The 112,651-nt window shown below is 66.9% G+C and carries 104 protein-coding genes, 2 tRNA genes and 2 pseudogenes (2 of these 108 only partly in view); 56 read left to right on the top strand and 52 right to left on the bottom strand.

Annotation, left to right across the window (positions count from 1 at the left end; all coding sequences use genetic code 11):
* From G0Q01_RS26455 to G0Q01_RS26435, 5 genes are all read right to left on the bottom strand, one after another.
* A protein-coding gene (locus G0Q01_RS26455; protein ID WP_164198178.1) for a glycoside hydrolase family 43 protein crosses the window boundary here: on the bottom strand, positions 1-788 show its start. The gene continues 871 nt to the left of window position 1, outside the view; only the first 788 of its 1,659 coding nucleotides appear in the window; it begins with the start codon at positions 786-788; the stop codon falls past the left edge of the window.
* A gap of 5 nt (positions 789-793) precedes the next feature.
* The gene (locus G0Q01_RS26450; protein WP_108969558.1) at positions 794-1,624 is read right to left on the bottom strand and encodes a carbohydrate ABC transporter permease; all 831 of its coding nucleotides are present in this window, start codon (positions 1,622-1,624) and stop codon (positions 794-796) included.
* Positions 1,621-2,547, bottom strand: coding sequence for a carbohydrate ABC transporter permease (locus tag G0Q01_RS26445; protein ID WP_108969556.1), 927 nt, complete (start codon positions 2,545-2,547; stop codon positions 1,621-1,623). Before G0Q01_RS26445 ends, G0Q01_RS26450 begins: the two co-directional genes overlap by 4 nt.
* 84 nt (positions 2,548-2,631) lie before the next feature.
* Entirely contained in the window at positions 2,632-3,894 is a 1,263-nt protein-coding gene (locus G0Q01_RS26440) for an ABC transporter substrate-binding protein (RefSeq protein ID WP_164198180.1), read from the bottom strand.
* 118 nt (positions 3,895-4,012) lie between these two features.
* On the bottom strand, positions 4,013-5,041 hold the full coding sequence (locus tag G0Q01_RS26435; protein WP_164198182.1) for a LacI family DNA-binding transcriptional regulator: 1,029 nt from the start codon (positions 5,039-5,041) through the stop codon (positions 4,013-4,015).
* Positions 5,042-5,285: 244 nt separating this feature from the next.
* Between G0Q01_RS26435 and G0Q01_RS26430 the strand changes: the two genes are divergently transcribed.
* The 7 genes from G0Q01_RS26430 (at position 5,286) to xylB (ending at position 13,793) form a co-directional block, all read left to right on the top strand.
* Complete coding sequence (locus tag G0Q01_RS26430; protein WP_203595191.1) at positions 5,286-6,344, top strand: LacI family DNA-binding transcriptional regulator; 1,059 nt, start codon at positions 5,286-5,288, stop codon at positions 6,342-6,344.
* Positions 6,345-6,447: 103 nt separating this feature from the next.
* Complete coding sequence (locus G0Q01_RS26425) at positions 6,448-7,503, top strand: sugar phosphate isomerase/epimerase (RefSeq protein WP_164198184.1); 1,056 nt, start codon at positions 6,448-6,450, stop codon at positions 7,501-7,503.
* Between the two features lies 1 nt (position 7,504).
* The gene (locus tag G0Q01_RS26420) at positions 7,505-8,647 is read left to right on the top strand and encodes a Gfo/Idh/MocA family protein (RefSeq protein WP_164198186.1); all 1,143 of its coding nucleotides are present in this window, start codon (positions 7,505-7,507) and stop codon (positions 8,645-8,647) included.
* A 10-nt stretch (positions 8,648-8,657) separates the two neighbouring features.
* On the top strand, positions 8,658-10,175 hold the full coding sequence (locus G0Q01_RS26415) for a sugar ABC transporter ATP-binding protein (protein ID WP_164198188.1): 1,518 nt from the start codon (positions 8,658-8,660) through the stop codon (positions 10,173-10,175).
* Entirely contained in the window at positions 10,175-11,173 is a 999-nt protein-coding gene (locus G0Q01_RS26410) for an ABC transporter permease (protein WP_370457363.1), read from the top strand. Before G0Q01_RS26415 ends, G0Q01_RS26410 begins: the two co-directional genes overlap by 1 nt.
* A gap of 38 nt (positions 11,174-11,211) precedes the next feature.
* Positions 11,212-12,159 carry an ABC transporter substrate-binding protein gene (locus G0Q01_RS26405; protein ID WP_164213986.1) on the top strand — a complete coding sequence of 316 codons (948 nt, stop codon included), beginning with the start codon at positions 11,212-11,214 and terminating at the stop codon, positions 12,157-12,159.
* A 182-nt stretch (positions 12,160-12,341) separates the two neighbouring features.
* Entirely contained in the window at positions 12,342-13,793 is a 1,452-nt protein-coding gene (xylB, locus tag G0Q01_RS26400; RefSeq protein ID WP_164213983.1) for a xylulokinase, read from the top strand.
* A gap of 717 nt (positions 13,794-14,510) precedes the next feature.
* Here the strand turns inward: xylB and G0Q01_RS27005 are convergent.
* From G0Q01_RS27005 to G0Q01_RS26380, 5 genes and pseudogenes are all read right to left on the bottom strand, one after another.
* Positions 14,511-14,822 carry a glycerol-3-phosphate dehydrogenase C-terminal domain-containing protein gene (locus G0Q01_RS27005; protein WP_235940429.1) on the bottom strand — a complete coding sequence of 104 codons (312 nt, stop codon included), beginning with the start codon at positions 14,820-14,822 and terminating at the stop codon, positions 14,511-14,513.
* Between the two features lie 26 nt (positions 14,823-14,848).
* A pseudogene (locus G0Q01_RS27480) lies at positions 14,849-15,160 on the bottom strand (FAD-dependent oxidoreductase); the annotation flags it as partial.
* Positions 15,161-15,316: 156 nt separating this feature from the next.
* Positions 15,317-16,207, bottom strand: a complete 891-nt coding sequence (locus G0Q01_RS27240) for a sugar-binding domain-containing protein (RefSeq protein ID WP_304610682.1) — start codon at positions 16,205-16,207, stop codon at positions 15,317-15,319.
* A 25-nt stretch (positions 16,208-16,232) separates the two neighbouring features.
* Complete coding sequence (locus tag G0Q01_RS27475) at positions 16,233-17,249, bottom strand: substrate-binding domain-containing protein (RefSeq protein ID WP_370457364.1); 1,017 nt, start codon at positions 17,247-17,249, stop codon at positions 16,233-16,235.
* Positions 17,250-17,270: 21 nt separating this feature from the next.
* Positions 17,271-18,056: a DeoR/GlpR family DNA-binding transcription regulator gene (locus tag G0Q01_RS26380; protein WP_164198194.1), complete on the bottom strand. Its 786-nt coding sequence runs from the start codon at positions 18,054-18,056 to the stop codon at positions 17,271-17,273.
* 159 nt (positions 18,057-18,215) lie between these two features.
* Between G0Q01_RS26380 and phnD the strand changes: the two genes are divergently transcribed.
* Genes phnD through G0Q01_RS26995 form a run of 6 tightly spaced genes read left to right on the top strand, consistent with a single transcriptional unit; the run spans position 18,216 to position 22,809 of the window.
* The gene (phnD, locus tag G0Q01_RS26375) at positions 18,216-19,181 is read left to right on the top strand and encodes a phosphate/phosphite/phosphonate ABC transporter substrate-binding protein (RefSeq protein WP_164198196.1); all 966 of its coding nucleotides are present in this window, start codon (positions 18,216-18,218) and stop codon (positions 19,179-19,181) included.
* Positions 19,182-19,235: 54 nt separating this feature from the next.
* Positions 19,236-20,012 carry a phosphonate ABC transporter ATP-binding protein gene (gene phnC, locus G0Q01_RS26370; RefSeq protein ID WP_164198198.1) on the top strand — a complete coding sequence of 259 codons (777 nt, stop codon included), beginning with the start codon at positions 19,236-19,238 and terminating at the stop codon, positions 20,010-20,012.
* A complete protein-coding gene (gene phnE, locus G0Q01_RS26365) occupies positions 20,009-20,803 on the top strand; it encodes a phosphonate ABC transporter, permease protein PhnE (protein ID WP_164213982.1) in 795 nt (264 codons plus the stop codon). Before phnC ends, phnE (G0Q01_RS26365) begins: the two co-directional genes overlap by 4 nt.
* The gene (phnE, locus tag G0Q01_RS26360; RefSeq protein ID WP_108969535.1) at positions 20,800-21,609 is read left to right on the top strand and encodes a phosphonate ABC transporter, permease protein PhnE; all 810 of its coding nucleotides are present in this window, start codon (positions 20,800-20,802) and stop codon (positions 21,607-21,609) included. Before phnE (G0Q01_RS26365) ends, phnE (G0Q01_RS26360) begins: the two co-directional genes overlap by 4 nt.
* Entirely contained in the window at positions 21,606-22,520 is a 915-nt protein-coding gene (locus tag G0Q01_RS26355; protein ID WP_164198203.1) for an HAD hydrolase-like protein, read from the top strand. The genes phnE (G0Q01_RS26360) and G0Q01_RS26355 overlap by 4 nt, the downstream gene beginning before the upstream one ends.
* A gap of 34 nt (positions 22,521-22,554) precedes the next feature.
* Positions 22,555-22,809, top strand: coding sequence for a 3-hydroxyacyl-CoA dehydrogenase NAD-binding domain-containing protein (locus G0Q01_RS26995; RefSeq protein ID WP_235940433.1), 255 nt, complete (start codon positions 22,555-22,557; stop codon positions 22,807-22,809).
* Between the two features lie 261 nt (positions 22,810-23,070).
* Here G0Q01_RS26995 and G0Q01_RS26345 read toward each other — a convergent pair whose 3' ends face one another.
* The 8 genes from G0Q01_RS26345 to G0Q01_RS26310 all read right to left on the bottom strand — a co-directional run bounded on the left by G0Q01_RS26345 (position 23,071) and on the right by G0Q01_RS26310 (position 30,803).
* Entirely contained in the window at positions 23,071-23,979 is a 909-nt protein-coding gene (locus G0Q01_RS26345) for an SDR family NAD(P)-dependent oxidoreductase (protein WP_164213981.1), read from the bottom strand.
* A gap of 28 nt (positions 23,980-24,007) precedes the next feature.
* Positions 24,008-24,943, bottom strand: a complete 936-nt coding sequence (locus G0Q01_RS26340) for a 3-keto-5-aminohexanoate cleavage protein (RefSeq protein WP_164198209.1) — start codon at positions 24,941-24,943, stop codon at positions 24,008-24,010.
* 24 nt (positions 24,944-24,967) lie between these two features.
* A complete protein-coding gene (locus G0Q01_RS26335; RefSeq protein ID WP_235940428.1) occupies positions 24,968-25,750 on the bottom strand; it encodes an SDR family oxidoreductase in 783 nt (260 codons plus the stop codon).
* Between the two features lie 48 nt (positions 25,751-25,798).
* Positions 25,799-26,509, bottom strand: coding sequence for an ABC transporter ATP-binding protein (locus G0Q01_RS26330; protein WP_108969526.1), 711 nt, complete (start codon positions 26,507-26,509; stop codon positions 25,799-25,801).
* Positions 26,506-27,270: an ABC transporter ATP-binding protein gene (locus G0Q01_RS26325; RefSeq protein ID WP_164213980.1), complete on the bottom strand. Its 765-nt coding sequence runs from the start codon at positions 27,268-27,270 to the stop codon at positions 26,506-26,508. Before G0Q01_RS26325 ends, G0Q01_RS26330 begins: the two co-directional genes overlap by 4 nt.
* Positions 27,267-28,553 carry a branched-chain amino acid ABC transporter permease gene (locus G0Q01_RS26320; RefSeq protein ID WP_164213979.1) on the bottom strand — a complete coding sequence of 429 codons (1,287 nt, stop codon included), beginning with the start codon at positions 28,551-28,553 and terminating at the stop codon, positions 27,267-27,269. Before G0Q01_RS26320 ends, G0Q01_RS26325 begins: the two co-directional genes overlap by 4 nt.
* 1 nt (position 28,554) lies before the next feature.
* Positions 28,555-29,496: a branched-chain amino acid ABC transporter permease gene (locus G0Q01_RS26315; protein WP_108969520.1), complete on the bottom strand. Its 942-nt coding sequence runs from the start codon at positions 29,494-29,496 to the stop codon at positions 28,555-28,557.
* 74 nt (positions 29,497-29,570) lie between these two features.
* Complete coding sequence (locus G0Q01_RS26310) at positions 29,571-30,803, bottom strand: branched-chain amino acid ABC transporter substrate-binding protein (RefSeq protein ID WP_164198217.1); 1,233 nt, start codon at positions 30,801-30,803, stop codon at positions 29,571-29,573.
* Between the two features lie 316 nt (positions 30,804-31,119).
* Here G0Q01_RS26310 and G0Q01_RS26305 point away from each other — a divergent pair, with 316 nt between their 5' ends.
* Positions 31,120-31,845, top strand: a complete 726-nt coding sequence (locus G0Q01_RS26305; protein ID WP_159099659.1) for a GntR family transcriptional regulator — start codon at positions 31,120-31,122, stop codon at positions 31,843-31,845.
* A gap of 99 nt (positions 31,846-31,944) precedes the next feature.
* Here the strand turns inward: G0Q01_RS26305 and G0Q01_RS26300 are convergent.
* Positions 31,945-32,021 (bottom strand) — tRNA-Arg (locus G0Q01_RS26300).
* A 403-nt stretch (positions 32,022-32,424) separates the two neighbouring features.
* Here G0Q01_RS26300 and G0Q01_RS26295 point away from each other — a divergent pair.
* The gene (locus G0Q01_RS26295) at positions 32,425-32,904 is read left to right on the top strand and encodes an NUDIX hydrolase (protein ID WP_164198219.1); all 480 of its coding nucleotides are present in this window, start codon (positions 32,425-32,427) and stop codon (positions 32,902-32,904) included.
* Positions 32,905-32,949: 45 nt separating this feature from the next.
* Positions 32,950-34,425 (top strand): inorganic phosphate transporter, encoded by a 1,476-nt coding sequence (locus tag G0Q01_RS26290; RefSeq protein ID WP_370457350.1) that lies wholly within the window; start codon positions 32,950-32,952, stop codon positions 34,423-34,425.
* Between the two features lie 85 nt (positions 34,426-34,510).
* Here G0Q01_RS26290 and G0Q01_RS26285 read toward each other — a convergent pair whose 3' ends face one another.
* Positions 34,511-35,473, bottom strand: coding sequence for a Gfo/Idh/MocA family protein (locus G0Q01_RS26285; RefSeq protein ID WP_164198221.1), 963 nt, complete (start codon positions 35,471-35,473; stop codon positions 34,511-34,513).
* A 248-nt stretch (positions 35,474-35,721) separates the two neighbouring features.
* Between G0Q01_RS26285 and G0Q01_RS26280 the strand changes: the two genes are divergently transcribed.
* Positions 35,722-36,600 (top strand): alpha/beta hydrolase, encoded by an 879-nt coding sequence (locus G0Q01_RS26280; RefSeq protein ID WP_164198223.1) that lies wholly within the window; start codon positions 35,722-35,724, stop codon positions 36,598-36,600.
* Here G0Q01_RS26280 and G0Q01_RS26275 read toward each other — a convergent pair.
* Positions 36,585-37,532 (bottom strand): GlxA family transcriptional regulator, encoded by a 948-nt coding sequence (locus G0Q01_RS26275; RefSeq protein ID WP_235940427.1) that lies wholly within the window; start codon positions 37,530-37,532, stop codon positions 36,585-36,587. The two genes, G0Q01_RS26280 and G0Q01_RS26275, sit on opposite strands and share 16 nt — an antisense overlap.
* A gap of 172 nt (positions 37,533-37,704) precedes the next feature.
* Between G0Q01_RS26275 and G0Q01_RS26270 the strand changes: the two genes are divergently transcribed.
* The 7 genes from G0Q01_RS26270 (at position 37,705) to G0Q01_RS26240 (ending at position 46,390) form a co-directional block, all read left to right on the top strand.
* Positions 37,705-38,625, top strand: coding sequence for a 3-keto-5-aminohexanoate cleavage protein (locus G0Q01_RS26270; RefSeq protein WP_164198500.1), 921 nt, complete (start codon positions 37,705-37,707; stop codon positions 38,623-38,625).
* Positions 38,622-40,079 carry a carnitine 3-dehydrogenase gene (locus G0Q01_RS26265; protein WP_164198227.1) on the top strand — a complete coding sequence of 486 codons (1,458 nt, stop codon included), beginning with the start codon at positions 38,622-38,624 and terminating at the stop codon, positions 40,077-40,079. Before G0Q01_RS26270 ends, G0Q01_RS26265 begins: the two co-directional genes overlap by 4 nt.
* Before the next feature lie 109 nt (positions 40,080-40,188).
* On the top strand, positions 40,189-41,778 hold the full coding sequence (locus G0Q01_RS26260; protein WP_164198229.1) for an ABC transporter substrate-binding protein: 1,590 nt from the start codon (positions 40,189-40,191) through the stop codon (positions 41,776-41,778).
* Positions 41,779-41,788: 10 nt separating this feature from the next.
* Entirely contained in the window at positions 41,789-42,748 is a 960-nt protein-coding gene (locus G0Q01_RS26255) for an ABC transporter permease (protein WP_164198230.1), read from the top strand.
* Positions 42,745-43,563: an ABC transporter permease gene (locus G0Q01_RS26250; protein ID WP_108969504.1), complete on the top strand. Its 819-nt coding sequence runs from the start codon at positions 42,745-42,747 to the stop codon at positions 43,561-43,563. Before G0Q01_RS26255 ends, G0Q01_RS26250 begins: the two co-directional genes overlap by 4 nt.
* On the top strand, positions 43,556-45,169 hold the full coding sequence (locus tag G0Q01_RS26245) for an ABC transporter ATP-binding protein (protein ID WP_164198233.1): 1,614 nt from the start codon (positions 43,556-43,558) through the stop codon (positions 45,167-45,169). Before G0Q01_RS26250 ends, G0Q01_RS26245 begins: the two co-directional genes overlap by 8 nt.
* 177 nt (positions 45,170-45,346) lie before the next feature.
* Positions 45,347-46,390 carry an L-idonate 5-dehydrogenase gene (locus tag G0Q01_RS26240; RefSeq protein ID WP_203595189.1) on the top strand — a complete coding sequence of 348 codons (1,044 nt, stop codon included), beginning with the start codon at positions 45,347-45,349 and terminating at the stop codon, positions 46,388-46,390.
* Between the two features lie 10 nt (positions 46,391-46,400).
* On the opposite strand, the gene G0Q01_RS26235 is transcribed toward G0Q01_RS26240, so the two are convergent.
* The 4 genes from G0Q01_RS26235 to G0Q01_RS26220 are packed head-to-tail and all read right to left on the bottom strand — an operon-like array spanning position 46,401 to position 49,892.
* Positions 46,401-47,234: a metal ABC transporter permease gene (locus G0Q01_RS26235; RefSeq protein ID WP_164198235.1), complete on the bottom strand. Its 834-nt coding sequence runs from the start codon at positions 47,232-47,234 to the stop codon at positions 46,401-46,403.
* The gene (locus G0Q01_RS26230) at positions 47,231-48,085 is read right to left on the bottom strand and encodes a metal ABC transporter permease (protein ID WP_164198237.1); all 855 of its coding nucleotides are present in this window, start codon (positions 48,083-48,085) and stop codon (positions 47,231-47,233) included. Before G0Q01_RS26230 ends, G0Q01_RS26235 begins: the two co-directional genes overlap by 4 nt.
* Positions 48,082-48,975 carry a manganese/iron ABC transporter ATP-binding protein gene (locus tag G0Q01_RS26225; protein ID WP_304610683.1) on the bottom strand — a complete coding sequence of 298 codons (894 nt, stop codon included), beginning with the start codon at positions 48,973-48,975 and terminating at the stop codon, positions 48,082-48,084. The genes G0Q01_RS26230 and G0Q01_RS26225 overlap by 4 nt, the downstream gene beginning before the upstream one ends.
* On the bottom strand, positions 48,972-49,892 hold the full coding sequence (locus G0Q01_RS26220; protein ID WP_164198240.1) for a metal ABC transporter substrate-binding protein: 921 nt from the start codon (positions 49,890-49,892) through the stop codon (positions 48,972-48,974). Before G0Q01_RS26220 ends, G0Q01_RS26225 begins: the two co-directional genes overlap by 4 nt.
* A gap of 166 nt (positions 49,893-50,058) precedes the next feature.
* On the opposite strand from G0Q01_RS26220, the gene G0Q01_RS26215 reads away from it, so the two are divergent.
* From G0Q01_RS26215 to G0Q01_RS26190, 6 genes are all read left to right on the top strand, one after another.
* Positions 50,059-50,481 carry a Fur family transcriptional regulator gene (locus tag G0Q01_RS26215; RefSeq protein WP_108969493.1) on the top strand — a complete coding sequence of 141 codons (423 nt, stop codon included), beginning with the start codon at positions 50,059-50,061 and terminating at the stop codon, positions 50,479-50,481.
* 98 nt (positions 50,482-50,579) lie between these two features.
* Complete coding sequence (locus G0Q01_RS26210; RefSeq protein WP_164198241.1) at positions 50,580-51,374, top strand: uracil-DNA glycosylase family protein; 795 nt, start codon at positions 50,580-50,582, stop codon at positions 51,372-51,374.
* 44 nt (positions 51,375-51,418) lie between these two features.
* Positions 51,419-51,958 (top strand): hypothetical protein, encoded by a 540-nt coding sequence (locus G0Q01_RS26205; protein WP_203595188.1) that lies wholly within the window; start codon positions 51,419-51,421, stop codon positions 51,956-51,958.
* 51 nt (positions 51,959-52,009) lie between these two features.
* Complete coding sequence (gene moaB, locus G0Q01_RS26200; RefSeq protein WP_164198243.1) at positions 52,010-52,552, top strand: molybdenum cofactor biosynthesis protein B; 543 nt, start codon at positions 52,010-52,012, stop codon at positions 52,550-52,552.
* A 108-nt stretch (positions 52,553-52,660) separates the two neighbouring features.
* A complete protein-coding gene (locus G0Q01_RS26195; RefSeq protein WP_164198245.1) occupies positions 52,661-54,133 on the top strand; it encodes an efflux RND transporter periplasmic adaptor subunit in 1,473 nt (490 codons plus the stop codon).
* A gap of 4 nt (positions 54,134-54,137) precedes the next feature.
* Positions 54,138-57,527: an efflux RND transporter permease subunit gene (locus G0Q01_RS26190; RefSeq protein WP_164198247.1), complete on the top strand. Its 3,390-nt coding sequence runs from the start codon at positions 54,138-54,140 to the stop codon at positions 57,525-57,527.
* A 39-nt stretch (positions 57,528-57,566) separates the two neighbouring features.
* Here G0Q01_RS26190 and G0Q01_RS26185 read toward each other — a convergent pair whose 3' ends face one another.
* Positions 57,567-58,367 carry a protein-disulfide reductase DsbD domain-containing protein gene (locus G0Q01_RS26185; RefSeq protein WP_164198504.1) on the bottom strand — a complete coding sequence of 267 codons (801 nt, stop codon included), beginning with the start codon at positions 58,365-58,367 and terminating at the stop codon, positions 57,567-57,569.
* A gap of 135 nt (positions 58,368-58,502) precedes the next feature.
* Between G0Q01_RS26185 and G0Q01_RS26180 the strand changes: the two genes are divergently transcribed.
* Entirely contained in the window at positions 58,503-59,087 is a 585-nt protein-coding gene (locus G0Q01_RS26180; protein ID WP_164198249.1) for a YqgE/AlgH family protein, read from the top strand.
* Between the two features lie 34 nt (positions 59,088-59,121).
* Here G0Q01_RS26180 and G0Q01_RS26175 read toward each other — a convergent pair whose 3' ends face one another.
* A complete protein-coding gene (locus tag G0Q01_RS26175; RefSeq protein WP_164213978.1) occupies positions 59,122-60,069 on the bottom strand; it encodes an L-threonylcarbamoyladenylate synthase in 948 nt (315 codons plus the stop codon).
* Between the two features lie 127 nt (positions 60,070-60,196).
* Here G0Q01_RS26175 and G0Q01_RS26170 point away from each other — a divergent pair, with 127 nt between their 5' ends.
* From G0Q01_RS26170 to G0Q01_RS26155, 4 genes are all read left to right on the top strand, one after another.
* Positions 60,197-61,897: an acyl-CoA dehydrogenase gene (locus G0Q01_RS26170; protein ID WP_164198252.1), complete on the top strand. Its 1,701-nt coding sequence runs from the start codon at positions 60,197-60,199 to the stop codon at positions 61,895-61,897.
* Positions 61,897-62,931 (top strand): MBL fold metallo-hydrolase, encoded by a 1,035-nt coding sequence (locus tag G0Q01_RS26165; RefSeq protein WP_164198254.1) that lies wholly within the window; start codon positions 61,897-61,899, stop codon positions 62,929-62,931. Before G0Q01_RS26170 ends, G0Q01_RS26165 begins: the two co-directional genes overlap by 1 nt.
* A gap of 102 nt (positions 62,932-63,033) precedes the next feature.
* Positions 63,034-63,168: an aa3-type cytochrome c oxidase subunit IV gene (locus G0Q01_RS26160; protein WP_095883387.1), complete on the top strand. Its 135-nt coding sequence runs from the start codon at positions 63,034-63,036 to the stop codon at positions 63,166-63,168.
* Positions 63,169-63,251: 83 nt separating this feature from the next.
* Positions 63,252-63,878, top strand: coding sequence for a hypothetical protein (locus tag G0Q01_RS26155; protein WP_164198256.1), 627 nt, complete (start codon positions 63,252-63,254; stop codon positions 63,876-63,878).
* 6 nt (positions 63,879-63,884) lie between these two features.
* Here G0Q01_RS26155 and G0Q01_RS26150 read toward each other — a convergent pair whose 3' ends face one another.
* From G0Q01_RS26150 to greA, 4 genes are all read right to left on the bottom strand, one after another.
* Positions 63,885-64,211 (bottom strand): AzlD domain-containing protein, encoded by a 327-nt coding sequence (locus G0Q01_RS26150; protein WP_164198258.1) that lies wholly within the window; start codon positions 64,209-64,211, stop codon positions 63,885-63,887.
* A complete protein-coding gene (locus tag G0Q01_RS26145; RefSeq protein WP_164198260.1) occupies positions 64,208-64,909 on the bottom strand; it encodes an AzlC family ABC transporter permease in 702 nt (233 codons plus the stop codon). Before G0Q01_RS26145 ends, G0Q01_RS26150 begins: the two co-directional genes overlap by 4 nt.
* A gap of 195 nt (positions 64,910-65,104) precedes the next feature.
* Positions 65,105-66,121, bottom strand: coding sequence for a hypothetical protein (locus G0Q01_RS26140; protein WP_164198262.1), 1,017 nt, complete (start codon positions 66,119-66,121; stop codon positions 65,105-65,107).
* 29 nt (positions 66,122-66,150) lie between these two features.
* Entirely contained in the window at positions 66,151-66,621 is a 471-nt protein-coding gene (greA, locus tag G0Q01_RS26135) for a transcription elongation factor GreA (protein ID WP_095882974.1), read from the bottom strand.
* Between the two features lie 293 nt (positions 66,622-66,914).
* On the opposite strand from greA, the gene G0Q01_RS26130 reads away from it, so the two are divergent.
* Positions 66,915-68,561 (top strand): electron transfer flavoprotein-ubiquinone oxidoreductase, encoded by a 1,647-nt coding sequence (locus G0Q01_RS26130; protein WP_164198264.1) that lies wholly within the window; start codon positions 66,915-66,917, stop codon positions 68,559-68,561.
* Between the two features lie 109 nt (positions 68,562-68,670).
* Positions 68,671-68,760, top strand: a tRNA-Ser gene (locus G0Q01_RS26125).
* Between the two features lie 231 nt (positions 68,761-68,991).
* On the opposite strand, the pseudogene G0Q01_RS26120 reads toward G0Q01_RS26125, so the two are convergent.
* From G0Q01_RS26120 to G0Q01_RS26110, 3 genes and pseudogenes are all read right to left on the bottom strand, one after another.
* Positions 68,992-69,255 (bottom strand): annotated as a pseudogene (locus G0Q01_RS26120) (integrase core domain-containing protein); the annotation flags it as partial.
* A 146-nt stretch (positions 69,256-69,401) separates the two neighbouring features.
* A complete protein-coding gene (locus tag G0Q01_RS26115; protein ID WP_164198266.1) occupies positions 69,402-70,469 on the bottom strand; it encodes a Gfo/Idh/MocA family protein in 1,068 nt (355 codons plus the stop codon).
* A 47-nt stretch (positions 70,470-70,516) separates the two neighbouring features.
* On the bottom strand, positions 70,517-72,022 hold the full coding sequence (locus G0Q01_RS26110; protein WP_164198268.1) for a GMC oxidoreductase: 1,506 nt from the start codon (positions 72,020-72,022) through the stop codon (positions 70,517-70,519).
* A 195-nt stretch (positions 72,023-72,217) separates the two neighbouring features.
* Between G0Q01_RS26110 and G0Q01_RS26105 the strand changes: the two genes are divergently transcribed.
* Positions 72,218-73,123, top strand: a complete 906-nt coding sequence (locus G0Q01_RS26105) for a sugar phosphate isomerase/epimerase (RefSeq protein WP_164198270.1) — start codon at positions 72,218-72,220, stop codon at positions 73,121-73,123.
* A 65-nt stretch (positions 73,124-73,188) separates the two neighbouring features.
* On the opposite strand, the gene G0Q01_RS26100 is transcribed toward G0Q01_RS26105, so the two are convergent.
* On the bottom strand, positions 73,189-74,019 hold the full coding sequence (locus tag G0Q01_RS26100; RefSeq protein ID WP_203595187.1) for a sugar phosphate isomerase/epimerase: 831 nt from the start codon (positions 74,017-74,019) through the stop codon (positions 73,189-73,191).
* Positions 74,020-74,183: 164 nt separating this feature from the next.
* On the opposite strand from G0Q01_RS26100, the gene G0Q01_RS26095 reads away from it, so the two are divergent.
* Together G0Q01_RS26095 and nagB are read left to right on the top strand one after the other, a co-directional pair.
* Positions 74,184-74,582 carry a RidA family protein gene (locus G0Q01_RS26095; RefSeq protein WP_164198271.1) on the top strand — a complete coding sequence of 133 codons (399 nt, stop codon included), beginning with the start codon at positions 74,184-74,186 and terminating at the stop codon, positions 74,580-74,582.
* A gap of 6 nt (positions 74,583-74,588) precedes the next feature.
* Positions 74,589-75,350 carry a glucosamine-6-phosphate deaminase gene (nagB, locus tag G0Q01_RS26090; protein WP_164198273.1) on the top strand — a complete coding sequence of 254 codons (762 nt, stop codon included), beginning with the start codon at positions 74,589-74,591 and terminating at the stop codon, positions 75,348-75,350.
* A gap of 31 nt (positions 75,351-75,381) precedes the next feature.
* On the opposite strand, the gene G0Q01_RS26085 is transcribed toward nagB, so the two are convergent.
* From G0Q01_RS26085 to G0Q01_RS26070, 4 genes are all read right to left on the bottom strand, one after another.
* Positions 75,382-76,122 (bottom strand): copper homeostasis protein CutC, encoded by a 741-nt coding sequence (locus G0Q01_RS26085; protein WP_164198275.1) that lies wholly within the window; start codon positions 76,120-76,122, stop codon positions 75,382-75,384.
* Positions 76,119-77,348 (bottom strand): MFS transporter, encoded by a 1,230-nt coding sequence (locus G0Q01_RS26080; RefSeq protein ID WP_164198277.1) that lies wholly within the window; start codon positions 77,346-77,348, stop codon positions 76,119-76,121. Before G0Q01_RS26080 ends, G0Q01_RS26085 begins: the two co-directional genes overlap by 4 nt.
* A gap of 94 nt (positions 77,349-77,442) precedes the next feature.
* The gene (locus G0Q01_RS26075) at positions 77,443-78,885 is read right to left on the bottom strand and encodes a M81 family metallopeptidase (RefSeq protein WP_164198279.1); all 1,443 of its coding nucleotides are present in this window, start codon (positions 78,883-78,885) and stop codon (positions 77,443-77,445) included.
* A gap of 67 nt (positions 78,886-78,952) precedes the next feature.
* Positions 78,953-79,816 carry a MurR/RpiR family transcriptional regulator gene (locus tag G0Q01_RS26070; RefSeq protein WP_164198281.1) on the bottom strand — a complete coding sequence of 288 codons (864 nt, stop codon included), beginning with the start codon at positions 79,814-79,816 and terminating at the stop codon, positions 78,953-78,955.
* Between the two features lie 189 nt (positions 79,817-80,005).
* On the opposite strand from G0Q01_RS26070, the gene G0Q01_RS26065 reads away from it, so the two are divergent.
* Together G0Q01_RS26065 and G0Q01_RS26060 are read left to right on the top strand one after the other, a co-directional pair.
* Positions 80,006-80,491 (top strand): hypothetical protein, encoded by a 486-nt coding sequence (locus G0Q01_RS26065; protein ID WP_164198283.1) that lies wholly within the window; start codon positions 80,006-80,008, stop codon positions 80,489-80,491.
* Positions 80,491-81,588 (top strand): D-TA family PLP-dependent enzyme, encoded by a 1,098-nt coding sequence (locus G0Q01_RS26060; RefSeq protein ID WP_164198285.1) that lies wholly within the window; start codon positions 80,491-80,493, stop codon positions 81,586-81,588. The genes G0Q01_RS26065 and G0Q01_RS26060 overlap by 1 nt, the downstream gene beginning before the upstream one ends.
* Before the next feature lie 130 nt (positions 81,589-81,718).
* Here the strand turns inward: G0Q01_RS26060 and G0Q01_RS26055 are convergent, their stop codons facing one another.
* The 5 genes from G0Q01_RS26055 to G0Q01_RS26035 all read right to left on the bottom strand — a co-directional run bounded on the left by G0Q01_RS26055 (position 81,719) and on the right by G0Q01_RS26035 (position 87,231).
* Positions 81,719-82,843, bottom strand: a complete 1,125-nt coding sequence (locus G0Q01_RS26055; protein ID WP_164198287.1) for an ABC transporter ATP-binding protein — start codon at positions 82,841-82,843, stop codon at positions 81,719-81,721.
* 86 nt (positions 82,844-82,929) lie between these two features.
* A complete protein-coding gene (locus G0Q01_RS26050; RefSeq protein ID WP_164213977.1) occupies positions 82,930-84,138 on the bottom strand; it encodes an ABC transporter substrate-binding protein in 1,209 nt (402 codons plus the stop codon).
* Positions 84,139-84,329: 191 nt separating this feature from the next.
* On the bottom strand, positions 84,330-85,190 hold the full coding sequence (locus G0Q01_RS26045; RefSeq protein ID WP_203595186.1) for a carbohydrate ABC transporter permease: 861 nt from the start codon (positions 85,188-85,190) through the stop codon (positions 84,330-84,332).
* On the bottom strand, positions 85,187-86,071 hold the full coding sequence (locus tag G0Q01_RS26040; protein WP_108969450.1) for a carbohydrate ABC transporter permease: 885 nt from the start codon (positions 86,069-86,071) through the stop codon (positions 85,187-85,189). The genes G0Q01_RS26045 and G0Q01_RS26040 overlap by 4 nt, the downstream gene beginning before the upstream one ends.
* Positions 86,071-87,231, bottom strand: coding sequence for a Gfo/Idh/MocA family protein (locus G0Q01_RS26035; RefSeq protein ID WP_164198293.1), 1,161 nt, complete (start codon positions 87,229-87,231; stop codon positions 86,071-86,073). Before G0Q01_RS26035 ends, G0Q01_RS26040 begins: the two co-directional genes overlap by 1 nt.
* A gap of 236 nt (positions 87,232-87,467) precedes the next feature.
* Here G0Q01_RS26035 and nagA point away from each other — a divergent pair, with 236 nt between their 5' ends.
* The 5 genes from nagA (at position 87,468) to rsgA (ending at position 93,083) form a co-directional block, all read left to right on the top strand.
* A complete protein-coding gene (gene nagA / locus G0Q01_RS26030) occupies positions 87,468-88,607 on the top strand; it encodes an N-acetylglucosamine-6-phosphate deacetylase (protein WP_164198296.1) in 1,140 nt (379 codons plus the stop codon).
* Positions 88,604-89,524, top strand: coding sequence for an ROK family protein (locus tag G0Q01_RS26025; protein WP_164198299.1), 921 nt, complete (start codon positions 88,604-88,606; stop codon positions 89,522-89,524). Before nagA ends, G0Q01_RS26025 begins: the two co-directional genes overlap by 4 nt.
* An 81-nt stretch (positions 89,525-89,605) precedes the next feature.
* Positions 89,606-91,111: a M81 family metallopeptidase gene (locus tag G0Q01_RS27470; RefSeq protein ID WP_164198301.1), complete on the top strand. Its 1,506-nt coding sequence runs from the start codon at positions 89,606-89,608 to the stop codon at positions 91,109-91,111.
* 1 nt (position 91,112) lies between these two features.
* Positions 91,113-91,856 carry an SDR family oxidoreductase gene (locus G0Q01_RS26015; protein WP_164198304.1) on the top strand — a complete coding sequence of 248 codons (744 nt, stop codon included), beginning with the start codon at positions 91,113-91,115 and terminating at the stop codon, positions 91,854-91,856.
* 138 nt (positions 91,857-91,994) lie between these two features.
* The gene (gene rsgA, locus G0Q01_RS26010) at positions 91,995-93,083 is read left to right on the top strand and encodes a ribosome small subunit-dependent GTPase A (protein WP_164198306.1); all 1,089 of its coding nucleotides are present in this window, start codon (positions 91,995-91,997) and stop codon (positions 93,081-93,083) included.
* 54 nt (positions 93,084-93,137) lie between these two features.
* On the opposite strand, the gene G0Q01_RS26005 is transcribed toward rsgA, so the two are convergent.
* Positions 93,138-94,247 (bottom strand): hypothetical protein, encoded by a 1,110-nt coding sequence (locus tag G0Q01_RS26005; RefSeq protein WP_164198309.1) that lies wholly within the window; start codon positions 94,245-94,247, stop codon positions 93,138-93,140.
* An 88-nt stretch (positions 94,248-94,335) separates the two neighbouring features.
* On the opposite strand from G0Q01_RS26005, the gene glgB reads away from it, so the two are divergent.
* Positions 94,336-96,474 (top strand): 1,4-alpha-glucan branching protein GlgB, encoded by a 2,139-nt coding sequence (gene glgB / locus G0Q01_RS26000; protein ID WP_164198312.1) that lies wholly within the window; start codon positions 94,336-94,338, stop codon positions 96,472-96,474.
* A 55-nt stretch (positions 96,475-96,529) separates the two neighbouring features.
* Positions 96,530-98,902, top strand: a complete 2,373-nt coding sequence (gghA, locus tag G0Q01_RS25995) for a glucosylglycerol hydrolase (RefSeq protein WP_370457354.1) — start codon at positions 96,530-96,532, stop codon at positions 98,900-98,902.
* A 73-nt stretch (positions 98,903-98,975) separates the two neighbouring features.
* Here the strand turns inward: gghA and G0Q01_RS25990 are convergent, their stop codons facing one another.
* The 3 genes from G0Q01_RS25990 to G0Q01_RS25980 form a co-directional block, all read right to left on the bottom strand.
* Positions 98,976-99,371 (bottom strand): hypothetical protein, encoded by a 396-nt coding sequence (locus G0Q01_RS25990; protein ID WP_164198314.1) that lies wholly within the window; start codon positions 99,369-99,371, stop codon positions 98,976-98,978.
* A gap of 297 nt (positions 99,372-99,668) precedes the next feature.
* Positions 99,669-100,271 (bottom strand): NrsF family protein, encoded by a 603-nt coding sequence (locus G0Q01_RS25985; protein WP_164198317.1) that lies wholly within the window; start codon positions 100,269-100,271, stop codon positions 99,669-99,671.
* Positions 100,253-100,807: a sigma factor gene (locus G0Q01_RS25980; protein ID WP_164198319.1), complete on the bottom strand. Its 555-nt coding sequence runs from the start codon at positions 100,805-100,807 to the stop codon at positions 100,253-100,255. Before G0Q01_RS25980 ends, G0Q01_RS25985 begins: the two co-directional genes overlap by 19 nt.
* Positions 100,808-101,008: 201 nt before the next feature.
* Between G0Q01_RS25980 and G0Q01_RS25975 the strand changes: the two genes are divergently transcribed.
* From G0Q01_RS25975 to G0Q01_RS25960, 4 genes are all read left to right on the top strand, one after another.
* Entirely contained in the window at positions 101,009-101,314 is a 306-nt protein-coding gene (locus tag G0Q01_RS25975) for a DUF2282 domain-containing protein (protein WP_108969430.1), read from the top strand.
* An 80-nt stretch (positions 101,315-101,394) separates the two neighbouring features.
* Positions 101,395-102,237, top strand: coding sequence for a DUF692 family multinuclear iron-containing protein (locus tag G0Q01_RS25970; protein ID WP_164198321.1), 843 nt, complete (start codon positions 101,395-101,397; stop codon positions 102,235-102,237).
* A complete protein-coding gene (locus G0Q01_RS25965; RefSeq protein WP_164198323.1) occupies positions 102,234-102,968 on the top strand; it encodes a DUF2063 domain-containing protein in 735 nt (244 codons plus the stop codon). Before G0Q01_RS25970 ends, G0Q01_RS25965 begins: the two co-directional genes overlap by 4 nt.
* Positions 102,965-103,534, top strand: a complete 570-nt coding sequence (locus tag G0Q01_RS25960; RefSeq protein WP_164198325.1) for a DoxX family membrane protein — start codon at positions 102,965-102,967, stop codon at positions 103,532-103,534. The genes G0Q01_RS25965 and G0Q01_RS25960 overlap by 4 nt, the downstream gene beginning before the upstream one ends.
* A 6-nt stretch (positions 103,535-103,540) precedes the next feature.
* Here G0Q01_RS25960 and G0Q01_RS25955 read toward each other — a convergent pair whose 3' ends face one another.
* Both G0Q01_RS25955 and gyrA read right to left on the bottom strand, forming a co-directional pair.
* Complete coding sequence (locus G0Q01_RS25955) at positions 103,541-104,233, bottom strand: M48 family metalloprotease (RefSeq protein ID WP_164198327.1); 693 nt, start codon at positions 104,231-104,233, stop codon at positions 103,541-103,543.
* Positions 104,234-104,395: 162 nt separating this feature from the next.
* Complete coding sequence (gene gyrA / locus G0Q01_RS25950; RefSeq protein WP_164198329.1) at positions 104,396-107,176, bottom strand: DNA gyrase subunit A; 2,781 nt, start codon at positions 107,174-107,176, stop codon at positions 104,396-104,398.
* A gap of 191 nt (positions 107,177-107,367) precedes the next feature.
* Between gyrA and G0Q01_RS25945 the strand changes: the two genes are divergently transcribed.
* Positions 107,368-107,637 (top strand): usg protein, encoded by a 270-nt coding sequence (locus G0Q01_RS25945; protein WP_164198331.1) that lies wholly within the window; start codon positions 107,368-107,370, stop codon positions 107,635-107,637.
* Positions 107,638-107,769: 132 nt separating this feature from the next.
* Here G0Q01_RS25945 and G0Q01_RS25940 read toward each other — a convergent pair whose 3' ends face one another.
* Together G0Q01_RS25940 and hemB are read right to left on the bottom strand one after the other, a co-directional pair.
* Positions 107,770-108,333, bottom strand: coding sequence for a YSC84-related protein (locus G0Q01_RS25940; protein ID WP_108969418.1), 564 nt, complete (start codon positions 108,331-108,333; stop codon positions 107,770-107,772).
* Between the two features lie 141 nt (positions 108,334-108,474).
* Positions 108,475-109,485, bottom strand: coding sequence for a porphobilinogen synthase (gene hemB, locus G0Q01_RS25935; RefSeq protein ID WP_108969417.1), 1,011 nt, complete (start codon positions 109,483-109,485; stop codon positions 108,475-108,477).
* Between the two features lie 181 nt (positions 109,486-109,666).
* Between hemB and G0Q01_RS25930 the strand changes: the two genes are divergently transcribed.
* Both G0Q01_RS25930 and mfd read left to right on the top strand, forming a co-directional pair.
* The gene (locus G0Q01_RS25930) at positions 109,667-110,191 is read left to right on the top strand and encodes a component of SufBCD complex (protein WP_370457355.1); all 525 of its coding nucleotides are present in this window, start codon (positions 109,667-109,669) and stop codon (positions 110,189-110,191) included.
* 31 nt (positions 110,192-110,222) lie between these two features.
* Positions 110,223-112,651, top strand: partial view of a transcription-repair coupling factor gene (gene mfd / locus G0Q01_RS25925; RefSeq protein WP_164198333.1) — the 5' portion only. Its footprint extends 1,066 nt past the window's final position; the window shows 2,429 of its 3,495 coding nt (coding positions 1-2,429); its start codon is at positions 110,223-110,225; its stop codon lies off the right edge, out of view.

Below are 112,651 nucleotides of genomic sequence, written 5' to 3'. Positions count from 1 at the left end.
AGGTAGTGCTCACCGTCCTGCGTCTCGACGATGTCGGCGTGACCGGCGCGCTGCAGGTAGGCGCCCGGTGCGTCCTTCGAGGTGAGCAGGTGCTTGGCCGGGTCGGTCTCGTAGGGGCCGAGCAGGTCGCGCGAGCGCGCCATCGTGGCCGCGTGATCGTAGCCGGTGCCGCCTTCGGCGGTCAGCAGGTAGTACCAGCCGTCGCGGCGGTAGAGATGCGGCCCCTCGGTCAGCTTGTGGTCGGTGCCGCGGTAGATGTTGTGGACCGGGCCGACGAGGCGCTGTTCCTCCGCCGAGTACTCCTGGCAGACGATGCCGCCAAAGCGGTCGCCGCCGGTCTGGTTGTGGTCCCAGATCATGTTGAGCAGCCATTTGCGCCCGTCCTCGTCGTGGAAGAGCGAGGGATCGAAGCCCGACGAATTTAGGTAGATCGGATCGGACCAGGGACCCTCGACCGAGGGCGCGGTGACGAGGTAGTTGTGGCTGTCCTTCCATGCCCCGTCGCGGCGCTTCACGTCGGTGTAGATCAGCCAGAAGAGGCCATCCGCATAGGTGAGGCAGGGCGCCCAGATCCCGCCGGAGTCGGGATCGCCGCGCATGTCGAGCTGTGCCGCACGCTCCAGCGGGCGCTTCACCAGCTGCCAGTTGCGCAGGTCCCGCGAGTGGTGGATTTGCACGCCCGGGTACCATTCGAAGGTCGAGGTGGCGATGTAGTAATCGTCGCCCACCCGCACGATCGAGGGGTCGGGGTTGAACCCGGGAAGGATCGGATTCCGGATTTCGGTCATTGAAGTCATCCTTTGACGGCGCCGCCGGTCAGCCCCGCGACGATGTATTTCTGCGCAGCGAGGAAGAAGACGATGGCGGGCACCAGCGTGAGCGTCACGAAGGCCAGCGTGCGGTTCCATTCGGTGACGTATTCACCGCGGAACTGCATCATGCCGAGCGGCCAGGTGAAGACCTCGCGCGAGTTCAGCACCACCAGCGGCAAGAGGAAGTTGTTCCAGCTCTGCACGAAGACGAAGACCCCCACCGTCGCCAGGATCGGCGCAGAGAGCGGCAGGGTGAAGCGCCAGAAGAACCGCACGTAGCCGCAGCCGTCGATATAGGCGGCCTCGAAGAGCTCCTTCGGCAGTTGCTCGAAGAAGGTGCGGAAGAGCAGGATCGCGAGCGACAGCGAAAAGGCGGTCTGCGGCAGGATCACCGCCCACCAGGTGTCGAGCAGCCCGACGTCGCGCACCTTGATGAAGAGCGGCAGGATCGCCGTCGCGAAGGGAAACATCAGCCCCAGAAGCAGATAGGAGAACAGCATCCGCGAGCCGAAGAACTTGATCTGCGCGAAGACATAGGCGGCGGCGGCTCCGACGATCAGCGTGAGCACCACCGCAACCGACGAGATCAGCAGCGAGTTGCCCAAGTAGCGCCAGAACGCGGGGTCCGCGACGATCGAGCCGTAGAATTCCCAGTTCCAGCTTGCCGGCAGGGCAAAGGCATTGGTGCGGATCTCGGCATTGGTCTTGAAGCCGCCCAGGACCGTCGCCACCATCGGGGCGAGCACGAAGCTCGCCACGAGACACAGGAAGGCGACGCGGAGGATGTTGCGAAGCAGGTGGCCGCGGGTCATGCCTTGTCGCCTTTCATGAAGAAGCGCTGGTAGAAGACCGCAACGGTGATTGCCGCGACAAAGAGGATCACCCCGACGGCGCTGCCGAAGCCGATGTTCAGGCGCGTGAGGCCGAAGGTGTAGAGGTAGGTGACGATCGTGTGGGTCTGGTTCGAGGGGCCACCGTTGGTCAGCGGGATGATTACGTCGAAGACCTGTAGCGCACCGATGATGGCGAAGAAGGCGCTGACGATGATCGCCGGCTTGATGTGCGGGATCTGCACGTAGCGCACGATCTGCAGCCGTTTGGCGCCCTCGATCCGGCCCGCCTCGATCAGGTCCTCGGGGACTGATTGCAGGGCGGCGATGTAGATCATCATGTGAAAGCCAAAGTACTTCCAGACGATCACCGTCATCACTGCGACAAAGGCCCAGTCCCGGTCGGCGAGGATGAAGAAGCTTTCCATGCCCAGCGACTGCGCGATCGAGGCGGTGACGCCGTAGTTGCCGTCGAAGACAAAGCTCCAGATCAGGCCCGCCGCCACCTCGGCAAGGATGTAGGGCAGGAAGAAGATCAGCCGGAACACCGCGTTGGTCGGCGTCTTGCGAAAGATCAGCAGCGCCAGGACCAGGGCCAGCGGCATCTGGATCAGCAGCGAGACCGCGACGATCTTGACGGTGTTGCCGACCGCCTTGTGGAAGATCGAATGCCCGGCGATCCGCTGGTAATTCTCCAGCCCGACGAAGTCGGTCGGGGCGCCGTAGCCGTTCCAGTTGAAGAACGAGTAGTAGCCGGACTCGCCGAGCGGCAGGATCACGAAGAGGGTGAAGAGGATCAGCGCAGGAGGCAGCAGGATCAGGACGGCGCTGACGCGACCGTTTCCGAGGCTGCGGCGCAGGCGTTCGGACGCCGGCAATCTCCGGCTGGCGGCGGCAGTGGCCATGCCAGTCTCCGGTATGTCAGGAAGAAGTGGGGACGGATGCCGCACGCCGAGAGGGACGGCGCGCGGCGCTCTGGGAGTGGGGCGTCAGCGGAAGCTCCAGGCCTCCTGGACCTGCGCTGCTGCCTCCTCGGGAGTGATCGCGCCCTGGGCGAGGTCGGCCGAGATGTCGTTGACCGTCGCACCGACCGAGGCTCCGAGGAACTGGTCGAGGAAGATCTGGTGGTACGAGCTGTCTTCGACGTCCTTCGAGACCTTGGCGTAGAACTGGTTTTCCAGCGCGTCGCCGGTGCCCTTGACGATGGGGATGAAGATCTGCTGGCGCGCGGCCTCGCGCTGGTTCTCGGCACTGAGCAGGTAGGCCAGGAATTCGACCGCCTCGGGCTCCGCGGAATTCGACACGGCCCAACCATTGATGCCGCCGAGCGTCGCACCTTCGCCGCCCTCGACCACAGGGTCAGAGACCGCCGGGAAGTTGACGATCGCCAGTTGGTCGTCCGGCAGGCCCTCGCCGCTGGTCGAACGCTCGCGCATCGGCAGGTAGTCCCAGTCGCCCATCAGGTAGAAGGCTCCTGCACCATCGGCGAACATGCCGCTCGAGGTCTCGTAGGTGGTGCCCATGAAGCCGGGCTGGAAGGGCTCGAGCGCGGTCAACTCCTGGAAGTCCTTGCCCGCAGCCACGAAGGCCTCGTTCTCGAAGCCGCCATCCTCGCCCGCCATGGCCTGCGAGATGATGTCCTTGCCGCCTTCGCGCAGGGCCAGGTAGCTCCAGTAGAAGTGCAGCGGCCACTTGTCCTGCCCGCCGACGATGATCGGGGTGATCCCCGCATCCTTCACCGTCTGTACTGCGGCAAGGAAATCGTCCCAGGTCTTGATCGCGTCGAGATCGACACCGGCCTTCTCGGTCAGCGCCTTGTTGGTCCAGAACACCACCTCGGTGGCATAAAGGGGCAGGCCGTAGAGCGTGCCGTCCACCGAATAGGCGGTCAGCCCGGCCTCGGGGATGGTTTCGGCAAACCCCTCGGGGAGCATGTCGCTGATCGGCTGCAGGAAGCCTGCCTCGGCCTGTTCGACCAGGGTCTGACCGCCCCAGCTGTAGAAGATGTCGGGCCGCGCGTCCGACTGCAGCAGCGTCGGCAGCTTCGACTTGTAGGCCTCGTTGGCGATGTACTCGAAGGTGACGTTCACACCCTCGTGCTCGGCCTCGAACGCCTTGGCGATCTGCTCGTAGTAGGCCTCTTGCTCATCGTTCACGGCGACGCGCAGCACGTTGATCTCGGTCTGGGCCATTGCGCCCCCGGCCGATGCTAGTCCGCCCATCAGCGCGGCTATGGCAACGGTATGTCTCATGAAATCCTCCCTTGGCTGATTCACCGCGGGTCCTCCACCCGCTTTCGGCGAATCTGATTTCTTGACTAACGTACGTCAGCAACTGCCATGACGCAATGTATCAGTTGCCGCGATTTTTTCAGGGCAGGTTGTCGCGCATGTAAATCTCGACGCGGATCGGCTCGATGACAGACGACGGCAGTTGGCCGTCCAGAAGGCTTCGCAGAAGCTGGATCGCGCCCTGCACCTCGCGCCGGCTGTCCTGATGCAGGACGGCATCGAAGCTGCCGTGCAGCAGCGCCTCGCGCGAATAGGGCGTCAGCTCATGCACCACGACCGAGACATCCCTCTCGGGGGGCAGGCCGGCGAGCGCCTCGGCCACGCCGCGGTTGCCTGCGCCCATGCTGTAGACGCCGATGATCCCCGGATCCGCAGCGAGCTGCGCTGCCAGTTGGTCCCGCACGAGGTCCTTGTCGTCGCGCCCTTCGAGCGGAGCGATGAGCGTCTGCTCGGGAAACTCGGTGCGCAGCACCTGCTCGAAGCCGAGGCGCCGCTCGGCGTGGTCACGCACCAGCATCGAACCGCTGACCATCGCGATCCGGCCCGTGCGGCCGCGGCAGAAACGCCCCAGGAGGCTGCCCGCGGTGCGGCCAGCCTGGACGTTGTCAATGCCGATGAACCCCTGCTTTTCAGAGCCTGGAAGGTCCGACACCAGCGTGACGACGGCGATGCCACGGGCTCGCAGTTCGCGCACGGCAATGCGCACGATGGTGGCGTCAGTCGCCACCATGGCGACCCCGTCGACGGTCTCGGGATCAAGGCTCCGCAGCATCTCGGCCAGCGCGCCCGCGTCGAAGGCCGGAACCTTGCGCGTCTCGATGACCGTGAAGTCGCGCAGGACCGCCGCGGCCTCTTCCGCGACGTGTGCCTCGAGCGCGTGCATGAAGCTGTTCTGCCCGTCAGGCAGGATGAAGCAGAGCCGATAGCGTCGCTTGCGCGAGAGATTGGCGGCGGCGAGGTTGCGTTCGAACCCAAGGCTGCCGATCGCGTCGAGCACGCGGTCGCGGGTTTTCTCGCGCACGCCGTCACGGTCGTTCAGAACCCTGTCGACGGTCGAGAGGCTGACGCCCGCAACCCGGGCAACGTCGTGAATTGTCGGGCGGGTCATCGGGTCTGTGCGTCTCCGGTATGGCGACCTGTTGAAGGTACGTACGTCAATTTTTGAAAGATTAGCAGAGGAGACTCGTGAACTGAAGGAAATTCATGGCCTCACCATGAGTTTGCCCTCGCATCGCGGGGTTCTCCCGGAGGCTGCCGAGACGGGCGTGGGTGACGGGTTTTGATAGACGTCTATCAAAATTCGATTGACGCAACGCTGTTTCGCTGCGAGCGTGCGCGCAGGGAGGACTACGATGAACAGACGGCCACCGACTTTGTCGGATGTCGCGCGTCGCGCTGGTGTCAGCTATGCGACCGCGGATCGTGTCGTGAACGGCCGCGCGGGCGTCTCCGAAAAGGCGGCACGCAACGTGCATGCCGCGATCGAGGCGTTGGGCTATGTGCGCAATGTGGCGGCCGCCAACCTGTCTCAGCAGCGCCTCTACCGGTTCGCAGTCGTATTGCCGTCCGGCTCCAATGCCTTCTTTCACCGTGTGCAGGCGCTGTTCGCAGAGGCGGCTTCGCGGCTGCTGTCCGACCGCATCAGCCTCTTGGTCGAAAGCGTCGAGGCCTTCGATGCCGAGGCGCTGACGACGCGAATGGAGGCGCTGGCCGAAGCGCCGGTCGATGGGGTGGCCGTGGTTGCGAGCGATGACGCGCAGACAGTGGCCGCAATCGCCGCGCTGAGGGCCCGCGACATCCCGGTGGTCACGCTGGTCTCGGACGTGCCAGGATCGCAGCGAAACGCTTATGTGGGAATCGACAACGTGGTGGCGGGGCGCACGGTCGGCCGGCTGATCCGCATGGCGCACGGCGGGCGCAGGGGCCGGGTGCTGCCGGTGGTCGGGGCGCTGTCGGCGCGCGACCACGCCGAGCGGCTTGCGGGGATGCGCGAGGTGATTGGCGGCGAATTCGAGATCGCGCCCGTGGTCGAGGGCCGCGACCGCTTCGAACTGGTCGAGACGCTGGTCGGCCAGGCGCTGGCCGAGGATCCCGCGATCACCGCGATCTACAGCGCCGGCGCTGGGAATGCGGGGCTCGTCCGGGTGCTCGAGGCGCTGCCGCCGGATGCTGCGCGGCCCCATGTCTTCCTGCACGAGCTGGTGCCGCATTCGCGGCGTGCGCTCGAGGAGGGGCTCATCGACGTGATCATCGACCAGCGCCCTGAGGAAGAGGTGGCGAGGGTGATCGAGCATCTGACGCTGCTGGCTGACCGTCGCGAGCTGCTGCGGACCGACCCGATCGTGCCGACAATCTTCGTGCGCGAGAACCTGCCGCAGGCGCAGGCGGATGCGCTCGAGTCTACGGGCTGACACGGCTGGCCACCGCTGGGGCGCGCGCCCCGTGTCGCGGCAGGCCGGCAAGTTGAATAACCATTGAAGGCCGCCTTGTTCAGGCGGTGAAAGGGAGGAGACGATGAAGACCATCAAGGGGCCGGGGCTGTTTCTGGCACAGTTCGCAGGTGACACCGCGCCGTTCGATTCCTGGGAGGGCATCACCAAGTGGGCCGCCGACTGCGGCTACAAGGGCGTGCAGGTGCCGGTCTGGGATGCGCGGCTTGTCGACCTCGACAAGTTGGCAACTTCGCAGACCTATTGCGACGAATGGGCGGGGCAGGCGCGCGACAACGGCGTCGAGGTGACCGACCTGTCGACCCACATTCTCGGGCAGCTCGTTGCCGTCCACCCGGCCTATGACGCTTGGGTCGACGGCTTTGCCGCGCCCGAGGTGCAGGGCAAGCCGAAAGAGCGCACCGAATGGGCCGTGGAGCAGGTCAAGAAGGCACTCACCGCCTCGAAGCACCTTGGCATCGGCCAGCATGTGACCTTCTCCGGCGGGCTCTGCTGGCCCTTCGTCTATCCCTTCCCGCAGCGCCCGCAGGGCATGGTGGACACGGGCTTTGACGAGCTGGCCCGGCGCTGGCGCCCGATCCTCGACCATGCCGAAGACTGCGGCGTCGACGTTTGCTACGAGATCCACCCGATGGAAGACCTGCACGACGGTGTCACCTTCGAGATGTTCCTCGACAAGCTGAACGGCCATGCGCGCTGCAACATGCTCTACGATCCCTCGCATTACGTGCTGCAATGCCTCGATTATCTCGACAACATCGACATCTATGCCGAGCGCATCAAGATGTTCCACGTCAAGGACGCCGAGTTCAATCCGACCGGGCGGCAGGGCGTCTACGGCGGCTACCAGCCCTGGGTCGACCGCGCTGGCCGGTTCCGCAGCCTCGGTGACGGGCAGGTCGATTTCAGCGCGATCTTCGCGAAGATGGCGGCGATCGATTTCGACGGCTGGGCCGTGGTGGAATGGGAATGCGCGCTGAAGCATCCCGAGGATGGCGCGCGCGAGGGCGCGCAATTCGTCAAGGATCACATCATCCGCGTCACGCCGCACGCCTTCGACGACTTCGCGGGCGGAGATATCGACGAGGCGACCAACAAGAAACTTTTGGGGATCGGCTGACATGACACGTATCAGACTGGGCATGGTGGGCGGCGGCAACGACGCCTTCATCGGCGGGGTCCACCGCATCGCGAGCCGCATCGACGGCCACTTCGACCTTGTGGCCGGGGCGCTCTCCTCGACCCCCGAGAAGGCCCGCGCCAGCGCCGAGGCGCTGGGGCTCGACCCGGCGCGCTCTTACGGCAGCTTCGAGGAGATGGCCGAGGCCGAGGCGGCGCGCGAGGACGGCATCGAGGCGGTCAGCATCGTCACCCCGAACCACGTGCATTTCCCCGCCGCGAAGGCCTTTCTGTCGCGCGGAATCCACGTGATCTGCGACAAGCCATTGACCGCGACCTTCGAGGATGCCGAGGCGATGGAAAAGGCGGTGGCCGAGAGCAAGGCGCTGTTTATCCTCACCCACAATTACACCGGCTATCCGATGATCCGGCAGGCCCGGCAGATGGTGGCCGACGGCGCGCTTGGCAAGATCCGCATCGTGCAGGTGGAATACCCGCAGGACTGGCTGACCGACGCGGTGGAGACCGAGGGCGTGAAGCAGGCCGAGTGGCGCACCGATCCCGAGCGGTCCGGGGCAGGCGGCTCGATCGGCGACATCGGCACCCATGCCTATAATCTTGCGGGCTTTGTCACCGGCCTTGCCGGGGCCGAGCTGGCCGCCGATCTGCAAAGCTTCGGCGCGGGGCGCAAGCTCGACGACAACGCCCATATTCTGCTGCGCTACGAGGGCGGCGCGCGCGGCATGCTCTGGTGCAGCCAGGTCGCGCCGGGCAACGAGAACGGCCTGCGCTTGCGCGTCTATGGCGAAACGGGCGGGCTCGAGTGGGCGCAGGAGGATCCCAACTATCTGTGGTTCACCCCCCACGGCGAGCCGACCCGCCGCCTGACCCGCAACGGCCCGGGGGCCATCGACGCCTCGACCTCCGTCAGCCGCATCCCGTCGGGGCATCCCGAGGGCTATCTCGAGGGCTTCGCGACGATCTATACCGAGGCCGCCGAGGCGATCCGTGCGGTGCAGGGCGGCGCGTCGCGTGAGGCGGTGATGGGCGTTCTTCCGGGGATTGCGGCCGGGCTCGAGGGCATGGCCTTCATCCGCGCCTGCGTCGCCTCGGCGGGGGACAACGCGGCATGGACCAAGCTGTGAGGACCAAGCCATGAGCGCACCCTCCGTCCTCGCGCTCCGTCAGGTGACAAAGAGCTTCGGCCCCGTGGAGGTTCTCCACGGGGTCACGCTCGACCTGCGGGCGGGCGAGGTGCTGGCGCTGATCGGCGAGAACGGCGCGGGCAAGTCGACAACGATGAAAATCCTCGCCGGCATCGAGGCACCGAGTTCGGGGCAGATCCTGCTGGACGGGCAGGAGGTCGCGTTCGGCTCGCTGCACGATGGCGAAGAGGCGGGGATCGTGATGATCCACCAAGAGTTCAACCTCGCCGAGCAGTTGACGGTCGAGCAGAACATCTTTCTGGGGCGCGAGCTGCGGAAGGGCTGGCTGCTCGACAAGGCGCGGATGCGCCGGCTCACGCGCGAGTATCTCGCGCGCATCGACTGCCACATCGACCCGGACACGCTGGTGTCGAAACTGTCGAACTCGGACAAGCAGATGGTCGAGATCGCCAAGGCTCTCAGCCGCGACGCGCGGGTGCTGGTGATGGACGAGCCGACCGCCGTGCTGACGGGCTCGGAGACGCGCATCCTGTTTGAGCAGGTGCGGGCACTGAAGTCGACCGGCACGGCAATCCTGTTCACCTCGCACAAGCTTGGCGAGGTGGCCGAGATCGCCGACACGGTGACCGTGCTGCGCGACGGCACGCTGGTGCACGACGGCCCGGCCGGCGAGATCACCGAGGACCAGATGGCCACGGCGATGGTGGGCCGGGATGTCTCGGACCTCTATCCCGACAAGCCGGACGTGGCGCCGGACCGCGAGGTGCTGCTGCGGGTCGAGGGGCTGAGCGTTCCGGGCCGCGCCAGTGACATCTCTTTCGACCTGCACAGGGGCGAGATCCTCGGGATCGCGGGGCTGATCGGCTCGGGCCGCACCGAGGCGATGGAGGGGCTCTGCGGGCTGCGGCCTGCGACAAGCACGCGCATCGAGATCGGCGGCACGCCGGTCAGCATCACCCGGCCCGGCGACGCGCTGGAGCAGGGACTGTGCTACCTGACAGAGGACCGCAAGCTGCGCGGGCTGCTGCTGGGCAAGGGCATGCGCGAGAACCTGACCCTGCAGGCGCTGCACAAATACGGCCGGGTGCTGATCGACTTTGCCGCCGAGGAGCGCGCGCTCGACCGCGCCATCGACGAGTTCGACATCCGCGCCGGGGCGCGCGACATGCGCGTCGGCAACCTGTCGGGCGGCAACCAGCAAAAGCTCTTGCTGGCCAAGGTGATGCAGTCCGATCCGATGATCCTGATCGTCGATGAGCCGACGCGCGGCATCGACATCGGCACCAAGCAGCAGATTTACGCCTTCCTCCGCAAACTCGCGGAAGAAGGCCATGGGATCGTGGTGATCTCGTCCGAGATGCAGGAGGTGATCGGCCTGTCGGACAGGGTGATGGTGATGCGCATGGGCCGGATCGCCAAGGAGCTGACCGGCGACCAGATCACCGAAGACACAATCGTCCGCCACGCCATGGGCGTTGGAACGGGCAGCACGGAAAGGGTGGCATGATGACGACCGAAACTGCGGCGACCAAGCCTCGCAGGGCGCTCCCCTCGATGAGCGTTCTGGGGCCGGTGATCGCGCTTCTGGTGCTGATCGTGGTGGGGACCGCGCTGAACTCCAACTTCCTCAGCGCCGCCAACATCACCAACGTGCTGGCCCGCTCGGCCTTCATTGGCATCATCGCGGTGGGCATGACCTTCGTGATCACCGCCGGCGGGCTTGACCTGTCGGTGGGCTCGATGGCGGCCTTCATCGCGGGGCTGATGATCCTGGTGATGAACGCGGCGCTGCCGGTCCTTGGGGTCGGCATCCCGATCATTCTGCTGGGCATGGCGGTGGCGCTGCTTGCGGGGATCGCCGCAGGGTTGATCAACGGTTTCCTGATCACCACGCTGGGGATCGAGGCCTTCATCGTCACGCTCGGCAGCATGGGCATCTACCGCAGCCTTGTCACCTGGCTGGCGGACGGCGGCACGCTGAGCCTCGATTTCGGGCTGCGCACCTTCTACCGGCCGGTCTACTTCGGCGGGCTCTTCGGGATCAGCTGGCCGATCATCGTCTTCGCGCTCACGGTCATCGTCGGCGAGGTGCTGATGAGCCGCGCCCGCTTCGGCCGGCACTGCGCGGCAATCGGATCGAACGAGAGCGTGGCGCATTATTCGAATGTCAACGTCAACCGCACGCGGCTGATGACCTATGCCATGCTGGGCATGCTCGTCGGCGTGGCGACGATCATGTACGTGCCGCGGCTCGGCTCGGCCTCGGCCTCGACCGGCGTGTTGTGGGAGCTCGAGGCGATCGCCGCGGTGATCATCGGCGGCACCATCCTCAAGGGCGGTTTCGGCCGGGTCTGGGGCACGGTGATCGGCGTGCTTATCCTGAGCATGATCGACAACATTCTCAATCTGACCGACCTGGTCTCGCCCTATCTCAATGGCGCGATCCAAGGGGTCATCATCATTCTCGCGGTGATCTTGCAGCGGGAAGCCAAGGCAAAGGGGTAACCCTGCGCCAAACTTAGGGAGGAAACGAAATGTCTTACATGAAGACGCTGCTGGCCGGATGCACGGCCTTGGCGCTCGGCGCAGGAGGAGCGCTGGCGCAGGATGGCGAGACCAAGGTGATCGGCGTGTCGATCCCCGCGGCGACCCATGGCTGGGCGGGCGGCATGAACTTCCACGCGCAGCAGACCGTCGAGCGGCTCGAGGAGGTCTATCCGCAGCTCGATTTCGTGCTCGCCACGGCCTCTGATCCGGGCAAGCAGGTCAACGACATCGAGGACATGGTGGCGACGCGCGGCATCGACGCACTGGTCGTGCTGCCCTTCGAATCCGATCCGCTGACGCCGCCGGTGCAGGCCGTCGCCGAGAGCGGCGCCTGGGTCACCGTGGTGGACCGTGGCCTGTCGGTGGAAGGAATCGAGGACCTCTACGTCGCTGGTGACAACCCCGGCTTCGGCCGCGTCTCGGGCGAATACATGGTCTCGCAGATGCCCGAAGGCGGCAAGATCGTCGTCCTGCGCGGCATTCCCACCACCATCGACAACGAGCGGGTCGAAGGGTTCCAGCAGGCGATCGAGGGCTCGGGCATCGAGGTCATCGACATGGAGCACGGCAACTGGAACCGCGATGACAGCTTCAACGTCATGCAGGACTTCCTGTCCAAGCATGAGCAGATCGATGCGGTCTGGGCCTCGGATGACGACATGGCGGTGGGTGTGCTGGCGGCGATCGATGCGGCCGGGCGCGAAGACGTCAAGTTCGTGCTCGGCGGCGCCGGCATGAAGGAGATGATCAAGCGCGTGATGGATGGCGACGCGATGATCCCCGCCGACGTGACTTACCCGCCGTCGATGATCGCCACGGCGATCGAGCTGACCGCGGTCGGTTTGACCTCGAACGCGCCGGTCTCGGGCACCTTCACCATCGGATCGGTGCTGATCACCCCCGAGAACGCCGAGCAGTTCTACTACCCCGACAGCCCCTTCTAAGGGGTCTTGACCGGGCGGGCAGGGATGCCCGCCCGGATACGCCCGCAGCGCCACGGACGGCGTTTGCGACACGATCGGATCACATGACGCGAAACTGTGCGGACCAGCGAGGCCGGCAGGGTGATGTCGGTCTCAGCAGCGGGGCGTGCCTCGTGCTGTGACCGCTCACGGGAGAGAATAGAATGGCATACTTGGGTGTCGATCTTGGCACATCGGGGCTGCGCGCCCTTCTGGTGGACGAAGGCGGTGCGCCGCTCGGCGCCGCCGAGAAGACGTATGAGGCGCAGCATCCGCATTCGGGCTGGTCGGAGCAGGATCCCGCAGAGTGGATTGCCGCGCTCGACGCCGCGGTCGAGGAGCTGCGCGCGGCCCATCCCGAGTTCGCCGGGCTTCGCGGTATCGGCGTCGCCGGCCACATGCATGGGGCCACGCTGCTCGACGCGGCGGGAAAGGTGATCCGCCCCTGCATCCTGTGGAACGATACCCGCTCGCATCTCGAGGCGGCGGAGCTGGATGCCATGAAGGGCGTCCGCGACCTTTCGGGCAATATCGTCTTTCCCGGCTTCACTGCGCCGAAGCTTGCCTGGGTGAGCAAGCACGAGCCAGAGAATTTCTCCAAGATTGCCAAGGTGCTGCTGCCGGCCGCCTACATGAATTACCACCTGACCGGCAGCTATTTCGCCGACATGTCCGACAGCGCCGGGACCTCATGGCTCGACACCGGCGCACGCGACTGGTCCGAAGAGCTGCTGGCGGCGGGGGGAATGCGGCGCGAGCAGATGCCCCAGTTGCTCGAGGGGTGTGAGCCCGGGGGGCGGCTGAAGCCGGAGCTGGCTGCGCGCTGGGGTCTGTCGGGCGAGGTGGTGATCGCCGCGGGGGCAGGCGACAACGCCGCCGCGGCCTGCGGCATCGGTGCGATGAACGAGGGGCAGGGGTTCGTCTCGCTCGGCACCTCGGGGGTGCTTCTGGCAGCGCGCGACGGTTACCGCCCGGCACCCGAAACCGCGCTGCACACCTTCTGCCACGCGGTGCCCGGGCGCTGGTACCAGATGGGGGTGATGCTGTCGGCGACCGATAGTCTCAATTGGCTGGCGCGGATCACCGGCACCACGCCGAAGGAGCTCACGGCGCCTTTGGGCAAGACGCTGCGCGCACCCGGTCGCGTCCGCTTCCTGCCCTACCTGTCTGGCGAGCGCACGCCGCACAACGATGCCGAGATCCGCGGCAGTTTCACCGGGCTCGGGGCGGAAACCACCCGCGACGACCTCACGCGGGCAGTGCTCGAGGGCGTCACCTTCGGGCTGCGAGACAGCCAGGCCGCGCTGGAAGCGACCGGCCTGCGTCTCGACAGGCTCATTGCCATCGGCGGCGGCACTGGGTCGCGCTACTGGCTCAAGCTGATCGCCACGGCGCTCGACGTGACGCTGGACCTGCCGAGCGGCGGCGAGTTCGGTGCGGCACTTGGGGCGGCGCGGCTCGGAATGGTCGCCTCGGGTGCTCGCCGGGTCGAGGATGTGATGTCCACGCCGTCGATCCGCGAAGAGATCGCGCCCGAGCCAGCGCTGCGCTCCGCCTTCGACGATGCCTACCAGCGGTTCCGAGGTGCCTACGCCGCGATCCGGTCGGTCCAATAGCCTGCACCCAATGGTGCAAGCCCTCTGGTCGCTTCGAGCCTCGGAACAAGGTCCGGATGGGTGGAACGCGCCTTGCCGACCCGAGCGAGCAGAGGGCGTCAGGGATCGAGGTGACCGGGAGCCTTCGTTTCGAACCCTTGCCAGAGGAACGCGACCGGAAATGGTCTGGCGCAGGGCGCCTCCGGCATCAAGCGATGGCGCGACCGCGCCAGTCGCGCCGGTCGAGGCTGCGCTCTGGACGCGGCAATGCCAAGACTGCACGACGGGTGATGGGTGCTGAGAAGCGTAGCAAGCCAGACCACACACCTTCGAAGATGCAGGATCATGTCAGCAGCTTGCTCGGCGATCAGCAGGGTCGGGGCGGCGGTGTTGCCGGGCGCGATCCGGGGCGTGAGCGAGGCATCCACCACCCGCGGGCCGTTCACCCCCTGCACGCAGCCTTGGGGGACCAGCGGCGCCGGGCCACCTTCCAACGCCGTCGGCCTCGAACAAGAGCACGCGGCACTGCGTGTCGGCGCTCAGCCAGTTGGCAAAGGCGCGGCCCGCGGTTCCCGCCCCGACGATGATCGATGTCTCCCCGGGCGCGACCACCCCCGATCTCAGGGCGCTTGAGATCACGTCGAAAAACTCGCCGAAGCACGACGCCCGACAGGTGCAGGGCGCGGTCGTGCGCGGTCACCCAGGTAATCTCGGCGGCGGTCAGGGTGCAATCGCTCGTCAGGGCAGGTCATCGCCGCGGTCGGCGCAGAACGCCAGAACATCCTGCGCGCGGGGTCCATAGGTTTCGGCCATGCGCGCGGCGCGGTCCTCCGAAACGCCGAAGCGTTGCCTTAGCGCTTGCCGAAGTGCGGCGCTGCCGGGAAAATCGCGCCCACCGCCGATCGGCAGGGTCCCAGTGCACGCCGCACGCATGCGTCCGAATTCGGCGAGCACGACGGCGGTCGTCTGCTCGGCAAAGGCGCGGAAGGTCGTGCACTTGCCCCCGACCATGCAGATCTGCGGCACCGTGCCGTCGATCCGGTGGGGCAATGCCCGCGCGAGATGCGGCCGGTGAAGGCGTGGTTGCTTTGGGGCAGGGGCCTTATCCCGCTGTAGCTGAAAACGGTATCCTCCTCCACGAACGGTAACCCGGGAAAGAGCCTCCCGACCGCTTCGAGCATATAGCGGCGCTCCTGCTCGGTGCTGGCGGTCCGCGTCGGTATCTCGACGCGGGTATCCGTGAAGCCGGCAAGCACCTTGCCCAGATAGGAAAACATAATGCAGACCCGCCCGTCGAAGTTTTCGAAGAAGATCATGTGACCGCCGAGCGCAGCGCGCAGCGCGGGATTGTCGAGGATGAGGTGTGATCTCTGAGTTCCCGACACCATATGGGGACGCCGCTCCGCGCGTCGTCGTCCCGCCGCACCTCGTCGAGCAGGCGCCAGCGGCATTCACAAGCAAGCGCGCCGCGATGGGCAAACCCTTTCCGGTCTCAAGATCGGTCAACCTGAAACGATCCCCGTCGCGGGCGATCTCGGCATAGGTCAGGGCAGGCGACTCCGGTGCCATCCGTGCGGTGTCGTCCACGAGTTCGAGACCGAGGCGTTCGGGATAGGAAATCCACGCATCGTGGTAGGAGGGCGACCAGTTCTGGCCTGTTGCCCTGCCGTTGCGGGCCTGGTGCCGGGGGCAGGGCGCCACGCCCGCGGGTCACGGGATCGTAGAGCGTCAGGCCGATCTTCATTGGCAGCGCGCCGCGCTCCGCGCGTGACTCCTTCACCAGCCCGAATTCGCCGTTCTCGAGATAGCGCAGGCCGCCGTGGATCATCCTCGAGGGGGCTGCGCTGCACCCCGAGCAGACGTCGCTTCGTCGCCAGAGCGACCTTATCGCGCCGCCCCCCGAGGGCCTTGCCGACGATCTCTTCCGCCAGCCCCTGCCCGTAGGCGGGCGCCGTGTCATGCGGATGCAGGGCCACGAGGCGCTGGTTGCGCTCGTAGTCCGCCACCTGCCCGTTGATGCCGATCAGATGCGCCATGAACTCGGCGGCGATCCCCATGCCCACGAGCATCTTGCGATCGGCCTCGGGCACCGGATTGAGGTCGTAGCAGCTCGAAGCGCGCGGCTCGACCGAGCCGATGCCGGTGAGCGCGACATTGGCGGTGCGGGCAAGGTCGAAGACCTGCTTGATCGGCGCCATGCCGGTGAGCATGTCCCGCTGCGCCCGGTTCTCGGCAAAAAGCGGCGCGTGGATCAGGATCGGCTTGCCGCCGAGCCGTTCTGCCATGCGCGTCACGAGATGGTTCACATCCGTGTAGACCTTGCCCTGCACCCCGCCGGTGAGCGGCACGACGGTGACGTCGAGCGGCTGTTCGGGCGACAGGGTCTCGACGACCGCGCTCAGCGCCTTGCCCCCGGCGTCGCGCTTCTTGGTCATGTGGTGATCGATGGAGACCGCGGTATCAGGATCGATCCGCGGATGATGCCCTGCCCTGCGCCGACAGTCTGTGCATGATCTCGAAAAGGGTCTGCGCCTCGTGGTCTGTCAGCGCGGCGGTTGGCTCGTCGAGGATCAGGACCTTGCAGTCGAGCGTCAGCGCCTCGGCGATCTCGACCAGTTGCTGGTGCGAGATCGGAAGGTCCCGAACGATCGCGCCCGGATCGATGTCGCACAGCTGCCCCAGTACGGCGCGGGCTTTCTGCTTGAGCGCGCCCACATCCATAAGGAAACGGCGGCTCTGGTTGGTGACGGCCATGAACATGTTCTCGGCCACCGAGATATCGGGGCAGAGGGCGATTTCCTGATGCACCAGCCCGATCCCGAGCTGCTGCGCGGCGCTTGGTGATGCAGTACGGACGGGCCGACCCTCCCAGAGGTTCTCGCCGCCGTCGGGCTGGAGGATACCGTCGATGTGGGGGATCTGCACCGGGTTGTAACCCGAGGTCCGGTGGTCGTTGAACGGATCGAAGACTTCGGAATGCGCCGCCATGAAGGTCGCCATGGACCCCATGAACCCCTGTATGCCCTGGTTCGGGCTCAGCGCCATGTGGATCTTGCCGGCCTTGATGTGCTCGAGCGTCGCCGGGGTGATATCCGCATGCATGACCAGCACGTCCGACTTGGCTTCGAGGATCGCCGCAACGGCGCCCTCCGCTGAGCCCGTCTCGCCGATCTGCTTGACGATTTCCTCGGCAGCAAATTTCGCCTCGGCCAGGTTGTCGGAGGTGATATCGGCGCTGCGGTCGGATTTCGGCGAGTCCGCCGCGAGGGTCACCACCTGCGTGCCATCTGAGATGGCGCGGTTGATCGGTGCGATGAACGGGTCCGGCTGCATCGGATGCAGCAGAAGACCCGCCGGCTGTTTCACCATGTCGTGCTCGAAAGAGGCGATTTGCTTGGTGGTGTGGTAATCGGGTGTGTCCGAAAACACCGTTTCGCAAGCAAAGGCTTGGCTGCCCTTGCCGTACGAAGCCGAAATAAAGCACCGAGTCGGGAGGCCCTAGGGTACGAGGATGCTGACCCCGCTCTCGGAGAGACGTGCCGCAAGTGCGTCCTCCGGGGCGCGGTCGCTGACCAGCGTATCCATGTCGTCAAGCGGCGTGACAAGGTTCAACCGGGTGCGGCCGAACTTGCCTGCGTCGATAAGAAACCGGCACGACGTGGAGTGCCGCATCATCGCCTGCTTGACCGGAGCAAAACCGTCCACCGCCTCGGTCACACCCGCTTCGCTGAGACCGGCCGCTCCGAGAAAACACGAGTCCACGTGGTAGCGCGCAAGATAATCGCAAGTCTCGACGCCGACCACCGCCGCCTCCTGGGGCAGGTAGCTTCCCGGCGCGAGAAGCACGCGCGCATTGGCGCTCTGGCCGAGGATCATACCGATCTGCAGGCTGTTGGTGATCGCCGTGACCCGGGTTTCCGCGAAGGCGAGGAAGCGGGCGAAGACCATCGTCGTCGAGCCCGCGTCGATCATGATCGCATCGCCGTCGCGCACCAGCGACGCGGCAAAGCGGCCGAGCCGCTCGCGCTCGGCGACCCGTTCCCGTCGGCGCGCGTCAAGATCGCGGTGCCCGCCGGGATGCGGCGCCGAAGCGCCGCCATGGGCGCGCTCCAACAGCCCGTCGCGCTCGAGCGCGCCGATGTCGCGGCGTACTGTCTCTGTGGTCACGCCGAACAGGGCGGCAAGCTCCGCGACCCGCACGTGCGGCCTGAGTTTCAGTTGCAGCAGGATTTGCGCGTGCCGCTCCTGTTTTTTCAAACGCCGCTCGCCACTTGTCTGGTCCACCGTGCCCGATCTCCCCTTCGTATGTCGCAGCCTTGAGTTTCGCAGAAAAGTACGACCAATTTGTTGCATATCCAACATAAAGGTGATGTGATCCCGCTGGACTGGCCGGAGGACACAGGGGCCAGACGCAGAACATGCCCTTTGGGAGGAGGACATCACATGCTTAGGCACACCACGAGTCTGCTCGTATCGCTGGCCCTGTCGGCCGGGGCGGCATTTGCTCAGGAAGAAACCGCGGTGCTCGACAGCCAGTACACCGACGCCGACGGTGACTTGGTCGCAGACGCGCCAACAGACGCGGGCGATCTGAAGGATCCCGGCACCCTTGTTTTTGCCTATACGCCGGTCGAGGACCCGGCCATCTACGAGGATATCTGGCAGCCCTTCATCGCGCATCTTGAGGAGGTCACCGGCAAGGACGTGCAGTTCTTCGCGGTGCAGTCCAACTCCGCCGAGGTCGAGGCGATGCGTTCGGGCCGTCTGCATATCGCGGGCTTCTCGACCGGTCCCACGCCCTTTGCAGTGAACCTCGCCGGAGCGGTGCCCTTCGCGATCATGGGGGGGGACGACGGGCAGTTCGGCTACAAACTGCAGATCTACACCCAGGCCGACAGCGACATCAAAGAGGTGCCCGATCTTGCGGGCAAGCGCATCGCGCATACCTCGCCGACCTCGAATTCGGGCAACCTCGCGCCGCGCGCATTGTTCCCCGATCTGGGCGTGGTGCCCGACGAGGATTACGAGGTGGTCTATTCTGGCAGCCATGACCAGTCGATGCTGGGCGTGGTCGCGGGCGACTACGACGCCGCGCCCGTCGCCTCGGAAGTGGTCGACCGGATGGCCGAGCGCGGGCTCTACGATCCCGCCGAGGTGCGCATCGTCTGGGAAAGCGATCCCTTCCCGACCACCTCTTACGCCTATGCCCACGACCTGACGCCGGAACTGAAGGAGAAGATCGAGGAGGCCTTCTTCAGCTTCGACTTCGCGGGGACCGCGCTTGGCGAGGAGTTCAGCGGGGTCAGCAAGTTCATCCCGATCACCTACAAGGATCAGTGGAAGGTCATCCGCCAAATCCAGAAGGCGAACGGGGTCGAGTACACACCCGCCGGCCTTGCCGCAGAGTGACCTGACAAGACCGGAGCCGGCGCTTTGCGCCCGGCTCCGGCATGGAGTCTCCACATGTTGAAGATCACCGACCTGGTCAAAAGCTATGGCAGCGGTGCGCCGGTGCTGAAGAACCTCGACCTGACCATCGAGGGCGAAAGCGTGGTGTCGATCATCGGCTCCTCGGGCGCCGGCAAGTCCACGCTGCTGCGCTGTATCAACCGGCTGGTCGAGCCGACCTCGGGCAGCATCGTGCTGAACGGGACCGAGCTCACCGCCCTCCGGGGCCGCCATCTGCGCGCCGCGCGGCGCAAGATCGGCATGGTCTTTCAGGGGTTCAATCTCGTCGACCGGCTGACCGTGATGGAGAACGTGCAGTCCGGGCGGCTGGGATATATCTCGACCTGGGCGGCGATCATGCGCCGCTACCCCAAGGAGGACATCCGCCGCGCCTATGAGCTGATGGAGCGCGTCGGCATCGCGCAATACGCCAACACCCGCGCCGACCAGCTTTCGGGCGGCGAGCGTCAGCGCGTCGGCGTGGTCCGGGCGCTCATGCAGGACCCCGAGATCTTGCTCGCCGACGAGCCGACCGCCTCGCTCGATCCCAAGACCTCCGAGCAGATCATGGGGCTGCTGCGCGACCTCGCGGGCGAGCTGAAGCTGCCGGTGCTGATCAACATCCACAACGTGACCGAAGCCAAGGAATACACCGACCGCATCGTCGGCATGCGCTTCGGACGGATCATCTTCGACGATCTTCCGGGCGCGCTCGACGAGGAGGCGATGGAACGGATCTACTCCGGCAGCCCCCATGCAGACCGGGGCGGCGACCTGCGGGAGGCATCATGAGCCAGCACCCGGACACCTGGCGCAAGCCGCCCTTCATCGCCAACCCGCTGCTTCGCTGGGCGGTCTATCTCGGCGCACTGGCCTATTTCTTCTGGGTCGCGGCCACCATGCCGATCGATTGGGCGCGGGTTGCGCAGGGGATCGAGCGGGCCGGGCGCATCTTCGGCGGCGCCTTTCCCCCGAGCTTCGAGCGCAGCGGCCTGCTGATCGACGGTTTCCTTGAGAGCTTGAAGATCGCCATCCTCGCCACCGTCGGCGGGGTCGCGCTATCCATCCCCATCGCCTTCATGGCGGCGCGCAATGTCGCGCCGCTGCCGGTCTTCTATCTCGGTCGGGCGATCATCATCATCGCCCGCAGCTTCCATCCGGTCATCGTCGCGATCATCTTCGTCAAGGCCGTCGGCTTCGGCCCCTTTGCCGGCGTGCTGACGCTGGTGGTCTATTCCATCGGTTTCGTCGCCAAGATGCTGGCCGAACGGATCGAGGAGATCGACTTCGGCCAGGTGGAGGCGATGCGGGCGGCCGGGGCGCCGTACCTGTCGACGCTGGTTTACGCCATCTTCCCGCAGATCATGCCCCGGCAGATCGGCCTGACCATCTACCAGCTCGATTCCAACCTGCGGGCCTCGGCCGTGGTCGGCATCGTCGGCGCGGGCGGCATCGGCGCGACGCTGGCCAATGCCTTCGGACGATATGACTACGACTTCGCGCTCGCCATCACCATCGTCATCGTCGGCGTGATCCTCGTCTCCGAGGCGATCAGCGGCCAGATCAGGAAGCGCATCGCATGACCAGCATCTCCCAGCAATTCGGGCGCGAGGACTGGTCGCGCCATACGCCGAAGGAAAAAGCCCGACGCTTCGGCATCTTCGCCCTCTGCGCGCTGGCGGTCTTCTGGGCGCTCGGCTCGATCGAGATCATCTGGGCCTGGGTCTGGGACTCGCCCAGCCAGATGGCCGATCTCTTCGGGCGCATGTATCCGCTCGACACCAGCAACCTCGGCGCGATCCTGCGGGTGCTGTTGGAAACCGTGAACATTGCCACCTTCGCCACCGCGCTGGCGGTGATCGTCTCGCTGCCCGTTGCCTATATCGCGGCGCAGAACACCACGCCCAACCGCGCCACGCTCTGGCTCGGGCGGCTGATCCTCGTCAGCTCGCGGTCGGTCAACACGATCATCTGGGCGCTGCTCTTCGTGGCGATCTTCGGTCCCGGCATCGTTGCCGGTGTGGTGGCGATCATGTTCCGCTCCATCGGTTTCATCGGCAAGCTGCTGGGCGAGGCCATCGAGGAGATCGACACGCGCCCCGTCGAGGCACTGGAGGCCACCGGCGCATCGCGCTTCAAGGTCATCGTCTATGCCATCGTGCCGCAGGTCATGCCGACCTTCTGGGCCGTGGCGATCCTGCGCTGGGACATCAACCTGCGCGAGTCGACCGTGCTCGGCCTTGTCGGAGCGGGCGGCATCGGCATCATCCTGCAGGGGGCGATCGACACGTTCAACTGGCCCGAGGCTGCGACCGTCCTGCTGGCGATCCTCGCGCTTGTCGTTCTGGGCGAGGTCGTCTCGGCCTTCCTGCGTCGCCGCATCCTGTGACCGGCACGCGCTGCACCGAGGCCCGCGCGGCCTTCGACGACTATCTCGGCGTACGGTCCCGCCTGCCGGATGCGCGCTTTGGCCATGACTGGCAGGTGGCGCAGAGCCTGCTCGAGATCGCCGACCCCTTTGATCTCGTGCTGCTCGACGCCTACGGGGTGCTCAACGTGGGCGAGTCCGCCATTCCGGGGGCAGCAGCTGCGATCGCCGCACTGCGCGCTGCCGGCAAGGCGGTGGCGGTGGTCTCCAATTCCGCAGCCTACCCCAAGCGGGTGATGATGCAGCGCTACGCCCGGCTGGGCTTTGACTTCTCTCCCGGGGAGGTGGTGACCAGCCGCGAGGCGTTGCTGGCGCATCTGGCGCGTGCGCCGCGTCTGCGCTGGGGGGCGATGCTCAGCCCCGAGTACGGCGTCGAAGATTTCGAGGACGTCGACATCTCCTTCCTCGGCGACGATCCTGCGGACTACGAGGCGGCCGAGGGCTTTCTGCTCGTGGGCTCGGAGGGCTGGACGAAGGCGCGCCAGGCCCGGCTCGAGGCAGCTCTGAGTGCGCGCGCGCGTCCGGTCTTCGTGGGCAACCCTGACATTGTCGCCCCGCGCGAGACCGGCCTCTCGCGAGAGCCCGGCGACTATGCGCATCGCCTTGCCGCCGCGACCGGCGTGGCGCCGGTCTTCCTCGGCAAACCCTTCGACGGGATTTTCTCGCTGGCCTTGGCGCGTCTCGCCCCGGGGCTTGCGCCCGAGCGGGTGTTGATGGTCGGCGACACGCTGCATACGGACATCCTTGGCGGCTGCCAGATGGGGTTTTCCACCGCGCTCGTGACCGACCATGGCGCACTCGTCGGCCTCGACCCGGCTCGGGCGATCCGTCGGTCGGGGATCGTTCCGGATTTCGTCATAGGCAGCATTTGAGGGGGCCAGCCGGGGCCGAGAGGACTCAGGCGCTCTGGGATCGAGGGGCGGGTACCTTCCGGATAAAAGGCACATCGAGCCGCATCGATGCCGCGACGCCGCCCGGCGCGGTGATCTCCTCGAGTTCGTCCGCGATCTCTGTCACCGACATGCAGGTCCCGAGCGGGTCGTGCTAGGGCAGCCGTTCAACCCGCCGCAGCTCGTGCCGCTGGTCGAGCTGGCCGGGCGAGAGGCGACGGCGGCATGGGTTCTGGATGAGGTGGAGCGCTTCCACACCCGTCTCGGCTAGGTGCCGGTCCGGCTGCAGAAGGAGATCTACAGCCACGTCGCCAACCGCCTTCAGGCCCGCATCACCGCGGCGGTCGAGGCCTGCGATGCCGATCGGCCGATAGCGGGGATAGTGGTGGAAAGGGACAGCCGGCTGCGCGTGAATCTCGCGGTGAAATCCGCTGCCCCGACTCGATAGACCGAGGCACCTTCGCGAGGCGAAATGCATAAGGCGCGGCGCATTTCTACGCCGCGCCGTCCTATCTGCTGCGCCGGGGTCAGCTCAGGCGGTGACGCGGCGCGCCCGGTTCGCGGTGGCGGTGAATTTGGTGGCCTGATCGAAGCCGGTGTCGAGGTGCCGCGCGGTGCGGATGTCCGACATGCGCTCGAAGGCGGCGTGGAATTCCTCGGGGCTGCGCGCCTCGGGTGGCAGGTAGACACCCTCGGTCTCGACCACGTGGACCACCGAATAGACGCCGGCGCCAGCGCCGATGATGGTCTTCTTCGGCGCAAGGTCTGAGGCCATGAAGACCACCGCGGGCGCCACCGCCTCAGGGGTGAGCTGCGCCGCATCCTCGGGGGCGAGCAGCCCGTCGGTCATCCCGGTCATGGCGAGCGGCGAGAGGGCGTTGACGTGGATCCCGTAGCGCTCGCCCTCCTGCTGCAGCGTCGTCATCAGACCGATCATGCCGGCCTTGGCGGCGGCATAGTTGGCCTGTCCGAAGTTGCCGTAAAGCCCCGAGCACGACGTCGTCAGGATGATCCGGCCGAAGCCCTGCTCGCGCATGATCTCCCAGACCGCGCGGCAGCAGTTCGCCGAACCGGTGAGGTGGACGGCGAGCACGGTTGCGAAATCGGACATCTCCATCTTGGCAAACGAGCGGTCGCGCAGGATGCCGGCGTTGTTGACGAGGATGTCGACGCGTCCCCAGCGCGCCATCACCCGTGCCACCATCGCAGTCACCTCGGCGAAGTTCGCCACGTCCGCGGGCTCGGCCACGGCCTCGCCGCCAAGGGCCTCGATCTCGGCGACCACGGCCCGCGCCGCGGCGCCCGGCTGGCCGTCCGGTCCGGTGATGTCGTTGATCACGACGCGCGCCCCGGCGCGGGCAAGGGCGAGCGCGTGGCAGCGTCCCAGCCCGGCCCCGGCCCCTGTTACGATCGCGACCCGTCCGTCGAATTCGTTGGTCATATGTCCTGCGTCCCCGCGCTGACTTGTCTCAGAAGTTCACCTGGTCGCCGCCCTTGAGCGACAGCATGGCACGCGCCTCGTCGGGTGTCGCCACGTTCAGCCCCAGCCCCTCGAGCACCTTGCGGATCCGGCGGACCTGCGCGGCGTTCGACTGTGCCAGATGACCCGGCCCGTCCCAGAGCGAGTCCTCGAGTCCGACCCGCACGTTGCCGCCCATCGCGGCGGCCATCGTGGTGATCGGAAGCTGGTGACGCCCCGCGCCCAGAACCGACCAGACGTAGTCGTCGCCGAACAGCCGGTCCGCGGTGCGCTTCATGTGCGAGACGTCGTCGGGATGCGTGCCGATACCGCCCAGAATGCCGAAGACCGTCTGGATGAAAAGCGGACCCTGCACAAGGTTCCTGTCGCGGAAGTGCGCGAGCGTGTAGAGATGGCTGGTATCGTAGCACTCGAACTCGAAACGCGTGCCGTTCCCCGAGCAGGTCTCGAGGATGTACTCGATGTCCTTGAAGGTGTTGCGGAATACCACGTCGCGGGTTTTCTCGAGATAGGCCGGCTCCCAGTCGTGCTTGAACGTGTCGTAGCGGTCGAGCATCGGGAAGAGCGCGAAGTTCATCGAGCCCATGTTGAGCGAGGCGACCTCGGGCGCGAGTCGCGCGGCGGGCTGCAGGCGCTCCTCGACGGTCATCGTGGGGCTGCCGCCGGTGGTGAGGTTGAGCACCGCCCCGGTCGCCTGCTTGATGCGCGGCAGGAAGCGCAGGAAGGCCTCGGGGTCTTGCGTCGGCCGCCCGTCCTCGGGGGTGCGGGCGTGCAGGTGGAGGATCGAGGCGCCCGCCTCGGCGGCCTCGATGGCCTGCTCGGCGATTTGATCGGGGGTCACCGGCAGGTGTGGCGACATGCTGGGGGTGTGGATGCCGCCGGTGACGGCGCAGGTGACGATAACCTTGCGGGGGGCCTTTGCCATGGTCCTTCTCCGTTTCTTTCTGGGTCAGATGGTTTCGACGTTGCCGCAGACGCTGATCGCCTGCCCCGAGACGTTCGCCCCGGCCGGCGAGCAGAGGAACAGCGCCATGCCGGCGATGTCCTCGGGCTCGACCATCCGGCGCAGCGAGACGCTGGCGAGGTACTGCTCTTCCATTTGCGCGTAAGGGATGCCCTCGGCCGCCGCGCGGTCGGAGATCACCCTTTCGATGCGCGCGCCGCGCACCACGCCTGGCAGGATCGCGTTCACCCGGATGCCCTCGGGACCCATTTCCTTGGCAAGGCTCTGTGTGAGGCCGACGATGCCCCATTTCGCCGCCGCATAGGGGCTGCGCAGCGCGTAGCCCAGCCGTCCCGCGACCGAGGCGATGTTGAGGATTGCGCCCGCCTCGCTCTCGCGCAGGAGCGGCACGGCACGGCGCAGCACCAGGAACTGCCCCAACAGATCGACGTCGAGCGTGCGGCGGATGTCATCGACAGAGATCTCATCGATCTTTCCGGTAGGGCCGGCGATCCCGGCGTTGTTCACCAGCACGTCGAGCCCGCCGAGCGTTTCCTTGGCGGCGTCCATCAGCGCGGCGACCTCGGCCTCGTCGGACACGTCGGCGCGGCGGGTGACCACGGCGGGGCGTTCCTCGGCGATGCGTGCCAGCGCGGCCTCGTCGATGTCGCAGATCATAACTTGCGCCCCGGCGTCGAGAAAGCCGCGCGCGATGGCGGCGCCGATGCCCGACCCGCCCGCGGTGACAAGGACCCGGAGGCCGGGTTTCGGATACATCCGTTCGATCATGCTCACTGTCTGTCCAGTCGAAATTGTCTAGGGGAGGGGAGGTGGCCGTCAGGCCACCTCGAGCCAGTTGCGGCGCACGTCGGGCGCGGCGTCGAGCTCTGCGGGGGTGCCGAGGAAGACCAGCTCGCCATGGCCCATGACCAAGACCTGCTGCGCGACCTTGAGCGCGATGGTCAGCTTCTGCTCGACCAGCACCACGGCGACGCCGCGGCGGCCGATGTCGAGGATGACCTCCATCACCACGTCGACGATGCGCGGGGCGAGCCCCTCAGTCGGCTCGTCGATCAGCAGCACCCGGGGGTTGCCGAGCAGCGAGCGGCAGATGGTCAGCATCTGCTGCTCGCCGCCCGAGAGGTACCCGGCGCGGATGCCGCGGCGCTCGCGGAGGCGGGGGAAGTAGTCGTACATCTCCTCGACCGTCCAGCGGTGCGCGCCGGGAGCGCCTTTCTGCACGCCAATGGCGAGGTTCTCCTCGACCGTAAGGTTGGGGAAGACCAGCCGTTCCTCGGGCACGTAGCCGAGCCCCTGCCGACAGATGTCGAAGGGCCGCTGCCCCGACAGGGTTTGGCCGTCCAGCGTGACGCTGCCCGCGGTCGGGGGCACAAGCCCCATCATCGCCTTCAGCAGCGTCGAGCGCCCCGAACCGTTGCGCCCCAGCAGTGAGACGATGGCCGCCTCGGGCACCTCCATGTCGATCCCGTGCAGGATGTGGCTCTTGCCGTAATGGGCGTGCAGCCCCTTCACCTGAAGCAAGCTCATGCTGCCTCCTCACCCAGATAGGCTTCCTGCACCTCGCGGTTGGCACTGATGCGCGCCGGCGTGTCGGTCGCGAGGATGCTTCCGTAGACCAGAACCGAGACCCGGTCGCAGAGGCTGAAGACGACGCTCATGTCGTGTTCGACCATCAGCAGGGTCTTGCCTTCCGTCACCGTGCGGATCAGTTCCACGGCCTGCGCCGTCTCCTCGCGCGACATGCCCGCGGTGGGCTCGTCGAGCAGGATGATGTCGGCGCCTGTGCTCAGCGTCATGCCGATCTCGAGCGCACGCTGCTCGGAATAGGTCAGGTCGCCCGCCAGGTCTCGCGCCCGGGTCTCGAGCCCAACGCGCGATAGGATCTCGGCAGTCTCCGCATTCACCCGCCGCATGGTTGAAATCGGGCGGAAGAGGCCGAAGCGTACCCCGTGGCGCGCCAGCACGCCGATCCGGAGGTTTTCGAACACGCTCATCCGTTGGAAGATGTTGGTGATCTGGAACGAGCGGGCCAGTCCCGCCCGATTGATGAGGTGCGGCGAGAGCCCTGCGATGCTGCGCCCGCCGAGCGCGATGTCTCCGGAAGACGGCGGGAACATACCCGAGATCAGGTTGAAGAGCGTCGATTTTCCAGCCCCGTTCGGGCCGATCACCGCGTGGCGCTCGCCCTTCGCGATGTCGAGGTTGAGCCCCTTGAGCACCTCGATCGGCCCGAAGGACTTGGTCACGCCGGTGAGCGTCAGCGCGCTCTGCGTCGTGGTCGCGGTCATGCTTCACCTCCCAGCGGCGCGGTTTCGGCCATGGTGTCCTCGGGGCGGTCCTTGCGGGCCCAGAGCGCGTCGATCTCGCGGCGGGCACGGAACAGCACCGCGCCGCCCCCCAGCAGCAGCGCCGCCGGGACAATCCAGGTCAGAACCGAGACCGGGCTCCACTCTGCGCCAAAGAGCTCGAAGACGGGCAAGCCGTCGCCGGCCGCGTGGCGCAGCCGCTCGTAGTCTTCGCCGAAGAGGATCGAGGCGCTTTCGACCAGGAAGACCACGCCCGCGGCGATCAGCAGACCCCCTGCCAGTGCCATGAGATAAGGCCCCGCCAGCCGCGCCCAGTCGAGCTGGCGGCGATTGCGGATGTGGTGATGCACAACGCCGCCGATGCCGCTCGGGGCGTAGAGCATGATCAGCACGAAGATCAGGCCCTGGTAGAGGAGCCAGGATCGGGTGAGATCGGAGACGAGGAAGGAGAAGAGCGCGAAGGCCGTCGCGCCGATCACCGGGCCGAAGAACACCGTGGCCCCGCCGACGAAGGTTTGCAGCACGACCTGCGAAGACACGATGCTGCCGAAGAGCGAGTAGTTCGCAGTTTCGTTGGAGATCGCCTGCAGTGCGCCTGCAACGCCTGTGAACATCGCCGAGACGGCGAAGATGATCACCTTCGAGGCATGGGCGTTGTAGCCGAGGAAACGCACGCGCTGCTCGTTGTCGCGCAGCGCCAGCGTCAGCCGTCCAAATGGGGTGCGGGTGTAGGCCCAGAGCCCGAGACCGCAGATTACCGCCCAGGCCAAGGTCATGTAGTAGACCTCGAGCATGGAGCCGAAGGTGAAGCCCAGCCAGGGCATGCGCATGGACGACACGCCCGATTCACCGCCGAAGAGTCCCTCGAGGCGCGGTGCCAACGAATGGAAGAGCTCGGCGATGGCCAGCGTCACCAGTGCAAAGTAGACGCCCGAGCGCATGGTGGCGAAGTAGCCCGCCACGAGGCCGACCAGCAGCCCGGCGGCAGCGCCCGCGAGCGGCAGCAGCGGCGTCGGGAAGGGCAGGCCGTCCTCGACCGCGAGCATCAAGTGCAGCGCGGCAAATGCGCCGATCCCGAAATAGGCGGCGTGGCCGAAGGACAGCAGCCCGGCCTGTCCGATGAGAAGGTTGAAGGCAAGCGCGAAGAGGCTCGCGATGAGCACGTTCACCAGCGCGTTTTGCCATCCGAGGCCCAGAAAGGGCGGTACGGCGATCAGCAGCGCGAGGAGCGCGGTGAGGACGAGGATAGTGCGAAGGTTCGGCATGTCAGTTACGCTCCCCCATGAGACCCGCAGGGCGTACCAGCAGGATGATCAGCATCAGGGCGAATGGAATGGTGGCGCTGACCGAGGACAGCTCGAGCGTCAGCAGACCGCCGACCGAGCGCGCCCAGTCTCCGAGGCCGATCAGGCTCAGCAGGTTTGCCAGCGACCAGTCAAGCCCCACCGCGAAGGACGAGAAGAGGCCGATCATCAGCGAGGCAACCAGCGAGCCCTTGAGCGAGCCGAGCCCGCCGACCACGACCACCACGAAGACGATCACCCCCAGTTCCAGCCCCATGTTCGGGTTGGTCGGGTAGAAGGCTCCGGCCACCGCCCCGGCAAGCCCGGCCAGCGCCGCGCCGGTGCCGAAGACGAACATGAAGACCAACGGGATATTGTGCCCCAGTGCCTCGGCCATGGCGGGCAGACGCTCGGCGGCGCGCACGACGATGCCGGTGCGGGTCCGGGTCAGCAGCAGCCACAGCGCCGAGAACATCACGACCGCGATCCCGCCGATGAACAGGCGGTAGAACGGGTAGTCGGTGCCGAAGATGTGGAAAGCCGAGAAACGCAGCTCGCCGGGCATCTGGTAGTTCACCGGGAAGTCGCCGAAGAACAGCTTGATCAGCTCCTCGATGATCAGCGCGAGACCGAAGGTCAGCAGCAGTTCATGCGCGTGGCCGTGGGCGTGCACCCTTGGCAGCAGGAACCGCTCGACCGCCATTCCGACGAGGCCGACCACGATGGGGGCGACGATCAGCCCGGTCCAGAAACCGAAGATCGACGAGACGGCGTAGGCGACATAGGCGCCCAGCATGTAAAAGGAGGCATGCGCGAAGTTCAGCACGCCCATCATGCCGAAAATGAGCGTGAGACCGGCGGAGACCATGAACAGCAACAGGCCGTAGGTCACGCCGTTCAGCGTGGAGATGATCGCAAATTCCATTGCACTTCCGATTGGGGCCGAGGGACAGGGCCGGCCGGCGAGGCTCGCCGGCCGGTGCTCTCAGGGTGCGGGGCTCATTCGCCCGGGCGCACCATCTTGCAGCTGTCCTGCACCGGGTAGATCGCTGTCTCGCCCGGCACGACCCCGACGGTCTCGAAGCCCATGTCGGTGTCGTCGGCGGGGTACTTGGCGTTTTTCACGACCTTGGAGACAACCACGGGACGGATGGTCTGGTGATCTTCCTTGCGCACCGAGATCGGGCCGACCGGCGTCTCGTAGGTGGTGTCCTCGAGCGCCAGCGCGATCTTGGTCACATCGATGGCGTCGCCGCCGAAGTCGAGCGTGTCGAGCGCCTGGTGCAGCGCGCCGACGGCAAAGGCGGTGTGGCCTTCGACGAAGGTCGGGTAGTGGCCGGTCGACGCCTTGTAGGCTTCGGCGAATTCGCCATCGGTGGCGGCATTGTCGTAGTTGTTGGCGATGTAATGCCCGAGCGCCGTCTCGCCGGCGTTGGCGATGTTGCCCGGCTGGTCGAGGTAGGCGGTCGCGAAGGTCACGTCGAGACCCGCGTCGCCCGCCGCCTTCATCAGCAGCAGCAGGTCGTTCGACCAGTTGCCGGTGAAGACCGTGTCGGGCGCGGCGGACTTCAGGCGCGCGACGAAGGGCGCGAAGTCCTGGATCTTGTTCACGTCGTGCAGGACTTCGTCGACGATTTCGAAATCGCCGCCCGCCGCCGCGGTTTCGACCGCCGACTGCATGTCCTGGCCCCAGGAGTAGTTCTGGTTGATCGAATAGACCTTGGTGCCGAGATCGCCGGCTTCCTTCATCGCGCTGACCAGCGCGTTGACCCGCATCGGCGCAGTTGTGGTGAAGCGGAAGTGGTAGAACTGGCACTTGTCACCGGTCAGCTCCATCGCCTCGCCGCCGAGGTTGATGAACATCACCTCCTTGCCGGGGTTGCGCAGGTTGTGCTTGCGCACGTCCTCGGTGAGCTGGCCCGCGATTGCCGACGAGGCGCCCTGGAAGATGATGTCCACCCCATCCGCCACGGCCTGGCGGAACTTGGTCGCCGCGTCCGGTGCGCCGCCGGCGTTGTCGTACTCGATGACTTCAACCGGTTCGCCGTTGAAGCCGCCGGCGTCGTTGATCTGCGCGACCCCATAGGCGACGGCGTCGGCATAGAGTCGGCCTGTCGAGGTCTGGGCGCCCGAAAGGCTTTCGATGATTCCGATCTTCAGCGGCTCGGCGTGCAGCGCGGTTGCGCCCAGGGCCAGTGCGGACGTGGCCGCGATCAAGGCAAGACGTGTCAAGCTGGTTCTCCTCCCAGGTGTTTTTCCATGCCAGCGCGCCGCGCCCCTGATGTCGGGCCGTGCTGCGCTCTCCTCTGGCACGGGCGTATCCTAACCACAGAATTCTTGGGCGGTAAAGATATAAGATATGTGATCTCATATCTGTAAGGTGGGGGTGTTTGCGGGGACGCGGTTGCCTTATGTTGTGACTTGGACATAGAATGACGCGAAATTGGCTGCTAAAGGCCCAACACCGCGGCGCCACGACGGACCGCGCGCTGTCCCTGCGACGGACGCGGGATCATCCTTCGAACAAGCCAAGCGAGGCCCGGAGCACGTGAACAGTCTCGATCCCACGAAGCCGCGATCGCGCACGCTGGCGCCCGTGGATGTCACCACGATCCAGGAAAGGGTCTACCAGAGCATTCGGCTCGGGCTGCTCAAGGGCGAGTTCCTTCCGGGCGAGCAGGTGACCATCCGCGGGCTTGCAGAGGTGCTCGGCACCAGTCCCATGCCCGTGCGCGAGGCCGTGGCGCGGCTGATCGCCGAGCGGGCCATCGAGCAGTCTGGGCCGCGGACGCTGCGCGTCGCGCCCTATCTCGCCACCGAGCATGAGAATTACATCCGCATCCGCATGCAACTCGAGGGCTATGCCGCCGAACGCGCTGCGCGTGCCCGGCGGACTCCGACGCTGATCGGCGAGCTGCGGCGCCACAACGACGCCATGAGCGAAGCGGTTGAGGCCGGAGATTTCGAGGCGGCGCTGGCGGGAAATCAGGCGTTCCACTTCGAGCTCTACGGCGGCGCGGGCTACCCGCAGCTGCTCGACATCATCTCGACGCTCTGGCTGCGCACCGGGCCAATCGTTGCCTCTGCGCGGCGGGACAAGGCGTTGTTCGCGCGGTTGTTCCGGATCGGCGTGCGCATTCACGACGATGCGATCGACGCCGTGGCGCAGCGTGACGGCGAGGCGGCGAGGTGGGCGGTAAATCTGGACATCCGCTCTTCGCATCTGGCGATCCGGCGCTTCTACAAGCAGAGCCCTGACGCGGCCTCTAAATAGGCCACTCGCACGCTCGGGAACAGGTGAGCCCGAAGCTCCGTCGCGGGACGCGACGCGCAGTGGGCCGGTTCGGGGGCCATCGGCGTATTTCGGCAAAGATGGCGGGCCATGAAGGATTCGAACCCTCGACCGACCGCTTAGAAGGCGGTTGCTCTATCCAACTGAGCTAATGACCCGTCGGAGCGTGAGTAACCCAGCTCGAAACCATCCGCAACACCGCCCTTGCGGGGCGCCCTCGAGGCTTTGCCGAAAATCCCGAATTTTGCTCCGCGGTCCAACGGCGGATCGCGGACCACCTCATTGATATAGGGACGATAGTCCTGCACTCGAGCTGGCGATGCCACTACGTCCCAGCGGCGGAGACCTTGGCCCCTCTGGCCGGATGGGCCAAAGGCACGGCCAGAGCGCATTTTTACGCGCCCGCCCGGAGAGTTGCGCTGGACCCGCTGACGCGCGAGCGGCGCGTGCGTGACGCCACGTGCAGGGCATCCTTTCGTCTGCAGGGGGCCTCCCGCCTTGAGAAACCGCGCGCATTGCGCTAGGAGCAGCCGGTCCGCCTCGATCTCAATAGGTGAGCCGATGTTTGCCCAAGTCTGGAACAGCTATATTGCCCCGCTCCTGGGCCGCCCCAACCGCGTTCAGATCGCGGCGCTCTGCCATCGTGTAGAAGATGGTCGGCCGGAGGTGCTCATGATCACCTCGCGCACGACGAAACGCTGGATCCTGCCCAAGGGCTGGCCGGTGCGCGGCACCGACGGCGCGGGCACTGCACTGCAGGAAGCCTGGGAAGAAGCGGGGGTGAAACACTCGGGCTCACGTCCTTTTCGCATCGGGCAATACCGCTACAGCAAGATCGTAAACGGCCTGCTTCCGGTCACCACCGACGTCGACGTCTACGCGGTGGCGGTCGAGAAGCTGCTGGACGCCTTCCCCGAAATGGCCGACCGCGAGCGCCGCTGGATGTCGCCCGACGCCGCGGCCCAGGCGGTCGAGGAAGAGCAACTCAAATCCATCCTCGCGGACTTCCCGGCGCTGGTCTCGGCGGCACGGCAAGGCTGAGCCCCGCAGGGTCCCGCCGGCCCCCTGGATTCAAGGACATTCAACGTGACCGAACACACCACGCCTCAGTGGAAGACGCTCGACAAGGACCTGAACCGTCTCGCGCGTCTTGAAGAGGCCACCATGCATGCCTCGCGACCGCTGGTCGGCGTGGGGATCAGCCTGGTCTTCGTCTCGCTCGCGGCGGTGGCCGCCGCGATCCTCACAGGCGGAGCGACGCAGAGTCTCGCGGTGGTCGTGGCCGCCGCCTTCGGCGCCTACATGGCGCTGAACATCGGCGCCAACGACGTGGCCAACAACATGGGCCCGGCGGTGGGGGCCAAGGCACTCTCGCTCCTCGGGGCCATCGCCATCGCGGCGATCTTCGAGACCGCAGGCGCGCTGATCGCGGGCGGCGACGTGGTCTCGACCATCTCGAAGGGGATCATCGACCCGGCTGGGCTTGCCGACACGGCGATCTTCGTGCGGGCGATGATGGCGGCGCTGCTTGCGGCGTCGATCTGGGTGAACATCGCGACATGGATTGGCGCGCCGGTCTCGACGACCCACTCGGTGGTCGGCGGGGTGATGGGCGCCGGCATCATGGCCGCGGGGCTTGGCTCGGTGAACTGGTCGACGATGAGCGCCATCGCCGCGAGCTGGGTGATCTCGCCGCTGCTCGGCGGGATCATCGCGGCAGGCATGCTGGCTTTCATCAAATGGCGGGTGATCTACGTCGAGGACAAGATCGCGGCGGCCCGCACCTGGGTGCCGGTGCTGATCGGGATCATGGCGGCGGCCTTCTCGACCTATCTTGCGCTCAAAGGGCTCAAGAAGATCGTTTCCATCGACTTCCCGACGGCCTTGGCGATCGGCGCGGCGACGGGGGTGGGCGTCGGCCTGATTTCGGTGCCCTTCATCCGCCACCAGTCGAAGGGGCTCGAGAACCGCGCCCGCTCGCTCAAGACGCTGTTCCGACTGCCGTTGGTGGTCTCGGCGGCGCTGCTGTCCTTCGCTCATGGCGCGAATGACGTGGCCAATGCGGTCGGCCCGCTGGCGGCCATCGTCTACGTGCAGCAGTCCGCCAGCGTCGCGGGGCAGGTGGCGATCCCGCTCTGGGTCATGGTGATCGGGGCGCTCGGCATTTCCTTCGGCCTCGTGCTCTTCGGCCCGAAGCTGATCGGCATGGTGGGCAACCAGATCACCAAGCTTAACCCGATGCGCGCCTATTGCGTCGCGCTTTCGGCGGCGGTGACGGTGATCGCGGCCTCTTGGCTCGGCCTTCCGGTCAGCTCGACCCATATCGCCGTTGGCGGTGTCTTCGGGGTCGGTTTCTTCCGCGAGTGGTACGTCGAGCGCCGCGCCCGCCGGTACCACCGCGACCTCGCGCCCGAGAGCCTGCCGCGCCAGGAGCGCGCCCGCCGCAAGCTGGTGCGCCGGTCGCATTTCATGACGATCGTCGCGGCCTGGGTGATCACGGTTCCTGCGGCGGCGCTGCTCTCGGCGGCCTGCTTCCTGTTGCTGCGCACCATCGGGTTCTGAGACGGCCCGACCCGGGGGGGCTCGTCGCGCGAAAAGTACGGTAGATCTGAGGAAGGCCCCGCGCACTGCGGGGCCTGTTGTTGTTTCAGGGCGTGCCGCGCAGCATCTCCTCGACGAGCCGCTGCACGTCAAGCGCCTCCTGCGGGGTGGCAAGACGGTGCGGTTTGCCGGCGACGCAGAGCAGCATGTCGTCGAGCTGGGCGCGCAGCGCGACGGCTCGCGGCTCGCCTGCGGCCGAGGGAACGGTGACAAAGGCGCCGCCGGTCGAGACCGCCTCGTCCGAGAAGTTGGTGACCCGGTGGCTGGCCTTGCTGCCCTTCACGGTGAATTCCTGCCGGTCTTCCTGGGCGCCGCCGGTGCTGGCGAGGATCGAGACCGGCACGCCGGCCCCGGTCTCGAGGCGGGCGAGCAGGGCTGTTTCGCAGAGCGCCGGATCGGAGGGGTAGGAGGGGCGCGCCCAGACCACCGAGAGCGGGCCGAGGATGCGCTGGCTGAAGAACAGGAAATGCGAAAGCACTTCACGCGTCATGCCGCCCTCGGCGCGGAAACGCAGCCAGTCGGCGGCCTGCTGCCAGGCGCGCGGCCAGGCGGCATAGGTGACCACCATGTCGACGCCCGCGAGATCGCCCATCGCGCCCGAGCGCGCCGCGGCGGTGATGTTGCTCAGAGCAGCGCCGGCGGCCTGAGTGAAGTTGACCGCTGCGGGCACACCGCTGGCACGCAGACTGGCCACCAACTCCTCGCTCGCGGTGAGATCGACGCCGAGCGGCTTTTCGAGGAAGACCGCCTTGCCCGCGGCAGCCGCGTCGAGCGCGTAGGCCATGCGCGGCTCTGGCGGGCAGGCGAGGTAGACCAGATCGGCGGCGGCGATGGCCTCGGCCGCGCTGGCCGCAACGGGGATCTCCGGCGCGAGCGCCTGCGCCGCGGCGCAACCTTTGGCTGAGGGGTCCCACATCGCCACGACGGAGTAGCCCGCATGGAGTTGCATATGCTCCAGCATCCGCCGCCCCATGATCCCCAGCCCGATGATTGCCGTTCTCACTGCCATGATCCCACCTGCTCCTGCTGTCTAGGTCTGTGCCCCGGTGCCCGCCCGGCGCGGCCTCTGCGCCCGGCGCGAGGCACCAGCCCGGGTTCCTCGCACGCCTCTGAAGCAGAGGCCAGAGCGGCGCACGGCAATCGCGCAGGTGTTGCGGCGCCGCGTCGCGCGCGGGTTTGCAGCGGGCGGAAGATCGGCTAGGGCCCTTGCGCGCCCCGGACGCCGGGCCGGGAGACCGCCAGAGAGAGGAAGACCCCATGGACTACCGCAGCTACCTGTCGCCCGAGATCATCGCCTTCGTCGACGAGACCCTCGCCTTCTACCCGGAGGATCTGGACCCCCGCGACTGGCCGAGGCAGCGCGCGGTCTACGACCGGATGGCGGCGCATTTCCACCGGGGGCGACCAGAGGGACTTTCCGTGGCGGACCGTGACATCAGGGGCGTGCCGGTGCGGCTCTATGGCGAGGTGTCGCCGGTGACGGTGATCTACGCGCATGGCGGCGGCTTCGTGCTGGGCGGGCTCGAGAGCCACGATGATGTCTGTGCCGAGCTGGCGCAGCGGTCCGGCTGCCGGGTGGTCTCGGTCGACTACCGGCTGGCGCCGGAGCACCCGGGGCTGGCCGCCCATGAGGATCTGGTCGGCGTCGTCGAGGCCTGTTGCGCGGCGGGGCCGGTGATCCTCTGCGGTGACAGCGCCGGGGCCTCGCTTTGCGCCGCGGTCAGCGGCACGCGCGCGGACCTCGGGCTGCGTGGGCAGGTTCTGATCTACCCCGGTCTTGGCTTCCCGCACGAGGCTGGCAGCTGTGTGCAGCACGCCGAGGCGCCGCTGCTGAGCACACGTGATCTTGGCACCTACCGAGAGGTCCTTGGCGGCGATCCCGAGGACCCGCGCCTCGTCCCGGCGAAGGGGGCGCTCTCAACGCTGCCGCCGACATGGCTGTTCCCGGCCGAATGCGATCCGCTGCACGATGATGCGCTGCGCTATGCCAAGGCGGCTCGGGAGGCGGGAGCCGAGGTGCATCTGCAGAGCCACGCCGGGCTCGTGCATGGCTGGCTGCGCGCGCGCGATGTGAATGATCGTGCGCGGACCAGCTTTTCGCAGATCGTGTATGCGTTGGTTCAGCTCTCGCGCTGACGCGGACGGGGCGCGCGCGCCTTGCGGATCGGGTGGCCGAAGGCCAGCCGGAAGGCCTTGCTCAGCGCCGAGGCATTGGAATAGCCGCAGCGCAGGGCGATCTCGCGCAGGTCGTAGTCGGTCCCTGAAGCCAGCTCGCGGGCGTGGCTCAGCCGCATGAGCTGGTAGTAGCGCCCCGGCGACATCGCCAGTTCCGCCTGGAAGAGGCGGTTGAGGGTCCGGCGGGTCAGCCCGGCGCGCTGCGCCAGATCCTCGAGGGGCAGGGGGTTTTCGGTGGTCTCGACCATCAGGTTGACGATCTTGCGAAGCCGCGCAGTGCCCTTGCCCACCAGCCAGTTCGCGCCGCGCCCGCTGCGCTGCTGGCGCTCGGCGTCATGCACGAACATGGTCGAGACGAGGAAGGCATCCGCCGGGCCGAACTGCTCGGAAATGATCGCAAGCATCAGCTCGAGCGCAGTCGAGGCGCCGCCACAGGTCGAGACCCGCGGCCCCCGCACGAAACGCGCATCGCTCGGCTGGATCTTCGGGAAGGCCTCGGCGAACTCGGCGAGGACCGCCCAGTGGATTGTGGCGCCCTGATCATCGAGCAGGCCGGCCGCGGCCAGCAGCCAGCTGCCGGTGTCGGCTCCGACGATGGCCCGCGCGCCGCGGGTCATCCGGCGCAGCGGCGCCAGGCGCTCGGGCCGCGCATGCTCACGGTAGCCGTAGCCGCTGACCACGATCAGCAAATCGCAGCGGTCGCAGTCGGCAATGGCCGCATCTGGAGAGATGTTCAACCCGCTCGAACTGCGCGCCGGCCCGTCATCGGGCGTGACGATCTGCCATGACAGCCCGCCCGCACCCTGGTCACGGACGGCTCGCAGCGGCTCCAGAAGGCACGACAGCACCATGTTGGAGAAGCCGTCGTAGAGCAGGAGGGTGACGCTTTTCATCGCTGAAGGCATATTTGGAACATATTTTGTCACAATAGGTACATTTTGCCGGGGAGTCCCGAGGTATTCTTCGCGCGATTGGCAGTCGGATGTGCGCCCGATCACGAGGCGTTCCGCCCCTTTTGAAAGGGCGATGACCTGGCTGCCGCCGCAGGAATATCAGGAGTTCTTCATGCCTCTTACGATGAACAAAGAGGTCTTCATCACTTGTGCGGTGACCGGCTCTGGCGGCACGCAGGACCGCTCGCCGCATGTGCCGCGCAGCCCCGAGCAGATCGCCAGCAGCGCGATCGACGCCGCGAAGGCCGGTGCCGCAGTGGTGCATTGCCATGTGCGCGACCCCGAGACCGGCGCGCCCGCGCGCGATCCGGCGCTCTACCGCGAGGTCACCGAGCGCATCCGTGACGCCGAGGTGGACGTGGTGCTGAACCTCACCGCCGGCATGGGCGGCGACATCGTCTTCGGCTCGACCGAGGCGCCCTTTCCGGTCAAGGCCATCGGCACCGACATGGTCGGCGCCAGTGAGCGCTTGGCGCACGTCGCGCAATGCCTGCCGGAGATCTGCACCCTCGACTGCGGCACCATGAACTTCGCCGAGGCCGATTACGTGATGACCAACACGCCGGGCATGCTGCGCGCCATGGGCGGCATGATGACCGCGCTCGGCGTCAAGCCCGAGATCGAGGCCTTCGACACCGGCCATCTGTGGTTCGCCAAGCAACTTGTCGCCGAGGGCGTGTTGACCAGCCCCGCGCTGGTGCAGCTCTGCATGGGGGTGCCTTGGGGCGCACCGAACGATCTCAACACCTTCATGGCCATGGTGAACGCGGTGCCCGAGGAGTGGACTTGGTCGGCCTTCAGCCTCGGTCGGGACCAGATGCCGTTTGTCGCGGCCTCGGTGCTGGCGGGCGGCAACGTCCGTGTCGGGCTCGAGGACAACCTCTGGCTCGGCAAGGGCCAACTCGCGACCAACGCGCAGCTCGTGGAGCGCGCGGCCTCGATCATCGAGAACATGGGCGCGCGTGTGGTCGGCCCTGAGGAGGTCCGCGCCCGGCTCGGCCTGGTGAAGCGCGCGCCGAAGGTGATGGCATGAGCCCGGCCCGGAAGACCGCCGCCATCGTCGGCGGAGGGGTCATCGGCGGCGGTTGGGCCGCGCGCTTCCTGCTCAATGGCTGGAACGTGAACGTCTTCGATCCCGACCCCGAGGCCGAACGCAAGCTCTCCGAGGTGATTGCCAACGCCCGCCGCGCGCTGCCCGGGCTCTACGACCGAGCGCTGCCGGAGGAAGGCGCGCTGACCTTCTATGGCGACATGGCCGATGCGGTGGCCGGGGTGGACTGGGTGCAGGAGAGCGTGCCCGAACAGCTCGCCCTCAAGCACAAGGTCCTGGGGGCGCTCTCGGATTTGGCGCCGGAAACTGCGGTGATCGGTTCCTCGACCTCGGGCTTCAAGCCCTCAGAACTGAATGCGGAAGGGGCGCGCGCCATCGTCGCTCACCCGTTCAACCCGGTCTACCTCCTGCCGCTGGTCGAGCTGGTCGGCCTGCCCGAGCGCATCGGTCCCGCCACCGAGATCCTGCGCTCGGTCGGCATGTTCCCTCTGATCCTGCGCAAGGAGATCGACGCCCATATTGCCGACCGCCTGCTCGAGGCTGTCTGGCGCGAGAGCCTGTGGCTGGTGAAAGACGGGGTTGCGACCACCGAGGAGATCGACGAGGCCATCCGCATGGCCTTTGGCATCCGCTGGGCGCAGATGGGCCTATTCGAGACCTACCGCGTCGCCGGAGGCGAGGCGGGGATGAAGCACTTCATGGCCCAGTTCGGCCCGGCGCTTTCCTGGCCCTGGACCAAGCTGATGGACGTGCCGGAGTTCACCCCCGAGCTGGTCGATCTCATCGCGGGCCAGTCGGACGCGCAATCCGGGCACATGTCGATCCGCCAGCTCGAGCGGCTGCGCGACGACAATATCGTCGGCATGCTGCGGGCGCTGAAGCGCAGCGGTTCCGGGGCGGGGGGCGTGGTCACCAGCCACGAGGCGGCGCTCGGGCAAACCAATATCGGGCAAACCGGCACCAAGGACGGCCTGCCGGTCACCGCTCGGCGGCAGGTGCCTGCCTGCTGGACCGACTACAACGGGCACATGAATGAGACCCACTATCTCGAGGCCGCCTCGCTTGCGACGGACCGGCTGATGGAGATGGTGGGGGCTGGCGCCGACTATATCAGCGCAGGCCGCAGCTATTTCACCGTCGAGAGCCACATCCGCTACTTGGAGGAGGTGCGCGCGGGCGAGCGGATCACCGTCACCACGCAGATCCTGCAGGGCACGGGCAAGAAGATGCATCTCTTCCACCGGCTCTGGCGCGGGGATGACGCGCTCGCGGCCACGATCGAGGTGCTATTGCTGCACACGGATCTCTCCACGCGGCGTTCAAGCCTGCCGGCTCAACCCGTCGCAGAGGCGCTGGCCGCCTTGGCGGAAAAACATGCGCAGATCGAGAGCACGGGGGCCGGACGGTTCGTCGGAGAGCGCCCGTCCGGCGGATAAGTTGAGAAATCCGGGGATTGGTATTAGGAAGCGACCAAACGGAAACGACGGGCCCCCTCCCGGAGACGGGTCCGCAATAAAAACTGAAAGCAAGAAACAGGGGTACATGATGACCGACCAGACCAAGACATCGACCTACCAGCGCTTCGCCCGCAAGGGACTTTCGCGCCGCACTCTGCTGGGCCGGGCCTCTGTGCTCGGCCTTGGCGCTTTGATCGGGGGCAGCGTCCCGTTCAGCGCCGCGCTGGCGCAGGAGCCGGTCAAGGGCGGCATCCTGAAAATGGGCCTGGGCGGCGGCGAGAGCACGGAATCTCTCGATCCGGCGATGGCGCTGGCACAGGTGGCCTTCAACGTCACCCGGACCTTTGGCGAGACCCTGCTCGACGTGAACCCGGACGGCTCGCTGGACATGCGTCTCGCGACGGATGTGAGCTCGAGCCCCGACGCCAAGACCTGGACCTTCGCGATCCGCGAGGGCGTCAAATTCCACGACGGCTCCGATCTGACCGCCGAGGACGTGCTGGAAACCATGCGCCGCCATTCGGACGAGGACTCGCAGTCCGGTGCGCTCGGCATCATGAAGGGCATCACCGGCATGCGCGTCGAGGAAGGTAACTTCATCGTCGAACTGGCCGATGCCAACGCCGACCTGCCTTACCTGATGTCGGACTATCACCTGGTGATCCAGCCGAACGGCGGCCGCGACAACCCCGCCGCGGGCATCGGCACCGGACCCTACCGCGTGGTCGAGGCCGAGCCGGGCGTGCGCTACACCTTCGAAAAGTTCGCGGACTATTGGGACGAGAGCCGCGGCCATTTCGACGGCGTCGAATTTGCCGTGATCAACGACGGCACCGCGCGCAACGCCGCGCTGCAGTCAGGCCAGGTGCACATCATCAACCAGGTCGCGCCGAAGGTGGCCGGGCTGCTCGGACGCGCGCCGGGTCTCGAGGTGAAGAGCGTGGCGGGTCGCGGGCACTATGTCTTCATCATGCATTGCGACACCGCGCCCTTCGACAATGCCGACCTGCGCATGGCCCTGAAATACGCCATCAACCGCGAGGAGATGGTCGACAAGATCCTGCAGGGCTACGGCACGGTCGGCAACGACATCCCGATCAACTCGTCCTACCCGCTGTTCGACGACACCCGCCCGCAGCGCACCTATGATCCCGAGAAGGCCAAGGAATACTACGACAAGTCCGGTCACGACGGCAGCCCGATCATCCTGCGCACCGCTGACGGCGCCTTCCCGGGCGCGGTCGACGCGGCGCAGCTGTTCCAGGAAAGCGCGCGCGCCTGCGGCATCCCGCTCGAGATCAGCCGCGAGCCCGATGACGGCTACTGGTCGGACGTGTGGAATGTCGAGCCCTTCTGCGCATCCTACTGGTCCGGCCGCCCTGTGCAGGACCAGATGTACGCCACGGCCTACCTGTCGACCGCTGACTGGAACGACACCCGCTTCGACAATGCCGACTTCGATGCCAAGCTGATCGCCGCCCGCGGCGAACTGGATCAGGACAAGCGCAGGCAGCTCTACCGTGAGATGGCCGATATCCTGGCCGATGAGGGCGGGCTCATCTGCCCAATGTTCAACGACTTCATCGAGGGCGTGAGCGACCAGATCCGGGGTTGGGAAGAGAGCGGCGTTCTGGAACTCATGAACGGGCTGGCCCCGCACAAGTGCTGGCTGGCCTGAGGCCGCCCGCATGAACGCCTACATCGCTAAACTTGTGGCCCAGCGTATCGCGCTGGGTCTGCTGCTCATATTCCTCGTGTCGATCATGATCTTCCTCGGCACGCAAATCCTCCCCGGGGATGTCGCGCAGGCGATCCTCGGCCAGACCGCCACGCCGGAATCCCTTGCCAACCTGCGCGAGGAACTGGGGCTCAACGTGCCCGCCACCCAGCGCTACGTCACGTGGCTCGCAGGGATCCTGCACGGCGATCTCGGCACCTCGCTCAGCAATGGCCGCGACATCGCCGGCGCGATCTCGGAACGGCTGGGCAACACGCTCTTCCTTGCCTCCTGGGCCGCGCTGATCTCGGTGCCGCTGGCGATCATCCTGGGTCTGGTCTCGGTGCTCTACCGCGGCCGCTGGCCGGACAAGCTGATCTCGGCCGCGACGCTCTCGGCGATCTCGGTGCCGGAGTTCATGATGAGCTACATCTTGATGTACTATGTCGCCGTGCAACTCGGATGGGCGCCCTCGGTGGCTATGCTCAACGACCGCATGAGCCTTCTGGAGAAGCTGCACGCCATCTCGCTGCCAGTCGCGGTGCTGGTCATGGTGGTTCTGGCGCACATGATGCGCATGACCCGCGCGGCGCTGCTCAACGTCATGCAATCTGCCTATATCGAGACCGCCGAGTTGAAGGGGATCCGCCGCTCCGCGGTGATCTGGCGCCACGCCTTCCCGAACTCCATTGCGCCGATCGTCAACGTGGTCATGCTCAACATGGCCTATCTCGTCGTCGGCGTCGTCGTGGTCGAGGTGGTTTTCGTCTACCCCGGGATGGGCCAATACCTCGTCGACCACGTCTCCAAGCGCGACGTGCCGGTGGTGCAAGCCTGCGGCCTTATTTTCGCGGCGGTCTACATCGTCCTGAACATGGTCGCGGACATCGTGTCGATCCTGGCGAACCCAAGACTGAGGCACCCCAAATGAGCCGTGTTCCCATTCCCGCCCTGATCGGGCTTGTCATCACCGCGCTCTTCCTCTTCAGCGCCATCGCCGCCCCGCTTATCGCGCCCTACGGCGTCAGCGAGGTTGTCGGCGACGTCTGGGAGCCAGCCTCCGGCGCCTTCCTGCTCGGCACCGACAACATCGGGCGCGATTTGCTGTCGCGGCTGATCTGGGGCGGGCAGACCACCATCCTCGTCGCCAGCGCGGCCACCGTGGTCAGTTTCGTCACCGGTTCCATCGCCGGGCTGTTCGCCGCGGTCATCGGAGGCTGGGTCGACCAGCTGCTGTCGCGCTTCGTCGATCTGGTCATGGCGATCCCGACGCTGATCTTCGCGCTCGTGGTCCTCTCGGTGATGCCTGTCACCATTCCCGTGCTCATTCTCGTGATGGGGCTGCTCGACTCGACCCGCGTCTTCCGCCTGTCCCGCGCCGTTGCCAGTGACATCGCGGTGATGGACTACGTCGAGGCGGCCGAGCTGCGCGGCGAGGGGCGCGCCTGGACGATCTTCCGCGAGATCCTCCCCAACGCGCTCTCGCCGCTGGTCGCCGAGGCGGGCATGCGCTTCATCTTCATGGTGCTCTTCGTGTCGACCCTGTCGTTCCTCGGGCTCGGAGTGCAGCCGCCCGCCGCCGACTGGGGCGGCATCGTGAAGGAGAACAAGGACGGTATCGTCTACGGCATTCCCGCGGCGCTTCTGCCCGCGGTGGCGATCGCGGCGCTGGCGATCAGCGTCAACCTCGTGGCCGACTGGGTGCTCGACCGCACCTCCTCGCTGAAAGGAGGCCGAAATGGCTGACCCGCTTCTGCGCATCGACAATCTCAAGATCGAGGCGACGGCGCAGCCCCCGGGAGAGGCGCCACGGCGCATCACCATCGTCGACGGCGTCTCGCTCGAGCTCGAAAAGGGCAAGGTGCTGGGGCTCATAGGTGAGTCCGGGGCGGGCAAGTCGACCATCGGCCTTTCGGCCATGGGCTACGGACGTGGCGGCATCGAGCTGACCGGCGGGGAAATCGTGCTCAACGGGCGCGAGATCCGCGGGGCTTCGGGCCGCACCCTGCGAAGCCTGCGCGGCGCCGAGGTGACCTATGTCGCGCAATCTGCCGCCGCCGCCTTCAACCCCGCCAAGTGCCTGATGGACCAAGTGGTCGAAGCCAGCGTCAGCCATGGCCGGGCCACCCGCGCCGTCGCCGAGGCGCGCGCTGTAGAGCTCTTCCGCAAGCTTGGCCTGCCCGAGCCGGAAAGTTTCGGACGCCGTTATCCGCACCAGGTTTCCGGCGGGCAGCTGCAGCGCGCGATGACGGCCATGGCGCTCTGTCCCGAGCCCGATCTGGTGATCTTCGACGAGCCGACCACCGCGCTCGACGTGACCACCCAGCTCGGCGTTCTGGCGGCGATCAAGACGGCGATCCGCGAGCAGGGCGTCGCGGCGCTCTACATCACCCATGACCTCGCCGTTGTGGCGCAGATTGCGGACGACATCATGGTGCTGCGTCAGGGCAAGACGGTAGAATACGGCACAGCCAGGCAAATCATCACCGCCCCGCAGGAGGACTATACCAAGGCGCTGGTCTCGGTCACCGCCAAGGTTCACGAGGAGAAGATCACCGAGCAGCCGCCGGTGCTCGAGATCGAGGGGCTCACCGCACGCTATCGCGGCATGGACCGCGACGTGCTCAGCGACATCAATATGGCGATCCAGCCGGGAACCACGCTGGCCGTCGTCGGCGAGTCCGGCTCGGGCAAGTCGACGCTGGCGCGGGTTATCACCGGTCTGCTGCCGCCCGGCTCGGGCAAGATCACTTTCGACCGGCGCGTGCTCCCCGCCGAGCGCAGGCGCCGCACCCGCGAGGACCTGCGCGAGCTGCAGATGGTCTACCAGATGGCCGATGTCGCGATGAACCCGCGCCAAACAGTGGGCACGATCATCGGGCGGCCGCTGCGCTTCTACTTCGGCATGAGGGGCCGCGAGCAGCGGCGCAGGGTGATCGAACTGCTCGATCAGATCGAGCTGGGTGAGGACTTCATCGACCGCTATCCCGCCGAGCTTTCGGGGGGGCAGAAGCAGCGCGTCTGCATCGCCCGCGCGCTGGCGGCCAAGCCGAGGTTGATCATCTGCGACGAGGTGACCAGCGCGCTCGATCCTCTGGTCGCCGAAGGCATCCTCAAGCTGCTCGCCGATCTACAGGCGCGTGAGCAGGTTTCCTATCTCTTCATCACCCATGACATCGCCACGGTCCGCGCCATTGCCGACACGATCGCCGTCATGCACCTCGGCAGGCTGGTCCGCTACGGCGCCAAGTCCGAGGTGCTGGCGCCGCCTTTCGACGACTATACGGACATGCTGCTGAAGTCGGTGCCGGAGATGCGCCTCGGCTGGATGGAAGAGGCGACGTCCCGCTGAGGGCTTGCCGGCGCGCCGGTGTCGCCGTGCCCGTCCTGCGGGCGCGGCACACTGCGTTTCGCCTTGAAACCTCTCCTGTCGCCCGTCTAGCTTGTCGCCAAGGAAAGGCGCCGGACGCGCCGAGAAGGAGAACCCCATGACCCGACCCGCGATGCCCGCCAGCATAGGAACCCGCTGATGGAGGCCGTCGTCATCCATGCCCTGAAGGACCTGCGGCTTGACACCCTGCAGGGCGCCCCTGCGCCCGGTCCCGGCGAGGTGCGCATCGCGGTCAGCCATGGCGGCATCTGCGGCTCGGACCTGCATTACTACCTGCACGGTGGCTTCGGCACGATCCGCATCCGCGAGCCCATGGCGCTGGGGCACGAGGTCTCGGGGATCGTCACCGATCTCGGCGCGGGGGTCAGCGGGGTGTCGGAGGGTGACCGCGTGGCGATCAACCCCTCGCGCCCTTGCAACGAGTGCGAATACTGCCTGCGCGGCATGGCCAACCATTGCCTCGACATGCGCTTTGCCGGGTCCGCCATGCGCGTCCCGCACGAGCAGGGGTTCTTCCGCGCCCAGCTGACGCTGCCCGCCCGGCAGGCGGTGCGGCTCTCGCGCAAGGCCGATCTCGCGCTTACCGCCATGTCGGAGCCGCTGGCGGTCTGCCTGCACGCGGTGGCACAGGCGGGCAGCCTGATCGGCAAGCGCGTGGCGGTCTCGGGCTGCGGTCCCATTGGCTGCCTGACAATCGCGGCGGCACGGCTCGCGGGGGCCGAGGAGATCGTGGCGACCGACATTTCCGCAGCGGCGCTGGAGGTGGCGCGGATCATGGGCGCGGATCGGGTGATCAACCTTGCGGCGCAGGAGGGCGCGCTCGAGCCGCTGCAGGCCGGCAAGGGGCAGGTGGATGTGCTCTTCGAATGCTCGGGCGCCCCCGCGGCGGTGGTCGCGGGCTGTTCGATCCTGCGCCCGCGCGGCGCCATGGTGACCGTCGGCCTCGGGCCCGAGACGCCGCTGCCGATGACCGTCATCGTTGCCAAGGAGCTGCGGCTGATGGGCAGCTTCCGCTTCGATCCCGAGTTCGCCACGGCGGCGCGGCTGATCGACAGCGGGCGGCTCGATGTGAAGCCTCTCCTCACCGGGGTGCTGCCGGTCGCGCAGGCGCAGGAGGCCTTCGAGCTTGCCGCCGACAAGAGCCGCGCGATGAAGGTGCAGATCGCCTTCCCCGAGCCCTGATCCCGGGCGATCAGAATTGAGCCGAGGCCCGGCGCGTGAGGATCCCGCGCCGGACCAAGGCCAAGAGGAAGATCGCCGTCAGGATCAAGATGATCGTGGGGGCAGGGGCGCTGTCGAGGAAGAAGCTGAGGTAGGTTCCCGCCAGCATCGCCAAGAGACAGGCGGCGCAGGCGGCCAGCATCATCTTCCCGAAGCTGCGCGCGAGCAGAAAGCCGATGGCCCCCGGCGCGATCAACAGCCCCACCGCAAGGATCAGCCCGGTGGCGGTGAGCGTCGCCACAATGGTCAGCGAGATCAGCGTCAGCAGCCCGTAGTGCAGCAGCCCCACAGGCAGCCCGCTCGCCCGCGCCTGCGCCGGGTCGAAGGCGTGCAGCAGCAGGTCCTTCCATTTCAGCAAGAGCGCGCCGGCCACCAGCAGGGAAATCAGCCCGGCGGTCCAGAGGTCCTCCCTGCCCACGCCCAGCATGTTGCCAAAGAGGATGTGGTCGAGGTGCACATTGGTGTGGATCTGCGTGTAAAGCACGATGCCGAGCGCGAACATGCCCGAGAAGACCACGCCCATCACCGTGTCCTGCTTGACGCGGCTGTTGCCCGCGAGAAAACCCGTGGCCAGCGCCGTGACCATGCCCGCCCCAAAGGCCCCGAGGATCAGCGGCAGGTTGAGGATATAGGCCAGCACCACGCCCGGGAGGATGGCGTGGCTGATCGCGTCTCCCATGAGCGCCCAGCCCTTGAGCACGAGGAAGCATGAGAGCAGCGCCGTGGGAATGGCGACGATGGCGCAGATCAGGAATGCATTCTGCATGAAGGGGAACTGGAAGGGGGCGAGCAGGGTCTCGCTCATGCCGCCTCCTCCAGCGCGGCCTTCGCCTTGCGGCGGGCGGCGAGCCGGCCGTGCTTGGGCGCGAAGGTGAAGGTCAGCAGGAAGATTGCAGTTTGCAGAAGCACGATGATCCCGCCGGTCGCCCCGTCGAGGAAATAGCTGAGATAAGCGCCGGCGAAGCTGGTCACCGTGCCGATCGCCACCGAGGTCGCGATGAGCCGGGGAAAGCGGTCGCAGAGCAGGTAGGCGGTGGCGCCGGGGGTGACCACCATGGCGATCACCAGAAAGGCCCCGACGGTCTGCATCGCGGCAACCACGCAGGCCGAGAGCAGGGTGAAGAAGAGCGCCTTCAGAAGCCCCGGCCGCAGCCCGATGGAGCGGGCGTGGCCCTCGTCGAAGAAGACGACCATCAAGTCCTTCCACTTGGCCAGCAGAACCGTCAGTGAGACAAACCCGATGATCGCGAGCTGCAGCGTATCTCCCGGGGTGATGGCGAGAATGTTCCCCATGGTGATGGTCTGGATCGAGATCGCCATGGGGTTCACCGAGGCCATGAAGAGGCCGAGCCCGAAGAAGCTGGTGAAGATGAGCCCGATGATCACGTCGCTCTTCAGTCCGGAGCGGTCCGAGAGCAATAGCATCGCCGCCGCCGCCAGTCCGCCCGAGATGAAGGCGCCGAGCGCGAAGGGCAGGCCGAGCATGTAGGCCCCGGCGACGCCCGGCACGACCGAGTGCGAGAGCGCGTCGCCGATCAGCGACCAGCCCTTGAGCATCAGATAGCTCGACAGGAAGGCGCAGACCGCGCCAACCAGTGCCGACACCCACATGGCGTTGGTCATGTAGCCATAGGAGAAAGGCTCGAGCAGGCTCATTCCGTCTCCTCCCGCTTCGCTCGGCGGGTCTCGCCGCCGTAGCGCACCAGCGGGCGCTCGTCGTCGGTGAGGATCGACAGGCGGCGGGGGTCGGCATCGTCGTGCAGCTCCGCCCCTTCGATGGTGAAATGCCGCAGCACCCCGCCGAAGGCCTCTTCCAGCGCGGCGCGGGTGAAGGTGGTCTCGGTCGGCCCATAAGCCAGAACCGTGCCCTTGACCAGGACCGTGCGGTCGCAGAACTCGGGCACCGTGCCGAGGTTGTGGGTCGAGACAAGCATCACCCGGCCTTCGTTCTTGAGTTCCCGAAGCAGGGCGATGATCTGTTCCTCGGTCTTCACGTCGACGCCGGTGAAGGGCTCGTCGAGCAGGATCACCTGTCCCTCCTGTGCCAATGCACGGGCGAGGAAGACGCGCTTTTTCTGACCGCCCGAGAGCTCGCCGATCTGGCGCTGGCGGAAATCGGTCATGCCGACGCGGGCGAGCGCTGCTTCGACGGCGACGTGATCGACCTTTGCCGGGCGGCGCAGGAAGCCCATGTGCCCATAGCGGCCCATCATCACCACATCCTCGACCAGAACCGGGAAAGACCAGTCGACCTCTTCCGACTGTGGCACATAGGCGACGAGGTTGTGCTTCAGCGCCTCTTTCACCGATTGGCCGAGCAGGCTGATCGAACCCTGAGCCACCGGCACGAAGCCCATGAGCGCCTTGAACAGCGTCGATTTGCCCGCGCCGTTGACACCGACCAATGCGGTGATCGTACCCCGCGGGATCTCGAAACTGGCGCGGCGCAGGGCGGTGTGGCCGTTGCGGTAGGTGACGGTGACATCCTCGACGCGGATGCCGTCCATCGAGGCGGTGTCCGCCACGGAGGCCTCCAACGCGGTCATCGTCCGGCCTTCTGCGTTTCGAGCCCCGCCTCGAGTCCGTCGGCAATGGTGCGCGAGGTGACGGCGAGCAGGTCGAGATAGCTCGGCACCGCGCCGTCCGGCTCCGACAGGCTGTCGACGTAGAGCACGCCGCCATAGGCCGCGCCGGTCTCACGCGCCACCTGTTCGGCGGGGCGGGTACTGACGGTGCTCTCGCAGAACACCACGGGGATGTCGTTGTCGGTGACCCCGTCGATCACGGCCCGCACCTGCTGCGGCGTGCCCATCTGGTCGGCGTTCATCGGCCAGAGGTAAAGCTCTTTCATTCCGAAATCGCGGGCGAGGTAGCTGAAGGCGCCCTCGCAGGTAACCAGCCAGCGCTGCGCCTCGGGAATGGCGGTGATGCGCGCGCGCAGAGGTTCGAGCGTGGCGCGAAGCTCGGCCTTGTAGGCCTCGGCGTTGGCGGCATAGGTCGCGGCGTTATCCGGGTCGTGCTCGGCGAAGGCGCGCTCGATATTGTCGATGTAGATCAGCGCGTTCTCAAGCCCCATCCAGGCGTGCGGATTGGGTTTTCCCTGGTAGGCCCCCGCCGAGATCGGGATCGGGTCGATGCCGTCGGAGAGGGTCACCGAGGGCACATCCCGCAGGTTTGACAGGAACTGTTCGAACCACAGTTCGAGGTTCAGCCCGTTCCACAGGATCAGGTCCGCCCCCTGCGCCCGCACGATGTCGCGCGGGGTGGGCTGGTAGCCGTGGATCTCGGCGCCGGGCTTGGTGACCGAGACCACCTCGGCGGCCTCCCCGGCGACCTGTGCCGCCATGTCCGCGAGCACGGTGAACGTGGTGACCACCTTCATCTTCTCTGCTGCTTCGGCAGGCTGGGCGATGAGCAGGCCAAGGGTAGCAAGGGCAGTCGACAGCAGAGATTTGGCGGGCATGGGGTCTCCTCGGGGCGTTTCAAGAAATGTAAATGCGAGGCATTCGCAGAAGTCAAGGTAGATGAGAGTCGTTCTCATTTATGTGTGCAGTGCCGCCTTCCCGCCGCGGCGTGGTTGCCTCGTTGCCGGACCGGGGATATCAAACTGGCCTGAACAGGAGTTGCCCATGACTGCGGTCTCGACCGATTTTGCCCAGGCCTTGCGCGATGCGGGGCTGCGCGTGACGCAGCAGCGCATGATCGTGATGTCCGTGCTCATGGAGTCCGAGGACCATCCGAACGCTGACGAGCTTTTCGCGCGGACCAAGGCGATCGATGGCTCGGTCTCCTTTGCCACGGTGTATAGGACGCTGGCGGCACTCGAGGAGGCGGGGCTGATCCGCAAGCTCAGCTTCGAGCACGAGTCGGCGCGCTTCGAGGTCACGCCCGCCGCCGAGCACGATCACCTTGTCGACGTCGACACCGGCGAGGTGATCGAGATCGAGAGCGCCGAGATCGAGCGGCTCCGCCGCGAGCTGGTGGAACGGCTGGGCTACGAGATCATCAGCCATAACACGCTGATCCGCGCGCGCAAAAAGCCGCGCTCCTGAGGGCTGCGCATCTGTCCCGCGTGGCTTTCACGAGGATTTTCCGAAAGATGCCCCTGGGGGAGATTTGCTCTGCCCACGCGCTCGGGTAGTGTCTGAATATGGATTCGGGCATGGATTGGCATTGGGCGCGCGCGGCGCTGGACTGGCAGCTTGAGCTGGGCGCCGACGAGGCGATCGGCGAAGCGCCTGTTGACCGCTTTGCGCTGGAAGCGGCGGAGCAGGCGGCGCGGGCGCAACCTGCTGCCGCGCCGCAACCCGAGCGCGGCGCGGCCCCCGCACCTATGGTCGCGCCCGCCGGGCCGGACCCGGTGCAACTTGCGACGGAGGCCGCACAGGGCGCGGGCAGCCTCGAAGCGCTGCACGCGGCGATGGACGCCTTTGAGCACTGCGAGCTGAAGCGCGGCGCGCGCAACCTTGTCTTCTCCGACGGAGTCCCCGGCGCGCGGGTGATGATCGTCGGCGAGGCGCCGGGCCGCGAAGAGGACTTGCAGGGAAAGCCGTTCGTCGGGCGGGCCGGGCAACTGCTCGACCGGATGCTGGCGGCGATCGGCCTCGACCGATCAAGCTCGGTCTACATCACCAACGTGCTGCCTTGGCGGCCGCCTCAGAACCGCGACCCGCGCCCCGAAGAGATCGCGATGATGAAGCCCTTCCTGGCGCGGCACGTCGAGCTGGCCGATCCCGACCTTCTGGTGATCATGGGCAATATCTCCTGCGATGCGCTGCTCGGCAAACGCGGCATAACCCGTCTGCGCGGCAAGTGGACCGAGGCTGAGGCCCGCCCCGCCATGCCGATGTTCCACCCGGCCTACCTGCTGCGCCAGCCCGCCATGAAGCGCGAGGCCTGGGGCGACTTGCTTGAGCTTCAGGCCAAGCTCAAGGCGCTGGGGTGAGGCCGGTGCGGGCCGGGCGCATCAGTGCCGGGGCCGTTTGTGCGTTGCTGCTTGCGTTTGCAACCGGGGCTCGTGCCGATGGCTTCAGCCCCGACTACATCGCGCTTTTCCGCGTTCACGCCTCCGAGGTCGAGGAGCCATCTCCGGGGCTCGAAATCCTCGAACTGCCTGGCCCGGTGATCCTCACTCGCCGCGACGGCGAAGGGGTGCGCGCAGAGGATCAAAGCGGCCATGGCCCTGCCGGCTGCGCATTGGCACGGCTGGTCGAGATCACGGCCGCCGTGCAGCTCTGCCCCGATCTGCTGTCCATAGCCGAGCGCGACCGGCTGGCCACGCTCCTCCTGCGCGCCGCGCGATTTGCCGCCGAGAACACTTATCCTCCGCTCTCGGACGACGAGCGCGAGGATGCGCTGGCTGCGACGCTGGCCAAGGCGCGGCTGGCACAGGGCGGCACCTGTCCGCAGCCAGAGACCGAGGCCGACTGGGTGCGCTTTGCGCGCAGCCTTGCCACCGATGCGGCAGCCCGCCGCTTCGCCCATATTTTCGCCGTGCCGCGTCTGCCTGTGGCGGAGCCCTGCCCGTGACGCTATGGCTGACGGCGAGACCCCTGTGATCCCAGTCCTGACGGAGCCTGCATGAGCCGCATCGACGAAACCCGAGAGTTCATCCCTGTCCGCATCGCGGTGCTGACCGTGAGCGACACCCGCGGCCCGGATGAGGACCGCTCGGGCACCACGCTGGTGCAAAGGCTGACCGATGCCGGTCACCTGCTGGCCGATCGCGCAATCGTGAAGGATGACCGCGCCGCCATTTCTGACCAGCTTCGCGCCTGGATCGCCAGCCCAGAGGTGGATGTGATCATTTCCACCGGCGGCACCGGGCTCACCGGGCGCGACGTGACCGTCGAGGCGCACCGCGATGTCTACGAAAAGGAGATCGAGGCCTTCGGCACCGTCTTCACCATGGTTTCCATGAAGAAAATAGGCACTTCGGCAGTACAGTCGCGGGCCACGGGCGGGGTCGCGGGCGGCACCTATCTCTTTGCGCTGCCGGGCAGCACCGGCGCCTGCAAGGACGCCTGGGACGAGATCCTGCGCTGGCAGCTCGACTACCGGCACATGCCCTGCAATTTCGTCGAGATTTTTCCGCGTCTTGAGGAACACAAACGGCGGAAATGATACGATCCCGCGTATCACCGTGACGACTTGGATTGCGCCGGGCATCGGGCGTAAGCTGAATGCAGCCAGACAGAGGGGCGCCGCCCCTCCATTTCGCGGGACGATCACATGCGGTTTCTTCGCCGGAGCCTAGTCGGGCTCTTTCTTCTTTCGCTGACGCTGGGCCTGCTGGCCTGGGCCGGGATCCTTGTGCGCGACGCGGTGCAGACCCGTCTGGCAGACACGCCGCAGATCCCGCAGGCCCGCGAGAGGGTGTTCGCGGTGAACGTCGTGCCGGTACGGCTCGAGACAGTGGTTCCCGAGATGACCGCCTTTGGCGAAATCCAGAGCCGCCGGAGCCTTGAACTGCGCAGCGCCGTGGGCGGCACGCTGATCGACCTTGCGCCTGCCTTCGTCGAGGGGGGGCGGGTCGCCGCGGGCACGCTTCTGGCGCGCATCGATCCGGCTGACATGCAGGCCGAACTGGAGCGGGCGCAGAGCGCCTTGCAGGACGCCGAGGCCGAGCGCCGCGAAGCGATCCGCGCGGTCGAGCTGGAGAAGGACGCGCTGGCCGCCGCCGAGGAGCAAGCGGCGCTGCGCCAGCGGGCCTATCAACGTCAGGCCGATCTGCAGACCCGCGGCGTCGGCACCTCGGCGCTTGTGGAAGAGGCCGAGCTTTCGGCCTCTTCGGCACGGCAGGCGGTGGTCACCCGGCGGCAGGCCGTGGCCCTGAGCGAGGCGCGGGTCGACCAGAGCACCACCGCGCTCACCCGTGCGCATATCGCGCTCGACGAAGCGCAGCGGCGGCTCGACGAGACGGAAATCCGCGCCGAATTCGACGCCCAGCTCGAGGATGTCTCGGTGGTCGCCGGGCGCCGGATCTCGGCCAACGAGCAGCTCGCCACGCTGGTCGACCCCACGGCGCTGGAAGTTGCCTTCCGCGTGTCGACCCAACAGTACCTGCAGCTGCTCAACGCCTCGGACCAGCCGCGCGAGCTGCCGGTGACGGTGACGCTGGATTTCTACGGCGCCTCGGTGAGCAGCGCGGGCACGCTGATCCGCGAGGGCGCGGCGGTGGGCGAAGGGCAGACCGGTCGCCTGCTCTTTGCGGCATTGGAAGAGCCCCGCGGCTTCAAGCCCGGCGATTTCGTCACCGTAAAGATCGCCGAGCCGCCGCTCGAGCAGGTGGCGCTGCTGCCTGCCACGGCGCTTGGACCGGCGGGCGATGTGCTGGTGCTCGGCGCGGACGAACGGCTCGAAGCGGTGCAGGTCGAGCTGCTGCGCCGGCAGGGCGATGAGGTGCTTGTCCGGGCAGCGCTGGACGGGCGGATGGTCGTTGCCGAGCGCACGCCGCTTTTGGGCGCCGGGATCAAGGTGCGCCCGCTCAACACCGAGGCCAGCAGCGGCCCAACCGGCCCCGACGTTCAGGCCGAGGCCGCCATGCTCGAGCTGACCGAAGAGCGCCGCGCGCGGCTCGTCGCCTTCATCGAGGGCAACGACCGCATGCCCGCCGAGGCCAAGCAGCGCCTGCTCGCCCAACTTTCCGAGGCGATGGTTCCCGCCCATGTGATCGAGCGGCTCGAAGCGCGGATGGGAGGCTGACCCGATGCGGCACATCCCCGGAACCGCCAGCGGCCTGCTGAGCTACTTCACCCGCCACCGCACGGTGGCCAACCTGCTTCTGGTGCTGCTCATCGGTGCGGGGCTGCTCGCTGTGCCCAACATGCGCGCGCAGTACTTCCCCGACGTGATCGAGGATGAGATCGACGTGCGCGTCAACTGGGACGGCGCCGGGGCGCAGGATATCGACAACGCCATCGTGCAGCTGCTCGAGCCGACGCTGCTGGCGGTCGAGGGCGTGGTGGCGACCGAGAGCCTCTCGCGCGAGGGCTCGGCGCGGATCGAGCTGGAGTTCGAGCCCAATTACAACATGGCCAAGGCGCTCGACGACGTGCAGACGGCGGTGGATTCCGTCGACAACCTGCCCGAGCAGGCGGATGACCCTCAGGTGACCTCGGGCGGATGGCGCGACCGGGTGACCGATGTGGTGATCACCGGGCCGGTCGGGGTGGACCAGCTCGGGCGCTTTGCCGACGAGTTCGTGGTGCGGCTCTTCGCCGAGGGGGTGACCCGCACCACCATCCGCGGCGTCGCCGCGCCGCAGATCATCGTCGAGGTGCCCACCGCCAACCTGCTCGGCTACGACATCACCATGCAGCAGATCGCCGAGGCGATCTCTGCCGAGGTGGATGCCGCGCCGGCGGGCGATGTCAGCGGCGCCAATGCCCGGGTCCGCGCCGGGGTCGAGAAGCGCGCGCTGCGCGACATCTCGGCCATCGTGCTGCGATCCGAGCCTGACGGCACCAAACTGACAGTCGGCGACGTGGCGCTGCTCCGCGAGGAGGGGATCGACCGCCAAAGGGCCTACTACGTCGGCGACCATCCGGCGATCTCGGTCCGGGTCGATCGCTCGGCGGATGGCGACGCGATCAAGATACAGGCCGCGGTGGCCGAGGTGGCGCGCGAGTTTCAGTCGGTGCTGCCCGAGGGCACCACCGTCGATCTCATCCGCACCCGCGCCGAGGCGATCACCAACCGGCTCGACCTTTTGCTGCACAACGGGCTGTCGGGGCTGGCGCTGGTGCTGTGCCTGCTGTTTCTCTTCCTGAACGCGCGCACCGCGCTCTGGGTGGCGGCGGGGATCCCAACCGCGATGCTGGCGGCCCTCGCGCTGATGTATGCCTCGGGGTTGACGCTCAACATGATCTCGCTCTTTGCGCTGATCATCACCCTTGGCATCGTCGTCGACGACGCCATCGTAGTGGGCGAGCATGCCGACCACCTGCACCGCCGGCGCGGCCTGTCGCCGGTCGAGGCCGCCGAGACCGCCGCCCGGCGCATGGCGCTGCCGGTGTTCAGCTCGACGCTGACCACGGTCATTGCCTTCTTCGGGCTGACCGCCATCGGCGGGCGCTTCGGGCAGATGATCTCGGACATCCCCTTCACGGTGATCGTGGTTCTGATCGCGAGCCTCGTCGAGTGCTTCCTGATCCTGCCCAACCACATGGCCCATGCCATCGCCAAATCGACCGAGCACCATTGGTACGACTGGCCCTCGCGGATGGTGAACCGTGGCTTCCGCTGGGTCCGAGAGACACTGTTCCGCCCGTTCATGGCCGGGGTGATCGCGGCCCGTTACGTGGTGCTTGCGGCGGCGGTGCTCCTGCTTGCATCGCAGGCGGCGAGCTTCATCCGCGGCGACGTGGTCTGGCGCTTCTTCAACTCGCCCGAGCAGCCCTCGGTCAGCGGAAACTTCGCCATGGCGCCGGGGGCCACGCGCGCCGATACGCTCGCGCAGATGCGCGAGCTGCAGCGCGCCACAGAGGATCTGGGCCGCGAGTACGAAGAGAAATTCGGCCGCAATCCGCTCGACTACGTCATCGCCGAGATCGGCGGTAACTCCGGGCGCGAGCTGGCTGAGGCCGAGAACAAGGAACCGGACCAGCTCGGCGCCATCTCGATCGAGCTGATCGAGCCCGACTTCCGCCCCTATTCCAGCTTCCAGTTCGTCGCGGACCTGCAGGAGCGGGTCGCGCAGATGCCGATGCTCGAGGTGCTCAGCTTCCGGGGCTGGCGCTCGGGACCGGGTGGTGACGCGCTCGACGTCCAGTTCTACGGCGCCGATGCGGCGACGCTGAAACGGGCCGCCGAAGATCTGAAGACCGCCGTGCTGCGCTACCAGGAAGTCTCGGCGGTCGAGGACAACCTTTCCTACGACAAGGACGAGCTCGTGCTCGAGCTGACCCCGCAGGGGCAGGCGCTGGGGCTGACCGTGGATGATCTTGGCGCGGTGCTGCGGCATCGCATCGGCGGCATCGAGGCGGCGACCTTCCCCGTGGGACCGCGCAGTGCCGAGGTCAGGGTCGAGCTGCCGGAAAGCGAGCAGACCGCCGATTTCCTCGAGCGCACGCAGATCCGCACGCCGCAGGGCGCCTACGTACAGCTCGCCGACATCGTCCAGGTCGCACGCACCAGCGGCTTTTCCACGGTGCGGCGCGAGAACGGCCTGCGCACGGTCTCGGTCACCGGAGACATCTCGGAGGACAATGCCGAGCGTGCCGCCGAAATCATGAAAGCGCTGCAGGACGAGATCCTTCCCGGCATCGCCGCCGAGCGACAGGTCGAATATCGCGTCTCCGGCCTTGCCGAGGATGAGCGGGACTTCTTGTCCGACGCAGGCGCGGGCCTCGTGCTGGTGTTGCTTGGCATCTACCTCGTGCTGGCCTGGGTGTTTGCCAGCTGGACGCGGCCGCTGGTGGTGATGGCGGTGATCCCCTTCGGTCTTGTCGGCGCGATCTACGGCCACGCGCTCTGGGATGTTCCGCTGTCGATGTTCACCGTGGTGGGGCTGCTCGGCATGACCGGGATCATCATCAACGATTCCATCGTTCTGGTCAGCCAGATCGATGAATACGCGCCGGACCGCGGTATCTTCCAGGCGATCATCGACGGCGCCTCGGACCGCCTGCGGCCGGTGTTCCTGACCACGGCGACCACGGTGCTCGGCCTCGCGCCGTTGCTGTACGAGCGCAGCTCGGACGCGCAGTTCCTCAAGCCGACGGTGATCACCCTGGTCTACGGGCTCGGCTTCGGCATGCTGCTGGTCTTGCTGGTGGTCCCGGCGCTGCTGGCGGCGCAGCATGACATCGCCCGGCGCATCGCGGCGGCCCGCCGAGGCGCGCGGCATCGCCACGGCGGTGTGCGGGCGCTGGTGCTGGGTCTCGGCGCGCTGGTGCTGGGCTGGCTGGCGGCCACGATGGGCAGCCTTCTGGTCCAAGGCGTGCTGCCCGAGGCGTTGCAGCTTCCCGTTCTGGACGGGCTACCCGGGCCAGTCGCGGGCTTCTTGCTCTTTGTCTGCGGCGTGGCGCTGCTGCTGGGGCTGGTCTGGGTGGCGGTGCTCGCGATGGCGCTGCGGCGGGGCCGGGCAGGGGCGTAGCGCCCTGCGCGTCCCGGCGTGCCGTCAAGGCTCAGGCGCTCAGCCGCAGCCTCGGATGTCGACGGCCTGGCTCTCACCGAGCACGGTGAAGCGCAGCTTAGAGCGGTCGAGGGCGAAGGGCTTGCCCTCCATGTGCATCAGGCGGGTTTCGCTGATCAGTGTGCCACCTTGGCGGCGGGTGTTCGGTTCAGACGCCCAGAGCTCGGGCTGCCCTGCCTCGACCACGGTCTCTTCCGGTCCGGGAAGCGCGGGCATGTCGATCTCGGCGCGCAGCTTGACGCCGCCCTTCGCCGGGCTGACGGTGCAGCGGACTGCGCTGACCCGCGCCTCGCGGGCAGTGAAGGGAGCCTCGGCCAGCGCCGCAGCGATCATCGGGTCGACGCTGCTGCTGTCGGGGAGCGCTGCCGTCACATGCAGCGTCTGCGGCACGCAGATGTCGCTGCACACGCCGATCATCATCTTCGCCTCGAGCGTGACCGGGCCGCCGGTGCCCGCGATCCGCAGCGGCAGCACAAGTTCGTCCTTGTAGCCCACCGAGCGTGCGCCCGATTGGCGGAACACATGCGGCGTCGGCCAGAGCGCCGTCACCCGCGCCACATTCGACGAGCCGCTCCAGTCGAAGACGGGCGGGATGCCGGCCTCGCCGGGCGCGCGCCAGTAGGTCTTCCAGCCGGGGGCCAGTCGCAGGTGCAGGGCCGCCATGTGATCGCCGTCCGGAAGGCGCCAGCCGGGCCGCAGCTCTGCGGTTACCGGATCTTGGGCATGGGCAGGCCCGGAGACCAGCGGGGCCATGCCGAACGCACATATGCAGGTCAGGGCTTTGAAGATATTGCGGATCATGAATTTCAAATGGCGCCTCCCCAAGCTCCTGCCAAGTCACATTGCAGCGAGAGCACGGTGTTTCAAACAGGATGTGTGCTTGCACCCTCAGTGCCGGAAGGTCACACTCTGCAGGCAGACTGCAGAAAGGTCCTCATGACGCACGCCCAGATCGCCTCCGGCGCCACCGACCTCACCGGCTCCGTGCTGATCGCCATGCCCGGCATGGGCGATGAACGTTTCGAACATGCGGTCATCTACCTCTGTGCCCACTCGGATGAAGGGGCCATGGGGCTGATCCTCAACAAGCCCTCGTCCGACGTGACGCTCGAGGGGCTGTTCGAGCAGCTGGGAATCGACGCCGCGCCCGGATCGGGGCAGGTGCCGGTGCATTTCGGCGGCCCGGTCGAGATGGGCCGGGGATTCGTTTTGCACAGCGACGATTACCGCTCGGAGCTGACCACGCTGCAGGTCGACGATGGGTTCTCTATGACGGGCACGCTTGATGTGCTCGAACATATCGCGCGCGGGGAGGGGCCGGACGCGTGGATTGCCATGCTCGGTTACGCGGGCTGGGGGCCGGGGCAGCTCGAGGATGAGCTGGCCGAAAACGCCTGGCTGGTTTGCCCGGCCAGCCACGAGCTGGTCTTCGGCACGCCAGATGACGCCAAGTGGGGCGCGGCGCTGGACAGCCTCGGCATCGCGGCGCTGGCGCTCTCGGCCGAAGGCGGCCGGGCCTGAACGCACCGAGCAATGATCACGGCGTCTAAGCGCGTCAGCGTGGCGCGGCGGCGCGGCTGAGCCGGTCGTTGATCGCCACGCCTGCCCCGACATGCGGGATCGGCGCGACGGCGATCACCTCGGCGCCCTGCGCATCGAGCTGGTGCAGATGGGCAAAGAGGTTGGCGGCGGCCTCATCGAGATCGCCCTTCGCCGAAAGATTGAGGTCGCATTCGATATCCCCGAATCCAAGCCGCGCCTCGCCCTCGCGCCATTCGGCGGCGTTGAGTCGCATCTGTGCCTGCGGCGCGTAATGCGAGGCGGTCTGGCCGGGAGCCGAGATCGCCTCGCGCTCCTGTCGGCGCATCACCGGATGGCCGAGCGCTTCCGAGAGTTGCTCGGCGCTGATGCCGCCAGGACGCAGCAGGGTGGGGCGGCCGGCAAGGCCGAGGATGGTGCTTTCGAGGCCGACCGGGCAGGGGCCACCGTCGAGTACCGCGGCGATGCGGTCGTCGAGACTGCTCAGCACGTGATCGGCAGTGGTCGGGCTGATCCTGCCCGAACGGTTGGCCGAGGGACCGGCCAGCGGCCCGCCGAATTCGGTCAGCAGCTCGCGCGCCAGCGGCGCGTCGGGCATGCGCACGGCCAGCGTGCTGAGCCCAGCGGTGACCCGGTCGGCGATGCCCGCATCCTCGCGCAGCGGCAGGACCAGCGTCAGCGGGCCTGGCCAGAAGCTCTGCGCGATGTTCTCGGCGGTGCCGGACCAGCGCACCAGCTCCTTGGCGTGCTCGATGCTGGGCACGTGCACGATCAGCGGGTTGTAGCTGGGGCGTCCCTTGGCCTCGTAGATTGCCGCTACCGCGGCATCGTCGCGGGCATCTGCCCCGAGCCCGTAGACCGTCTCGGTCGGGAAGGCGACGAGCTTGCCCGCGCGCAGCAATTCGGCGGCGCGGGCGATCCCTGCCGCGTCGGCGGTCAGGCGCTGGGTCGAGGTGTGGGGCATCGGGGTATCCGTGACGCTGCGTTCCGTTTGGTCCGGGGCGAGCCATGGTCTTAGGGTCGCACACAAATCGTGGGATCCTCCCTAACCGAGGGGACCCGCCTTGCCAACCAAGATCGGAGGACCTGCCATGCCCTATCGCGCGCCCGTCGCTGAAATGACCTTCCTGCTCAACGAGGTGGTCGGCTTCGACGCGGTCAGTGCGACGGAGAGGTTTGCCGAGGCCAGCCCCGACATGGTGCAGGCGGTGCTCGGAGAGGCGGGGCGCATCTGCGAGGAGGTGATGGCGCCGCTCAACCGCGCGGGCGATCTGCAGGGCGCGAAGCTGGAAAACGGCGTGCTGCGCAGCTCGCCGGGCTTTGCCGAGGGCTACGCGGCGCTGGCCGAGGGCGGCTGGGTTTCGGTCTCTGCCCCGCCCGAGTTCGGCGGCATGGGGCTGCCTGTGGCGGTGGGGACTGCGGTCAACGAGATGATGTCCGGCGCCTGTCTCGCGTTGCAATTGAACCCTTTGCTCACGCAGGGCCAGATCGAGGCGCTGGAGCATCATGCCAGCGAGGAGATCAAGGCGCTTTATCTGCCCAAGCTGATCTCTGGCGAATGGTCGGGCACGATGAACCTGACCGAGCCGCAGGCGGGCTCGGACGTGGGGGCGCTGACCAGCAAGGCGTCCGCCAATGGCGATGGCACCTATGCGGTGACGGGGCAGAAGATCTTCATCTCCTGGGGCGATTGCGACTTCACGCGCAACGTCTGCCACCTCGTTCTGGCGCGCCTTCCAGATGCGCCGGCGGGAACCAAGGGGATCAGCCTCTTCCTCGTGCCCAAGTTCATCCCCGACGCATCCGGCGCGCCGGGCGTGGCGAATGACCTCAAGGTGGTCAGCCTCGAGCACAAGATGGGCCTGCATGGCTCGCCGACCTGTGTGATGAGCTTCGAGGGGGCGACAGGCTGGCTGATCGGCGAGGAGGGCGATGGCATGCGCGCGATGTTCACCATGATGAACAACGCCCGGCTTGGCGTCGGCGGGCAGGGGATCGGTGCCGCAGAGGGCGCCTACCAGCACGCGCTCGACTACGCGATGGAGCGCAAACAGGGGCGTTCGCCCAATGGCACGATCGTCGGTCACGCCGACGTGCGGCGCATGCTGGCGGGGATGAAGGCGGATATCCTTGCGGCGCGCTCGATCGCGCTGAGCTGCGCCGTGGCGATCGACATGGGCCGGGCCACCGGCGAGGCCGACTGGATCGCCCGTGCAGCCTTCCTGACGCCGATCGCCAAGGCCTTCGGCACCGACATCGGCTGCGAGGTGGCCGAGGCGGGCGTGCAAGTCTACGGCGGCATGGGCTACATTGAGGAGAGCGGTGCTGCGCAATACTATCGCGACGTGCGGGTGACGGCGATCTATGAGGGCACGAACGGCATTCAGGCCATGGACCTGGTCGGCCGCAAGCTGATGGACGGCGGCGAGGCCGCGGGGCGGCTGCTCGACGAGATCGAGGCGCAGGCCGAGGCCGCGAAAGCCGGTCTGCCCGATCTCGCTGGCGCGGTCTGGGAGGCCGCCGAGAGCCTGCGCGAAGCCACCGAGGCGCTCGTGGCGACGCCGATGCCGGAGCGCTTCGGCGTGGCGGTGCCCTATCTGCGCGCCTTCGCCCGTGTGCTCGGCGCGCATTTCCATTTGCGCGCAGCCATGGCAGACCCCTCGGGAGCCCACGCGCGTCTCGCGCGTTTCTACATCACGCGGCTCCTGCCCGAACACGCCGGCCTGCTGGCCCACGTCTCGCGGGGGGATGCCGAGCTGATGGCCATCACTGCCGAGGACCTCGCCGCCTGATGAAGCCTGCCTTGCACTACCCGTTCGATGCCCCGCCGGCCTGGGGCGATGCCCTCGAGGTTGCCGAGGGGGTGCTCTGGATGCGCCTGCCGCTGCCGATGAAGCTCGATCACGTCAACGTCTACGCGCTGGACGATGGCGATGGCTGGACGCTGATCGATACCGGCATGCATACGCGGCGGGCGCTGCAGGTCTGGGAGCAGTTGCTGAAGGGGCCGCTCAAGGGCAAGCCGGTGCGTCGGGTGGTGGTGACGCATCACCACCCGGATCACGTCGGGCTCGCGGGCTGGTTCCAGCAGCAGGGGGCAGAGCTGCTGACCACCCGCACCGCCTGGCTCTTCTCGCGCATGCTGCAGCTCGATGCGCAGGAAGCCCCGCCGCCCGAGCAGGTGACCTACTGGCAGCGGTGCGGCATGGCGCCGCGGGTGTTGGAACGGCGGCGCACCGAACGGCCCTTCAACTTCGCCGATTGCGTCTGGCCGATGCCGCTCGGCTTCACCCGGCTGCAACAGGACGACGTGCTGCGCATGGGCGGGCGCGATTGGGAGGTGCACATCGGCAATGGCCATGCGCCTGAGCACGCGACCTTCTGGTCGAAGGGGGACAACCTGGTGCTGGCGGGGGATCAGATCCTCTCGACCATCAGCTCCAACCTCGGGGTCTATGCCACCGAGCCCGAGGCCGATCCGGTGGGCGACTGGCTCGAGGCCTGCGAGCGCCTTGCCACGCTGGCGCGCGAGGCGCATTTCGTGCTTGGTGGGCACAAGCTGCCTTTCACCGGGTTGACCTTCCGCATGCGCCAGTTGATCGACAACCACCACGGTGCGCTGGAGCGTCTTGAGGCCTATCTCGATACGCCCAAAAGCGCCGGAGACTGCTTCGCACCGCTCTTCAAGCGCACCATTGGTGACGCGGAATACGGGCTCGCCCTGGTCGAGGCCATGGCCCATTGCCAGCATCTCTACCTCGAGGGGCGCGCCACGCGGGCGCTCGGCGAGGATGGCGCCTGGCTCTGGCAGGCGGCGCAGGGCTGAGCCCCAGAGAGGGGCCTACGCGGCTTCAAGACAGGTGACAGCTCGGCCAGAATCCGCTAAGCCTCTGAGCGGAGAAGAAACGCCCGAGGAATGGACGGACACATGGCAGACTACAAGCCTGGCAGCATGGACATCACCACGCAGGAAGAGACCTTTCACGGCTTTATCAAGTTCGTGATCCGCACGGTCTATGTGATCATCGCGATCCTGCTGTTCCTGGCAGTCTTCAACTCCTGATCCCGCGGGATCGCGGGAGGAGGATTTCTGCCAAGGCCGGGCGGCGGAGGAGCCGCCCGCCGAGTAAGAGAAAGTCGGCTTTCATGCTGCATCGCGCCACAGTTCTGGCCGCTCTCGCCGCGTTTTCGCTGGCGGGATGCACAACGCCGTCAAACCAGTATCCGAATGCCACCCCCGATGAGGTCGCCGCCGCGCGCTATGCCGCAGACGGCCCTCCGACGCTGACGCTATACACGATGATCAACAACACCTCGAACGCCGGTGCGCATTCGAGCCTGATGGTCAGCGCACCGTCTCAGCGGGTGGTCTTCGATCCGGCGGGCTCGGTGCGGGCGCGCAACGTGCCCGAGGTGGACGACGTGCTCTACGGCGTCACCCCCGAGGTCGCGGATTTCTACGCGCGCGCCCATGCGCGGGAATCCTTCCGGGTGCGGATCCAGAGCGTCGAGGTCTCGCCCGAGGTCGCCGAACAGGCGCTGCGTGCGGTCGAAGCCTATGGCCCGGTGGGCCAGTCCCGCTGCACCCAGGCGACCTCGACCGTGCTGAGCCAGCTTCCGGGATTTGAGGGCATCAGCCGGAGCTGGTTCCCGAACAGCCTTGCCGAGGAGTTCGCCCGGCTGCCAGGGGTCACCGAGCAGGTCCTGCGCGAAGAGGATTCCGACGACAAGACGCTGGCCGTCGCCGCCTTCGAGGAAAGCGCCGGGGGCTGAACCGGCTCAGCCGATCAGGTAGCCGCCCGCCAGCAGCGCCGCCGCGCCGCTGAGAATTGCAAGGATCACATTCTTGGTCAGCATGCCGATGCCCAGCGTCGCCGCGGCCGCGAGCAGCCGCGCCGGATCCGTCTGGCCGTCGGTTGCCGCGGGCCAGGCCACCAGCGGTGCGACCAGCGCGGGCATCATCGCCACGGCCGTGTAGCGCAGGTGCCGCGTTAGCCAATCGGGCAGGGGGCGGTCGCCGACCAGCCCGAGGAAGAGAAAGCGCAGGCAGAAGCTGCCGAGCCCAAGGCCGATGATCACCAGCCAGAGATCACTACGGTCGATCATCGTGCCATCCTCCGTTCGGTCTCGGCCCCGGCGATCATGCCGAGCGCGGCGGCGCACAGCACGCCGAGATTGTAGGGCATCCAGGCCAGCAGCAGCGCACCAACCGTCGCGACCAGCGCCGCCACCACATGCGCGCCCGAGCGCAGCGCCGGGGCGATCATCGCCAGGAAGGCGATCGGCAGGGCGAAATCGAGACCGACGTCGGCGGGCACCGCCTCGCCGAGCCAGGCACCGAGCAGCGTGAAGCCGTACCAAGGCGGGCAGGTCGGGGTCATCGTCCCCATGAAGAAGGCGAACTTCTGCGCCAGTGTCTTCTCGGGGTGCCGCTCGAAATTCAGCGCCGAGGCGGCATAGGTCTGGTCGATCAGGAAATAGGCGCTCAGCGCGCGCTTCCAGAGCGGCAAGCCTCCGAGATGCGGGGTGATGGCGGCCGAGTACATCGCCATGCGCAGGTTCACGGCGAGGGCCGAGGCCAGCACGATCAGCGCGGGCACATGCTCCTGCAAGAGCTGAAGCGACACGAACTGTGCCGCGCCGGCGATCACCACGACCGAGAAGGTGAGCGTCTCGAAAATGTTCAGCCCCGCCTCGGTGGCGAGCACGCCGAACAGCGTGCCGAAGGGTGCGATCACCAGCAGGAAGGGCGACGCGGCGCGAACACCCTGCCAGTAATCAGAATTTCGGGATGGCAGGGGCATGCGGGACTCCGGTCGTTCGGCCCGGCAAGGCCTAGCCAAGGCGCAAGGGAGATGCAATCGGCGGTGTGAAAGCAAAGGGGCGCGGCGCGCGGTGATGCGCGGGGAAGGTGAGGGCAGTGCGCGCCGTCCGCCTCTGGCGGACTGCACGGGAGACCTGAGCCTAGAAGAAAGGCAGGAGGCGGACGGTTGACGGTCTCAGTCGAAGGCGCCGGCGACGCGGCCCAGCAGCATGAAGGCGCGGGCGGTGCGGGTGTTCGACAGCTCGGCGATCTCGCTGTCGGAGGCGGTTTCGGCGAAGCGCACGAAGGCGCGGTCGTAGAGGCGCAGGAAATGATGCGCTGCGTCGCGGAAGATCGCGTCCTGCTTCATGCGGCCAGAGCTCAGCGCCAGCGACGCGCGGTCGCGCACGCCGCCGAGCGCCGCCACGGCGCGCCCGCGGGTGCCCCTGGCGAACTCGCGCCAGACTTCGGGACGGGCCAGATCGGGGCGCAGGTCGTCCATGTAGATGCCGTCCTGCGACAGCAGCGTCAGCACGTCCTGCGAGGCTTGGATCAGCTGCGCCGCGGGGCGGTCTTTGAGCGCCCGGCGCAGGGCGGCGAAGCCCTCGAGATCCTCGGCGGTGTCAGGGAAATTCAGCGCGCGGATGAAATCGGCATGGGCGAGCGGTGGCTCCAGTGCCTCGGCCGGGGTGCCGAGCGAGAGAGCGGGCTGGTCCTCGGTGGCGGCGGCTTCGGTGAGGGCCGCGGGGGGCTGGGTCTGCTGGATGGCCGCCTGCGCGGCGCGGGTCGAGCCGAGCATCGCCAGCGTCGTCTCGATCTTGCGTTGCGCCGCGGCGATCTCGTCGAGCTTGCGGGCGAGCGTGCTGGCCGAGGGATCGTTGCGCCCGGTCTGCGCCTGCGTCAGGTAGGATTTGCGGATCGCCTCGATGGCGGTCTGAAGGCGGGTGCTCTCTTCGCGCATCACCCGCGAGGCCCGGGCGGTCATCGCCGCCACCCAGATCATCGCCACCGGCAGGAACACCACCATCACCGCGAGCACAAAGCCCAGCCCACCCGGAATCGCCGGGCCGAGCGCAAAGACGTAGCCGCCCGAGAGGACCAGCCAGAGCAGGCTGGCCACCTGCGCGGCGATCTCGATCCCGGCCAAGCGGCGCTTGCCGCCCTGGTCATACATGCCAAGCGGCGCGGAGCGGCTGTCGTTGCTGTCTGCCATGATGCGGCGCGACCCTTACCTGTGGTGGGTTACTTGTAAGCGATCGTGAGGATCTCGTAGCTCTTCTCGCCGCCGGGCGTGCGCACCTCGACGCTGTCGCCTTCTTCCTTGCCGATCAGGGCACGGGCGATGGGCGACTTGATGTTGAGCAGACCCTTTTCGATGTTGGCCTCGTGCTCGCCGACGATTTGCCAGGTCTTCTCCTCGTCGGTGTCCTCGTCCACGACGGTGACCGTGGCGCCGAACTTCACCGAGCCCGAGAGCTTGGTCGGATCGATCACCTCGGCGAGCGAGATGACGCCCTCGATCTCCTTGATCCGACCCTCGATGAAGCTCTGCTTTTCGCGCGCGGAGTGGTACTCGGCGTTCTCCGACAGATCGCCATGCTCGCGCGCCTCGGCGATCGCCTTGATGATGGCCGGACGCTCCACGGACTTGAGCGTTTTCAATTCGGTCTCGAGCGCGGTGAAGCCCGCGCGGGTCATGAGTATCTTTTCCATTGGGTCTTTCCGCAACTGTCCCGGGGCCTGTCCCCGGCCCCTTGTGTTTGCCGTCTAAAACCATGTGTGGTCGTTTCTGGCAAGAGTGGGGATTGAACCCGGCTTTGGCAAGGGCGCGCGTGGTTTGCGGGGTGCGCGGGGTTTCGCCGCGTCCGGCCTTGGCGCTGTCCGCTATTCTTTTGCCAAGGTCGCGAGAGGCGTCTTTTATGCCGCGTTTCGATTGACCTGTGCTGCGCTGCCGCGCTACGCCAATGCGCAAGATAATTACAGCAAACAGCCAGCGGAGGACCGGCATGGCCGAGATCGAGCGCGAGTCGATGGAATACGATGTGGTGATCGTGGGGGCAGGCCCGGCAGGGCTCTCGGCCGCGATCCGGCTGAAGCAGCTCGACGCGGATCTGAACGTGGTGGTGCTCGAGAAGGGCTCCGAAGTAGGCGCGCATATCCTGTCGGGCGCGGTGCTCGACCCCTGCGGTCTCGACGCGCTGATCCCCGACTGGAAGGAGAAGGGCGCGCCGATCAGCGTGCCCGTCAAGGAAGACAAGTTCTATCTGCTTGGGGAGGCCGGGAAGGTCTCGATCCCGCATTGGCCGATGCCGAAGTTCATGTCGAACGAGGGCAACTACATCGTTTCGATGGGCAACGTCTGCCGCTGGATGGCCGAGCAGGCCGAGGCGCTCGGCGTCGAGATCTTCCCCGGGATGGCCTGCTCGGAGTTGGTCTACGGCGACAAGGGCGAGATCCGCGGCGTGGTCGCGGGCGAGTTCGGCAAGGAGGCCGACGGCACCCCGGGCCCGGGCTACGAGCCGGGCATGGAACTCTTGGGCAAATACGTCTTCCTGTCCGAGGGCGTGCGCGGCTCGCTGTCGAAGGAAGTGATCGAAAAGTACAACCTGTCGGACGGCCACTGTCCGCAGAAGTTCGGCCTCGGGATGAAGGAAATCTGGGAGATCGATCCCGCAAAGCACAGCGAGGGCCGGGTCGAGCACACCATGGGCTGGCCGCTTGGCGGCAATGCTGGGGGCGGGGCCTTCATCTATCACCTCGAGAACAACCAGGTCTATGTCGGCTTCGTGGTGCACCTGAACTACAAGAACCCGCACCTCTATCCCTATATGGAGTTCCAGCGCTTCAAGCATCACCCGCATGTGGCCGAGCTGCTCGAGGGCGGCAAGCGCGTCGCCTATGGCGCGCGGGCGATCTCCGAGGGCGGCTTCCAGTCGATGCCGAAGATGGTGGCGCCGGGCGTGGCGCTGCTGGGCTGCTCGGTCGGCCTTGTGAACGTGCCGCGCATCAAGGGCAACCACAACGCCATGCTCTCGGGCAAGGCGGCGGCAGAGGCGGCCTTCGAGGCCATCAAGGCCGGCCGCGCCTCGGACGAGCTGACGGCTTACGAGACTGAAGTGCGCGAAGGGGCCATCGGCAAGGACCTGTGGAAAGTGCGCAACGTCAAGCCGCTCTGGTCGAAGACCGGGCTCTTCGGCTCGCTGGCGCTCGGAGGTCTCGACATGTGGACCAACAGCTTCGGCTTCTCGCTTTTCGGCACGGTGAAGCACGGCAAGAGCGACGCGGCCTCGACCGAGATGGCGGCGGGGCACCAGCCGATCGACTACCCGAAGCCCGACGGCAAGCTCAGCTTCGACCGGCTGACCAACGTCGCCTTCTCCTTCACGAACCACGAGGAGAGCCAGCCGGCGCATCTGAAGCTCAAGGACAATCGCGTGCCGGTGCTCGACAACCTGCCGAAATACGCAGGGCCCTCGCAGCGCTACTGCCCGGCGGGCGTCTATGAGTTCGTCGAGAAGGACGGCAAGACGGAGTTCGTGATCAACTTCCAGAACTGCGTGCACTGCAAGACCTGCGACATCAAGGATCCGAGTCAGAACATCACCTGGACGGTTCCACAGGGCGGAGACGGTCCAAATTACCCGAACATGTGACCTCGCGGTTGCGGTTGACGCAAGGAAATGCCCCGGCCAAGCGCCGGGGCAAATTTTTTGGGAATCCGGCTCTTGCGCCCGGTCGCGACTTTCCTGTAGAGCGGTCCGCGGAGAGGTGGCCGAGTGGTCGAAGGCGCACGCCTGGAAAGTGTGTAGGCGGGGAACCGTCTCGAGGGTTCGAATCCCTTCCTCTCCGCCATTTGCATAGTGCAAACCCGAAAACAGGTCCCTCGCGGGGCCTTTTTCTTTATGTGCAAAAGGGGTTTGCAGGGACCATCTGCCCTTCGGGAATGGCCCCGTCGCGCGAGATCGGTCTCCGAACGCCAAGCGTCTCTTTCCACCCGCCCTGCGCTCTCGGCAAGACGGGTAAAAAATCCCAATATATTTCAGTGAACTGACGTGACCTGCCCCCTTGCCGGTCCCTCATTCATCACAAGAGTCTGCAGGTTGGATTTGGGTATTCGGCTTCATCGTCTTGCGCACGCGCGCCGGGCGCGGAGCCCTCGAATTGCTCAAGCGTGCGGCGCGCTTGCTGCGGTATCTGGTTGGCCAGGGACGAATGCGGTGTGACGGTATTGGCGTCGTAGCACCAGAGAGACAGCCTGCGGTGCGCGTTGTTCAGACTGTCGAAAATCTTCTCGTTCAGAAGCGCGGCGCGCAAGCCGCCGTTGAATACCTCGGTGATGGCTGTCTGCAGTCTTTGCCAGCTACAATCTGCCGGTCAGGATCGGGTCGAGGCGATCGGCCTGCCGCTGTCACCGGCTGCTGGTCTAGCCGGGCAGCGGCAGGCCGATCGACCGTGCCGCGGGAAGGGTGACGGGCGCGCCGGGTGCTTCCGGCTCAGAGTTTAACCGGCTGCCCGGTACGGATGCTCTCGTCCGCCGCGAGGCAAATGCCCAGCGAGGCGACGGCGTCGCTCATGTGCCGTTCCAGGTCCACGTCGCCCACGATGGCGCGATAGAGGTAGTCCTGTTCGCGATCGCAGAGCGCCTGGTGATCCGGCTCGCCTTCCATGCTCAGCCATTCGTCCTCGTGCAGAAGCTCGCCGTTCTCATCGGTCTCGGCGTGGTGCACGCGGAGCCGCGACGTCTGGGTGTGCGCGTTGATGTCCGCCGAGCCGGTCTTTTCCTCCATGACGATAGAGACGGCGCCATTCGGCGACATGACATCCTTCACGAAATAGGCGGTCTCCGAGATCATCGGTCCCCAGCCCGCTTCGTACCAGCCGACGCTGCCATCGTCGAAGAGCACTTGGAACTGGCCATAGTTGTACATGCCCTCCTTCAGCCCCTTGGCGAAGGGAACGCCCATGCCGCGCACCTCGACCGGTGTGCCGTCGGTGATCTGGCACATGACATCCACGTAATGCACGCCGCAGTCGACGATCGGCGAGGTGGTCTTGAGGATCTCCTGGTGGATCTTCCAGGCGGCGCCGCTCGACTGCTGGTTGAGGTTCATGCGGAAGGCGTAGGGGCCGCCGAGATCGCGCGCCTCGGAGATCAGCCGCATCCACGAGGGGTGGTGACGCAGGATGTAGCCGACGACCAGCTTGCGACCGTGCGCCTTGGCGGCTGCGACCACCCGCTCCGCATCTGCGACATTGGCGGCGAGCGGCTTTTCCACGAAGACGTGCGCGCCCGCTTCCAGCGCCGCGACGGCGTAATCGGCGTGGGTGTCGGTATGGGTGGCGATCGAGACCACGTCGGGCTGCAGCTCGCTCAGCGCCACCGCGAAGTCATGGTGCAGCGGGTAGCCAGCAAGCGAGTCGGGCAGGTCGCGTGTCGAGCGGTTCACCAGACCGACGATCTCGAAGCCGGGGTGGGCGTGGTAGGCGAGGGCGTGGCTCTGGCCCATCTGGCCAAGGCCTACGACCATGACGGAGAGTTGCTTGCTGGCGGGGTCGGTCATCGGCGGCTGTCGTCTTTCTTGCTGTGCGTCAGGGCAGTGAGGCGAGGTCAGGCGTCGGCTTTGGCCACCGCGCGGCGCGTCTCGGCGATCTTCTGCGCGCCCATGCTGGCCAGCGCCACGATGAAGGGCGTCGGGTTTGTCGCGGTCACCGTGGGGATGATGCCATTGCCCGCCACGTAGAGGTTCTCGAAGCCCCAGACACGGCTGTAGCGGTCGCAGACGCTGGTGCCGTCGTCGCTCTCGCCCATGCGCATCGTGCCCTGGTAGTGCAGCGAGTTGCCGGTGGGGATGCGGACCGTCGCGAAGCCGTCGAGCAAGGTGCCGAGCGTGGTGGCGATCTTCTCGGCCATCGCCTTGCCCATCTCGATGCGTTCCTGGTCGACCTCGTTGACCGGCGCGTGAATCGAGAAGCTCGGCAGTCCCTTCCAGTCGAGATTGTCCTCGTCGAAGATGATCCGGTTCTCGGGCCGGGGGTCGGCGGCGACAAAGAGCCCCATGCCGACCAGCGTGCCCTCGATCTCTTCGGGGAATGGGAATTTTGCCGGATCGTTGCCGTGAATCGTGACCGAGAAGGGGAAATCTTCACTGTCGACGCGCGGGATCCAGGACATCGAGGTGAGCGGGCCCTCGATATCGGTGATGAAGAAGCGGTTGATCAGATAGTGGTCGTTGATGCCGCGCCCCAGCGCCTCGGGGTGAATGCCCGATCCGTAGAGCAGCTGCGGCCCGTGCAGCGAATCCGCCGCGACAACCACTGTGCCCGCCTCGACCTTCCAGCTCTCGCCGTTGGTCATGCTGACCAGCTCGACACCGGTGGCGACGCCATTTTCATGCAGCACCCGGCGGCAGGCGGTCTCGGGCAGGATGCGGAACATCTCCTCGGGCTCGGTCACCATCTCGCCGAGGATGTGGTCGGTGCCATGGGTTATGACGCCTTCTTCGGTGACCGTGTAGGCCAGCGGCATGGGCTGCACCTTGCGGTCCTCGGGACGACCGGGGTTGAAGACCTCGCCAAGCCGGCGGCGCATTTCCTCGGAGCCCTTGCACCCGGGGAACGGATGCTTGTTCGCGCCCAGCAACGCGTCGGCCAGCTGCAGCGCGGCCTCCATCTCGGCTGCGTCGATAAACGGCACGCGCTCGGACATCGAGGGATGCGGGCAGCCCGAGGTCCATTGCACCCCCATGCCGCCGACCGACGCGGCGGCAAAGCCGGCAAAGGCTCTCTCGTCCGGCGTGTCGGTATTGGCGAAGAAGAGGCCTGGGCGGCGCAGCAGCGAGGCATCATGCTTGCCGGCCTTGCGGGCCTCCCATTCGTCACGGGTGATCGGCGCATAGCTCACGCCGCGTTTCGGACCCTGCGCCAGAAGCTGCGCCTCGGTGCGGGCGGCATCGGGCAGGTTGTCGAGATGTCTGCCGATCTCGGGCGTCGCCTTGGGGCCGGCCTCGACCATGAGGATGCGCGCCTCGGGCCAGTCGCGGCGGATGATCCGCGCATAGGTGGACCCGGTCGGGCCACTGCCCACGATGACAACATCGGCGGCTAGGATCGTCATGGTCGGACCTCCAGGGGGACGTGGGGTGGACGAGGTTTTTCGTAAATTCTTTTCATTTTTGACCGCATGAACGCTCGGCGGCGCCGCAAAGTCAATAAGGTTGTGTAAAATATTTTCGGATGTTAGCGTCCCCGAAAAGCCGCCTGTCCAACCCAGCGTGGCGCCTCCGTTCCCAAGTGAAAATAAGGATTTGCCATGCAATTCGGCATCAGTTCCTACAGTTTCCAGCCGCTGCTGCGGCGCCAGGAGATCAGCCTTGAGGGGGTGTTCGAGCAAATCGCCGCCTCGGGGGGAACGCATATGGAACTGGCCACGATGACCGTCGGCCAGAGCCCCGAGACCATGATGGAATACGAGCTCTACGAGGACGCAGAAACCCGGCGGCGGCTCGAGGCGGCTGCCGAAAATTCAGGCGTTGCCCTGTCGGGTCTCTGCATCCCGGCGAGCTTCATTGATGAGGACGCGGCCACGCGCCGGGCGCAGATCGACAGGGCCAAGCGCTACGTCGATCTTTGCGCAGATATCGGCGTGGGATTTCTGCGCACCGATGTGGTCCCTTGGGCGCTGCGTCCCGAGAGCTATGTGCAGGTCGAAGCGCTTTTCCCGGTTATCGTCGAGGCTTGCCTAGAGGTGGCAGAGCATGCGACGAGCCGTGGCGTGGTGACCAGCATTGAGAACCACGGCTTTCTGATGAATTCGAGCGAGCGCTGCCGCCGGCTCGTGCAAGCGGTGGACAGCCCGAACTTCCGCATGACGCTGGACGTGGGCAACTTCCTCTGTGTCGATGAGGATCCGCTGATGGCGACGCGCAACTGCCTCGACATCGCGAGATTCGTGCACGTGAAGGACTTCCTCTTGCGCAAACGCTACCCGGGGCCGGGCTGGCTCGAGACGCTGGGCGGGCGGCACATCGTCGGCACGGTTTTTGGCTTTGGCGACCTGGAAACGCGGGAGATCGTCCGGGCCATCCTGAGCTCGGGCTATGACGGCTACGTTTCGCTGGAGTTCGAGGGAAACGAGCCGACGCTCATGGGCTGCGACACCGGGCTTGCCAACGTGATCCGCATCTTCGACGAGGTGACGGCCGAACTGGCCGCGTGACACTGATCCCATGAGAAGGGGGCGCGCCTGTGAGTCCGGCGCGCCCCTTTGTCTTGATCGCGCCCTCAGAGCCCGCGCAGCGCCTCGACCCGTTCCCGGATCTCTGCCAGCCGCGCGCGCCCGCCGCCCGGCACCTCGACCGAGGCCCAGCCGCTGTAACCGACCCCGCGCAGCGCCGCGTTCACCGCGACCCAATCGCAATCCCCCTCGCCAAGCTCGACGTCGAAACCCTTCCAAGGCCCCTCCGCATCCATCTTGGCGCGGCTGAATTCCTTGAGATCGACCCGGGTGATGCGCGCGCCCAGCACCTCGATCCAATCGGTCGGATAGCCGTTGCGCAGCAGGTTGCCGACGTCGAGGTACCAGCCCAGCAACGGGTGATCGAAGCGATCGAGGAAGGCCGCGGCCTCGAGCGGGCTGAGCAGGAAGTTGTTCCAGACGTTCTCGATGGCGATGCGCACGCCTGTGCGCTCGGCATGGGGCAGGAGCTGTTCGAGTCCCGCGACCGCGCGGTCCCAGGTGGTGGCATAGCTGACCTCAGGCCCGACGGCACCGGGCACAAGCAGCACGGTTTCCGCGCCGATGGTGCGCGCGGTCTCAAGGGCTGCGATCATTCCCTGCACACCCGCGGCGCGGGTCTCGGCGTCGGGCGACGAGAGCGGGTGGCTCCAATGGCGCGCGTTGATCACCCCGGGCAGGGCGACGCCGCTGGCGGCGCTGGCGCCGCGCAGTTCGTCCAGCGGCATGTCCGTCGGGGCGTCGATTTCGACCCCGTCGTAGCCCAGTTCTGCGAGCATGGCGAAGGTCTCGGCGATGCTCAGCCCAGGGGCTTCGATCATACTCCACTTGAGGCTGATGCGGGCAAAGGGGAGCGGGACGGTGGGCGTAGCGGTCATGGAAAGGCTGGGTCCTTGTATCGGGTGCCCGGACAAGCCGGCGCATGGCTTCCTGCGATGTTTGGAAATTTCTTTCATAAATTCGCACAAATCACGAGGAATCTATTGCCTAACTTCGATGTTCGCGCCAGAAAAAAGAAAATCAATTTCGTGGAGTGCCCGTCATGACCCTTCCCGGTATTCAGCGCCTGGACGCCGCCGACACCCAGGCCGGCGGCCAGGAGCGCCCCTTTTCCAAGGCCGTGCGCGCCGGGGACTTCGTCTTTGTCTCGGGGCAGGTGCCGACGCGCGACGGCGAGGTGGTGGTGGGCAATATCGCCGTTCAGACCGAAGTGGTGATCGAGAACCTCAAGGAGGTCTTGGCGCTGGCGGGCTGCGGGCTCGAGCACGTGGTGAAAGTCGGCGTCTGGCTTGATGACGCGCGGGACTTCTCGTCCTTCAACGCGGTCTTCAAGAAGCACTTCAGCATTCACCCGCCAGCCCGCTCGACGGTGGAATCGCCGCTGATGGTTGATGCCAAGGTCGAGATGGACGTGATCGCCTACAACCCTCTGAAGGCCTGAGCCGCGGTGAAGATCCTGATCCTTGGGGATGCCGCGGCGGCAGCGGTGCGCGCCGCCGAGATCATTGCCGCGCAGCTCACCGCCAAGCCCGCCTCGGTGCTGGGCCTCGCCACGGGCGGCACGATGGAGGCGGTTTACGAGAAGCTGATTGCGCTGCACCGCGCCGGACGCGCCTCCTTTGCCGGAGCGCAGAGCTTCAACCTCGACGAATACGTCGGGCTTTCGGGCGATCATCCCTGTTCCTACCGCCGCTACATGGCCGAGAAGCTCTTCGACCAGATCGACATCGAGCCAGACGCGGCGCATCTGCCCATGGGCGAGGCCGCGGATGCGGAGGCCGAGGCGGCGCGCTACGAGGCGGCTATCGTCGCGGCGGGCGACATCGACCTGCAGTTGCTGGGGCTGGGGCTGAACGGCCACATCGGCTTCAACGAGCCGACCTCGAGCCTCAGCTCGATCACCCGGCTGAAGACGCTGGAGCGTTCGACTCGCGAGGCCAACAGCCGTTACTTCCCCGAGGGCGAGGAACCGCCGCGACTGGCGATCACCATGGGCATCGGCACGATCATGCGGGCGCGCGAGGTGTTGCTGGTCGCGACCGGCGCGGCCAAGGCGCGGGCGGTGGCGCAGGTCGTCGAGGGGCCGGTCTCGGCGCGCTGGCCGGGAAGTGTCCTGCAGATGCACCGCCATGCGACGCTGGTCCTCGACCGGGCTGCGGCGAGCGAGCTGGAGCTCTTCGACTACTATCTGGATGTGCACCCCGAGTGAGGCGACTGCCGGTCACGGGGAGAGGGCGGCCCTAGGGCCGCCCTTTGTGGTCCTCGAGCAGGCGTTTTAGCCCGGCCACGGTGGCGGCATCGGTGCGCCGTGCCGCCTCGGTCTGGAAGCCAAAGCGGGCAATGGCGCCGCTTGCGGGATCGGGCTGCGAGGCGGAGGCATGCACGTCGCTCGGATCGAGAGCCGCGAGCAGGCCGGGGAGGGTGGCGGCAGAGATCCCGGCGCCGGGCATGATGCTCAGCCGGCCCGCGGCGTGCGCGGTCATTTCCTGCAGGCGCGCGATGCCTTCAACGGCCGACAGCGCGCCTCCCGAGCTTAGAATGCGCGAGATGCCGAGCTCTGCCGCCTGGTCGATGGCTTCGAACGCGTCTTCGATGAGGTCGATGCAGCGGTGCAGTGTGAGATCGAGCCCCTTTGCCGCCGCAACCAGTCGCTGCAGGACGGGAAGGTCGAGCGTCACGGTGCCCGCGTCGGAGCGCGTCGCACCGATCACCACGCCCGCGAGGCCCGCGCGCGCGACGGCGGCGATCTCGACTTCCATCGCGACGAGCTCATCCTCGCTCCACTCGAAGCCTCCGGCACGGGGGCGGATCATTGCCACAACCGGGATCGGCGCACGGGCGGCAAGGTGTATCAGCCCTTGCGTCGGCGTCAGGCCACCAAGCGCCAGCGCCGAGCAGAGCTCGATGCGGTCCGCACCGCCTTCGACGGCGGCGGCAAGGCCAGCGGGGCTGTCGACACAAATCTCCAGGGTGCGGGTCATGGCCTCTCCTCTGCGGCGGCGGATGTGAGCGGGTGCCAGCGTTCCAGTGCCACGAGGCCGAGCGCCCCGGCAAGCCCGACGGCAATGCCCATGAAGGCGACCGTGGAATAGCTGGCGATACTGGTGCCGAAGCCGAAAAGCCCGGCGGCGATGGCGCCTGCAAGAAAGAGGTTCAGCGAGATCAGCGAGGCCGAAAGACCGGGGCGGTCCGCGATCAGCTCCTGAAGGTAGCCGAGCGGCAAGGTGATCAGCGCCGAGGCCGCGGTGCCTCCGAGAAAGGCGCCGGCGATGATCATGCCGGGCGAGGTTGCCAGAGCGATGGTGCCCAGATAGCCGGTATAGAGCGCCATGGCGACGGCCAGCGTGGTGACCGTAGAGATGTGGCGTGTGACCCGCGCCCAGCCGAGCAAGAAGAGCAGTTCCATGCCCGCGACGATGCCGACGGTGATGCCAACGTCGCCGTTGGTGCCCCCGGCGCGGCCGGTCATGATCAGCGGCATGACGGCGGCATGCACGTGGATCGCCGAGGTGATCGCGGCGGTTCCGACCACGCGCAGGGTCACCGCGGGGCGCGCCAGCAGCCCAAAGGCGCCGAGCAGCGAGACCTTCGGCGGCCGCTTTGCCGGATCGCCGCTGCCGCCGCGGGGCATGGCGAGTTTAAGCACGATCAGCACAGCCGTGGCGGCCAGCGCCGCGACGAGGAAGGCAGGCAGCATCGAGCCGCGCCCGGCGAGTGCAAAACCCAGCACCCCGGGCACGAGGATCCAGGCCGCCGAGACCATGCCGCGCAGGACCGAGGACATGGCGGCGCGGTCGGCACGCGGCAGCCCGTCGGAAAACACCCGCCCGGCTGCGAAGAGCATGGGCGTCAGCCCGCTGAAGATCGACACGGGCAGCAGCAGCGCGAGCACGAAGACTGCGGGCTGCGGGAAGAGGAAGATCGCCGCATAGCCGGCGATGCCGATCGCGGCGAGCCACATCAGCAACTTGCGGTAGCCCGTATCGCGGTCCGCCAGCATGCCGAGGTAGATCGAGGCCAGCACGTTGATGATCGCCGCCGTCAGGGTGAGCGCCGAGAAGGCGCCGTCCGAGAGGCCAAGCTCGCGGATCGCCACCACCGATTTGTAGGGCGCGGTCGAGGCCGCGGCGATGCCGCAGAAAAAGACCGCCGCTGCGCAGGCCCGCAGGCCCTGCGAGGCGCGGAGCGATTTGAGGATGTGGAACATCGGGCTCTCGGAGGGATGCGGCCCGCGGGCCGAGGCGGAACGGAAGGCTCCTCGGCGCGGCTCCATGCGCCGAGGGGCCTGAGGTGCTGTCAGCTCAGGCGCGGGCCGAGCGGGTGGGAGCGGGCGTGAAGGTGGCCTTTGTGTCCCAGGGGTAGAGGCCCGGTGCGCGGTGGTGGCTCTCGAGGCGCGGGATGTCCTGGTTCACCACGCCATCGGTCAACGCCATGAGGTTCGGGTTGGCGATTGGCGCGAGATCCGGCGACAGGTACCCCGATTTTACCACCAGCAGGCCGACCTTGCGCGGGTCAAGGCCGAGCAGTTCGAAGTCCTCGAAGTTGTGGTAGGGCCGGCGCCGCGCGGCGAGCACGAGGGTGATACCCCCGGTCCTCACCACTGCCTGGGCAAAGGCGCCGCCGGCGCCCTCCACGAGGGTCATCACGGTGAATCGCGCGGTGGCCGAGGTGCCTGCCGGGTCGAGCTTCGCGCCGACGGTAAGCTCCAGTTCGGCGCCGACCCCGGCGGCGAAGCACGCCGCGACCGCCTCGGGATCGGTGATCCCGGCGATCAGCGCGTCCTGCCAGTCCCGTTCGATCAGCGCCTTAAGCACCAACCCGTTGTCACCCACTCCTCCGCCGGTGGGGTTGTCGCCGCTCTCGGCGAGGATCACTGGCGAGGTGCTCGCCTTGGCGGCGATATCCAGCATCTCGCCCAGCGGGCCGGTGATCGGGCCGAAGGCAAAGGCGCCGCGCGCATCCCAGTAGGCCCGCGCCAATTCGCTGGCGACGGCCTCAGCCTCGGCGGCATCGGTGGCGGTGACGATGGCGGCGGCGGTGCCGCGCGGCTCGTCGGCCCAGACGTAGCCCACCATCTGGTCGGCGGACCAGATGCCGGGGCGCCGGTCATGGGCAGGCAGGGCGGCATAGAGCGACTTGGCGGGCTCATCCTCGGTCGAAGAGCGTTCGCCGGGCATCAGTACCGGGATCTTCGCCCAGGTGACAAAGGGTCGCTCGCCGCTCCGCAGGCAGCGCAGCAGCATCTCCCAGGCGCGCTGCATGGTCTCGGTCACGTCGATATGCGGCGCGGTGCGATAGGCGGCGAACATGTCGATCTGGTCGATGATCCGCTGGCTGACGTTGCCGTGCAGGTCGTAGCTGACCGAGATCGGCACTTCGGGGCCGACAAGATCGCGCACCGCCTTGATCCAGTCGCCCTCGGCGTCCCACATGCCGTCCACGTGCATCGCGCCATGCATGGCGAGGTAGACGCCGTCGAGCGGCAGCGCCGCCTCGAGCCGGGACAGCAGGTCGGACTTGAAGCCCTCGTAAGCCGGACGGTCCACCGGCCCGCCGGGGACGGCGCGGGCGTGCAGCAGCGGCAGGATCTCGACGTCGTCCTGCGGCAGGAAGGCGAAATAGGCCGAGGCGGTCAGCTCCGCGCCGCGCATCACCGTGAAATCCTCTGCGCGGATGAGCACCGGGTTGTAGGTCGAGCATTCGGTATGGATGCCGCCGACGGCGATCCGTTTCTTCGGGGTCATGGTGGTCGGGCCTGTTGGTCTGGCGTTGCGGAGGGGGCCGCTTTGGCGCGACCTCTTGAGGAGGGGCTCAGTCGCCCAGAAGCTGTCGGTCGTCGCCGTCCCGGTGGCGGATCAGGCTCTCCTTGATCCGGCGCAGGGTGGCGGCGCTCTCGGTCCGGTTGGTGTAGGCGACGAGGTTCGCAAGGATGTCGACGACGGCCAGCATGGCGTAGCGGGTCGAGGTGGGGCGGAAGATGTTCTCGCCCTCGGGAAGGACCACCGACAGCACCACGTCGGCGGCCTCGGACACCGGAGAGCCGGACTGGGTGAGCGCGATGGTCGTCGCTCCCTGATCGCGGGCAAGACCGAAGGCGCGCACCAGCTCGGCGTTGCGCCCCGAGAAGGACGAGCCGAACACCACGTCCCGCTGCGTCACCGCCGAGGCCTGCATCATCTGCATGCCGTGGTCGGTGGAGGTGGTGATCCGCGCGCCGAGGCGGAACAGGCGGTTCTGCATCTCGTTGACGATCATCGACGAGTTGCCGCCCGAGCCGAAGGCATAGATCATCTCGGCCCGCGAGAGGGTTTCCGCGGCGCGCTCCATGGCTGCCATGTCGAGCGCGTCATGCATCATGAAGAGCGCTTTCTGGGCCTTGGTCACAATGTCTTCGGCCACCTCCGAAGGGGTCGAGGACTTTGCCTCCGGGCGCAGGTAGCGCAGCCCGACGTAGGAGGACTTGGCCAGGGTGACCTTGAAATCCGAGAAGGAGTTGCAGCCGAGCCGGCGGCAGAAGCGGGTCACGGTGGGGGGCGACACTTCGGCCCTTGCGGCGAGGTCGGTGATCGAGGCATTGGTGGCGAAGTCGATGTCCTTCAGCACAAGGTCGGCGATGCGCTGCTCGGACTGTGAGAGCTTCAGCCCTTCCTGCATCAGCGTTGCAAAGATATCCATGGGCCGACCCCCTCGAAGGTTCCATCGGACAGGACACTCCACAGAGCCGAAGGTGCGCGGATTTTGCTCTTGTCCGAAAATCATTTTCTTATTTTCGTTGACACTTTCGCATGCGGGCGGAAAAGTGGCCAGCGTTTTCGGTAATCCACGAAAATAATTTGCAACATGATACGGAATGAGGCCGCCGAGATGCGTGATCCGATGCAGAACCCCTTTGCGCCCGAGGACAGCGCCCGCCACGCCATCTGGGAGATGCTGGTGCCGCGCGACATCGATGCCTTCATTGGAGCCGACTGGGGGATGATCGAGGGCGATTTCCTCTCCGAGAATTTCATCGGGATGAACGGAAATTTCAATCCCGATCCGCAGACGTGGACGCTCTCCTTCGCCTCGCTCGAGGCTTATCGCGACGAATGGCTGCGGCAGGCCGCGGAGGGGCAGAGGACCGACTACGCCGAGGACCCCCGCGCCGGCATCTTCCGCGCCACCAAGCTCGAGGAGATCGAGGTTGACGGCCCTGTGGCGCTGGTGCGCAAGAAGTTCGACGGGATCCTCAAGCGTGCCGATGGGGGCGAGGATCGGCTGCTGTGGCAGACGCTATACACCTGTCGCGAGACCGCGAACGGCTGGAAAATCGCCGGCTTCGTGGGCTACCTGCCTTACGCGGGGCACTGATGCCGGATCTCGCGAACATCTGGCCGGCGCCCGGCGCGCCGCTTTCCGAACTGCTGACCCCGCTGCCGGTCATCGACGAGGCGCGCATGGCGGCCAACATCGCCCGCGCGCAGGAATTTATGGACAGGCTCGGCCGAGCTTTCCGCCCGCATATCAAGACGCACAAGCTGCCCGAGGTCGCGCGCGCGCAGCTCGAGGCAGGGGCGGTGGGGATCAACTGCCAGAAGGTGACCGAGGCAGAGGTCTTCGCCGAGGCCGGCTTCGACGACATCCTGATCACCTACAACATCCTCGGCGCGGCAAGGCTGGCGCGGCTCAAGGCGCTGAAGGCGCGTGTGGCGCGTCTTGCGGTTACGGCGGACAGTTTTGAGGTCGTGGCCGGGCTCGCCGCCACTTTCTGCGCCGATGCGCCGCTGACGGTGCTGGTCGAATGCGACACCGGCGGCGGGCGCTGCGGCGTGCAGACGCCGTCGGCCGCGGCGGCGCTCGCCGCCGAGATCGCGGCGGCCGGCGGGCTTCGCTTCGGCGGTCTGATGACCTACCCGGCGCCCGGCGGGGCCGCGGCGGTCGAGGGTTTCGTATCCTCGGCCAAGGCGCTTCTGGACAATGCTGGGCTCGGCTGTCCTGCGGTGACCGTCGGCGGCACTCCGGATTTCTTTGCGGCGGGGGACATCCCTTCGGCGACCGAGCACCGCGCGGGGACCTATGTCTACAACGACCGTGCGATGGTGCGCGCGGGGCATGCCAGCCTCGATGAGTGCGCCATGCATATTCTCGTCACCGTGGTTTCGCGCCCGACGCCGGATCGTGCGGTGATCGACGCGGGCTCCAAGGCGCTGACCTCTGATTTGCTCGGCTTTCAGGATCACGGGATGATCGTCGAATACCCCGGTGCGCGGATCACCGGTCTGTCGGAAGAGCACGGCGTGGTGAACCTGTCGGGAATCGCGGGCGAGGGGCCCAAGGTGGGCGAGGTGCTGCGCGTGATCCCGAACCACACCTGTGTGGTCACCAATCTCTTCGACCGGATGGTCTTCCACGACGGCGAGAAGGTCACCCGGGTGCTTAAGGTGGCGGCGCGCGGCACCGTCTGGTGAGCCAGGAACCCCTCGGCTCCCGAGCGGTCTATGAGCGAGCTCCATAATGAAGAAAATGCCCCCGCGATCTGCGCGAGGGCATTTTTGTTTCTATCTGCGAACAGCCCGTGAGTGAGCCCGCCAAGGTGCCTCAGGCGGTGGCCGCTGCCGGGATCGGCATCGAGCTGTCGACCTTGCGCGTGAGGGCCATGCCGTCGGCGTCAAAGAGGTGGCAGTCGGCGGCGAGGAAAGAGAGCGTCGCGGGTGTCTCCGGGGCCACCGGAGAGGATCCGGGCAGCAAGGCCGAGATCGTGCCCACGCCCTCGAGTTCGGCATAGGCCACGGTGTTCACTCCCAGCCGTTCGACGACATTCGGGATCACGTCGATCGACAGATCGCCGCCGGCCTGGCTCAGGTGCTCGGGGCGGATGCCCAATGTGATCTGGTGGCCTTCGAGACTGCGGGGCGCCTCGACCGGCACGGTGATCGTGCCGCCAGTGTTCAGACTCACCGTGGCGCCCTCGGGACCGACCCTCGTGCAGGTGCCGGGGAGGAAGTTCATCCGCGGGTTGCCAATGAAGCCCGCGACGAACAGGTTGTCAGGCTTGTGGTAAAGTTCGAGCGGCGCGCCGACCTGGCTGATGCTGCCGCCGTCGAGCACCACGATGCGGTCGGCCATGGTCATCGCCTCGACCTGATCGTGTGTGACGTAGATCATCGTCGCCTTGAGTTTCTGGTGCAGCGCGGTCAGCTCGATGCGCATCTCGGCGCGCAGCGCAGCGTCGAGGTTCGACAGCGGCTCGTCAAACAGGAAGATCGACGGCTGACGCACGATGGCCCGGCCGATGGCGACCCTCTGGCGCTGTCCGCCAGAGAGGTTGCCCGGCTTCTGCTGCAGCCGGTTCTCCAGTTGCAGCACCCGCGCCGCGCGCATCACGCGCTCCTTGATCTCGGCCTCGGGGAGCTTCTCGACGCGCAGCGGAAAGGCAATGTTCTCGAAGACCGACATATGCGGATAAAGCGCGTAGGATTGGAATACCATGGCGATGCCGCGCTTGACCGGCGGCAGGTCGTTGACGCGGATCCCGTCGATCGTGCATGCGCCCTCGGTGATCTCTTCCAGCCCGCAGATCATCCGCAGCAGCGTGGACTTGCCGCACCCCGAAGGCCCGACGAAGACGACGAATTCGCCATCCCGGATGTCGAGGTCGATCCCATGGATGACCTCAAATTTGTTGAAGCGTTTCTTCACACCGCTCAGGGCAAGCTGTCCCAAGGGAAAGTCCTTTCCTATTCAAGCGGTCCGGACCCGAAGGTCCGGACCATGAGAACCCATGCGGGCTCGGATCAATCAGCGCTGGGTCACTCGAGCTCTTTGAGCGCGGCGTCAGCCTTGGCCAGCGCGTCGGCGGGCTCTGCCGCGCCGGTGACCACGGATTGCACCATCTCGATCATGACGTTCTGGAAGCCGCGGTAGTCCGTGAAGAGCGGCTCCGGACCACCGAACTCGATGCCGTCGATATAGGGCGCCCAGTAGGGGGTCTCGGCGACCAGCGCGTCGATCTTGGCGGAGGGTCGCAGCGGGGTCAGACCCTCGGCAAGGTCATATTCCTCCTGTGCTTCCGGCGCGGTGAGGAACTTGGCCAGGTCCGTGGCCTGCTCCTCGTAGCCGGTGCCGGAGAAGACGGCGAGGCTGTCGGTGATCAGCAGCGTGCCCGGGCCTTGGGCGTCCGGGCCGAGCGGCAGGTTGGCCACGCCCCAGTTGATGTCGGTGTCCTGCAGGCGCGAGACAGCGCCGATCGAGGCGTGCATCATCGCCACCCCGCCATCGAGGAAGATCGCGCGGACCTCGTTCTGCTCGTAGGCGGTCGGGCCTTCCTCCGAGTAGGGCACCAGCGCCTTGTAGGCTTCCAGCGCCGCGAGGTTCTGGGGCGAGTCCAGCACGATGTTGCCCTCGGCGTCCACGACCTGGCCGTTGTTGGTATACACCCAATGCAGGAACTGGTGCATGGTATTGTCGAAAGTTTTGGCGACAAGGCCGAAGCCGGCGCTGTCGGTGTTCTCGGTGACGGCCTTGGCGGCGTCGATGACCTCGGCCCAGGTCTTTGGCGGGCTTTCCGGATCGAGGCCGGCTTCCTTGAAGAGATCCTTGTTCCAGTAGAAGGCCTTGGTCGAGAAGGCGACCGGAACGCCCCACTGCTCACCCTGGTAGGTCACGGTGTCGACCACGTTGGGGTAGTAGGAGGCCTTTTCCTCGTCGCTCATCGGCACCGGCTCGATCAGGCCGAACTCGGCGAATTCCTTCAGCGTGCGCGAGCCGACGTAGGCGAGACCCACGGGGGTGCCTGCGACGGCGAGCGTGGTCACCTTGTCCTGGCACTGGCCCCAGCCGACGACTTCTGGGGCGACGGTCCAGCCTTCGTTCTGGGCTTCCCACTGGTCGATGTATTTCTGCTGGACCGGGTTCATCGTGTCGCCGCAGACAATCATGGTGATCTCTTCGGCCATGGCGGGCATCGCGGCGGTCAGCGCGACGAGCGCGGCGCCGGTGCGAAGAAGGGTCTTGGTCATTCCTGTTCTCTCCTGTTGGTGCCCTGTCGGGCGGGGCCGTTTCTTGCCGCTTGTGCGGCGGGCCTTTCTGGCTCCCCTGTCCCGGGGCGGTCTTCGGCTGCCCCCTCGTGCGGGAGCCGCCGGTCACCCCCTCCCTCGGGGGCCATGGAGGGCCTCCGCGCGCGCGGCGCGGACGCCGGGTCTTGCGCGGCCTACTGCTTTACCGCCCCGGCGGTGAGGCCGGCGACGAGGTAGCGTTGCAGCGCGAAGATCAGGATCATCGCCGGGGCAATGCCGACGAAGCTCGCGGCCATGAGCTCGTTCCAGATCACCTCCTGGCGCCCGAAGTAGGCGTAAAGGCCGATGGGCAGCGGCATGAATTCCGTCTTGGAGTTGAAGGTCAGCGCGAAGATGAATTGCTGCGCGTAGGCACCGATGAAGGTGGTGATGGCGACCACGGTGATGCCCGGCATCGCCAGCGGCAGGATCACCCGGCGCAGGATGTAGAAATGGCTGGCACCATCGACATAGGCGGCCTCGTCCAGCTCGCGCGGGATGCGGCGCATGTAGGTCGAGAGCAGCCAGATCGCCGTAGGGATCAGGAAGGCCACGCCGGGCACGATCATCGCCCAGTAGGTGTTGAGCATGCCGTAGGCGCGCATCAACCGGAACAGCGGGATGAGCAGCACCGCGCCCGAGAACATGTTCACCGCCAGGAAGGCGCCGAGCAGCGTGCCCGAGCCGCGAAAGCTGATCCGGGCAAAGGCATACGACGCGGGCACCACAAGCAGCAGCACAACCACGGTGATCACCGTCGAGATGAAGAAGGAGTTGAAGATGTAGCGGCCGAACTCGGGCACGCTCTCCCACATGGTGAAGTAGGCCTTGAATGAGCCGTTCTCTGGCAGGAACTTGTAGGGCGTCGAGAAAAGCAGGCCCAGCGGCTTCAGCGAGACCAGGAAGCCCTCGATGAAGGGCGCCAGCACGAAGAAGAGGAACACGAAGATGCCGCAGTACATCAGGACCACTTCCCACCAGCGGTAGCGGTCGATCATGGCGTTTTTCTTCATCATGTGGTCATCCTCCTCGACAGCTTGGTGACGGCGCGGAAGTAGAGCAGGGCAAAGGCCGACAGGAACAGGCAGATCACCACCGCTCTCGCCGCACCCTCGCCGAACTTCTTGGAGCCGAGCGCGGTCGAATAGGTGTCGATGATCATCGTGGTGGTCGAGCCCGAGGGGCCGCCCTGGGTCAGGATCCAGATCGGATCGAACGAGTTGAAGGTCGAGATCAGCGAGATCATCGACATGGTGATCGCCGCCGGGAAGATCATCGGCAGGGTGATCCTGCGCATCCGGTAGAGACGGCTCGCGCCATCGGTCCAGGCGGCCTCGTGCAGGTCCTGCGGCACCGATTGCACGGCGGCGAGCATGTACATGGTCACCATCGGCACACCGATCCACACGTCGGTGATGATCGTCGCCCAGAACGCAGTGTGGCCGTAGGCGAGGAAGGCGACCGGCCCGTCGACCAGCCCAAAGCGCTGCAGCAGGCCCGAGATCATGCCGAACTGGCCGTTGTACATCCAGCCCCACATGAAGATGCCGATGGCCATCGGCACGATCCAGGGCGGCATGGTCAGGATGCGGAAGAGCGCGCGGCCGGGCAGCGCGGCATTGAGCAGCATCGCCCCGCCGGTGCCGATGATCATCTTGATCGAGACCGAGAGGAAGGTCCAAAGGAAGGTCCGGCCGATGATCGTGGCGAACTCGGCGTCGAAGATCTTCGCATAGTTCTCCCAGCCGATGTAATTCGTGGTGCGGCGCAGCGAGGCGTCGGTGAACGACAGGTTCACGGTCTGCAGCAGCGGGTAGACGACAATGGCGGACACATAGGCCAGAGCGGGGACCAGCAGGATCCAGGCAAAGATGACGGCGGACTTCTGTGCGCTCATCAGGCCGGAACCTTGGCGGTGAGGGCCTCGTCGTAGAGATCCCAGGTGCGCGACATCTCGATGACCGTGCGCTTGGCGCGGGCCTCGTCCATTGCCATGGCGAGCAGCCCCGCCTCGAGCGCGTCGAGCACCGAGACGGGCTGTGTCGCACCGGTCAGCACCGAGGCGATGACGCCCTTGGCCATCTCCTCGTCCGCGCCGTAGTGCTGCGAGAGGTCGCTGGCCTGGTAGGTCTTGCGCTCGAGTGGCTGGCGGGTGTGGCTGTCGGTGACATTGAGAAAGCCGCGGACGAAGTCTCCTTCGGCCATGCCGCGGGTGCCGATCACCGCGAAACGGCGAAAATCGTCGGGCACGTTGAGGTTGGTGTGGAAGTTCAGCGCGGCGCCGTTCTCGTATTCGACGATGGCCACCTGGTAGTCGATGATCTCGGCGTCGCTGTCGAAGACCTTGTCGGTGCCGTTCCAGCCCGAAGGCTTCTGGCTGTAGACCCCGAGATCATTGATGCCCCGGTTGCGCGGATCGTTCGCGGGCACGAAGGTGCGGCGGCCGCCGAAACTGCTCACCCGCTCGGGGCGGGCGCCGATGACGCCATTATAGAGGTCGATGTCGTGGCAGCATTTCTCGAGCATGAACCCGCCGGCCCAGCGGTCGTAGCGCCGCCAGTCGCGCATGAAGAAGGCGCCGTGGTAGGGGGGGATGTGCTCGCTGGCCTCGATCGAGACCACATCGCCGAGCTCGCCGCGCGCCTGCGCCGCGCGCAGGTCAGTGTAGAGAGGGGCGTAGCGCAGCACGAGGCCGACCAGAAGGTTCTCGACGCCGTATGTCGCGAGCAGCCGCGCCATCTCGAAGCTGTCGTCCTTGGTGGTGACGACGGGCTTTTCGGAAAACACCTTCACGCCTGCCTCGAAACCGGCGCGGATGTGCTCGAGGTGCATGCAGTTGGGCGAGCCCACCATCAGCAGGTCGAGGTCTTCGGCCTTGAGCAGCTCCTGCACTGTCGCGTACGGGGTGCCTGCGGAGATGCCCTTTTGCTCCAGAAGACCCATGCCCGCAGGGGCGGGATCGACGTAGCCAGCGATCTCGAAATCAGGATGCATTTGCGTGAAGACCTGGCTCAGGTAGCCTAGACGGTACCCAAGCCCGACGATGCCGACTTTCATTCTCGATCCCTGTTCTTTTCCCGGGCGAGGGTGCCTTCCGCGACGGTGGGTGACGCGGGGCTGTCGCCGGTTTACGTAATTTATTTTCGTAGACTGTGGGTCAGTTTCGTGACAGTCAATATAAAAATGCGAAAGACAGCGACTATGGTGAAATTCATTTTCAGTTCCTGCCTCAGATGCGGGCGAGCGGCTCAGGCCGCGCTCCCCCTGTGCGGCCCTGCGGAGCCCCGGAGCGCATGAGGACAGGGATTTCCCCGGTCGCGCGCCGGGTTTTCGACGGTTGGGACTGGCATGAGACCGCTGCGGTGAGCTTTGCGAACGGGAAAGTGACCGGGGTGATTCCCGGCAAGGCGGCAGAGGTCGAGCTGATCGTGCCGGGTCTCGTCGACCTGCAGGTCAACGGCGGCGGCGGGGTGCAGTTCAACGACACCACGAGCGCCGCGGGGCTGGCGGCGATCTGCGCCGCGCACCGGGCGCTCGGGACCACCTCGATCCTCGCCACGCTGATCACCGACACGGCAGAGAAGACCTCGCAGGCGCTCGCGGCCTGTGCTGCGGCGCATGCCGCGGGGCAGCTGGGGCTCGCGGGTCTTCATCTCGAGGGGCCGCACCTCGATCCGCGCCGCAAGGGCACCCACGCAGAGGACTTGGTGCGCCCCATGGAGGAGGCCGATCTGCAGCGCATCCTCGCGGCAAAGGGCAGCTGCGGTCATCTGCTGGTGACGCTGGCGCCCGAGGCGGCGACGGTCGAGCAGGTTGCGCGGCTGGTCGGCGGGGGCGTGCAAGTCTCGCTCGGGCACAGCGACTGCAGTGCCGAGACCGCCGCGCGCTATTTCGCCGCCGGGGCGAGCATGGCGACGCATCTTTTCAACGCGATGAGCCAGATGGGCCACCGCGCTCCGGGTCTGGTCGGCGCGGCACTGGACGCGGGCGCGGTGAGTTGCGGGCTGATCGCCGACGGGCACCATGTCAGCGACGTGGCCATGCGGGTCGCGCTGCGCGGCAAGCGCGGGCCGGGGCATGTGTTCCTCGTCTCGGACGCGATGGCAGCGACGGGCTCGGACCTGACCGAAATCACCCTCAACGGCCGCACCATCTACCGCGCGGGCGGGCGCCTGACGCTGGCCGACGGTACGCTGGCAGGGGCGGACATCTCGATGCTGGAGGCGCTGCGCTACTGCGTCGCGGCACTGGAACTGCCGCTCGACGAGGCGCTGCGCATGGCGACGCTCTATCCCGCACAGGCCGCAGGATTGTCCGACGTCGGGTGTCTTGCCGAGGGCGGTCGCGCAGATTTCCTGGTTCTCGATCGAGACCTTGCGTTGCAGGACGTCTGGATCGGCGGCAGCCCGTGGGGCGATGAGGTGGCGGCATGATCGTCTGTTTCGATATCGGCGGCACATCGGTGAAAAGCGCCGTGGCGACCAGCATTCATGACGTGCGCGCGCTCTCGCGCCGTCCGACGCCGGGGGATGACTTCGATGCCTTCGTGGCCACCCTCAGCGAGGCCATCGCCGAGGCGGCGGGAAGGGCCGAGCGGGTGGCCATCTCGATCGCGGGCGTGGTCGATCCGAAGACCGGCCGGGCCACCGTCGCGAATATCCCCTGCCTGACCGGACGCCGCCTGGCGCCCGAGCTCACGGCGCTGCTGGGGGTCGAAGTGCTCGTGGCAAATGACGCCGATTGCTTCGCGCTTGCCGAGGCTGCCGTGGGGGCCGGGAGCGGGCATGACGTGGTCTTCGGGGCGATCATCGGCACCGGCGTCGGCGGCGGGCTCGTCGCCGGGGGGCGGCTGATCGGCGCGGGCAGCGGCTACGCGGGCGAATGGGGGCACGGACCAGTGGCCAAACGCCTGCTCGACTGCCTCGACACGCCGCTGCCATCCTACCAGTGTGGCTGCGGCCTGAACGGCTGCCTCGATGCCACCTGCTCGGCGCGCGGCATCGAGCGGCTGCACCGCGACATTGCCGGGACGGAACTGCCCTCGACCGAGATCCTCGCGCGCTGGCACGCGGGGGATGCGGGCGCATCGAAGACCGTGGCTGCCTGGCTGGAGCTGCTCTCGGGCCCCTTGGCCATGGTGGTCAACATGACCGGCGCCACCGTGGTCGCCGCGGGTGGCGGGCTGGCGAACGATGCCGCGCTGATCGCGGCGCTCGACGAGGCCACACGGCCGCTGACGCTGGCGAAACCCTCCGAGCCGCTGGTGGTGCAGGCGCAATGCCGCACCGAACCCGGCCTCGTGGGCGCAGCCATCCTCGCCCTGCGCGCGCCGTCGCGCGACGCGGCCTGAGCGGATGACCCGGCGCGCGGCGACAGGACTTCACAAAAGCGGACCCGCGCCGGTCCGCCACAATGCAAGGAGGGTCGCCGCGTGAGGGTGTTTACCGCGTCTCTGGCCACCGAAACGAATACCTTTTCGCCGCTGCCGACCGATCGCGCGGCCTTCGAGGCGGCCTTCTACGCCGGGCCGGGGGAGCACCCCGAGACCCCGACGCTCTGCTCTTCGCCGGTGCCGATCCTGCGTCGGCGCGGCCGCGACGAAGGCTTCACGGTGATTGAGGGAAGTTCGACCTGGGCGGAACCTGCGGGACTCATCAAGCGGGAAACCTTCGAGGAACTGCGCGACGAGATCCTCGACCAACTGCGCGCGGCCATGCCGGTGGACGGCGTGGTGTTCGGACTGCATGGCGCGATGGTGGCGCAGGGCTATGACGACTGCGAGGGCGATTTCCTCGAGCGTGTCCGCGCCATCGTCGGCCCCGAGGTGCTGGTGGCTGCCGAGTTTGACCCGCACAGCCATCTCACGCGGAGGCGCGTGGCGCAGCTCGACCTGGCGGCGACCTTCCTCGAGTTCCCCCATACCGATTTTCAGGAGCGCGGTACGCATGTGGTGGACCTTGCCCTGCGGGCCCTGCGCGGAGAAGTGCGCCCGGTGATCTCGACCTTCGACTGCAAGATGATCGGCCTCTATCCGACAAGCCAGGAACCCATGCGCGGCTTCGTCGACCGGATGAAGCTGCTGGAGGGGCAGGGCAAGATCCTGTCGTGCTCGATCATCCACGGATTCATGGCGGGCGACGTGCCCGAGATGGGCACGAAGATCATGGTGGTCACAGACAATGCGCCGGAAGAGGGCGCGGCGCTGGCCCGAAAACTGGGAGAGGAACTCTACGCATTGCGCGGCAAGACCGCGATGCCGATCCTGGACTACGAGGAGGGTATCGATCTCGCGCTCGCGGTGCGCGAAGCCGATCCATCGATGCCCGTCACCATCGCCGACACCTGGGACAATCCGGGCGGCGGCTGCGCGGGGGATGGCACCTACGTGCTGCTCTCGCTGATGGCGCGCGCCGTCGACAGGGTCGCCGTGGGGGCGATCTGGGATCCTGTGGCGGTGGGCTTTTGCCATGCGGCGGGCCTCGGCGCGACGCTGCGCCTGCGCTTCGGCGGCAAGGCTGGGGCGGAAGCTGGCCCGCCCATCGATGCCGAGATCGAGGTCCTCCACCTCGCGCAGGAGGGTCACCAGAGCTTCCGTGCCAGCCGCGTGACGCTGGGCCGCTCGGCCACCGTCCGCATCCGCGGCACCGAAATCGACATCGTTCTGATCTCCAGCCGGACGCAGACCTACGAGCCGACGCTCTTTTCCAACCAAGGGGTGGATTTCACAGGAAAGGAAATCCTGCTGGTCAAATCCACCAACCATTTCCATGCGGGGTTCGATCCGGTGTCCTCGCGGATCATTCACGTGGACAGCCCGTCATCCTATCCGACGAAACCGGCGCTGACCGCCTATCAGAAGGCGGGCAGCGATTTCTGGCCCAAGGTGGCGGATCCACTGGGGCTCGATGCCGTAACTGCCCAAGACGAGGAAGCCTGAGATGTTGCTGAGCGGAAAACGTGTTGTTCTGACTGGGGCGGGGGGCGGCATCGGCACCGCCATGAGGGCCGCGCTGAAGGAGGCGGGCGCGCATGTGGTCGCCTGCGACCGCACCGGAAGCGGCCTGCAGGCCGATGAGGTGGTTGAGTTCGACATCACCGACACGGACGAGACCGTGGCGGCGGCGGCGAAGATCGCGCAATCGCCGGTGGATGTTCTGATCTCCAACGCTGGGGGCACCCGCGTCGATCTGTTGGACCACACCGACACGGCGGTGATCCAGCACGATCTGCACCTCAACTTCACCGGCGCGGCGGTGTTCAGCCGCGCGCTGCTGCCGGCGTTGCGAGGGCGGCCCGAGGGGGCGGCGGCGGTCTTCGTGGCCTCGGTCAACGGGATCAGCCACTTCGGCAGCCCGGCCTATTCCGCGGCCAAGGCCGGGATCATCGCCTGGGCCAAGGCGCTTGCGACCGAGGAGGGCAAGCATGGACTGCGCGCCAACGTCGTGGCGCCGGGGTCGGTGCACACGCCCGCCTGGGACGAGCGCAAGGCCCGCCAGCCTGATATCTTCGCGAAGGTCACCGCGCTCTACCCGCTGGGCCGGCTGGTCAGCCCCGAGGAGGTGGCCAAGGCCGCGATTTTCCTCGCCTCGCCGATGGCGAGCGGCATCACCGGCGCGGTCCTGCCGGTTGATGCCGGGCTGACTGCGGGCAACCTGCCGTTCATCGACATCATCACCGCCTGATCGACGGCGCGCCCGCGAACGCAGAAACACTCTTCTGCGCCGCATTCCGCTGGGGCAGAAGCGTGCCTGGGGCTTTGCCCCCCTGCGCGGCTGTGGCATTCTGGGCCTCTCCGTCTTCCTCCCGCAGCGGGACACCTCATGGTCCGAGACTATTCAGCTTTCCTTCCCGGCAAGGGCGATGCCCCGCAGCCGGCCCGCCCTGCGCTCTCGGCGCTCGAGGCGCTTGGCTGGAGGAATTTCTTCGCCCAGCAGATCGACGCCGAGGCACTGATCGAGACGCCGCCCGTCCGAGTGCTCTCGGTGCATCGCGGCGGGCTTCACGTGGCCGGAGACGGAATCGACACGCTGATCCCGGCGGGACCCGACTCGACGGTGGGCGACTGGCTGCTGCTCGACCGCGCGCTGCCGAAGTCGAGCCGGGTGCTGGAACGCGCCTCGCTGATCAAGCGGCGCGCCGCCGGACACGACCGGCAGGTCCAGCTCATCGCCGCAAATATCGACACGCTGTTCATCGTCACCTCCTGCAACCAGGATTTCAACGTCGCGCGGCTCGAGCGTTACCTCGCGCTGGCCTTCGATGCAGAGATCGAGCCGGTGATCGTGCTGACCAAGACCGACCTCGTGGACGACCCGGCGCCCTACGTGGAGGAGGCACGAGGCCTGTCGGACCGGGTGCAGGTGGTGGCGCTCGACGCCCGCGGTGGCGCGCCTGCTCAAGCGCTGGCCGATTGGTGCAAGCCTGGGCGGACGGTGGGCTTTGTCGGCTCCTCGGGCGTTGGCAAGTCGACGCTGACCAATGCGCTCTCGGGCGCGCAGCACGTGGCCACGCAGGGCATCCGCGAGGACGACGCCAAGGGGCGCCACACCACCACCCACCGTGAGCTGCACCCGGTGCCGGGCGGCTGCCTGCTGCTCGACACGCCGGGGATGCGCGAGCTGCAACTGACCGATGTCGCCGCGGGGATCGCCGAGGTTTTCGAGGATATCGAGGAACTGGCGGCGGGCTGCCGGTTCCGCAACTGCGGGCATGAGACCGAGCCGGGCTGCGCGGTGCGCGCGGCGATCGACGACGGCGTGCTCGACGCGCCGCGTCTTGCCCGCTGGCGCAAGCTGAAGGCTGAAGACGAGTTCAACTCGGCCAGCCTGCAGCAGCGGCGCGTGAAGGACCGGGCCTTTGGCAAGATGGTCCGCGGGGTGATCAAGGACAAGTCGCGCCAAAAACGCTGAGCGCCGGGCGTTGGGGCGCGATGTCCCTGCGGAGGCGCTGCCCTGGGGTAGCCCCTATTCGTCGCCGACGAAGAACGACGGGCGGATGACACGCAGGGTGATCGCCCCGACCCCGGTCAGAACCATGGCCAGTACAAAAAGCCAGCCGAGGAAGGGAATGAGCCCGATGATGCCCGCGGCCAGCGCGCCGAGACCCGCCGAGAGGGCACGTGCGCCGATGCTGAGCGGCTCGCTTCGGCCAAAGGCGAGGAAGAGCCCCACGCCGAAGGCATAGGCAGCGACCAGGTAGCCCGCGAAGCCCCCCACAAGGGCCAGCAGGATCATCGCCGGGGTGAGCAGCAGGCCGATGAGCGTCAGGGCGAAGAGCACGCCCGCGCCGATCACCGCCGATTGGGTCAGGAAACCGAGCCAGAGCGTGTGGAAAGGCCGGTCGAGGATCTGCCGCCGCATCTCGGCGAGCCGCTCGGGCACCAGCACGGCGATCAATGCTCCGAGCGCGGCGATCCCCACCACGCCCAGCAGGAAACCGATGATCGCCCGCCGCCAGCTCGGCGCCGTCGGCCCCTCCCAGGCCTCGATCTCGCGGCGCTCGATGCGGGCGTCCGGTGCCACCCGGTCGGGCACGTCGAGATCGCCCGGGGTCTCCTCGTAGACGATCAGCCGCCCGCGAATGCGCGCCGCATCCCCCCAGATCACCTGCTCGGCGGCAAGGCTCACATCACCGGCGACCTCCGCGTCGAAGCCGACCTTCTCGCCGGCCACCATGGCATAGCCGGCGACCGGGCCGGTGAGCTGCAGGTCCGACCCGGCAATGCGCAGGTCGCCCCCGATCGAGGACACCGAAAGTGCCCGCCCGAAAAGGGTCGCGTCGCCACCGACGGGGCCTTGCTGCGTGACCTCGTCGCCCGCCGCGTAGAGATCGCCGCCAACAGCGCCTTCGACCCGGACCTCGCGTCCTGCAAGATGCGCGGAGCCGGTGATGTCGCCGGTCACGGTAACGATCTCTCCGGCCAGGAAAAGGTCGTCCGACCCCGCGCCATCGACCTCTACCGAGCGCCCGGCGCGGAAGACATCTGCGCCGATCGCGAAATGCGCCATCTCGCCCTCGGCCAGGGCGGGCAGGGCCAGCAGGCAGGCGGCCAGGCACAGAAGTACTTTCTGCATGGGTCCCTCTCTTCGCACCGAATGGAGCTACCCTAGGGTCAATCTGGCGGCGGCGTCTTGCTTTAGATCAACCCGGCGGTCGGAAGTCATGCGGCGGGGCGACTTTGACGCCTCGCGCTCACGCATTAGGTTGACTGGAAATCATGGTCCGGCCCTTGCGGCGGGCACGCGTGCGCCGCGCTTTTCTGGCGCGCCCCTCTCGCCATCTCGGGAGCCACCGGGTTTCTTGGCCGGACCGATGCCAAAAAGGGAGCAAGGGCTTATGCAGCACTCGCAGCGACGCACACTCCAGACTGAGCACGATAAGGACGGGCCCCATGCGCCTTCGCAGTTTGGCCCGGTCCTCGGCGAGCTCGACGTCCATCTCATCGCGGAGGGTCGTCACGGGCGGCTCTGGGACGCGCTCGGCGCCCATGTGATCACGCATGAGGATGTCCGGGGCACGCAGTTTGCCGTCTGGGCGCCGAATGCGCAGCGGGTCTCGGTCGTCGGCCCGTTCAACGACTGGCAGGGCGGGGCGGACGCCCTGCAGCAGCGCGGCGCGGGCCTTTGGGAGCTGTTCCTGCCGGGGCTGGGCGAGGGCACGCTCTACAAGTACGAGATCGTCGACGCCGCCGGAAACACCCTGCCGCTCAAGGCCGACCCAATGGGATTCGGCAGTCAGCACCGGCCCGAGAACGCCAGCGTGGTGCGCGACATCACCGGCTACGGCTGGCACGACGCCGACTGGATGGCGGCGCGCGCGGCCCGCAATGCGCCGGACGCGCCAGTGTCGATCTACGAGGTCCACCTTGGCTCATGGAAGCGGGATCACACGCAGAACGGCCGTCCGATTTCCTACAGGGAGGCGGCAACGCAGCTGGTCGACTACGTGGCGGACATGGGCTTTACACATATCGAGCTGCTGCCCATTGCCGAGTATCCCTTCGACGGCTCGTGGGGGTATCAGCCAACGGGCCTCTTTGCACCCACCGTGCGCCACGGCCCGCCACATGAGTTCCGCGACCTGGTGGATGCCGCGCACCGCAAGGGGCTCGGGGTGCTGCTTGATTGGGTGCCGGCGCATTTTCCATCGGATGCGCATGGGCTCGGGCAGTTCGACGGCACCGCGCTTTATGAGTACGCCGATCCGCGCGAGGGGTTTCACCGCGACTGGAACACGTTGATCTACGATTTCGGCAAGCCGCAGGTGGTCAATTTCCTTGCCGCCAACGCCCGCTACTGGCTCGAGGAGTACCACGCCGACGGTCTGCGCGTGGATGCGGTGGCCTCGATGCTCTACCGCGACTACTCGCGCAATGACGGCGCATGGGTGGCGAACAAGGACGGCGGGCGCGAGAACTACGAGGCGATCGACCTGCTGCGCCGGATGAACGCCGAAACCCAAGAGGCGATGCCCGGCATCATGACCGTCGCCGAGGAGAGCACCGCCTTTCCCGGCGTCTCGCGCCCCGTCGAGCAGGGCGGGCTTGGCTTTGGCTTCAAGTGGAACATGGGTTGGATGCACGACACGCTCAGCTATGTCGCGATGGACCCGATTTACCGCCAGCATCACCATCACCAGATGACCTTCGGTCTCACCTATGCCTTTTCCGAGAACTTCATCCTCGCGATCAGCCACGACGAGGTGGTGCATGGCAAGGGCTCGCTCTTGGGCAAGATGCCGGGCAGCGACTGGGAGAAATTCGCCAACCTGCGGGCCTATTACGGGTTCATGTGGGGTCACCCGGGCAAGAAGCTGCTGTTCATGGGGCAGGAGTTCGCCCAGCCCACCGAATGGGACTTCGAGGGCGAGCTGCCGTGGGACCTGCTCAAGCAGCCGGACCACATGGGCATGCGCTCTCTGGTTCGCGATCTCAACCGGCTCTACCGCGAGCTGCCTGCGCTTCACCGGCGCGACTGCGAAGCGCAGGGTTTCGAGTGGATCCTCGCCGATGCCGCGGCCGAGAATGTTTTCGCCTGGGTCCGCAAGGGGGCCGAAGGTGATGATCCCGTGGTCATCGTGTGCAATTTCTCCCCCGTGACCCGCGGTGACTTCGAACTGGGCTTGCCCCACGCGGGCGTCTGGCGCGAAATTCTGAATACCGACGCCGAGATTTACGGCGGCTCGGGCGCCGGAAACATGGGGCAGGTCGAAGCGGGCGCGCCGGGCGCGCAGGGCCGGCCTGCCGCGACGCGCATGACCCTGCCGCCCCTGTCGACCATCATGCTCACCCCGGCGCGCTGAGCGCGGGCCGCACGCAAGGGCCGAGGCGCCCGCAGATCACACAGGAGACCCGGACGTGTACGACCGCATCGAAAGCCTGTCCCACGACGCAGACGCAACTCTCGAGCTTTCGCGATGGTGCGAGCGCATTCTGACCACCGCAGAAGACCGGTTCTCGGCCGGGCGCACGATCGCGCGCAGGCTCGGCGCGCAGGTCGAAGGTGACCGGGTCGTCTTTGGCTTCTGGGCGCCAGAGTTGCAGGACTGGAGCGTCTCGGACGGCGACATCTTCGTCGAGATTTTGCGCCCCGAGGGAGCGCTCGACCTCACGCTGTCGCATAGCGAGACAAGCTTCGACCGGATGCTACTGCCGGTCGAGAGGTGTGAGGCCTTCGTGTTTTCCATTGCCACGGGGGTCAGGGCGGGCAACCGCGCCGAGACCGGCGACTTTTACGCGCTGGTCTGGCGAGATGCCGAAGGCAAGATGACCCGCATCCTCGACCCGCTTGCCATGTCGGTGCCCTTTGGCGCGCTGGCCCCCGCCGAGGTTTACGACGTCGCCTCGATGCAGAAGGACCGCCCCGACAAGGGGTATTTCGAGGCGCTGAAGCGTGACGGCCCGCATAAGTTCGGCGCTCCGACTTCGATCCTGCAGCTGCATATCCCCACCGCCACCGCAGGCGGCACCATCGCCAGCCTCACCCGGCAAATCCACCGCATCGGGGAACGGGTTGCCAACGGTCTGCCGCTGGAGCCGGCGGACGAGCTTTTCATCGGCTATGACGCGGTGCAACCGCTGCCGCTCGAGCCGACCACCGTCTACGAGGCGGGACCGGATTTCTGGACCGAGAGCCTGAGCGAGGAGGGGCGCATCGAGGCCACGCTGATGCGGCCCAACACCACCAACTGGGGCTATGACATCGTCATCGCCGGCATGGCGACGGTAAATCCGGTGCTGCTGGAAAGCGCCCGGCCCGACGAGTTGGTCGATTTCGCCGCCGCGCTGCACAATTTCCCCGGTACACCCAAGAAGCTGATCCTCGACGTGGTTTTCGGTCATTCCGACAACCAGGGGCTCAATGCGCTGTCGAGCCACTACTTTGCCGGGCCCAACATGTACGGGCAGAACCTCGACTACCTGAACCCCTACGTGCGGGCGATCCTGCTCGAGTTGCAGCGTCGCAAGGTGAACTTCGGCGCCGACGGTGTGCGGGTCGACGGCGCCCAGGACTTCAAGTGGTGGGACTGGGCGGCGCAGACCCTGCGCCACGACGATGACTACCTACGCGAGATGTCCGGCCTTGTGCAGGAGGTGGCGGGCACCGAGTACCTGCCCTGGTTCGTCTTCGAGGATGGCCGCCCCTGGCCCGACGAAGACTGGGAGCTGAGCTCGACCTACCGCGCCGTGATCGAGGAGCAGACCCACGACCCCGACGTGTTCCAGTGGGGGCCGCTGACTTTTGCCCACAACACGCCGTTCATCTACACTTTCTGGTTGTCGAAGTACTGGCGGATCAAGGAGATCCTCGCGCACGGGGCGAATTGGATCTCGGGGACGGCGAACCACGACACGTTGCGCCGGGGCACTCAGGTGAACCCCAAGCTGAACATCAACACCCGGCTCGGCGACACCAAGATGGAGATTCTCGACAAGGCCTATGACAACCCGGCGGTGTCGATCCTCACCTATGCGGTCTTCCCGGGCGTGCCGATGGATTTTCTCAACGCCACGGCGCGGGCAAGCTGGGGCTTCATCCGGAACCAGGACGACAAATACGGGGTCAAGGTGGTGGCTGAAGAGGCGATCAGCCTCAAGTGGCAGGTCGACACCTACAGCTACTCGATCCCCGGCAATTTCCGTCGGCTCAAGGAGATGGGGTTCGAGACCCGCGAGGACCTGGCGCGCTTCTTCGAGTTCCTGCCGGCGCTGGTCGAGGTCACCGACTACGACCTCAACACCATTGCCGCCCTGCTGAGCGCGGTCGAGCCGCCGCTGGCCGGGCCGGAGCGCTACACCGTCGGCGCGCTCAAGCGGATCGCCTGCGCCTGGATGGATGACATGCACGAGTATTGCAATGTCTCGCACTACCTGTCGTGGCTCGATCCGACCCAGACCGGCTTCATGCGGCGGCTGCGCGATTTCCGGCAGCAGAACCCCTGGCTGCGCGGCAACTTCGGCCCCGACGACAGCTTCCGTTATCTCGAGCCGATCGAGGGCCGCACGGTTTTTGCCGCCCTGCGCCACGGGCCCGATGGGCGGCGGGTGTTTTCCGTTTGCCACATGGAGGGTCGCGAGACCGAGGAGATCGACCCGCTCGAGCTGCTGCCCGAGGGGGCGCGCGGCGGCGACTGGCGGCTGATCCTGCGCAGCCCGGGCATCGGCGAGGACTACCTTGGCGGGCCAATCACCCTGCGCGATTCCATGGGGCTGGTCTTCGAGGCGGGGTGAGCGCGCTCGGTTCATGGGAAAAGGGGCCGCAACGGGGTGCGGCCCCTTTCGTGCGTATGCGTGGACGCAGTGTTTACCGGGCGGACAAGGCTCGGATGATGCCCCGCTTTTCCACTTCGGGTCGGCTCGAATGCACGACCGCCAAAGCGTCCCCGATGTGCTGGCCGGACATGCGGGACAGCTCTTCATCGGTGAGATATCTGCCCACGAGATCGAGTTGCGTCCGCGAGTAGGTGCGCGGTGCGGACCCGCTGGTGGCGATATAGGCGACCCGTGACGCCTTCTGCGCGTTGGTCTCGCGGCTTGTCGACATGCTGAAAGCGGTCAGGATCTCGGATTCGCTCAGCAGCGACAGCACGGAGTCGGGCACATATTGCGACAGCTGGTCGACAAGGCTCTGTTGCGCCGTGGCCGGGGATGTCGTGGCCAGGGCGAGAGAGAGGGAGGAAATGGCGAGAAAGAACTTCATGGCTATTCCTATCAGGATTCAGAAATCGTCTCTGACAAGGAATTCACGCGACAAGGTCCGGAAATTGCGGGCCCTGGGACAATTGAAAACGAGGCGGGAGAGGCGAAAGAGCCGCCGGAGGTGCTCCGGCTTTTTCACTTGGGAGGTGGGGAAAACCGAAGGTGTCCCAGAGCTTCACCTTACCATAATTCCGCTGTGGATAACATGAGTCTTCGGTGGGCTTCACGAAAATGAGATCGCGTCCCTTCTCCGGGCACCGCTGTAGAGCGCATTTTTACAGGGCGGGAGCCAAGCGGGTCAGACGCCCAGCCAGCGCCGCCCCGCCATGCGCCCGACCAGCCCGCAGAGAACGATGGCCATCCCGTACCACAACAGGAAGAACGCCGCGCTGTCTTCGTCGCAATGCACGGCGTAGACCGCCGCCGCCGCGCCACCCGAGAACAGCCCTGCCAGCAGGCCGCTGCGCGCCGGGCGGGGCTCGACCCGGTGCCGCAGGCCACGGAAGAGCGCAAGGGCAATGGGCAGGGCGAGCGCCGGGATCGACAGCAGGCAGGCCCAGAGCGTCTGGCCCAGAATGTCGCCGCCGCCGAGCACCGAGAGCCCCCAGCCGGCGGCGCTGACCCCTGCCAGCAGCCAGAGTGGCCAGAGCGGCGCCTGCGCCTCGGGATCGCTCCGGCGCAGCAGCGGCCAGGCCGCCAGTGCCACGAGGATCGGCAGGCTCTGCTTGACCAGCAGCGGTGCCATCATCAGCATGCCGGGCCAGCCCGGGCGCATGCCCCAGAACACCAGCAACAGCACCAGCGACACCGCAAGGCCGAAGGCAACGCGCCACAACAGGTGCGGGCGCTTGGCGGGCACGTCATCGGCGGCGAGCGCAGCGATCAGCTCATCGGTGTCCATTCTTCCTCCTTCCTGGCAGCATCGGCCAGACGTCTCAGTGCCCGGTGCAGGGCGACGCGCAGGGCGCCCGGGCTGAGATCGAAATCCTTCGAAAGCGTCTCGGGGTCGGCGCCGCCGATCGCATGTTCCCGCACCAGCGCGGCATCCCGTGGCGAGAGCCGCGACAGCGCCTGCTCGAGGTGAAGCCCCGCCAGCGGGTCGACCGCCGGAGCACCGAGCCCCGGGTGGTCCTCGACCGGGTCGTGCGGCGCGCTCGGGGTCTTGCGCAGGGCGTCGATTGCCTTGTGTTTCACGATCACCCGCACCCAAGGCAGCAGCGGCCGGTCCCGGTCCCAACTGCCCCGCTTGAGATGGATCGACAGCAGCGCCTCCTGCACCACGTCCTCGGCCAGATGCCCGTGCTGCGCGGGCAGGTCATGCGTGGCCATGGCACGCAAGCGTGGTACCAAGCGCTGCAGGCAACCGGCATAGGCCCGCCGGTCGCCGTCCAGCGCCTTGCGCATCAGCGCCTCTATCTCGTCATCGCGTCCGGTCATCTGGGGTCGCCCATGGGGTCGGCTCAAGTCCACCTCTAGGGGAGGTACCTGCGCATACGGGCGCGCGGGACCTCCCGTTACAACAGCGCGCGAATATTTCATCTCTATCACACAAGCGCGAGCCGCGTAACAAAGACACCCCCCGGTCCGAATACCCCGGTGCAGACGCGATGATCTGCCTGTCACACTGGAGAGACGGACATGACCCTTCATAGCAAACACCTCGCCCTCGCCGGAGCCGTTGCCGCCGGTCTTGCGCAATTCGCCGGGGCCGCCCAAGCCCAGGAGCAGGAGAAATGCTTCGGCGTCGCCATGGCGGGCCAGAATGGCTGCGCCGCTGGCCCTGGCACCACCTGCGCCGGTACCGCCTCGGTCGATTACCAGGGCAACTCCTGGACGCTGGTGCCCGCCGGCACCTGCGCCGAGATCGAGCTTCCGGCCATGGCCGACGGCACCCCGCGCATGGGCTCGCTCGAGCCGCTGATGCGCGATCTGCCCAAGGGCTGAGGCTCGCGGCTGACCCCGCGCGCGGCGGCCTGCCGGTTGCCGCGCGCGCCCCATCCCGCCCAAGCCCAGGGAGGCATCCCATGCAGAGCAGCACGCTCCCGAACACCGCCGGAGTCGGCTTCAAGTCGGCACATTTTGCCGAGCTCACCAACCCCGGCGCCGTCAGCTGGCTGGAAGTCCACGCCGAGACCTACATGGTCGAGGGGGGGCCGCGTCTGGCCATGCTCGACGATCTGCGCGCGCGGTTTCCCGTCTCCGTGCATGGGGTCGGCTTGTCGATCGGTGGCGAGGGACCGCTCGATCCTGCGCATCTGGCGCGCCTGAGGCGGCTCATCGACCATGTGCGCCCGGCGCAATTCTCCGAGCACCTCGCCTGGTCCACCCACGAGGGCACATATTTCAGCGACCTGCTGCCGCTGCCCTACACGGCGGCCACGCTCGAGCGCGTCGCCGCCCATGTCGACGAGGTGCAGCAGCGGCTTGGCCTGCGCATGCTCTTGGAGAACCCGTCGAGCTATCTGGTCTTTGAGGAGAGCACGCTCTCGGAGACCGCTTTCCTTGCCGAGATCGCCCGCCGCACCGGCTGCGGGCTGCTGCTCGACATCAACAACGTCTTCATCTCTGCCAGCAATCTCGGCACCTCGGCGCAGGGCTACCTTGCCGAGTACCCGGTCGAGCTGGTCGGGGAAATCCACCTTGCGGGCTACGCCGAAGAAGACGACGGGCAGGGCGGCCCGCTGCTCATCGACACCCATGGCGCGCCGGTGGCCGACCCGGTCTGGGCGCTCTACGCCGAGGTCATCGCCCGCACAGGTCCGCGCCCGACCATGATCGAGTGGGACAACGATGTGCCCGATTTCCGCACCCTCGAAGCCGAGGCCGCGCGCGCCGCACGGGTTATGGCGCGGCGGAGGGCGGCATGAGCGGGCAGGGCGTGTTCGCGGGGGCGCTGCTCGCCCCAGAGGCGCCGCGACCCATGGAGCTGCGCGATCCGACGGGCTCTGCCGCCACGCGCCGCTTCGACGTCTACCGCAACAACGTCGCTGTCGCCCTGACCGAGGCGCTGGCCGCCGCCTTCCCGGTGGTGCAGCGGCTGGTGGGAGAAACCTATTTCGCTGCCATGGCCCGAGATTTCGCGCGTGAGCACCCGCCGCGCAGCCCGGTCATGGCGCTTTACGGTGCCGAGTTGCCGGACTGGATCCAGCGCTTTCCGCCGCTCACCGCGCTGCCCTACCTGCCAGAAGTTGCCCGGATCGAGCAGGCCCGGCGCGAAGCCAGCCTGTCTGCCGATGCCGTCCCCCTGGATCCCCGCGTTCTGGCCGGGCTCGCGCCGGACGCGCTGGCCGCAAGCGCCCCACGCCCGCATCCCGCCGCACGGATTCTGCGGACGCGCCACCCGGCGCTCGCCATCTGGGGGCGCAACGCGGAGCGTCCGGATCTGGCGCAGAGCCCGCCGGGCGAGGTTCTGGTCACCCGTCCGAGGCTCGCGGTGCAGACCTGCGCCGCCCCGGCCGGCTCCGCGGCGACGCTGGAGGCGCTGGCCCGACGCGTGCCTCTCGGTGCCGCTCTGCCAGCGGGGGCAGACCATTCCGCGATCTTTGCCTGCCTCTTCAACGCGGGCGCCCTCATCTCCGAAGGAGACCCCCAGCCATGACCGAACTTGCCCCTCCCGCCGCCGGGCTCCCGTCCCTGCTCGCGCAGTTCGACCGTGCCGTGGGCACTGTGACGCGGAGCGCGCCCGCCGTGCTCGGCCTCACCGGCCGCGCCGTCTTCGCCGCCACGCTCGCCGGCTTCTTCTGGTCCTCGGCACTGACCAAGATTGACGGGTTCGGCCTGTCGCTGAATGCCTATGCGCAGATCTATCCCCGCGCCATGGAGGCTGCTGGCTACGATGCCAGCCAGCTTGGATTTTTCGCACATCTGGTGGTCGCTGCGGGCACCGCCGCCGAATTCATATTGCCGCTCTTGCTGATCCTCGGGCTCTTCACCCGGCTCGCGGCGCTTGGCATGATCGGCGTCCTGCTGGTTGTAAGCCTGACCGACATCTTCGGCCATGGGGTCGACGCCACGGCCATCGGTGCGCTCTTCGACCGCCAGCCGGATGCGCCGATCCTCGACCAGCGGCTGCTCTGGGGGTTCTTGATGCTGGTGCTGGTGTTCACCGGTGGCGGGGCGGTCTCGCTCGACCGCTGGCTGCGCCGCCGTCTGCCGCGCAGCTGAGCCGCATCAGCCCTGTACCGCGGTCCAACGCGCCTCAAGCCGCTCCAGCGCCGCGATGCGCTCCGAGGTCTTGGGGTGCGACAGCAGCCAGGCAGGCATTCCGCGCCCGCCGCCACCGCTCAGCGCCTCGAGCTTGGCAAAGAGCGATTTCTGCGGCGCGACGCCGATCCCCGCCTTGTGCAGCAGCGCCGCGGCATAGGCATCGGCCTCGTACTCGTCGCCGCGCGACAGCCGCGCCGCCAGCAGCGAGGTCAGCGCGTTGGCGATCAGCGGCCCCAGCCCCGGCACCAGCCGCGCCAGCACCATGACCAACACGGTGCGGATCGCGTTCTGGCCGGAGAAGTCGATCATCCGCCGCCGCGAGTGCCCCAGCGCCACATGCCCCAGTTCATGGGCGATCACCGAGGAGAGTTCCTCGGCGCTGACTTCACCGGATTTGTAGCGGTCGTAGAAGCCGCGGGTGATGAAGATGCGCCCATCCGGCGCGGCCAGCCCGTTGACCGGCGCGATCTCGTAGATGTTCACCCGGATGCGCGGCAGGTCCAATGCGGCCGCCATGCGGTCGGTCAGCGCCTTGAGCCTGGGATCGGCCAGCTCGGTCGAGCGCGAGTCCAGCTCGCGCGCGGTACGCCACGCCGAGAAGCGGTAGGCGACGAGGGCATAGGCGATGGCAAGTAGGATCGGGGTGAGCTTGAGCATGGGCGGAATATGGGGCCGCGCGCTGAGCCTGCCAAGGCCCCGCGCGCCACCGGGGCACCGCTGCGGCAAAAGAACTGCCCCGGCCTTCTTCTCTTTTCAAACACGCAAAGAAGAACGCCCGCCCCAGAGGGGACGGGCGTCACATTCAGATCGAGGTCGGGATCACACTTCGGCCGGGCCTTCGCCCGCGTTCCCCTCGGCGCCGTCTACGCTTTCTTCGTCGTCCTGATCGGCGATCCAGGCGACCGAGACCACGGTCTCGCCTTCGCGGGTGTTGAACACTTTCACCCCGCCGGCGCTGCGCGAGCGGAAGGAGATGCCCTCGACCGGCACACGGATCGACTGGCCCGTGGAGGTGGCCAGCATGATCTGATCACCCATCTCGACCGGGAAGGACGCCACGATCTCGCCGCCGCGCATGGATTTCTCCCAGGCGGTGACCCCCATGCCGCCGCGTCCGCGGATCGGGTAGTCGTGGCTCGACGAGAGCTTGCCGAGGCCGCGCGCCGTCACCGTCAGGATCAGGTTCTCGACCGCCGACATCTCGGCGTAGCGCTCGGCCGGCAGCAGGCTGTCGGCGTTGCCCTCTTCCTCGTCCGAGGCTTCGGCGTCATCGGCGATCCCGGCCATGGCCCGGCGCATCTTGAGGTAGGAGGCGCGCTCGTCCGAATCCGCCTCGAAGTGGCGGATCACCGACATCGACACGACCTCGTCGCCGTTGCTCAACTTGATGCCGCGCACGCCGGTGGAGTTGCGCGAGTTGAACACCCGCACGTCCGGCACCGGGAAGCGGATGGCGCGGCCAGAGTCGGTGACCAGCATCACATCGTCGTCTTCAGAGCAGATGCGGGCGTTGATCAGGCGGGTGTTCTCGTCCTCGCCCTCGAACTTCATCGCGATCTTGCCGTTGCGCATGACGTTGGTGAAATCCGACAGCCGGTTGCGGCGCACCGATCCCTTGGAGGTGGCGAAGACGATCTGCAGATCGTCCCAGTCGCTCTCGTCCCGGTCCACGGGCATGATCGCTGCCACCGACACGCCCGCCGGGATCGGCAGGATGTTGACGATGGCCTTGCCCTTGGAGGTGCGGCCGCCCTGCGGCAGGCGCCAGCACTTGAGCTTGTAGGCCATGCCGTCGGTGGTGAAGAATAGCAGCTGCGTGTGAGTGTTGGCCACGAAAAGCTGGGTGACCACATCGTCCTCTTTCAGGCCGCCGCCGGACAGCCCCTTGCCGCCGCGCTTCTGGGCGCGGAAATCGGCGAGCGGGGTGCGTTTGATCCAGCCGGATTGGGTGACCGTGACCACCATGTCCTCGCGCTCGATCAGATCCTCGTCGTCCATGTCGCCGGCCCAGTCGACGATCTCGGTGCGGCGCGGCACGGCGAACTGGTCCCGCACAGCGATCATCTCGTTCGAGATGATCTCGAGGATGCGCTCGCGCGAGCCCAGGATTTCGAGGTATTCCTTGATCTTGCCCGCGAGCTCTTCGAGCTCGTCGGTGACTTCCTTCACGCCGAGCTGGGTCAGGCGCTGCAGGCGCAGCTCGAGGATGGCGCGGGCCTGCGTTTCCGACAGGTTGTAGGTCCCGTCGTCATTCATCTTGTGGGTCGGATCGTCGATCAGCCGAATAAAGGGCGCGATCTCCTCTGCCGGCCAGCGCCGGGTCATCAGCTTCTCGCGCGCCTCGGAAGCATCGGCCGAGCTGCGGATCGTCGCCACCACCTCATCGACATTGGCCACCGCCACGGCAAGGCCGCAGAGCACGTGGCTGCGCTCGCGCGCCTTGTTGAGCAGGAAGGCGGTGCGACGCGCGATCACGTCCTCGCGGAAGTCGAGGAAGGCGGTCAGGAAGGTGCGCAGGGTCAGCTGCTCGGGCTTGCCGCCGTTGAGCGCCAGCATGTTGCAACCGAAGCTGACCTGCATCGGCGTGAAGCGGTAGAGCTGGTTCAGCACCACCTCGGCGGTGGCATCGCGCTTGAGCTCGATCACCACGCGCACGCCCGAGCGGTCGCTCTCGTCCTGTACGTGGGCAATGCCCTCGATCTTCTTCTCGCGCACGCATTCGGCGATGCGCTCGATCATCGTCGCCTTGTTCACCTGGTAGGGAATCTCGTCGATTACGATGGCGAAGCGGTCGCGGCGCAGCTCCTCGATCCGGGTCTTGGCGCGGATGATGACCGAGCCGCGGCCCTCGAGATAAGCCTTGCGTGCCCCGGAGCGGCCAAGGATCACGCCGCCCGTCGGGAAGTCGGGGGCGGGGATGTAGTCGATCAGCTGCTCGGACGAGAGGTCGGGGTTCTCGATCAGCGCCAGCGTCGCGTCGATCACCTCGCCGAGGTTGTGCGGCGGGATGCGGGTCGCCATGCCGACGGCGATGCCCTCGGCGCCGTTGACCAGCACGTTGGGATAGCGCGCCGGCAGCACGACGGGCTCGTTGCGCTCGTTGGCGTAGTTGGGCACGAAATCGACCGTGCCCTTCTCGATGTCCTCGAGCAGCGCCTCGGCGGTGCGGTCGAGACGCGCCTCGGTGTAACGGTAGGCGGCGGGCGGATCGCCGTCCATCGAGCCGAAGTTGCCCTGACCGTCGATCAGCGGCAGCGACATAGAAAAGTCCTGCGCCATGCGCACCAGCGCGTCATAGACCGCCGAGTCGCCATGCGGGTGATAGCGGCCCATGACGTCACCGACGGCGGTGGCGCACTTGCGGTAGTTCTTGGACTTGGTCTGTCCGTTCTCCCACAGCGTGTAGAGAATGCGTCGATGCACAGGTTTTAGGCCGTCGCGCAGATCGGGAATCGCGCGGCTGACGATGACGCTCATGGCGTAGTCGAGGTAGCTCGACTTCATCTCGTCGATGATCGAGATCACCGGGCCACCATGACCGCTCCGCTCGGGGCGCGGAGTTTCTTCTTCGTTTTCGGGGGTTTCCGGCGTGTCGGTCACGTTGCTCGCCTGTCCGTGCTGTCTCTATATGTAGTTGGGACTACCTATATCAGAGGCTAGGTGTGGGGCGCAATGCCGGCGGGTTGCTTATTCTGGCAGCCAACTCGCCACCTGGCTAACATGCTGTTTTATTTGAAAACTAACCGCGCATTGGGCACGCTTGTTACACGGATGTCATGCGAGGTAAAGCGATGGACGAGACTCCCACAGAACTCATGCTCAAGGGCTACGGGCTGACCACGGCGGAACTCTTTTACCGGATGCCCGACTACCAGAACGTGCTGAACACCTTCGTCTGGCAGGAGTACGACCTGGCGCCCGACCATCCGCGGCTGTTTCGGTTCATCGAGTTCTGGCAGGAGGAGATCGAAGGCCCGCTGCACTCGGTGCGCTTCACCCATAGAAAGATGATCTCGGCGGGGGAATGGCGGCAGGTGGTGGGGGAGTTCCGCTACCACTGACGCCTCGCGGACGGTGCCGCCGGTGCGTGCGCATTTGCAAAGGGAAGAAGCCAAAGGGCCTCGAGAGGCCGCCGTCTTTTCGGCAGAAACATTCTAGGGCGAGGCAGGGGGGCGGCGCCCCCCTGCGGCGGATCAGGGAATGATCCGCGTGTATTTCACGCCTTCCAGAGTAGCGCCCATGTGCAGGCCCGACTTGCCGAAGATCACCGCGATGATCGGCGCGAGCGAAGTGGTGGTCTCGGCCGCCAGCGTCTCGCCGCCCTCGGGGATGGCGTATTCGATGTTGGCGCCCGCGGCCCAGCCCGGCGAGCGGCGGAAGTTGGAGAGCGCGTCTTGGGTCATGAAGAACAGCACATGCGCGTATTGCTGCGCGCCGATCTGCAGTCCGCCCGAGCCCTTGACCACCGAATAGTAGTCCACCGTGGCGTTGTTCACCTTCAGCGCCCCGCGTCCATAGGCGCCGCCGAGGCCGAGTCCGGCCTCCGTGATCAGCGGCATGACCAACATGCCGGCGGATTTCGCCGCGAGATCGCGGGTGCCCGGATATTGCGCGTACATCTGGTTCACAGTGGCGTTCACCCGCGCGTCGATGGTCTGTGCGCCGCTGCCACCCACGCCGTTGCCACAGGCGGCCAGCGCGCCGGTCGCGCCAAGCGCGCCGAGAGTCAGGAGGAGTCCCCGTCGATTAAAGGTCATTCTGCTCAATCCTCGTTGATGTCCGGTCGTTTGGACCGGCCCAAGCCTCTTGTCCGGCTGTCCCGCCGGTTGTCCCTTCCTAGTATAGGCAGCCCGGCCCGGCCTGTCACTAGATCATGCGGGCCGTCGCAAAGGCGCCCGCTAGCCGTTGAGGAGCCGCGCTGCGGCCGGGGCGAAATAGGTCAGCACCCCGTCGCAACCGGCGCGCTTGAAGGCGGTGAGGCTTTCGAGCATGACCTTGTCGCGATCGAGCCAGCCGTTCTCGAAAGCCCCCGCCAGCATCGCGTATTCCCCGGACACCTGGTAGGCGAAGGTGGGCGCGCCGAACATCTCCTTGGCGCGGCGGCAGATATCGAGATAGGGCATGCCGGGCTTGACCATGATCATGTCGGCGCCTTCTTGCAGGTCGCGTTCGATCAGCCGCATTGCCTCGTCGGAATTGCCGGGCTGCATCTGGTAGGTCTGCTTGTCGCCGCCCATCGCGCCCTTGAGCGCGCCCGCCGCGCCCACCGCATCGCGGAACGGGCCATAGAAGCCCGAGGCGTATTTTGCCGCGTAGCTCAGCAACAGCACGTTGTGGAAGCCCTCGGCCTCCAGCGCCGTGCGGATCGCGCCGATACGCCCGTCCATCATGTCCGACGGGCCGATGATGTCCGCCCCGGCGCGGGCCTGGCTCAGCGCCTGCTTGACCAGAGCGTCAACCGTGCGGTCGTTGACGATCTGGCCGTTCTCGATGAAGCCGTCATGGCCGGTGATGTTGTAGGGATCGAGCGCGACGTCGGTCATCACCGCGATCTCGGGCACCGCCTCTTTGATGGCGCGGGTGGCGCGGTTGCTGAGGTTCTCGGGGTTCCAGGCCTCGGCACAATCCTCGGTCTTCAGCGAAGCGTCGGTATAGGGGAAGAGGCAGATCGCCGGGATGCCGAGCGCATGCGCCTCGCGCGCCGCCTCGACCACCTTGTCCACCGACAGCCGGTTCACCCCGGGCATCGAGGCGATGGGCTCGACGATCCCCTCGCCGTCGCGCACGAAGACCGGCCAGATGAAATCGCCCGGCGTCAGCAGCGTCTGCTGGGTCAGCGCCCGGATCGCGGGGGAGCTGCGCAGTCGGCGCAGGCGTGTGGCAGGAAAGGCGGAAATCACGGGTTTCATCGGGCGTGTCCTTCGTATCCCTTGTCAAGGTTACCCTTGGGTGGCATGGAAAGACGCCTGTCACAAGGGCTCCCGCCGGGGTGCCTGCCTTGCGCTCGGTGCGGGGCCGGATGGACCAAGCGCCGGGACGGGCGGCAAGTGAGAGGGGCCCAGCCGCCCCGAAGGAAAGAGTGGGGACGCCGTGGACTGGACCGGGCTCGTTTTCGAAACCATCGACATGCGGTCGTTTTCCAACCTCTGGTTTTGGATCGCGCTTGCGGTGTTCTGGTCGAGCAACAGCCACTGGGTGCTCGGCGTGCCCTTCGACATGGTCGGCCGCGCCCGCAGGCAGGGCGGACAGGCGGCGCAGGACCTCGAGGACATGGTGCGCATCCAGGTGAACCGGCGCCTCTTCATCGCCGAGCAGGCGGGGCTCTGGCTGGTCGCCATCGTCTCGGCGCTCTTGGCGATGCTGGCGAGCCTTGGCTTCTGGTACGACATCGAACTGGCGCAGGCGCTCTTTTTGCTGGGCTTTCCCATGGCGCTCGTCGGTGGCCTGAGCATCGCCGCCGCCGCGCGCATCCGGGGCCAGAATTTGACCGGCGAGGCGCTGTGCCACAAGCTGGCGGTGCTGCGCTTCTGGGTGCAGGTGATCGGCATGATCGCGATCTTCGTCACCGCAATGTGGGGCATGTACCAGAACCTCGCGCACGGCGTTCTCGGTTGACGAAGGCCCGGCGGCGGGTCATTTGAGCGGTATGTCCCAGTCGCTTACCAGATCGGCCCGTATCACCAAGGGCGGCGCACCCGAGGGGTTCGACGCCAGGCTCCTTCTTGCCGAGGTCGAACAGACCGGCGGGCCGGTGCTGCACATTGCCCGCGACGACAAGCGCCTCGCGGCGCTGCGCGAGGCGTTGGCGTTTTTCGATCCCGGCATGCCGGTGGTCACCTTTCCGGGCTGGGACTGCCTGCCCTACGACCGGGTCTCGCCCAATCCCGACATCTCTGCCACGCGCATGTCGACCCTTGCCGGGCTGGTGCACGGCATGCCGGAGCGCTTCGTGCTGCTCACCACGCTTTCGGCCGCCATGCAGCGCATCCCCGCGCGCGAGGTGCTGCGCGAGGCGGCCTTTGCCGCGCGGGTCGGCGACCGGGTGGACGAGGCCGCGTTGCGCAATTTCCTCGTGCGCATGGGCTTTTCCAACGCGCCCACGGTGCACGAGCCGGGCGATTACGCGGTTCGCGGCGGCATCATCGACATCTTCCCGCCGGGCGAGGGAGGGCCGGTGCGGCTCGATCTCTTCGGCGACGTGCTGGACGGCGCACGGCGTTTTGATCCGGTCAGCCAGCGCACCACGGAAAAGCTCGACGTGGTCGAGCTGGCGCCAGTCTCGGAGGTCATCCTCGATGACGCGGCGATCACACGCTTCCGGCAGAACTACCGCATCGAATTCGGCACCGCCGGCTCGGATGATCCTCTCTACGAGGCGGTGAGCGCGGGGCGCAAGACGCAGGGGATGGAGCACTGGCTGCCGTTCTTCCATGAAAAGCTCGAGACGCTTTTCGACTACCTGCCCGGTGCGCCGGTGCTGATGGACGACCAGATCACCCCGGCGCGGCTTGCCCGCTGGGAGAGCATCGAGGACCAGTCCCAGACCCGCCGCCACGCGATGACCCAGAAGGGCAGGCTCGACTCGGTCTACAAGCCGGTTCCGCCTCAGCTTCTGTACCTCGACGAGGCGCATTGGGACGCCGCCGTCGCGGACCGCCGGGTGGTGCAATTCTCGCCGCTGCCACAGGCCAGCGGGCCGGGAGTGGTGGACGCGGGCGGGCGCATCGGGCGCAGCTTCGCCCCCGAGCGCCAGCAGGAGAGCATCAGCCTCTTTGCCGCGCTCGCCGACCATGTGAAGAAGCAGATGGCCGAGGGGCCGGTGCTCATCGCCTCGTGGTCCGAGGGCGCGCGCGAGCGCCTGACCGGTCTCATCGAGGACGAGGGGCTGGCCGAGGCGATCCCGGTGATCGACGGCACGCGCATCGGCAAGCGGGGGTTGCACCTGGCGGTCTGGGGGTTGGAGCAGGGCTTTGTCGCGCCATGGGGCGATCCCAAAAGCGGCCTGAAGCTCACCGTGATCTCCGAGCAGGACGTGCTGGGCGATCGGCTGATCCGCGCGCCCAAGAAGCGCCGCAAGGCCGAGAACTTCCTCACCGAGGCCCAGTCGCTCTCGCCGGGCGATCTGGTGGTGCACGTCGATTTCGGCATCGGCCGTTACCAGGGGCTCGAGGTCATCACTGCCGCCGGCGCCGCCCACGAGTGCCTGCTGCTGGAATACGCCGAAAGCGCACGGCTCTACCTGCCGGTCGAGAATATCGAGCTCTTGTCGCGCTATGGTCATGACGAGGGGCTGCTCGACAAGCTCGGCGGGGGCGCGTGGCAGGCCAAGAAGGCGCGCCTCAAGGAGCGTATCCGCGAGATGGCGGACAAGCTCATTCGGGTGGCGGCGGAGCGCGCCCTGCGCAAGGCGCCGATCATCGACCCGCCGCCCGGCGCCTGGGAGAGTTTCTGCGCGCGTTTTCCCTATACCGAGACCGACGACCAGATGGGCGCCATCGAGGACGTGCTCGGCGACATGACCAGCGGCCAACCGATGGACCGGCTGATCTGCGGCGACGTCGGCTTCGGCAAGACCGAGGTCGCGATGCGCGCCGCCTTTGTCGCCGCCATGTCCGGCGTGCAGGTGGCGGTGATCGCCCCCACCACGCTGCTCGCCCGCCAGCATTACAAGAGCTTTGCCGAGCGCTTCCGCGGCTTCCCGATCAACGTCGCGCCGCTGTCGCGCTTTGTCTCTGCCGGGGACGCCGCCAAGACCCGTGACGGTATCTCGAAGGGCTCGGTCGACATTGCCGTCGGCACTCACGCGCTATTGGCCAAGGGCATCCGGTTCAACAACCTTGGCCTCTTGATCATCGACGAGGAACAGCACTTCGGCGTCTCGCACAAAGAGCGGCTGAAGCAATTGCGCTCGGACATCCACGTGCTGACACTGACCGCGACACCGATCCCGAGGACGCTGCAGTTGTCGCTGTCGGGTGTGCGCGACCTGTCGATCATTGGCACGCCCCCGGTGGATCGCCTGTCGATCCGCACCTATGTCTCGGAATTCGACGCGATCACCGTGCGCGAGGCGCT

The sequence above is a fragment of the Salipiger sp. PrR007 genome (assembly GCF_010499845.1).
GTDB lineage: Bacteria > Pseudomonadota > Alphaproteobacteria > Rhodobacterales > Rhodobacteraceae > Salipiger > Salipiger pacificus_A.
The sequence above is the reverse complement of the archived record's forward strand: the minus strand, read 5'-3'. Positions and strand labels throughout refer to the sequence as shown.

Bases quoted from the DNA above. Each gene is read 5' to 3' on its own strand.
- G0Q01_RS26450 (WP_108969558.1), bottom strand. From the start codon at position 1,624: ATGACCCGCGGCCACCTGCTTCGCAACATCCTCCGCGTCGCCTTCCTG.
- G0Q01_RS26445 (WP_108969556.1), bottom strand. From the start codon at position 2,547: ATGGCCACTGCCGCCGCCAGCCGGAGATTGCCGGCGTCCGAACGCCTG.
- G0Q01_RS26440 (WP_164198180.1), bottom strand. From the start codon at position 3,894: ATGAGACATACCGTTGCCATAGCCGCGCTGATGGGCGGACTAGCATCG.
- G0Q01_RS26435 (WP_164198182.1), bottom strand. From the start codon at position 5,041: ATGACCCGCCCGACAATTCACGACGTTGCCCGGGTTGCGGGCGTCAGC.
- G0Q01_RS26430 (WP_203595191.1), top strand. From the start codon at position 5,286: ATGAACAGACGGCCACCGACTTTGTCGGATGTCGCGCGTCGCGCTGGT.
- G0Q01_RS26425 (WP_164198184.1), top strand. From the start codon at position 6,448: ATGAAGACCATCAAGGGGCCGGGGCTGTTTCTGGCACAGTTCGCAGGT.
- G0Q01_RS26420 (WP_164198186.1), top strand. From the start codon at position 7,505: ATGACACGTATCAGACTGGGCATGGTGGGCGGCGGCAACGACGCCTTC.
- G0Q01_RS26415 (WP_164198188.1), top strand. From the start codon at position 8,658: ATGAGCGCACCCTCCGTCCTCGCGCTCCGTCAGGTGACAAAGAGCTTC.
- G0Q01_RS26410 (WP_370457363.1), top strand. From the start codon at position 10,175: ATGACGACCGAAACTGCGGCGACCAAGCCTCGCAGGGCGCTCCCCTCG.
- G0Q01_RS26405 (WP_164213986.1), top strand. From the start codon at position 11,212: ATGAAGACGCTGCTGGCCGGATGCACGGCCTTGGCGCTCGGCGCAGGA.
- xylB (WP_164213983.1), top strand. From the start codon at position 12,342: ATGGCATACTTGGGTGTCGATCTTGGCACATCGGGGCTGCGCGCCCTT.
- G0Q01_RS27240 (WP_304610682.1), bottom strand. From the start codon at position 16,207: ATGACCAAGAAGCGCGACGCCGGGGGCAAGGCGCTGAGCGCGGTCGTC.
- phnD (WP_164198196.1), top strand. From the start codon at position 18,216: ATGCTTAGGCACACCACGAGTCTGCTCGTATCGCTGGCCCTGTCGGCC.
- phnC (WP_164198198.1), top strand. From the start codon at position 19,236: ATGTTGAAGATCACCGACCTGGTCAAAAGCTATGGCAGCGGTGCGCCG.
- phnE (WP_164213982.1), top strand. From the start codon at position 20,009: ATGAGCCAGCACCCGGACACCTGGCGCAAGCCGCCCTTCATCGCCAAC.
- phnE (WP_108969535.1), top strand. From the start codon at position 20,800: ATGACCAGCATCTCCCAGCAATTCGGGCGCGAGGACTGGTCGCGCCAT.
- G0Q01_RS26345 (WP_164213981.1), bottom strand. From the start codon at position 23,979: ATGACCAACGAATTCGACGGACGGGTCGCGATCGTAACAGGGGCCGGG.
- G0Q01_RS26340 (WP_164198209.1), bottom strand. From the start codon at position 24,943: ATGGCAAAGGCCCCCCGCAAGGTTATCGTCACCTGCGCCGTCACCGGC.
- G0Q01_RS26335 (WP_235940428.1), bottom strand. From the start codon at position 25,750: ATGATCGAACGGATGTATCCGAAACCCGGCCTCCGGGTCCTTGTCACC.
- G0Q01_RS26330 (WP_108969526.1), bottom strand. From the start codon at position 26,509: ATGAGCTTGCTTCAGGTGAAGGGGCTGCACGCCCATTACGGCAAGAGC.
- G0Q01_RS26325 (WP_164213980.1), bottom strand. From the start codon at position 27,270: ATGACCGCGACCACGACGCAGAGCGCGCTGACGCTCACCGGCGTGACC.
- G0Q01_RS26320 (WP_164213979.1), bottom strand. From the start codon at position 28,553: ATGCCGAACCTTCGCACTATCCTCGTCCTCACCGCGCTCCTCGCGCTG.
- G0Q01_RS26315 (WP_108969520.1), bottom strand. From the start codon at position 29,496: ATGGAATTTGCGATCATCTCCACGCTGAACGGCGTGACCTACGGCCTG.
- G0Q01_RS26295 (WP_164198219.1), top strand. From the start codon at position 32,425: ATGTTTGCCCAAGTCTGGAACAGCTATATTGCCCCGCTCCTGGGCCGC.
- G0Q01_RS26285 (WP_164198221.1), bottom strand. From the start codon at position 35,473: ATGGCAGTGAGAACGGCAATCATCGGGCTGGGGATCATGGGGCGGCGG.
- G0Q01_RS26280 (WP_164198223.1), top strand. From the start codon at position 35,722: ATGGACTACCGCAGCTACCTGTCGCCCGAGATCATCGCCTTCGTCGAC.
- G0Q01_RS26275 (WP_235940427.1), bottom strand. From the start codon at position 37,532: ATGAAAAGCGTCACCCTCCTGCTCTACGACGGCTTCTCCAACATGGTG.
- G0Q01_RS26270 (WP_164198500.1), top strand. From the start codon at position 37,705: ATGCCTCTTACGATGAACAAAGAGGTCTTCATCACTTGTGCGGTGACC.
- G0Q01_RS26265 (WP_164198227.1), top strand. From the start codon at position 38,622: ATGAGCCCGGCCCGGAAGACCGCCGCCATCGTCGGCGGAGGGGTCATC.
- G0Q01_RS26260 (WP_164198229.1), top strand. From the start codon at position 40,189: ATGACCGACCAGACCAAGACATCGACCTACCAGCGCTTCGCCCGCAAG.
- G0Q01_RS26255 (WP_164198230.1), top strand. From the start codon at position 41,789: ATGAACGCCTACATCGCTAAACTTGTGGCCCAGCGTATCGCGCTGGGT.
- G0Q01_RS26250 (WP_108969504.1), top strand. From the start codon at position 42,745: ATGAGCCGTGTTCCCATTCCCGCCCTGATCGGGCTTGTCATCACCGCG.
- G0Q01_RS26245 (WP_164198233.1), top strand. From the start codon at position 43,556: ATGGCTGACCCGCTTCTGCGCATCGACAATCTCAAGATCGAGGCGACG.
- G0Q01_RS26240 (WP_203595189.1), top strand. From the start codon at position 45,347: ATGGAGGCCGTCGTCATCCATGCCCTGAAGGACCTGCGGCTTGACACC.
- G0Q01_RS26235 (WP_164198235.1), bottom strand. From the start codon at position 47,234: ATGAGCGAGACCCTGCTCGCCCCCTTCCAGTTCCCCTTCATGCAGAAT.
- G0Q01_RS26230 (WP_164198237.1), bottom strand. From the start codon at position 48,085: ATGAGCCTGCTCGAGCCTTTCTCCTATGGCTACATGACCAACGCCATG.
- G0Q01_RS26225 (WP_304610683.1), bottom strand. From the start codon at position 48,975: ATGACCGCGTTGGAGGCCTCCGTGGCGGACACCGCCTCGATGGACGGC.
- G0Q01_RS26220 (WP_164198240.1), bottom strand. From the start codon at position 49,892: ATGCCCGCCAAATCTCTGCTGTCGACTGCCCTTGCTACCCTTGGCCTG.
- G0Q01_RS26215 (WP_108969493.1), top strand. From the start codon at position 50,059: ATGACTGCGGTCTCGACCGATTTTGCCCAGGCCTTGCGCGATGCGGGG.
- G0Q01_RS26210 (WP_164198241.1), top strand. From the start codon at position 50,580: ATGGATTCGGGCATGGATTGGCATTGGGCGCGCGCGGCGCTGGACTGG.
- moaB (WP_164198243.1), top strand. From the start codon at position 52,010: ATGAGCCGCATCGACGAAACCCGAGAGTTCATCCCTGTCCGCATCGCG.
- G0Q01_RS26195 (WP_164198245.1), top strand. From the start codon at position 52,661: ATGCGGTTTCTTCGCCGGAGCCTAGTCGGGCTCTTTCTTCTTTCGCTG.
- G0Q01_RS26190 (WP_164198247.1), top strand. From the start codon at position 54,138: ATGCGGCACATCCCCGGAACCGCCAGCGGCCTGCTGAGCTACTTCACC.
- G0Q01_RS26185 (WP_164198504.1), bottom strand. From the start codon at position 58,367: ATGATCCGCAATATCTTCAAAGCCCTGACCTGCATATGTGCGTTCGGC.
- G0Q01_RS26180 (WP_164198249.1), top strand. From the start codon at position 58,503: ATGACGCACGCCCAGATCGCCTCCGGCGCCACCGACCTCACCGGCTCC.
- G0Q01_RS26175 (WP_164213978.1), bottom strand. From the start codon at position 60,069: ATGCCCCACACCTCGACCCAGCGCCTGACCGCCGACGCGGCAGGGATC.
- G0Q01_RS26170 (WP_164198252.1), top strand. From the start codon at position 60,197: ATGCCCTATCGCGCGCCCGTCGCTGAAATGACCTTCCTGCTCAACGAG.
- G0Q01_RS26165 (WP_164198254.1), top strand. From the start codon at position 61,897: ATGAAGCCTGCCTTGCACTACCCGTTCGATGCCCCGCCGGCCTGGGGC.
- G0Q01_RS26160 (WP_095883387.1), top strand. From the start codon at position 63,034: ATGGCAGACTACAAGCCTGGCAGCATGGACATCACCACGCAGGAAGAG.
- G0Q01_RS26155 (WP_164198256.1), top strand. From the start codon at position 63,252: ATGCTGCATCGCGCCACAGTTCTGGCCGCTCTCGCCGCGTTTTCGCTG.
- G0Q01_RS26150 (WP_164198258.1), bottom strand. From the start codon at position 64,211: ATGATCGACCGTAGTGATCTCTGGCTGGTGATCATCGGCCTTGGGCTC.
- G0Q01_RS26145 (WP_164198260.1), bottom strand. From the start codon at position 64,909: ATGCCCCTGCCATCCCGAAATTCTGATTACTGGCAGGGTGTTCGCGCC.
- G0Q01_RS26140 (WP_164198262.1), bottom strand. From the start codon at position 66,121: ATGGCAGACAGCAACGACAGCCGCTCCGCGCCGCTTGGCATGTATGAC.
- greA (WP_095882974.1), bottom strand. From the start codon at position 66,621: ATGGAAAAGATACTCATGACCCGCGCGGGCTTCACCGCGCTCGAGACC.
- G0Q01_RS26130 (WP_164198264.1), top strand. From the start codon at position 66,915: ATGGCCGAGATCGAGCGCGAGTCGATGGAATACGATGTGGTGATCGTG.
- G0Q01_RS26115 (WP_164198266.1), bottom strand. From the start codon at position 70,469: ATGACCGACCCCGCCAGCAAGCAACTCTCCGTCATGGTCGTAGGCCTT.
- G0Q01_RS26110 (WP_164198268.1), bottom strand. From the start codon at position 72,022: ATGACGATCCTAGCCGCCGATGTTGTCATCGTGGGCAGTGGCCCGACC.
- G0Q01_RS26105 (WP_164198270.1), top strand. From the start codon at position 72,218: ATGCAATTCGGCATCAGTTCCTACAGTTTCCAGCCGCTGCTGCGGCGC.
- G0Q01_RS26100 (WP_203595187.1), bottom strand. From the start codon at position 74,019: ATGACCGCTACGCCCACCGTCCCGCTCCCCTTTGCCCGCATCAGCCTC.
- G0Q01_RS26095 (WP_164198271.1), top strand. From the start codon at position 74,184: ATGACCCTTCCCGGTATTCAGCGCCTGGACGCCGCCGACACCCAGGCC.
- G0Q01_RS26085 (WP_164198275.1), bottom strand. From the start codon at position 76,122: ATGACCCGCACCCTGGAGATTTGTGTCGACAGCCCCGCTGGCCTTGCC.
- G0Q01_RS26080 (WP_164198277.1), bottom strand. From the start codon at position 77,348: ATGTTCCACATCCTCAAATCGCTCCGCGCCTCGCAGGGCCTGCGGGCC.
- G0Q01_RS26075 (WP_164198279.1), bottom strand. From the start codon at position 78,885: ATGACCCCGAAGAAACGGATCGCCGTCGGCGGCATCCATACCGAATGC.
- G0Q01_RS26070 (WP_164198281.1), bottom strand. From the start codon at position 79,816: ATGGATATCTTTGCAACGCTGATGCAGGAAGGGCTGAAGCTCTCACAG.
- G0Q01_RS26065 (WP_164198283.1), top strand. From the start codon at position 80,006: ATGCGTGATCCGATGCAGAACCCCTTTGCGCCCGAGGACAGCGCCCGC.
- G0Q01_RS26060 (WP_164198285.1), top strand. From the start codon at position 80,491: ATGCCGGATCTCGCGAACATCTGGCCGGCGCCCGGCGCGCCGCTTTCC.
- G0Q01_RS26050 (WP_164213977.1), bottom strand. From the start codon at position 84,138: ATGACCAAGACCCTTCTTCGCACCGGCGCCGCGCTCGTCGCGCTGACC.
- G0Q01_RS26045 (WP_203595186.1), bottom strand. From the start codon at position 85,190: ATGATGAAGAAAAACGCCATGATCGACCGCTACCGCTGGTGGGAAGTG.
- G0Q01_RS26040 (WP_108969450.1), bottom strand. From the start codon at position 86,071: ATGAGCGCACAGAAGTCCGCCGTCATCTTTGCCTGGATCCTGCTGGTC.
- G0Q01_RS26035 (WP_164198293.1), bottom strand. From the start codon at position 87,231: ATGAAAGTCGGCATCGTCGGGCTTGGGTACCGTCTAGGCTACCTGAGC.
- nagA (WP_164198296.1), top strand. From the start codon at position 87,468: ATGAGGACAGGGATTTCCCCGGTCGCGCGCCGGGTTTTCGACGGTTGG.
- G0Q01_RS26025 (WP_164198299.1), top strand. From the start codon at position 88,604: ATGATCGTCTGTTTCGATATCGGCGGCACATCGGTGAAAAGCGCCGTG.
- G0Q01_RS26015 (WP_164198304.1), top strand. From the start codon at position 91,113: ATGTTGCTGAGCGGAAAACGTGTTGTTCTGACTGGGGCGGGGGGCGGC.
- rsgA (WP_164198306.1), top strand. From the start codon at position 91,995: ATGGTCCGAGACTATTCAGCTTTCCTTCCCGGCAAGGGCGATGCCCCG.
- G0Q01_RS26005 (WP_164198309.1), bottom strand. From the start codon at position 94,247: ATGCAGAAAGTACTTCTGTGCCTGGCCGCCTGCCTGCTGGCCCTGCCC.
- glgB (WP_164198312.1), top strand. From the start codon at position 94,336: ATGCGGCGGGGCGACTTTGACGCCTCGCGCTCACGCATTAGGTTGACT.
- G0Q01_RS25990 (WP_164198314.1), bottom strand. From the start codon at position 99,371: ATGAAGTTCTTTCTCGCCATTTCCTCCCTCTCTCTCGCCCTGGCCACG.
- G0Q01_RS25985 (WP_164198317.1), bottom strand. From the start codon at position 100,271: ATGGACACCGATGAGCTGATCGCTGCGCTCGCCGCCGATGACGTGCCC.
- G0Q01_RS25980 (WP_164198319.1), bottom strand. From the start codon at position 100,807: ATGACCGGACGCGATGACGAGATAGAGGCGCTGATGCGCAAGGCGCTG.
- G0Q01_RS25975 (WP_108969430.1), top strand. From the start codon at position 101,009: ATGACCCTTCATAGCAAACACCTCGCCCTCGCCGGAGCCGTTGCCGCC.
- G0Q01_RS25970 (WP_164198321.1), top strand. From the start codon at position 101,395: ATGCAGAGCAGCACGCTCCCGAACACCGCCGGAGTCGGCTTCAAGTCG.
- G0Q01_RS25965 (WP_164198323.1), top strand. From the start codon at position 102,234: ATGAGCGGGCAGGGCGTGTTCGCGGGGGCGCTGCTCGCCCCAGAGGCG.
- G0Q01_RS25960 (WP_164198325.1), top strand. From the start codon at position 102,965: ATGACCGAACTTGCCCCTCCCGCCGCCGGGCTCCCGTCCCTGCTCGCG.
- G0Q01_RS25955 (WP_164198327.1), bottom strand. From the start codon at position 104,233: ATGCTCAAGCTCACCCCGATCCTACTTGCCATCGCCTATGCCCTCGTC.
- G0Q01_RS25945 (WP_164198331.1), top strand. From the start codon at position 107,368: ATGGACGAGACTCCCACAGAACTCATGCTCAAGGGCTACGGGCTGACC.
- G0Q01_RS25940 (WP_108969418.1), bottom strand. From the start codon at position 108,333: ATGACCTTTAATCGACGGGGACTCCTCCTGACTCTCGGCGCGCTTGGC.
- hemB (WP_108969417.1), bottom strand. From the start codon at position 109,485: ATGAAACCCGTGATTTCCGCCTTTCCTGCCACACGCCTGCGCCGACTG.